The sequence below is a fragment of the Chromatium okenii genome, from assembly GCF_002958735.1.
Lineage (GTDB): Bacteria > Pseudomonadota > Gammaproteobacteria > Chromatiales > Chromatiaceae > Chromatium > Chromatium okenii_A.
The window spans coordinates 228827-327221 of record NZ_PPGH01000018.1 but is presented as its reverse complement, the minus strand read 5'-3'; the positions used below and the strand labels follow the sequence as shown (position 1 = coordinate 327221).

Annotated in this window: 82 protein-coding genes, 1 tRNA gene and 11 pseudogenes (1 of these 94 only partly in view); 62 read left to right on the top strand and 32 right to left on the bottom strand. The window is 51.5% G+C overall.

Annotation, left to right across the window (positions count from 1 at the left end):
• The 6 genes and pseudogenes from CXB77_RS04505 to rplU all read right to left on the bottom strand — a co-directional run.
• A pseudogene (locus tag CXB77_RS04505) lies at positions 1-300 on the bottom strand (endonuclease/exonuclease/phosphatase family protein); the annotation flags it as partial.
• Between the two features lie 60 nt (positions 301-360).
• Positions 361-1014, bottom strand: coding sequence for a c-type cytochrome (locus tag CXB77_RS04500; protein ID WP_105072498.1), 654 nt, complete (start codon positions 1012-1014; stop codon positions 361-363).
• A 176-nt stretch (positions 1015-1190) separates the two neighbouring features.
• Positions 1191-2311: pseudogene (proB, locus tag CXB77_RS04495) on the bottom strand (glutamate 5-kinase).
• Between the two features lie 21 nt (positions 2312-2332).
• Positions 2333-3454 (bottom strand): Obg family GTPase CgtA, encoded by a 1122-nt coding sequence (gene cgtA, locus CXB77_RS04490; protein WP_105072500.1) that lies wholly within the window; start codon positions 3452-3454, stop codon positions 2333-2335.
• A 102-nt stretch (positions 3455-3556) separates the two neighbouring features.
• Positions 3557-3814: a 50S ribosomal protein L27 gene (gene rpmA, locus CXB77_RS04485; RefSeq protein ID WP_105072501.1), complete on the bottom strand. Its 258-nt coding sequence runs from the start codon at positions 3812-3814 to the stop codon at positions 3557-3559.
• Between the two features lie 12 nt (positions 3815-3826).
• The gene (rplU, locus tag CXB77_RS04480) at positions 3827-4141 is read right to left on the bottom strand and encodes a 50S ribosomal protein L21 (RefSeq protein WP_105072502.1); all 315 of its coding nucleotides are present in this window, start codon (positions 4139-4141) and stop codon (positions 3827-3829) included.
• Positions 4142-4433: 292 nt separating this feature from the next.
• On the opposite strand from rplU, the gene CXB77_RS04475 reads away from it, so the two are divergent.
• The 9 genes from CXB77_RS04475 (at position 4434) to CXB77_RS04435 (ending at position 13990) form a co-directional block, all read left to right on the top strand.
• Positions 4434-5402, top strand: coding sequence for a polyprenyl synthetase family protein (locus tag CXB77_RS04475; RefSeq protein ID WP_105072503.1), 969 nt, complete (start codon positions 4434-4436; stop codon positions 5400-5402).
• A gap of 9 nt (positions 5403-5411) precedes the next feature.
• Positions 5412-5488, top strand: a tRNA-Pro gene (locus CXB77_RS04470).
• 144 nt (positions 5489-5632) lie between these two features.
• A complete protein-coding gene (gene secA, locus CXB77_RS04465; protein WP_105072504.1) occupies positions 5633-8449 on the top strand; it encodes a preprotein translocase subunit SecA in 2817 nt (938 codons plus the stop codon).
• The gene (gene argJ, locus CXB77_RS04460) at positions 8428-9663 is read left to right on the top strand and encodes a bifunctional glutamate N-acetyltransferase/amino-acid acetyltransferase ArgJ (RefSeq protein WP_242445439.1); all 1236 of its coding nucleotides are present in this window, start codon (positions 8428-8430) and stop codon (positions 9661-9663) included. The genes secA and argJ overlap by 22 nt, the downstream gene beginning before the upstream one ends.
• A complete protein-coding gene (locus CXB77_RS04455) occupies positions 9644-10678 on the top strand; it encodes a thiamine phosphate synthase (RefSeq protein WP_242445438.1) in 1035 nt (344 codons plus the stop codon). The genes argJ and CXB77_RS04455 overlap by 20 nt, the downstream gene beginning before the upstream one ends.
• On the top strand, positions 10678-11544 hold the full coding sequence (nadC, locus tag CXB77_RS04450) for a carboxylating nicotinate-nucleotide diphosphorylase (protein WP_105072940.1): 867 nt from the start codon (positions 10678-10680) through the stop codon (positions 11542-11544). Before CXB77_RS04455 ends, nadC begins: the two co-directional genes overlap by 1 nt.
• A 58-nt stretch (positions 11545-11602) precedes the next feature.
• Positions 11603-11827 carry a hypothetical protein gene (locus CXB77_RS04445; protein ID WP_242445437.1) on the top strand — a complete coding sequence of 75 codons (225 nt, stop codon included), beginning with the start codon at positions 11603-11605 and terminating at the stop codon, positions 11825-11827.
• The gene (locus CXB77_RS04440; protein ID WP_197710993.1) at positions 11827-12015 is read left to right on the top strand and encodes a type II toxin-antitoxin system RelE family toxin; all 189 of its coding nucleotides are present in this window, start codon (positions 11827-11829) and stop codon (positions 12013-12015) included. The genes CXB77_RS04445 and CXB77_RS04440 overlap by 1 nt, the downstream gene beginning before the upstream one ends.
• A 235-nt stretch (positions 12016-12250) precedes the next feature.
• Entirely contained in the window at positions 12251-13990 is a 1740-nt protein-coding gene (locus tag CXB77_RS04435) for a DUF262 domain-containing protein (protein WP_105072939.1), read from the top strand.
• Between the two features lie 27 nt (positions 13991-14017).
• Here CXB77_RS04435 and CXB77_RS04430 read toward each other — a convergent pair whose 3' ends face one another.
• Positions 14018-16162, bottom strand: coding sequence for a M1 family metallopeptidase (locus CXB77_RS04430; protein ID WP_146108678.1), 2145 nt, complete (start codon positions 16160-16162; stop codon positions 14018-14020).
• 39 nt (positions 16163-16201) lie between these two features.
• Here CXB77_RS04430 and tsaE point away from each other — a divergent pair.
• The 5 genes and pseudogenes from tsaE to CXB77_RS23545 all read left to right on the top strand — a co-directional run bounded on the left by tsaE (position 16202) and on the right by CXB77_RS23545 (position 19646).
• Positions 16202-16662, top strand: a pseudogene (gene tsaE / locus CXB77_RS04425) (tRNA (adenosine(37)-N6)-threonylcarbamoyltransferase complex ATPase subunit type 1 TsaE).
• A 10-nt stretch (positions 16663-16672) separates the two neighbouring features.
• On the top strand, positions 16673-17533 hold the full coding sequence (locus CXB77_RS04420; RefSeq protein ID WP_105072937.1) for an N-acetylmuramoyl-L-alanine amidase: 861 nt from the start codon (positions 16673-16675) through the stop codon (positions 17531-17533).
• The gene (locus CXB77_RS04415) at positions 17530-17844 is read left to right on the top strand and encodes an N-acetylmuramoyl-L-alanine amidase family protein (RefSeq protein ID WP_105072936.1); all 315 of its coding nucleotides are present in this window, start codon (positions 17530-17532) and stop codon (positions 17842-17844) included. Before CXB77_RS04420 ends, CXB77_RS04415 begins: the two co-directional genes overlap by 4 nt.
• Positions 17845-17847: 3 nt before the next feature.
• The gene (gene mutL, locus CXB77_RS23550) at positions 17848-18576 is read left to right on the top strand and encodes a DNA mismatch repair endonuclease MutL (protein ID WP_347338049.1); all 729 of its coding nucleotides are present in this window, start codon (positions 17848-17850) and stop codon (positions 18574-18576) included.
• Positions 18555-19646 carry a hypothetical protein gene (locus CXB77_RS23545; RefSeq protein ID WP_347338048.1) on the top strand — a complete coding sequence of 364 codons (1092 nt, stop codon included), beginning with the start codon at positions 18555-18557 and terminating at the stop codon, positions 19644-19646. Before mutL ends, CXB77_RS23545 begins: the two co-directional genes overlap by 22 nt.
• Here the strand turns inward: CXB77_RS23545 and prmC are convergent.
• Positions 19610-20473 (bottom strand): peptide chain release factor N(5)-glutamine methyltransferase, encoded by an 864-nt coding sequence (gene prmC / locus CXB77_RS04405; protein ID WP_242445436.1) that lies wholly within the window; start codon positions 20471-20473, stop codon positions 19610-19612. The genes CXB77_RS23545 and prmC overlap by 37 nt on opposite strands.
• Before the next feature lie 102 nt (positions 20474-20575).
• Between prmC and CXB77_RS04400 the strand changes: the two genes are divergently transcribed.
• Positions 20576-22945 (top strand): DUF1566 domain-containing protein, encoded by a 2370-nt coding sequence (locus CXB77_RS04400; RefSeq protein WP_105072935.1) that lies wholly within the window; start codon positions 20576-20578, stop codon positions 22943-22945.
• The gene (locus tag CXB77_RS04395) at positions 22909-31692 is read left to right on the top strand and encodes an InlB B-repeat-containing protein (protein WP_105072934.1); all 8784 of its coding nucleotides are present in this window, start codon (positions 22909-22911) and stop codon (positions 31690-31692) included. Before CXB77_RS04400 ends, CXB77_RS04395 begins: the two co-directional genes overlap by 37 nt.
• A gap of 18 nt (positions 31693-31710) precedes the next feature.
• On the opposite strand, the gene CXB77_RS04390 is transcribed toward CXB77_RS04395, so the two are convergent.
• A complete protein-coding gene (locus tag CXB77_RS04390) occupies positions 31711-33762 on the bottom strand; it encodes an elongation factor G (protein ID WP_105072933.1) in 2052 nt (683 codons plus the stop codon).
• A 24-nt stretch (positions 33763-33786) separates the two neighbouring features.
• Between CXB77_RS04390 and CXB77_RS04385 the strand changes: the two genes are divergently transcribed.
• Complete coding sequence (locus CXB77_RS04385) at positions 33787-34752, top strand: L,D-transpeptidase family protein (protein WP_242445435.1); 966 nt, start codon at positions 33787-33789, stop codon at positions 34750-34752.
• On the opposite strand, the gene CXB77_RS04380 is transcribed toward CXB77_RS04385, so the two are convergent.
• A complete protein-coding gene (locus CXB77_RS04380) occupies positions 34731-34925 on the bottom strand; it encodes an alanine-zipper protein (protein WP_105072932.1) in 195 nt (64 codons plus the stop codon). The genes CXB77_RS04385 and CXB77_RS04380 overlap by 22 nt on opposite strands.
• 317 nt (positions 34926-35242) lie before the next feature.
• Between CXB77_RS04380 and CXB77_RS04375 the strand changes: the two genes are divergently transcribed.
• Positions 35243-35824 (top strand): chorismate--pyruvate lyase family protein, encoded by a 582-nt coding sequence (locus CXB77_RS04375; protein ID WP_105072931.1) that lies wholly within the window; start codon positions 35243-35245, stop codon positions 35822-35824.
• Between the two features lie 9 nt (positions 35825-35833).
• Here the strand turns inward: CXB77_RS04375 and CXB77_RS04370 are convergent, their stop codons facing one another.
• The 3 genes from CXB77_RS04370 to CXB77_RS04365 all read right to left on the bottom strand — a co-directional run bounded on the left by CXB77_RS04370 (position 35834) and on the right by CXB77_RS04365 (position 38193).
• Complete coding sequence (locus CXB77_RS04370) at positions 35834-36841, bottom strand: S49 family peptidase (protein WP_105072930.1); 1008 nt, start codon at positions 36839-36841, stop codon at positions 35834-35836.
• A complete protein-coding gene (locus tag CXB77_RS19540) occupies positions 36842-37000 on the bottom strand; it encodes a hypothetical protein (protein ID WP_172452520.1) in 159 nt (52 codons plus the stop codon). It lies immediately after the preceding gene.
• A 62-nt stretch (positions 37001-37062) separates the two neighbouring features.
• Complete coding sequence (locus tag CXB77_RS04365) at positions 37063-38193, bottom strand: DegT/DnrJ/EryC1/StrS family aminotransferase (RefSeq protein WP_105072929.1); 1131 nt, start codon at positions 38191-38193, stop codon at positions 37063-37065.
• 96 nt (positions 38194-38289) lie between these two features.
• Here CXB77_RS04365 and CXB77_RS04360 point away from each other — a divergent pair, with 96 nt between their 5' ends.
• The 7 genes and pseudogenes from CXB77_RS04360 to CXB77_RS04330 all read left to right on the top strand — a co-directional run bounded on the left by CXB77_RS04360 (position 38290) and on the right by CXB77_RS04330 (position 43606).
• A complete protein-coding gene (locus tag CXB77_RS04360) occupies positions 38290-39165 on the top strand; it encodes an META domain-containing protein (protein ID WP_172452519.1) in 876 nt (291 codons plus the stop codon).
• 95 nt (positions 39166-39260) lie between these two features.
• On the top strand, positions 39261-39443 hold the full coding sequence (locus CXB77_RS04355) for a hypothetical protein (RefSeq protein ID WP_172452504.1): 183 nt from the start codon (positions 39261-39263) through the stop codon (positions 39441-39443).
• Between the two features lie 25 nt (positions 39444-39468).
• Positions 39469-40713 (top strand): annotated as a pseudogene (lysA, locus tag CXB77_RS04350) (diaminopimelate decarboxylase).
• The gene (locus tag CXB77_RS04345; RefSeq protein ID WP_105072926.1) at positions 40710-41381 is read left to right on the top strand and encodes a class I SAM-dependent methyltransferase; all 672 of its coding nucleotides are present in this window, start codon (positions 40710-40712) and stop codon (positions 41379-41381) included. Before lysA ends, CXB77_RS04345 begins: the two are co-directional and overlap by 4 nt.
• On the top strand, positions 41378-42223 hold the full coding sequence (gene dapF, locus CXB77_RS04340) for a diaminopimelate epimerase (protein ID WP_105072925.1): 846 nt from the start codon (positions 41378-41380) through the stop codon (positions 42221-42223). Before CXB77_RS04345 ends, dapF begins: the two co-directional genes overlap by 4 nt.
• A complete protein-coding gene (locus CXB77_RS04335) occupies positions 42220-42918 on the top strand; it encodes a DUF484 family protein (protein ID WP_105072924.1) in 699 nt (232 codons plus the stop codon). The genes dapF and CXB77_RS04335 overlap by 4 nt, the downstream gene beginning before the upstream one ends.
• 25 nt (positions 42919-42943) lie before the next feature.
• Complete coding sequence (locus CXB77_RS04330) at positions 42944-43606, top strand: sulfotransferase family 2 domain-containing protein (RefSeq protein ID WP_105072923.1); 663 nt, start codon at positions 42944-42946, stop codon at positions 43604-43606.
• A 20-nt stretch (positions 43607-43626) separates the two neighbouring features.
• On the opposite strand, the gene CXB77_RS04325 is transcribed toward CXB77_RS04330, so the two are convergent.
• The gene (locus tag CXB77_RS04325; RefSeq protein WP_242445434.1) at positions 43627-44514 is read right to left on the bottom strand and encodes a DNA ligase; all 888 of its coding nucleotides are present in this window, start codon (positions 44512-44514) and stop codon (positions 43627-43629) included.
• Between the two features lie 104 nt (positions 44515-44618).
• Here CXB77_RS04325 and CXB77_RS04320 point away from each other — a divergent pair, with 104 nt between their 5' ends.
• The 14 genes and pseudogenes from CXB77_RS04320 to rapA all read left to right on the top strand — a co-directional run bounded on the left by CXB77_RS04320 (position 44619) and on the right by rapA (position 54741).
• Entirely contained in the window at positions 44619-45902 is a 1284-nt protein-coding gene (locus CXB77_RS04320) for a CoB--CoM heterodisulfide reductase iron-sulfur subunit A family protein (protein WP_105072921.1), read from the top strand.
• Positions 45903-45905: 3 nt separating this feature from the next.
• Positions 45906-48188, top strand: a complete 2283-nt coding sequence (locus CXB77_RS04315; RefSeq protein ID WP_105072920.1) for a hydrogenase iron-sulfur subunit — start codon at positions 45906-45908, stop codon at positions 48186-48188.
• A gap of 119 nt (positions 48189-48307) precedes the next feature.
• The gene (locus CXB77_RS04310) at positions 48308-48922 is read left to right on the top strand and encodes a 4Fe-4S dicluster domain-containing protein (RefSeq protein WP_105072919.1); all 615 of its coding nucleotides are present in this window, start codon (positions 48308-48310) and stop codon (positions 48920-48922) included.
• Positions 48923-48936: 14 nt separating this feature from the next.
• Positions 48937-49836, top strand: coding sequence for a CoB--CoM heterodisulfide reductase iron-sulfur subunit B family protein (locus CXB77_RS04305; RefSeq protein WP_105072918.1), 900 nt, complete (start codon positions 48937-48939; stop codon positions 49834-49836).
• Positions 49837-50010: 174 nt separating this feature from the next.
• Positions 50011-51021, top strand: a pseudogene (locus tag CXB77_RS24410) (phosphomethylpyrimidine synthase ThiC).
• Between the two features lie 53 nt (positions 51022-51074).
• Positions 51075-51625: pseudogene (locus CXB77_RS24405) on the top strand (phosphomethylpyrimidine synthase ThiC).
• Positions 51576-51761, top strand: a complete 186-nt coding sequence (locus CXB77_RS24400) for a phosphomethylpyrimidine synthase ThiC (protein ID WP_277949341.1) — start codon at positions 51576-51578, stop codon at positions 51759-51761. The pseudogene CXB77_RS24405 and the gene CXB77_RS24400 overlap by 50 nt, the downstream one beginning before the upstream one ends.
• Positions 51758-51895 carry a hypothetical protein gene (locus CXB77_RS24395; protein WP_242445430.1) on the top strand — a complete coding sequence of 46 codons (138 nt, stop codon included), beginning with the start codon at positions 51758-51760 and terminating at the stop codon, positions 51893-51895. Before CXB77_RS24400 ends, CXB77_RS24395 begins: the two co-directional genes overlap by 4 nt.
• Positions 51896-51907: 12 nt before the next feature.
• Positions 51908-52378 carry a hypothetical protein gene (locus CXB77_RS21125; protein WP_242445444.1) on the top strand — a complete coding sequence of 157 codons (471 nt, stop codon included), beginning with the start codon at positions 51908-51910 and terminating at the stop codon, positions 52376-52378.
• Positions 52324-52482, top strand: coding sequence for a hypothetical protein (locus tag CXB77_RS21120; protein ID WP_242445429.1), 159 nt, complete (start codon positions 52324-52326; stop codon positions 52480-52482). Before CXB77_RS21125 ends, CXB77_RS21120 begins: the two co-directional genes overlap by 55 nt.
• Positions 52483-52484: 2 nt before the next feature.
• Entirely contained in the window at positions 52485-52625 is a 141-nt protein-coding gene (locus CXB77_RS21115) for a hypothetical protein (RefSeq protein ID WP_242445428.1), read from the top strand.
• Positions 52622-52804 carry a hypothetical protein gene (locus CXB77_RS21110; protein WP_242445427.1) on the top strand — a complete coding sequence of 61 codons (183 nt, stop codon included), beginning with the start codon at positions 52622-52624 and terminating at the stop codon, positions 52802-52804. The genes CXB77_RS21115 and CXB77_RS21110 overlap by 4 nt, the downstream gene beginning before the upstream one ends.
• 126 nt (positions 52805-52930) lie before the next feature.
• Positions 52931-53107 (top strand): hypothetical protein, encoded by a 177-nt coding sequence (locus CXB77_RS21105; protein WP_242445426.1) that lies wholly within the window; start codon positions 52931-52933, stop codon positions 53105-53107.
• 98 nt (positions 53108-53205) lie between these two features.
• Positions 53206-54741, top strand: a complete 1536-nt coding sequence (rapA, locus tag CXB77_RS04290; protein WP_242445425.1) for an RNA polymerase-associated protein RapA — start codon at positions 53206-53208, stop codon at positions 54739-54741.
• A gap of 95 nt (positions 54742-54836) precedes the next feature.
• On the opposite strand, the gene CXB77_RS04285 is transcribed toward rapA, so the two are convergent.
• From CXB77_RS04285 to pssA, 10 genes and pseudogenes are all read right to left on the bottom strand, one after another.
• Positions 54837-56411 (bottom strand): DNA methyltransferase, encoded by a 1575-nt coding sequence (locus tag CXB77_RS04285; RefSeq protein WP_197710991.1) that lies wholly within the window; start codon positions 56409-56411, stop codon positions 54837-54839.
• A 127-nt stretch (positions 56412-56538) separates the two neighbouring features.
• The gene (gene dtd / locus CXB77_RS04280; RefSeq protein ID WP_105072916.1) at positions 56539-56976 is read right to left on the bottom strand and encodes a D-aminoacyl-tRNA deacylase; all 438 of its coding nucleotides are present in this window, start codon (positions 56974-56976) and stop codon (positions 56539-56541) included.
• Entirely contained in the window at positions 56973-57935 is a 963-nt protein-coding gene (pip, locus tag CXB77_RS04275; RefSeq protein ID WP_105072915.1) for a prolyl aminopeptidase, read from the bottom strand. The genes dtd and pip overlap by 4 nt, the downstream gene beginning before the upstream one ends.
• A gap of 31 nt (positions 57936-57966) precedes the next feature.
• Entirely contained in the window at positions 57967-59376 is a 1410-nt protein-coding gene (locus CXB77_RS04270) for an AMP-binding protein (RefSeq protein WP_242445424.1), read from the bottom strand.
• Positions 59373-59969 (bottom strand): bacteriochlorophyll 4-vinyl reductase, encoded by a 597-nt coding sequence (gene bchJ / locus CXB77_RS04265; protein WP_105072913.1) that lies wholly within the window; start codon positions 59967-59969, stop codon positions 59373-59375. Before bchJ ends, CXB77_RS04270 begins: the two co-directional genes overlap by 4 nt.
• Positions 59966-60181 carry a hypothetical protein gene (locus CXB77_RS21100; RefSeq protein WP_347338052.1) on the bottom strand — a complete coding sequence of 72 codons (216 nt, stop codon included), beginning with the start codon at positions 60179-60181 and terminating at the stop codon, positions 59966-59968. Before CXB77_RS21100 ends, bchJ begins: the two co-directional genes overlap by 4 nt.
• Before the next feature lie 172 nt (positions 60182-60353).
• A complete protein-coding gene (locus tag CXB77_RS21095) occupies positions 60354-60797 on the bottom strand; it encodes a hypothetical protein (protein WP_242445422.1) in 444 nt (147 codons plus the stop codon).
• Positions 60781-61116, bottom strand: a complete 336-nt coding sequence (locus CXB77_RS21090) for a hypothetical protein (RefSeq protein ID WP_242445421.1) — start codon at positions 61114-61116, stop codon at positions 60781-60783. Before CXB77_RS21090 ends, CXB77_RS21095 begins: the two co-directional genes overlap by 17 nt.
• Positions 61080-61316 carry a hypothetical protein gene (locus tag CXB77_RS21085; protein ID WP_242445420.1) on the bottom strand — a complete coding sequence of 79 codons (237 nt, stop codon included), beginning with the start codon at positions 61314-61316 and terminating at the stop codon, positions 61080-61082. Before CXB77_RS21085 ends, CXB77_RS21090 begins: the two co-directional genes overlap by 37 nt.
• A 147-nt stretch (positions 61317-61463) precedes the next feature.
• A pseudogene (gene pssA, locus CXB77_RS04255) lies at positions 61464-62224 on the bottom strand (CDP-diacylglycerol--serine O-phosphatidyltransferase).
• 267 nt (positions 62225-62491) lie between these two features.
• Here pssA and parE point away from each other — a divergent pair.
• The 5 genes from parE (at position 62492) to CXB77_RS04235 (ending at position 69288) form a co-directional block, all read left to right on the top strand.
• Positions 62492-64378 (top strand): DNA topoisomerase IV subunit B, encoded by a 1887-nt coding sequence (gene parE / locus CXB77_RS04250; protein WP_105072912.1) that lies wholly within the window; start codon positions 62492-62494, stop codon positions 64376-64378.
• A gap of 24 nt (positions 64379-64402) precedes the next feature.
• Positions 64403-64540 carry a hypothetical protein gene (locus CXB77_RS19535; protein ID WP_172452518.1) on the top strand — a complete coding sequence of 46 codons (138 nt, stop codon included), beginning with the start codon at positions 64403-64405 and terminating at the stop codon, positions 64538-64540.
• Between the two features lie 40 nt (positions 64541-64580).
• Positions 64581-64862 carry a nucleotidyltransferase domain-containing protein gene (locus tag CXB77_RS04245; protein ID WP_105072911.1) on the top strand — a complete coding sequence of 94 codons (282 nt, stop codon included), beginning with the start codon at positions 64581-64583 and terminating at the stop codon, positions 64860-64862.
• Positions 64859-65326: a HepT-like ribonuclease domain-containing protein gene (locus tag CXB77_RS04240; RefSeq protein ID WP_105072910.1), complete on the top strand. Its 468-nt coding sequence runs from the start codon at positions 64859-64861 to the stop codon at positions 65324-65326. Before CXB77_RS04245 ends, CXB77_RS04240 begins: the two co-directional genes overlap by 4 nt.
• Before the next feature lie 68 nt (positions 65327-65394).
• Positions 65395-69288: a DUF3683 domain-containing protein gene (locus CXB77_RS04235; protein ID WP_105072909.1), complete on the top strand. Its 3894-nt coding sequence runs from the start codon at positions 65395-65397 to the stop codon at positions 69286-69288.
• 44 nt (positions 69289-69332) lie between these two features.
• On the opposite strand, the gene murJ is transcribed toward CXB77_RS04235, so the two are convergent.
• Entirely contained in the window at positions 69333-70865 is a 1533-nt protein-coding gene (gene murJ / locus CXB77_RS04230) for a murein biosynthesis integral membrane protein MurJ (protein WP_105072908.1), read from the bottom strand.
• 151 nt (positions 70866-71016) lie between these two features.
• On the opposite strand from murJ, the gene rpsT reads away from it, so the two are divergent.
• On the top strand, positions 71017-71280 hold the full coding sequence (gene rpsT / locus CXB77_RS04225; RefSeq protein ID WP_105072907.1) for a 30S ribosomal protein S20: 264 nt from the start codon (positions 71017-71019) through the stop codon (positions 71278-71280).
• An 88-nt stretch (positions 71281-71368) separates the two neighbouring features.
• Here the strand turns inward: rpsT and CXB77_RS04220 are convergent, their stop codons facing one another.
• From CXB77_RS04220 to efp, 5 genes are read right to left on the bottom strand one after another with little or no spacing between them, the layout of a single operon-like run.
• Positions 71369-72325, bottom strand: a complete 957-nt coding sequence (locus CXB77_RS04220) for a CHAD domain-containing protein (protein WP_105072906.1) — start codon at positions 72323-72325, stop codon at positions 71369-71371.
• Positions 72326-72357: 32 nt separating this feature from the next.
• Positions 72358-73134 carry an ABC transporter permease gene (locus tag CXB77_RS04215; RefSeq protein ID WP_105072970.1) on the bottom strand — a complete coding sequence of 259 codons (777 nt, stop codon included), beginning with the start codon at positions 73132-73134 and terminating at the stop codon, positions 72358-72360.
• 8 nt (positions 73135-73142) lie between these two features.
• Positions 73143-74072, bottom strand: coding sequence for an ABC transporter ATP-binding protein (locus tag CXB77_RS04210; protein ID WP_105072905.1), 930 nt, complete (start codon positions 74070-74072; stop codon positions 73143-73145).
• Positions 74073-74097: 25 nt separating this feature from the next.
• Positions 74098-75078 carry an EF-P lysine aminoacylase EpmA gene (gene epmA / locus CXB77_RS04205; RefSeq protein ID WP_105072904.1) on the bottom strand — a complete coding sequence of 327 codons (981 nt, stop codon included), beginning with the start codon at positions 75076-75078 and terminating at the stop codon, positions 74098-74100.
• A complete protein-coding gene (gene efp / locus CXB77_RS04200) occupies positions 75079-75648 on the bottom strand; it encodes an elongation factor P (RefSeq protein ID WP_105072903.1) in 570 nt (189 codons plus the stop codon).
• Between the two features lie 34 nt (positions 75649-75682).
• On the opposite strand from efp, the gene epmB reads away from it, so the two are divergent.
• The 12 genes and pseudogenes from epmB to purB all read left to right on the top strand — a co-directional run bounded on the left by epmB (position 75683) and on the right by purB (position 89852).
• Positions 75683-76699 (top strand): EF-P beta-lysylation protein EpmB, encoded by a 1017-nt coding sequence (epmB, locus tag CXB77_RS04195; RefSeq protein ID WP_105072969.1) that lies wholly within the window; start codon positions 75683-75685, stop codon positions 76697-76699.
• 29 nt (positions 76700-76728) lie between these two features.
• The gene (ileS, locus tag CXB77_RS04190) at positions 76729-79560 is read left to right on the top strand and encodes an isoleucine--tRNA ligase (RefSeq protein ID WP_105072902.1); all 2832 of its coding nucleotides are present in this window, start codon (positions 76729-76731) and stop codon (positions 79558-79560) included.
• A gap of 112 nt (positions 79561-79672) precedes the next feature.
• A complete protein-coding gene (gene hflD, locus CXB77_RS04185) occupies positions 79673-80299 on the top strand; it encodes a high frequency lysogenization protein HflD (RefSeq protein WP_105072901.1) in 627 nt (208 codons plus the stop codon).
• 55 nt (positions 80300-80354) lie between these two features.
• The gene (gene acnA, locus CXB77_RS04180) at positions 80355-83018 is read left to right on the top strand and encodes an aconitate hydratase AcnA (protein ID WP_105072900.1); all 2664 of its coding nucleotides are present in this window, start codon (positions 80355-80357) and stop codon (positions 83016-83018) included.
• Between the two features lie 78 nt (positions 83019-83096).
• Positions 83097-85079 (top strand): DNA methyltransferase, encoded by a 1983-nt coding sequence (locus tag CXB77_RS04175; RefSeq protein WP_242445419.1) that lies wholly within the window; start codon positions 83097-83099, stop codon positions 85077-85079.
• A 179-nt stretch (positions 85080-85258) separates the two neighbouring features.
• Positions 85259-85472 (top strand): annotated as a pseudogene (locus tag CXB77_RS23535) (type IIL restriction-modification enzyme MmeI); the annotation flags it as partial.
• Positions 85458-85787 (top strand): type IIL restriction-modification enzyme MmeI, encoded by a 330-nt coding sequence (locus CXB77_RS21080; protein WP_431520702.1) that lies wholly within the window; start codon positions 85458-85460, stop codon positions 85785-85787. The pseudogene CXB77_RS23535 and the gene CXB77_RS21080, both read left to right, overlap by 15 nt.
• 110 nt (positions 85788-85897) lie before the next feature.
• Positions 85898-86301: pseudogene (locus CXB77_RS04170) on the top strand (type IIL restriction-modification enzyme MmeI).
• A 50-nt stretch (positions 86302-86351) separates the two neighbouring features.
• Positions 86352-87759, top strand: a pseudogene (locus CXB77_RS24390) (DNA methyltransferase); the annotation flags it as partial.
• Positions 87739-88059, top strand: a complete 321-nt coding sequence (locus tag CXB77_RS24385) for a type IIL restriction-modification enzyme MmeI (RefSeq protein WP_431520701.1) — start codon at positions 87739-87741, stop codon at positions 88057-88059. The pseudogene CXB77_RS24390 and the gene CXB77_RS24385, both read left to right, overlap by 21 nt.
• A gap of 10 nt (positions 88060-88069) precedes the next feature.
• Entirely contained in the window at positions 88070-88462 is a 393-nt protein-coding gene (locus CXB77_RS04150) for a hypothetical protein (protein ID WP_105072895.1), read from the top strand.
• A gap of 27 nt (positions 88463-88489) precedes the next feature.
• Positions 88490-89852: pseudogene (purB, locus tag CXB77_RS04145) on the top strand (adenylosuccinate lyase).
• A gap of 220 nt (positions 89853-90072) precedes the next feature.
• On the opposite strand, the gene CXB77_RS04140 reads toward purB, so the two are convergent.
• The gene (locus CXB77_RS04140) at positions 90073-90645 is read right to left on the bottom strand and encodes an OmpA family protein (protein WP_105072968.1); all 573 of its coding nucleotides are present in this window, start codon (positions 90643-90645) and stop codon (positions 90073-90075) included.
• A gap of 453 nt (positions 90646-91098) precedes the next feature.
• Between CXB77_RS04140 and CXB77_RS04135 the strand changes: the two genes are divergently transcribed.
• Positions 91099-92235: an esterase/lipase family protein gene (locus tag CXB77_RS04135; protein WP_242445417.1), complete on the top strand. Its 1137-nt coding sequence runs from the start codon at positions 91099-91101 to the stop codon at positions 92233-92235.
• A gap of 68 nt (positions 92236-92303) precedes the next feature.
• Here the strand turns inward: CXB77_RS04135 and CXB77_RS20215 are convergent, their stop codons facing one another.
• Positions 92304-92987 carry a hypothetical protein gene (locus CXB77_RS20215; protein ID WP_197710988.1) on the bottom strand — a complete coding sequence of 228 codons (684 nt, stop codon included), beginning with the start codon at positions 92985-92987 and terminating at the stop codon, positions 92304-92306.
• Between the two features lie 277 nt (positions 92988-93264).
• Between CXB77_RS20215 and ppsA the strand changes: the two genes are divergently transcribed.
• The 4 genes from ppsA to CXB77_RS04105 form a co-directional block, all read left to right on the top strand.
• Positions 93265-95637, top strand: coding sequence for a phosphoenolpyruvate synthase (ppsA, locus tag CXB77_RS04125; RefSeq protein WP_105072894.1), 2373 nt, complete (start codon positions 93265-93267; stop codon positions 95635-95637).
• A 397-nt stretch (positions 95638-96034) separates the two neighbouring features.
• A complete protein-coding gene (locus tag CXB77_RS04115) occupies positions 96035-97126 on the top strand; it encodes a Re/Si-specific NAD(P)(+) transhydrogenase subunit alpha (RefSeq protein WP_105072966.1) in 1092 nt (363 codons plus the stop codon).
• A 55-nt stretch (positions 97127-97181) separates the two neighbouring features.
• Positions 97182-97478: a proton-translocating transhydrogenase family protein gene (locus tag CXB77_RS04110; protein ID WP_105072892.1), complete on the top strand. Its 297-nt coding sequence runs from the start codon at positions 97182-97184 to the stop codon at positions 97476-97478.
• Positions 97479-97490: 12 nt separating this feature from the next.
• On the top strand, positions 97491-98395 hold the 5' portion of the coding sequence (locus CXB77_RS04105; protein WP_105072891.1) for an NAD(P)(+) transhydrogenase (Re/Si-specific) subunit beta. Its footprint extends 496 nt past the window's final position; only the first 905 of its 1401 coding nucleotides appear in the window; it begins with the start codon at positions 97491-97493; its stop codon lies beyond the right edge, outside the window.

The following is a 98395-nucleotide window of genomic DNA, read 5'->3' as shown; positions in this document are numbered from 1 at the left end:
GTTACTGTGTTGGGCGAACGGGCCGAGATTGCGGTTGATTTGGCGATACCAGTACGGAAATGCGCCGTGGCGGGCGAGATATTGCACTTGATCAATGTAGGCGCTGCGCAGGCTGCCGGCGTCTACTTCTTGCAATCCAACAAGATCGAATTGACGGAGCAATTGTGCAATGCGCGTCAGATTGACCAGTTGCTCGGGATGCGGAAGTAAGTGCTTCCAACTGTTGGTGAAATAGTCGCTGTACTGGCGGGAGTGAATGCCAGCTTGCACGTTGTAGCTGAGGAGATTCAGTTGGCGCATTGTTGACACAATAAAAAACGGCAGGATGTCCTGCCGTTTTTTGTCATCCTCGAAAGGCAGTTACTTGGCAGCAAGTCCCTGAATATATTGAGATACTGCGGTCATTTCTTGATCGGTCATCCGCGCCGTGACGCCGCGCATCATGCCATTCGGATCATTTGCCCGTTCCTGCTTTTGGAAATAGCCCAGCGTTTGTTTGATGTAACCAGCGTGTTGACCAGACAGACGCGGGAATCTGGACAATCCCTGACCAAGACCAGCTGGACCATGACAACCGCTGCACGCAGGAACACCAGTGGTTGGATTGCCAGCGCGATAAATACTTTCACCGAGTTTGGTCAATTCGGAATCAGCCGTGCCACCGCTTTGTTTTTGGCTGGAGAAATACGCAGCGACATCTGCAACTTCTTGATCGGTCAATGGCATTGCCATCGGCGTCATCTGGACGTTGTAACGGTTACCCGCTTTGAAGTCCATGATTTGCTTCTTAATGTAATCAGGATGCTGACCAGCGAGCTTCGGCCAAATGGGAACTAAACTGTTGCCTTGCGGACCGTGACAGGCGATGCAAATGGTGCTCGCCTTTTGTTCGCCAGCTTTAATATCTCCGGTCGTTACCTGAGACGCCGCTGCTGCGTGTTGTTCAGCAGCCTGTACCACGCCAGCTGCGAAAATCGCTGCGACTGAAATCGTTAAGAGCAAAGTTTTCATCAGTTGTTCCGCGAGAAACTCCGGTATTGAAACCAGAGAGAAGTTGATAGGTTTGTTGGGTTAGCTTATTGAAAAACCGGCTTTTTATATCAGATATTGAGCATTTCAGTCAACCTGAACCAAGGTGTTCAAGCCAGTTGAAAGACAGCGTTTTGCTGCGTTTAGTTTCGCTTTCAACGTTACAGCAATACTAAATTATCACGGTGAATCAGTTCGTCATCGTCCAGATAACCCAAGATCGCCTCAAACTGGCTCGACGCCAAACCACGAATGCGTGTTGCTGCCGCTGCGTCATAATTCACCAGACCGCGAGCAACTTCGCGCCCTAGCTCGTCAATGCAAGCGACTACTTCGCCGCGCTCAAACTTTCCCTGCACCGCTTTAACACCGACCGCCAACAAACTGGTTCCGTTGTCGCGCAGCGCCCGCACTGCGCCAGCATCCAACACCAAACGCCCGCGCACTTGCAAATGTCCAGCCAGCCACTGTTTACGCGCTGCCTGCGGTTCCTGCGCGGGCATCAACAAAGTACCGACTGGCGCACTGGCGCCGATGCGCGTCAACACTGCTTCACCGCGTCCCGGCGCAATCACGGTTGGCGTTCCCGACCGCGCCGCCAGCCGCGCTGCCCGAATTTTCGTCACCATCCCGCCAGTGCCGAGTCCGGTGACGCTGCCGCCAGCCACTGCATCCAGCAGCGGATCGTCAACGCCGGTTTCCGTAATCAGCTGCGCGGTCGGATGAAAACGCGGATCGGCATCAAACAGCCCGTCTTGATCGGTCAGCAAAATCAGCAAATCCGCTTCAATCAGATTAGCGACCAACGCTGCCAGCGTGTCGTTATCGCCAAACCGCAGTTCATCGGTCGCTACGGTGTCGTTTTCGTTGATGACCGGAATCACGCCGAGCCGCAGCAGCGTGCGTAACGTACTGCGCGCATTGAGATAACGGACGCGATTGGCGAGATCGTCGCGGGTCAACAGCACCTGCGCGGTGTGCAATCCGCAAGTTTGGAAACAATCTTCGTAAGCCCGCACCAGTCCCATTTGCCCAATCGCGGCAGCAGCTTGGAGTTCGTGCAACGCTTTGGACGGCGCTGCCAACCCATTCGCGCCATACCTTCCGCAACTGCGCCGGAGGACACCAGCACGACTTCGTGACCGGCGCGACGACGCTCGGCAATCTGTTCCACCCAGGGCATCAGCAGCGCGTGTGTCAGCCCGTGACCGTCTTGGGTTAATAAGGCGCTGCCGATTTTGACGACCCAGCGCCGGGTCGTTGCGAGAGAATGACGGGTCATTGTGGATGAGAAAGTCTTTGCTTAATCAAGTGGATGCCAATCACCTTCGTCAGGCGTGGCGGGCGCATCCCATTCTGAAACGTGCGGATCAAGCGGTTTAAGCGCGGTATTGGGCGCAGCATCAGGATCGTTTTTGAGTTGTTCCAGTCGCTGCATCAGCGCGTTGACCAATTCCGCAGTGCCTTGTCCGGTCAGCGCGGAAATGCCGTAAACCGGCGTGTGCCAATCGAGCGCAGCGATCAATTGCGCCTGCCGTTCGGCGTATTCGTCGGCGTCAAGCAAATCGACTTTGTTCAACACCAGCCAGCGTTCTTTCTCGGTCAAATCGCCACCAAACGCGGCTAATTCTGCTTCAATTTTCTGCACTTGCTCGGCAGGGTCTTCTTGATCGCCGAGTGGCGCGATGTCCACCAGATGCAGCAGCAGACGGGTGCGGGCGAGATGTTTGAGAAATTGAATGCCCAGCCCAGCACCTTCCGCTGCGCCTTCGATCACGCCGGGAATATCGGCGACGACGAAACTGCGATTGCGCCCGACGCGCACCACGCCGAGATTGGGATACAACGTCGTGAACGGATAATCCGCAACTTTGGGACGCGCACTGGAAATCTGCCGAATTAACGAGGACTTGCCGGCGTTGGGAAAACCGAGCAGTCCCACGTCCGCCAGCAAAATCAGTTCCAACTGAAGTTCGCGGCGCTCGCCGGGTGTGCCGGGTTTGGACTGACGCGGAGCGCGATTGGTGCTTGATTTATAACGCGCATTGCCGATGCCGTGAAAACCACCCTGCGCGACCAGCATTCGCTGCCCGGTTTCCAGCAATTCGCCGATCAATTCGCCGGTGTCCTGCTCAAATACCCGCGTTCCGACCGGCACAGGAATGACGAGATCAGCGCCACCGCGTCCGGTCATGTCTTTACTCATGCCGTTTTGACCGCGTTCGGCGCGGTGAATGCGCTGGTAACGGAAATCGACTAACGTGTTGATATTATTATCAGCAATGAGATAAACGCTGCCGCCGTCGCCACCGTCGCCGCCATTCGGGCCGCCAAACGGGATGTATTTTTCGCGGCGAAAGCTCACGCAGCCGTTGCCACCATCGCCGGCCTCGACCCGAATGAATGCCTCGTCCACGAACTTCATGCGCGTAACCTACTTAATAATCTGCTAAAAATGAAAAAGCCCCGTCTGCAAAGACGAGGCTCAGAGTGTGCAGAGTGACGAACGCCCGCTCGAACTGCGAAATCAGACGTTCTCAACGGTCACAAACTTACGATTTTCTGCACCGCGCACCAAGAATTTCACCACGCCGTCACGCAAGGCAAACAAGGTGTGATCGCGTCCACAGCCGACGTTAACGCCGTTGTGAAATTTGGTTCCACGCTGCCGCACGATGATGCTGCCAGCGGTGACGGTTTGACCGCCAAACACTTTAACGCCGAGGCGTTTCGATTCGGAATCGCGGCCATTGCGTGAACTGCCGCCTGCTTTTTTATGTGCCATTGGGGTCTCCTTTTAACCGCCGCTGATGTTTGTAATTTTAAGCGCGGTGTACCACTGCCGATGTCCTTGACGCTTCATGTAATGTTTGCGCCGACGGAATTTCACGATCTTGACTTTTTGTGCCCGCCCGTGACTTGCGACTGTTGCAGTCACTGAGCAACCATCGAGATAGGGTTTACCAACTCTGATGTCATCGCCGTCAGCGATCATCAGCACTTGGTTAAGGTCGATACTTGCACCTTCTTCGGCAACCAGTTTTTCAACTTTTACCGTATCACCTTCGGAAACACGGTATTGTTTACCGCCGGTTTGAATGACCGCGTACATGTCTTCAAGTCCTCAAAATTATTCGGAATTGTTATCGACGCCCAGCGCCGGAACAAAGAAGCGGAATGGTATGTCGATATGGCATATTGCGTCAATCGTTTCACCCTGCGCTTCATTTAAGAGGACACCAATTTTGAGCGTTTTATTGCGAATCAGTCGACCGCAACCACACAAATGGCGTAATCTTAGCGCGTTACGAATAAACCTAAACCGCAACCCAGTGGCTTGACAGTTTTTTGTGCCACTCCTAGCATCATTAACCGCCATCATCGACAAATTCCTAAATATACGCATGGACCTCTCCACGATTCGACACCCCGTCGCTGAGGACTCGAAGGCCGTGGACGCCTTGATCCTGCGCCGTCTTCAGTCTGACGTTGTTCTGATTAACCAAATCGGTCATTACATCGTGAATAGCGGCGGTAAACGCCTGCGTCCACTGTGTGTGCTGCTGGCTGCTCGTGCCTGCGGCTACAGCGGTGAGCGCCATATTGATCTCGCTGCCGTTGTTGAATTTATTCACACGTCAACGCTGTTGCATGACGATGTGGTTGACGGTTCGGAATTGCGCCGTAACCGTGAAACCGCCAACGTGGTCTGGGGCAATGACGCCAGCGTATTGGTCGGCGATTTTCTGTATTCCCGCGCTTTTGAAATGATGGTTGATGTCGGCAGTATGCGGGTCATGGAAGTCTTGGCTCACGCGACCAATCGCATTGCCGAAGGCGAAGTGCTGCAATTGCTCAATGAACGCGATCCTGACACCAGCGAAACGCGCTATATGGAAGTCATCACCCGCAAGACAGCAACGTTATTTGAAGCCGGATCGCGGCTGGGCGCAGTGCTGGCGGATTCGTCGTCAGCCGTTGAAGCAGCAGCAGCGAGTTATGGTTTGAATTTGGGCATTGCTTTTCAGTTGATCGACGATGCACTGGATTACAGCGTCGATAATGCGGAATGGGGAAAAAATGTTGGTGATGATCTTGAGGAGGGAAAACCAACATTGCCGGTAATTCGTGCAATAGCGGTTGGTACTCCGGCGCAGCAAACACTGCTGCGCGACGCCATTGAACACGGTGGACGCGATCAAATCGACGCGGTAATCCAAGCGATTGCCTCAACAGATGCAATCGCCTACACTGCGCAGCTCGCAAAAACGCATGTGATACGTGCGCAGGAAGCACTCAAAGTGTTACCTGTTTCGGCAGCCACTGAAGCACTGGCGTTAATGGCGGATTTTGCAATTAGTCGCACACATTGATTGGATTTTCGGGGTGTAGCTCAGCTTGGTAGAGCGCTGTCTTCGGGAGGCAGAAGTCGCAGGTTCAAATCCTGTCACCCCGACCATAATGAATACTTAATAGCCGCTGCCCAGCGGCTTTTTTGTGCGTGTTGTTTTTAGGATGCAATAGGCTTCTCGGTGAAGTCACCCGCGATTAGGTAAATCCGGTATCATCCGGCGATTTATCCGATCAGGTCTGAAATAGTCCGATGGTTACTCGTCTGTTTAAAAAGCTCTTTGGAAGTCGTAACGAACGGCTCGTCAAAACTCTGCTCAAATCTGTAGCGCAAATCAACGCGCTGGAATCGACGTTAATCTCGCTCTCCGATGCAGCGCTGGCAGCGAAAACAGCGGAGTTTCGGCAACGTTTGGATGCTGGCGCGACGCTCGATAGCCTGTTACCGGAAGCGTTTGCCGTCGTGCGCGAAGCTGGCAAACGTGTTCTCGGAATGCGCCATTTCGATGTGCAAATGGTCGGCGGCATGGTGCTGAACGACGGCAAAATCGCCGAAATGCGCACCGGCGAAGGCAAAACGCTGGTCGCCACTCTCGCTGCTTATCTCAACGCGCTGCCCGGCAAAGGCGTTCACGTTGTCACCGTCAACGATTATCTCGCTCGCCGCGATGCTGCATGGATGGGACGGCTCTATCATTTTCTCGGTCTCTCGGTCGGCGTCATCAATTCCTCCGGCGGGCTGGGACCAGATGTTTCCTCGTATCAATTCGAGCCCAGTTATGAACCACTCGCCGCTAGTGAAGGTTATCGCCATCTCCGCCCGGTGACGCGCAAACAGACTTATGCCGCCGACATCACCTACGGCACGAATAACGAATTTGGCTTTGATTATCTGCGCGACAACATGGCGTTCACGCCGGAACAGCGCACCCAGCGCCAGCCTTTTTTCGCCATCGTCGATGAAGTCGATTCGATCCTGATTGATGAAGCACGGACGCCGTTGATTATTTCCGGCACTTCCGAAGGCAGCACCGAGCTGTATCAACACATCGACAAATTGATTCCACGTTTGACCCGTCAAGCACCGATTACCAACGACGAAGGCAAACCTGATTTTGGTCCCGGCGATTATTCGGTCGATGAAAAGCAGCGGCAGGTTTATCTCAGCGAAGAAGGTCACGAACACGTTGAACAAATGCTGTTGGAAATCGGAGTGCTCGACGAGGGCGCAGTGCTCTACGATCCCAGCAACATCGTGTTAATGCACCACGTTTACGCTGCGCTTCGTGCTCACGCGCTGTTCCAGAAAAACGTCGAATACATCGTCCGCGATGGACAAATTATCATCGTGGATGAATTCACCGGACGCACCATGCCCGGACGCCGCTGGTCGGAAGGACTGCATCAAGCAGTGGAGGCGAAAGAAGGCGTCGCTATTCAGTCCGAAAATCAGACGATGGCGTCGATCACCTTTCAAAATCTGTTCCGACTGTATCCCAAGCTCTCCGGCATGACCGGCACTGCCGATACCGAAGCCTATGAATTCCAACAGATTTACGGGCTGGAAGTGGTCGTTATTCCCACCAATCAGCCGATGATCCGCGATGATCGTGGCGACCTCGTTTATCTCACCCAAACCGAAAAATATCAGGCAATTATCACCGACATTCAGGACTGCGTGCGGCGCGGGCAGCCGGCGCTGGTTGGCACTGCGTCGATTGAAACCTCCGAATTGGTATCAGAGTTACTCAAAAAACACAGCATTCCGCATGAAGTGTTAAACGCCAAACAGCATGAGCGCGAGGCCGGCATCATCGCGCAGGCTGGGCGACCGGGCGCAATCACCATTGCGACGAATATGGCCGGTCGCGGTACTGACATCGTGCTCGGCGGCAATCTGGAAGCGGAACTCAATGACGCTGGCGTTGATGCCGATGCAGACGCGATTCGTGCTGCGTGGAAAATTCGCCACGCGCAGGTTGTTTCGGCTGGCGGTTTACATGTGATTGGTACTGAACGCCATGAATCCCGGCGTATTGACAACCAATTGCGCGGGCGTTCTGGGCGACAAGGTGATCCGGGTTCATCGCGCTTTTATTTGTCATTGGAAGACAATTTGATGCGGATTTTTGCCTCCGAGCGCGTGAGTCGAATGATGCAGCGGCTCGGAATGCAAAATGGCGAGGCGATTGAACATCCTTGGGTGACGAAGTCGATTGAAAATGCGCAGCGCAAGGTTGAAGGGCGCAATTTTGATATTCGCAAGCAGTTATTAGAATATGACGACGTGGCGAATGATCAGCGCAAAGTCATTTATCGCCAGCGCCGCGAATTGATGGATAGCGTGGATATTTCCGAGACCGTTGATGCGATGCGTGAGGATACGTTGCAGGCAATTATCAATGCGCACATTTCACCAGAAAGTTTGGAAGAGCAATGGGATATTGCGGGATTGACGGCAGCATTAACTGATCTATTCGGCGGTGAGTGGCCAATTCAATACTGGTTGGATAGCGATGACCGTTTGCATGAAGAGAGTTTGCGCCGCCGTATTCACGATACGCTCATTGCCCGCTATACCGAACAGGAAGAACAAGTTGGGGCAGCGCAATTGCGGCAGATTGAAAAAGCGGTGATGTTGCAAACGCTTGACAGTGAATGGAAAGATCATCTGGCGGCAATGGATTATCTGCGCCAAGGAATTCATTTGCGCGGTTATGCGCAAAAGAATCCGAAACAGGAATACAAGCGCGAGGCATTTGAAATGTTTTCGGCAATGCTCGATACCATTAAACATGATGTGGTGACGACATTGGCGCGATTGCATATTGGCGCTGCGCCTGCGCCGCTTAATTTCGCTCCGCCATTGCCGACGTTTGAATTCAAACATGATGAATTTCATGGTTTTGCGGATGATGAGACTGAAGCGCCAGCCGCTGCGGATGCAGAACATAAAACGGCTCCCGTATCGCAACCATTTATTCGCACGAATGAAAAGATCGGGCGCAATGATCCTTGTCCGTGCGGTTCGGGTAAGAAATACAAACAATGCTGCGGCAAAGCGAGTTGAAAATGAGCGGAGTTGAACTTTCATTTTTACCGGTCGCCGGAGTGCAATTGGCGACCGGCGCGGCGGGCATTCGTTATCACGGGCGCGATGATTTGCTGGTGTTGGCGCTCGCGCCGGGCAGCAGCGCCGCCGCCGTGTTTACGCGCAACGCCTTTTGTGCTGCGCCGGTGACGTTGGCGCGGCAGCATTTGGCGACGACTGCGCCGCGTTATTTGCTGATCAATTCCGGCAACGCCAACGCTGGCACCGGCGAGCGCGGATTGGTTGACGCGCAGGCTTCGTGCGCGGCGTTGGCGGAGCTAACTGGTTGTTTATCTGAACAAATTCTGCCGTTTTCGACTGGCGTGATCGGCGAGCCGCTGCCGGTGGAACGCCTCGCGGCTGCGCTGCCGGAGCTGTTGACGCGGCTGGATGTGAGCGCGTGGTCGCTCGCAGCGCGGGCGATCATGACGACGGACACGGTGCCCAAACTGGTCTCGCGTCAATTTGAATTGAACGGTCAGACGGCGACGGTGACGGGCATCGCCAAAGGTGCGGGGATGATTTGCCCAAATATGGCGACGATGCTGGCGTTTATTGCCACTGATGCCACTGTTGCGCCTGCGCTACTGCAACGCAGTTTGGAGCAGGCAGTCGCCGGTTCGTTTAACGCAATTACGATTGATGGCGACACGTCAACCAACGATTCCTGCGTGTTGATTGCCAGCGGTGCGCTCGGCAACCCGTTGATTGATCACGCAGAAAGTGCCGAATATGCGGCGCTGCAAACTGCCGTTGACGCAGTGTGTCTGGAATTAGCAACAGCGATTGTCCGCGATGGCGAAGGCGCAACTAAGCTGGTGACGGTGCGGGTGGAAGATGCGGCAAATGTTGCGGAAGCGCGACAGGTCGCCTACACCATCGCGCATTCGCCGTTGGTGAAAACGGCGCTGTTTGCGTCCGATCCGAATTGGGGGCGGATTTTGGCGGCAGTCGGACGCGCTGGCGTGACGGATTTGGACATCGCCCGCGTGCAAATTGATCTCGGCGACGTGCGAATCGTCAGCAATGGCGGGCGTTCGCCGGACTACACCGAGGCGGCTGGCGCGGCAGTGATGGCGGTAGCGGAGATTGTAATTCGCGTCATTTTAGGGCGCGGGGCGGCGACGGCGCAGGTCTTAACCTGTGATTTTTCTTACGATTATGTCCGCATCAATGCCGAATATCGCAGTTGAGCGCCAGCCGCTGCACGTCATGGTTGGCATCATTCGGGACACGAACGGACGGGTGCTGATTAGCCAACGTCCGCCGCAGGTCGCGCACGGCGGTTGTTGGGAATTTCCCGGCGGTAAAGTCGAGCGCGGCGAAACACCGGAGCAGGCGCTGGCGCGGGAATTGGCGGAAGAGTTGGGCATTCAAGTGGTGAGCAGTCAGCCGCTGCGGGTGGTGCGCCATGTGTATCCGACGCAGACCGTGCTGCTGGATGTGCGGCAAGTGACTGATTTTATCGGCATTCCGCACGGGCGCGAAGGTCAGCCGCTTGCTTGGCAACTGCCGACGGCGCTTGATCCGAGCGTCTTTCCCGCCGGAGATCGCCCGATTATCAATCTGTTACGTCTGCCGCCGTTGCTGCAAATCACTGACGGCGCTAAATCCCTCCTATTTGAAAAATCCCCCCAACCCCCCTTTGCTAAAGGGGGGCTTTTTAGTCCTTCCTTTTGCCAAAGGAATGAGTTTTTTAGTTCCCCCCTTTGGAAAAGGGGGGTTAGGGTGGATTTGCTCATTCAACTCCGCGCTCACGACCGCACCGATACCGAATACAACCAATTGGCGCGTCAATTGTTTGCTCGCTGCGAACAGCACGGTGTGCGGCTGGTGCTCAATCGCGCTCCCGACCGCGTCATCAATGTGCCGCGTCACGGGCTGCATCTCACCAGTCATCTATTGATGACGCTGACCGAACGCCCCTACAGCGCGACCGAATTGATTGGCGCGTCCTGTCACGATGCCGCGCAGTTGGCGCAGGCCGAGCGGCTCGGTTTGGATTACGCGCTGCTCTCGCCGGTGCAAAAAACCGCCAGCCATCCCGACGCGACGCCGCTCGGCTGGGCGCGATTTGCGGAATTGGTGGAATCGCTGGCGCTGCCGGTGTACGCGCTCGGCGGTGTGACGCCAGCGGATGTGCCGCTGGCGCAGTCGCACGGAGCGCACGGAATCGCTGGAATACGCGGATTTTTTGGAGATCGCTGATGACGACTTTAACGCTTGATTTAATAACAGATTTACCCGCTTCCGCCCTGATCGCCGCGCAGGTGGCGACGGCGTTGGCGGAGGATGTGGGCACGGGCGATTTAACTGCCGCGCTGCTGCCTGCCGGACAAACGTTGCGGGCGGAGTTGATTACCCGCGAAACGGCGGTTTTATGCGGAAGTGCTTGGTTTGAAACGGTTTTCAAACAGCTTGATCCGACGTGCTGCGTGAGTTGGACGGCGCACGACGGCGAGCGCATCGCGCCGGGGCAGCGGTTGTGCAGCGTGGAGGGCAACAGCCGCACATTGCTGACTGGTGAACGCACAGCGATGAATTATCTGCAATTGTTGTCGGGGACGGCGACGCGAGCGCGGCACTTTGCGGATGCGGTCGCGGGGCTGCCGGTGCAGGTGTTGGATACGCGCAAAACCTTGCCGGGCTTGCGGCTTCAGCAAAAATACGCGGTGCGCTGCGGCGGGTGCCACAATCACCGCATTGGGCTGTTTGACATGATTTTAATCAAGGAAAACCACATCTTAGCGGCTGGTTCCATCCACGCTGCGCTCGCAGCAGCGCAGGCGCTAAAAGCGGGAGTGGCGATTGAGATTGAGGTGGAATCGCTCGCGGAATTGGATGAGGCGTTGGCTGGCGGAGCACAGTTGATTTTGTTGGATAATTTTTCGCTGGCGCAGTTGCGCGAGGCGGTCGCGCTCACCTCTGGGCGGGCGCAGTTGGAAGCGTCTGGCAATATGAATCTGACGACGTTGCGAGCGGTGGCGGAAACGGGCGTCAATCGGATTTCGGTCGGCGGTTTAACCAAAGATGTGACGGCAGTGGATTTATCGCTGCGGCTGGTGGGCGCGTAAGCGGTAGCACTTTTTTAGAGTTATGCCGCTTAATTAACCTGTCAATTTGGAGTAAAAAATGTGCAAACTTGAATTAAAAGAACATGCAGCGATGACACTTCACCCCCAGTTTATTACGGATGAAAATGGCAACCAGTTATCAGTGGTTTTGCCGCTTGAAGAATACGAAACATTGCTGAATCGTCTGGAAGATTTTCAAGATATTGAAGATGCGCGAGCGGTAAAGGATGAGCCAACTGTTTCATGGGAAACCATCAAGGCCGAAATGGAGCTTGAGGTTTAATGGAATACCAGATTGAAATAAAACTGTCTGCTCGCAAGGCAATCTTAGCACTTTCAAAAGATTTGCAGCAACGCATGTATGACGCAATTAACAAACTTGCAGAACAACCACGCCCATCGGGTGTGGTTAAACTCTCTGGCGAACATGATTTATATCGTGTGCGCATTGGAGAGTACCAAATTCTCTAAGAAATTCACGATAATCGTGTGTTAGTTCTCGTTGTCAAAGTTGGTCACCGAAGCGATATTTATCACTGATGTGTTGGTTGTTTGTAAGTCAAGGCTATTTCACATCAGAATTAGAATTCACAATCAATAATTGATGCTATTCGGTCGGCGGTAGATTTATCGCTGCGGCTGGTGGCGAAATAAAAAAGTCGAATGAGCAATTGCCAATTCGACTGCATTTGTAATAGGAAATGAAATGTCAAAACTCAATGTGGATCAAAAAACAATATTTGACTTGCTGTCAGATAAAAAAGCAGATTTTCTCATTCCTGATTATCAACGTCCTTATGCTTGGGATGAAGAACAATGCCAAACACTATGGGATGATATTTTCTTATTTTCATTCCCAAATAATGACTATGAAACGTTTGATGAAAACGAAGAGTATTTTCTTGGGTCTATTGTGACGTATAAAAATGAAAAAGGAAAATCAGAGGTTATTGATGGTCAGCAACGCCTTACGACGTTAATGCTGATCTTGCGAGCTTTTTATGACAAATTTGCCAATATGCAGGATACAAATTCAAAACTAACGCGTAGTCGTATCGAGCATTGTATTTGGAAAACAGATACATTTGGTACGGCAGATAAATCCAAACTCAAAATTGATTCAGAAGTTGCCACAGATAATGACAAACAGGAATTTCTTGAGTTGCTATGTACTGGAGAAATAAAGTCGGGTAGTAAGAGCCAATATGTCAATAATTATCAATTCTTTCAAAGAAAAATTGATGATTTCTTACAAGAATTTGCGAGTTATTTTCCGTATTTGCCAGCCCGTATATTACGCAACTGTATTCTTTTACCTATTGAAGCAGAATCTCAGGATACGGCGCTTCGCATTTTTTCGACACTTAACGATCGTGGTCTTCCATTGTCAGATGCCGATATATTTAAGGCACAGTTCTATAAATACTACGGTGGTCTCGATAAAAAGGATGAATTCATTGCTGAATGGAAAGAGCTTGAAGAAATAACAAGTTCAGTGTTTTATCCGAACACAGGCACTCCAATGGATGAACTGTTTACGCGCTACATGTATTTTTTACGCGCCAAGGAAGGAAACAAAAGTACAACCACTGAATCACTACGAAAGTTTTATGAGCGCAATAAATATCAGTATTTCAAACAACCCAATACAATTAGTGAACTAAAAGCATTGGCTTTATTCTGGAAAAGTGTTTCTCGTCAAGATAAAAAGCGATTTTCTAATGATATTCTCAAAAATCTTTTTGTCTTGAAATATGCGCCAAATGGTATGTGGCAACACATCACTTCTGTATATTTTTTACAGAATAGAAACAATGATGGGTTATTAGAAGAGACAAAGTTCATTCAATTTTTGGATAAAATTACTGCTTTTATTTTTGCCTATGCAGTGACCAATCCCGGAGTAAATGCGCTGCGTACACCCGTATATGATGAGATGATTAATGTTATTAACGGTATCGACGTCACTTTTTCTAAGTATAAATTTAGCGAGAGCAAGGCACGTTCATTCTTTGAAAATTATGCGTTTACGAATCAGCGGGATATTACCCGCTCCATGATGACATGGTACGCCTATACCTTTTCAAAGCAGCAGCTTCTTGACAGCAATGAAATTTTCCACCTAGAGCACATCTATTCAAAGAAACGCCAAGAAATGGAAGGCGGTTTAGCTAAAATTCATCTTGAATCGCTGGGTAATAAGGTGCTACTTGAAGGAAGTATTAACATTAAAGCATCCGATTATCGGTTTGAAGATAAGAAGAAAATTTACAGCGGTAAACAACATCATGGAAAAAACAAAGATGCCAGTCAAATTTCCGAAATAGCTGACATCATTCGCTATACAAAATTTGATCAGCAGCAGATCGTTGACCGCAATAAAACTATCCTAGATAAGTTCTTCAATTTTCTCCACAGCGAGAATTTAATTGCGATTGCAGACTGACAAATAACGTTGATTGGGTTACTCCTTTTACAATTCAAAATAATACACCAGCGCAGAATCCCCGCTTGCCCACTGTCCTTTGTATTGATTGATAGCTTCTGCGCCGCTGAAACCAAGAACACTGTATTTGCCATAATGCGGCAATTTGCGCGTCAACGGCGGCAGTGCGGTTGCATTGTTGGTCGCCAACCACGCCAACGGTTGCTGATTGTGCCAGCGCGTGAGGACGACGCTCGAAATCCCCCCCAACCCCCCTTTTACAAAGGGGGGAGTTTCAAGTCCTTCTTTAGCAAAGGGGGGAGTTTTAAGCCCCCCTTTTACAAAGGGGGGTTGGGGGGATTTAAGCGTTACCTGTTGCGTCGCTGCATCAACGCTGAAATCTGCTGCGCCAGCACTCAGCGCGTTAAGGTGCTGATTTTCCCAGCCTAATAACCAAATCGGTTGGTCAGTCGGTAGCTGCGCCAGCTCGGAATCTAAACGAATCTGCCAACCCGAATGCCCTTGCAGCCAAGTCGTCGCCAGTTGGCGATACCCATTCAACAACGGTTCTGACGCCGCAGCGGGCAACACGATTACGCCGCGCTCTGCACCAAATAACGCGCTGAGAGTGACTGGCGTTTCGCCCGCAGCCAGCTCGCGGAAAACGTCAAACGCCGGATCAACCGCGATGCGCTGCGGAGTGCTGGGCAAAGTCGCAGTAAACGGCGTGATACGCTCGTGGCTATCAACGATCAACGACAATGGTTCGCCGTTACTTTGACTGATAACAATCGGAATTTGCAGCGGAAATGGTGCAGAGGTTTGCGTTTGTTCCACCAGACCGCGCACCTGATAACCGGCGTCAACACGAACCATTTCAACTGCGCTCAACGCCAGCCGAGGTGCGCCGAGACGGGTCGTCCACGCAGTGAAAAAATTGCGCAAATCGCGCCCGCTCACTGCCTCAAATGCACGTTGCAAATCAGCGTAACTTGCGGCACGAAAACGATTATCTGCGTAAAACCGCCGCAGTCCGTCCTCAAAAATGGTCGCGCCCAATTGCTGGCGCAGCATGTGAAAAAACATCGCGCCTTTGCCGTAACCAATCGCTTGCGACGCAGAGCCATGACGACCGCGAAACGCAGTGAGCGGAAAATCCTGCGCAGTGCGCACGTAATCGGCAAAATTGCGCAGCGCATCGCGGCGATATTCCGCGCCTTGCCCCGCGCGTTCTTTCAACCAATGATCCGCCAAATACGTCGTCAGCCCTTCGCACCAATTGCCAGTAGAATCATCAACATAAACGCTGTTGCCCCACCAGTTATGCAGAATTTCGTGCGGATAAGAACTGTTGATAATGAACGGCAATCGCAGCACCTGCGCACCGAGCAACGTAAACGACGGCATTCCGTAACCGCTTTCCCAGAAATTTTCGACCAGCGCAAATTTAGCGTAGGGATAAGCGCCAAGCAGCGCCGCGTAATGCGCGACATATTCTTCCGTTGCCGCGAGATAACGTTCAGCCAGCGCCGCATCTGGCTCGCGCAAATACACCTGCGCTTCAAAACCATTTGCTGCCCGGCGATACGCAGTGAACGGCGCAGCAACGAGTGGAATATCCTCTTGCGGCTGGGTTTCCGTCCACATTGAAATGCCAATGTTCGGCTCATTACTGCCCGCACCAGCGGCAATTGCAAACCAGCCCGATGGCAATTGCGCCCGCAATTGAAAAGTGTGCAGCGTATTTGGCTGGCGCGGATACCAACCGCTATTACCATCCAGAAAAATACCGGCAGAATCAATTGTGCCCAGTGACCATTGATGCGAGCGCCCCACACTCTCATCAATGTGTTCCAACGGATGTTGAATGCGTCCCTGATAATGCAGCGTTATCGGTTCGGCATCATGCCGCTGCAATTGATATGCGCTTAAATTAGCGACCGTGCCCAGTGAAATAAGCTCGGCAGCACCGTGAATAACTTGTGGATGAAGATCGCGGTGCAACGTGAATTGCCATTGCTTCATTGCTGCCGGAAGTGTCAGCGTATCTTCAACCGCAAGCGTTCCGCCAGCAGGATCGAATTGCACGGTTAATTGGTGGTGAACAACTGGTGAATTAGCAGTAGCACTAAATGGCAATAACAACACGAATAAAAAAACGCTAATAACCTGAACAAGACTGGGCTGGTGCATGATTAAATACCGAAACAAATGTGAATATGGAGTGCTCTAATGAACATTGAATTGGCAGATATCGAAGCGCAATTACAATTTGGCGCACAGCTTGCGGCGCTGCTGCCACCGACCTGCGTCCTGTATTTGGAGGGCGATTTGGGAACCGGCAAAACTACGCTGGCGCGGAGTATTTTGCGCCAACTTGGTCACTCTGGCGCAGTGCGCAGTCCCACTTATACGTTGTTGGAACCGTATCAGCTTGCAGATCGTGTCGCTTATCACCTTGATTTATATCGCTTAACTGACGCGAAGAACTGGAATATCTCGGTTTGCGCGATCTGCTCGGCGAAAATGCGCTGTGGATGATCGAATGGGCGGAACGCGGCGTCGGGCATGTGCCGCCAGCCGATATTAGGATTAAAATCAATCATTTGCCGGTCGGTCGGCACTTGACACTGCGCGGCATGACGCCATCCGGTGAGGCGCTGGTGGCGATGCTGCGCGACGTTGGCAAGTAACGGAGAAATCATGCTCAAACATTTACATAAAGCACTGTTAGTCTTGTTTTTTTTATTCGTTGCATCGAGCGCCAGCGCGGAAGTCACGGTGCAATGCGCGGGCGTCACTTCCGACGCAGAAAAAACTCGTTTGATTTTAGAAACAACAACTTCAGTGGCGCATCAGGTGTTTACGCTCGAAGCGCCCGACCGCGTGGTAATTGACATTACGCAAGCGCGGCTGATTGGCGAGCTGCCGCAGGCGACGACCCGTGATCGCACACTGGTTGGTTTGCGCAGCGGCGTGCGTAACGAGGCCGATTTGCGCATTGTGGTGGATTTGAAACAGGCAGTGCGCGTGAAAAGTTTTTTCACCGCGGGCGCTGACGTGCAGCACCAGCGTTTGATTATCGACTTGATTCCTAAAGGAAATAATGCCCGTAACAGCGCCGATTCGCGGCGTCGAGGCAAGGTGCGTTCCGCCATCATCGCCATCGATGCGGGGCACGGCGGTCAAGACCCCGGCGCGATTGGTTCGACCGGAGTACGAGAAAAAGATGTGACCTTGGCTATTGCCAGCAAATTGGCGCGATTAGTGAATAGTGAGCCGGGAATGCGGGCGTTAATGATTCGTAATGACGACAGTTTTATTGGTTTACAGGAACGCGTTTTAATGGCGCGACAACATCACGCTGATTTATTCATTTCTATTCATGCTGATGCGTTTGATAATACCGATGCGCATGGCTCTTCGGTGTATACGCTGTCTATTGGTGAGGCGAGTAGTGACGCAGCGATGTCATTGGCACAGCGAGAAAATAGTGTCGATAAAATAATGGTGTTGATATTGCTGCAAGTAATGATTTGTTGGCAACCGTTATTTCTGATATGACGCAAAGCGCCACGATTGAGCACAGTAGCGAAGTAGCAAAAACGGTGATTTTTTATTTGGCAAAAGTGAGTAATTTGCATAAAACTGAAGTGCAACGTGCTGAATTCGTGGTGTTGAAATCACTGGATGTACCATCATTACTGGTAGAAACTGCGTTTATTTCTAATGCCGATGAAGAACGACGTTTAACCAATGCCAACTATCAATTTCGTTTGGCACAAGCGATCTTGTTTGGGATTCGGGCATATTTGAAAAAAAATCCGCCACAAGGGTTACAAGTCAATGCGCAGCTCTCAGCAGATTCTCAATAAATAATGTCTCATTCAATTCACATTCTTTCACACCAATTGATTAGCCAAATTGCCGCTGGTGAAGTGGTTGAGCGCCCAGCTTCTGTGGCTAAAGAATTAATTGAAAATAGTCTCGATGCGCAATGCACACGCATTGAAATTGAAGTGGAACAAGGCGGAATTAAACGGCTGCGAGTACGCGATGACGGGTGCGGCATTCCGGCGGCGCAGCTCGGGCTGGCATTGACGCGCCACGCGACGAGCAAAGTCTCCGAAGCCGCTGATTTAGAAGCAATTACGACCTTTGGATTTCGCGGTGAGGCGTTGCCGAGCATCGCGGCAGTCAGCCGTTTAACGCTGATTTCGCGTCCGGCGACGGAAAATGCTGCGTGGTCGGTCACGGTCGGCGCAGATGGACGGATTGAGGCGCCGCGTCCGGCAGCACATCCAGTCGGAACCAGCGTTGATTTATATGATATTTTTTACAACATGCCAGCGCGGCGCAAGTTTCTGCGCAGCGTCAATACTGAGTTTGCGCATCTGGAGCAGGTGGTGCGGCGCGTGGCGCTGGCGCGTCCAGACATTGCTTTACAACTGCGGCATCAAGGGCGATTGGTGCTCGATGTGGCGGCGAGTGCCGACGATGATGCAGGCGTTGCTTCTCGACTTAACCAGTTGTTAGGTCAAACTTTTCTGCGCAATCGCTGCGTTTGGACGAGACCGCCGGCGGGTTGCGACTGCATGGCTGGGTGATGCGACCGGCGTTTTCGCGCAGTCAAGCCGATCAGCAATTTTTCTATGTCAACGGGCGAATGGTGCGCGATAAATTGGTTGGTCACGCGGTGCGCCAAGCGTTTAGCGATGTGCTGCATCATGGACGCCAGCCGGTGTATTTGCTGTTTTTGGAACTGCCGCCGCCGCAGGTGGATGTCAACGTGCATCCGGCAAAAGCGGAGGTGCGATTTCGGGACAATCGGCAGGTGCATGATTTTCTTTTTCGTTCAATTTACAAGCGGTTATCGCAGGGAACGCTGGCACTTGAGCAATCTTTCCAACTTCCCGGTGCGAACAAATCCCCCCAACCCCCCTTTGCTAAAGGGGGGCTTTTAACTTCACCTTTTACAAAAGAGGCGCTTAAAACTCCCCCCTTTGTAAAAGGGGGGCAGGGGGGGATTTCTTCTCGGCAGCTCCACGATGAACCGGCGCGTTATCAAATTAACCAAGCATTTCAACAGCCTGCGCCGTTGCTCGGTACGGCGCTGGCGCAACTCAACGGTATTTATATTCTGGCGCAATCTGCTGCCGGTTTAGTCATCATCGATATTCATGCGGCGCATGAGCGTATTGGTTATGAGCGACTTAAAAGTGCATGGCGCAATGGACAAATTGCGCGACAAGTATTGTTGCTGCCATTAACAGTGCAAGTAAGTTTGCGAGAAGCTGAGGTATTAGATACGCATACGGAAATGCTGACGCAATTGGGTTTGGTGATTGATCGCATTGATGTAGATCGGGTGCTGGTGCGCGAAATACCCGCGTTATTGCAACAGGTCGATATTGAACAATTGGTGCGCGATGTCTTTGCTGATTTGGTGGTGTGCGGTGAAAGCAGCGGAATTGAAGAAGCAACGAATACGGTATTTGCAAAAATGGCTTGTCATGGCGCAGTGCGGGCGCATCGGCAATTGACGCTGACGGAAATGAATACGTTATTGGCGGATATGGCAACCACTGAACGCAGCGATCAATGTAATCATGGACGTCCAACATGGATTGTGCTTCAGTATCACGAATTAGATCGGCTGTTTGCGCGAGGACGATAACCCAGCGTGATGCGCTCTAATCCATTCAAATCACGCTGCGTTTCAATGCGTTGTAATTCATGCGCAGCGAATAATTGCCGCACTGCTGCGCCTTGCTCAAAACCGTGTTCAATGGCAATTAAACCGCCGTGTCGCACGCAGCGATTTACCTCGCCAAGAATGGCGCGAATTGCGGTTAAACCATCAATACCGGCGGCCAGCGCAGTCGGCGGTTCAAAGCGCAAATCGCCACGAATTAAATGCGGATCGCCAGCGGTAATATACGGTGGATTACTGATCACTCCATCGAGGCTCGCACTGGCAAATCCGCGCAGCCAATCGCCACGCAGCGCGGTAACGTTATGTAGTTTGAGCGCCCGAAAATTTGCCGTTGCCACTGCGAGTGCGGTTGGTGCACGATCAACGGCGAACAGCGTCCAATGGCAGCGTTCACTCGCCAATGCTGCGGCAATTGCGCCGCTGCCCGTGCCGAGATCGGCGATCTGTAGTGCGGCGGCTGGCGCGAGTAATTCTAATGCAATTTCAACGAGTTGTTCGGTTTCTGGACGCGGAATCAATGTTGCTGGCGAGACTTGCAAGTCCAACGTCCAAAATGCTTGTCGTCCGCGAATGTAGGCGATTGGCTCGCCGCGCAGCCGCCGTGCCAGCAACTGTTCAAACTGCGTCACGGCAACGGAATCGAGTTCGCGTTCTGGCCACGCCCGCAAGGTGGTACGCGCCCAGCCGGTCGCTTCGGTCAATAACAATTCGGCTTCCAATTGCGGCGAACTGTCGGGCAAAGTAGCGAGTGCAGTTGTCGCAGTGCGGAGGATATTGATGATATTCACGGTAGAGTGTATTCCGGGGAATGAACGAATGGTTGCTGGCAATTGACAACTTTTTTCAACTGTTTCACATTTATTATTGAGTTCTGTGCTGGAGTGCTTCTAATGTTTCACTCAATTTTATTATTAACGCGCTGGGTTTTAGTGGTTTGTTTTATTGGTGGTTTGAGTTTTCCGGCGGGGGCGGCAACTGATATTGTCGTCACGACCAGCGATGATATTGTTAGTGAAACAGACGGCGTTATTTCGTTACGCGAAGCTGTTACTGATGTAACTGCTGGAGGTGTTATTAAATTTAGTTTGGCTGCGAACAGCGTAATTAATTTAGCGACTGAAATTATAATTAACAAATCGCTGACAATTGACGGCTCGGCTGCAACTGGTTTAATCGTTAAAGGCAGTGTTACTGATCGTGTATTTAAATTAAGTACTGGTATCTGGTTACGCATACAATTTTTAACACTTGAAGGGAGCAGTTCTAACAGCATTTCAGGCGGAACAATTTATAATAATGGTGGCACTTTGGAGCTGGTGAGTTGCATCATTCAGAATGGTCATGCCAACCAAGGCGCAATTTATAACGACAATAACGGAATTTTAACCCTAGATCACTGCACGATCAAAGATAACATTGCGCAATTTGGCGCTGCTATCTATAACTATGCCGGTACGGTCACGGTGCGTAACTGCTCGATCATCCAAAATGGTAGTAGCGAAGATGGTTCTTCTGGCAGCATTAAAAATTGGTCGTCGGGCACATTAAATATCATCAGCTCTACCTTTTCTAAAAATAAGGCAGATATTGGTGCGGGAATTACTAATTATGGTGTATTGAAAATCAAAGATAGTACGTTTAGCGAAAACGAAACCAATAGCACAACAGGCAATAAACAAGGTGGTGCGCTGTATAACAAGAATGCCGCTACAGCGACAATTACCAATTCGACATTTTCTAACAATATCGCTTATTCGGTCGGTGGCGGAATTTACAACGACGGCACTTTAACAATCAAAAACAGCACGATTGTTGAAAATTCTGCTGATGATGATGTTTATAGTGCCAAAGGTGGCGGTATCTATAACCATACCAATGGTCAACTAATGATAGCGAATAGCATCATTTCTGCAAACAGCATCAATTCAGCTTATTCCAGTCCAGAAATTTATAACGGTGGTTCCTTCACTTCAACCGGTAAAAATATCTTTGGGTTGAATGGTGGTATTGGAATAGAAGGCGCAACACCAACTGCTGGTACTTATTTTATGCCTGCTGCAGGATTTCTAATTGGAAATATCGTTAATGATCTGGCAAACAACGGCGGTCCTACCCAAACCCGTGCTCCAGTCTTTGGTGGATTAGCTTGGAATGCCGGTGATAATACTTCTGCCGCCGGTTTGGAATACGATCAACGTGGCGGCTGGCGTATTCTTAATGGCACTGTCGATATTGGCGCAGTAGAAATTGGCACTGTGCCGTTAAATGATACGGGAATTACTACTTGCACAGATACCTATACAAATACCAACAATTTGCCTTGTCCAGTCACAGGTTATCCACGCCAAGATGCTGAATTTGGCACCAATAGTTTTAATTTCACCAAATTAGATGCCAGCGGCAATCCATTACCCGCCACTGCTACCAATCATGTTTGCGTGAAAGATAACGTCACCGGTTTAATCTGGGAAGTGAAAACCGATAATACGATTCCAGACTTGCGGGATAAAGATAATCTTTACATCTTTGCTGATACGACTACTTTCGTTGCCAGTGTGAATGGCAGCAACTTGTGCGGCGCGAGCGATTGGCGTTTGCCAACTGTTAAAGAATTCACGGGAATTGCCAATCATAAACTTTACAATCCTGCAATTGATGCTAATTATTTTCCGAATACGTTACCGAATTGGTTTTGGACGGGTTCACCCAATCCTGCCAGCACACTTTCCATGTATGGCGTGGATTTCGGTTACAGAGCAGTTGATGTTCTTGATAAAAGCGCTTCTCATTATTTATGCCTCGTGCGTGGTGGGCAATCAATTGATGCTTTTGTGGATAATAGTAACGGTACTGTTACCCAAACAAATACCGGGTTGATGTGGGCAAAATGTAGTATTGGTCAGACTTTTAATAGTACAACGAACACCTGTGATGGTACTGCAACAGCAAACAATTGGTGGATAGATGCACTAAATTTTACCAATTACTTCACTGTAGGCGGATATAATGACTGGCGTTTACCAAATGTCAAAGAATTACAAGCGCTGATTGATTACAACAGTGTTAATCCTGCAATCAATACGCTTTTTGCGAATACGCCAAGCGGCAATTACTGGTCAAGTTCTCTTTACACTAATACTACTTCCGATTATGCGTGGTTTGTCAATTTTGCCAATGGCTCTATCCACGGACACGGTCGAGGGTGGAGTGATTACGTCCGCCCGTGCGCGGCGGACTATCTTTTAATACCTATGTATTAACCGTTAATAAAATAGGAACCGGCAGCGGTACCGTCATCAGCAATGGCAATCTCATCAATTGCGGCGTGATTTGTTCTTATCCTTTTTTTGATACGACTCGCGTCACTTTAACTGCGACGCCTGATGCAAGTTATCAATTCGCTGGTTGGAGTGGTGGTGGTTGTTCTGGTATCGGTGATTGCGTCGTGACGATGGATGCAGCGAAAACTGTCACTGCAACATTTGATATTCCATATCCACTCACCATTACCAATAATGGTCATGGCACTATTGCCGGTCCTAATAGATGTACTAATAGCAGTTGTGAAAATGATTATGCCGGTTTTATTACTCTTACTGCGACACCCGATACAGATTATCAATTCGCTGGTTGGAGTGGCGATTGCTCCGATGCCAGCGTGATTTGCACTATACCGATGACCGAAGCGCGTAATGTCAGTGCGACCTTCATGATGCCGAGCGCAGGAACGGGCAGCAGTTGGCAATCAATCACGCCAGCACCAACAACCAATGATCTTTATTCCGTCGCTTATGGCAATGGTTTATTCGTAGCCGTGGGCGATACGGGTGTCATCTTAAACAGTACTGATGGAATAAGTTGGACAACGCCAACTTCGGTTACTGGCAATATGCTCAATCGCGTGATCTGGGGCGGCGGGCAATTTGTCGCTGTCGGAGAATCGGGAACAGTATTAACCAGTACGAATGGCAGCAGTTGGCAAGTGCGCAGAAGTAGTGGCGTTGATCTCAATGATGTTACTTGGGGTGGCAATCAATTCGTTGCTGTGGGCGATTCCGGTACCATTCTCACTAGTTCCGACGGCGTGACGTGGACAACCCGCACGTCAGGCACTCCAAATCCACTCATGGGCATGACATGGAGTGGCAGCCAGTTCGTAGCGGTAGGTTATTCCGGCACGATTCTCACCAGCTCCGACGGTATGACATGGACAGTCCGCTCATCAGGTACGGCAGACGCCCTCGGTGATGTGATATGGAGCGGCAGCCAGTTCGTAGCTGTAGGCGGTACTGGAACGATCCTCACCAGTCCTGACGGCGTGACATGGACAGCCCGTACGTCTGGTGCGGGAGGCTTCTGGCTTTTTGGAGTGACGTGGAACGGCAACCAATTCGTGGTCTTGGTCTTCGACGGCGCCGGCACGATTCTCACCAGCCCCAACGGCATCAATTGGACACCCCAAACTTCAGGCATCACGAATGCTTTATCTGGCATGACGTGGAATGGCAGTCAGTTTGTGGCGGTAGGTAATAGCGGCACCATTTTAATTAGCCCGCCTATTCCACAAACGTTGACTGTCAATAAAAACGGTATTGGCAGCGGTACGATTACCAGTAACGTTGGCGGAATTGATTGTGGCGCAACGTGCAATGCGAATATCAATAACGGGACATTGGTGACGCTCACTGCCGCATCGGATAGCAGTTCGTTTGTTACGAGTTGGACAAATTGCACTCCTATTGCCACTAATCAATGTCAAGTGACAATGGACGCAGCAAAAACCGTCACCGCAACTTTTGATTTAGGCAAGCAATTAAATGTCAATTTCACTGGCACTGGTACAGTCACCGTAACCCATGCGAGAGTTGGCACAGATTGCACCACCAACTGTTCATTGCTTTATACTAATGGATCATTGGTCGCATTAAATGCTACGCCAGCAAGTGGCTATAGTTTTACGGGTTGGGAAACGGATTGCACGGGAACAGGCATTTGTTCTTTAACAATGACTGCCAATAAAACCGTCACTGCCAACTTCATTCTAAACACCTATTCAATCACTGCAACCGCCAATCCAACTGCGGGCGGTTCAATCAGTTGTTCACCAAATCCAGTCACTTCCGGCAATACGGCGAATTGCACGGCAACGCCCAATACTGGTTACGCGTTGAGCAATTTCAGTGGCGATTGCAGCGGCACAACTTGCGCATTAACGAATGTCACTGCCGCAAAAGCAGTGACGGCGAATTTCACACCACTCTATTCAATCACTGCAACTGCTAATCCAACTGTGGGCGGCTCGGTGAGTTGTTCGCCGAATCCAATAACATCCGGCGGTGCGGCGAATTGCACTGCGACTGCCAATGCCGGTTATACGTTTAATGGTTTCAGTGGTGATTGCAGCGGCACAACCTGCGCATTCAGCAATGTCACTGCGAATAAAACGGTCACGGCCAATTTCACTGGAACTTATTCAATTACTGCAACGGCGAATCCAATTGCTGGCGGTTCAATCAGTTGTTCACCAAATCCAGTCACTTCCGGCAATACGGCGAATTGCACCGCAACGCCAAATACTGGTTATACCTTTGCTAATTTCAGTGGCGACTGCACAGGATCAACTTGTATATTAACCAATGTCACAGCGAATAAAACGGTCACGGCGAATTTCACTGCAACTTACTCAATCACTGCAACGGCGAATCCAACGGCGGGCGGTTCAATCAGTTGTTCACCAAATCCAGTCACTTCCGGCAATACGGCGAATTGCACTGCAACGCCAAATACTGGTTATACCTTTGCTAATTTCAGTGGCGATTGCAGCGGCGCAACTTGTGTATTAACCAATGTCACGGCGAATAAAACGGTCACGGCAAATTTCACTGCAACTTATTCAATCACTGCAACGGCGAATCCAATTACTGGCGGTTCAATCAGTTGTTCGCCTAATCCAGTCGCCTCTGGCGCTGATGCAAATTGCACGGCAACGCCAAATGCTGGTTACGCGTTGAGCAATTTCAGTGGCGATTGCAGCGGCGCAACTTGCGTATTAACGAATGTCACCGCCGTAAAAGCAGTGACGGCGAATTTCACACCACTCTATTCAATTACTGCAACTGCTAATCCAATTGCTGGCGGTTTAATCAGTTGTTCGCCTAATCCAGTCGCCTCTGGCGCTGATGCGAATTGCACGGCAACACCAAATACTGGTTATGCGTTGAGCAATTTTAGTGGCGATTGCAGCGGCGCAACTTGCGCATTAACTAATGTCACGGCGAATAAAAATGTCACAGCGAATTTCACGACGGTCACTTATTCAATCACTGCAACCACCAATCCAATTGCGGGCGGTTTAATTAGTTGTTCACCCAATCCAGTCGCCTCTGGCGCTGATGCAAATTGCACGGCAACGCCCAATGCTGGTTATACCTTTGCTAATTTCAGTGGCGACTGCACAGGATCAACTTGTGTATTAACCAATGTCACAGCGAATAAAACGGTCACGGCGAATTTCACTGCAACTTACTCAATCACTGCAACGGCGAATCCAACGGCTGGCGGTTCAATCAGTTGTTCACCAAATCCAGTCGCATCTGGCGCTGATGCAAATTGCACGGCAACGCCCAATACTGGTTATGCGTTGAGCAATTTCAGTGGCGATTGCAGCGGTACAACTTGCATATTAACGAATGTCACTGCGAATAAAAATGTCACGGCGAATTTCACCGCAATCACTTATTCAATCACCGCAGCAGCGAATCCAATTGCTGGCGGTTCAATCAATTGTTCACCAAATCCAGTTGCATCTGGCGCTGATGCGAATTGCACGGCAACACCAAATGCGGGTTATGTTTTTACTAATTTCACGGGCGCTTGCACCGGCACAACGTGCGAATTAACCAATGTCACTGCGAATAAAAACGTCACAGCCAATTTTGCAGCAAACACCTATTCAATCACTGCAACCGCCAATCCAAGTGCTGGCGGTTCAATCAGTTGTTTACCAAATCCAGTCGCCTCCGGCGCTGATGCGAATTGCACGGCAACACCAAATGCGGGTTATGTTTTTACTAATTTCACGGGCGCTTGCACCGGCACAACGTGCGCATTAACGAATGTCACTGCCGCAAAAGCAGTGACGGCGAATTTCACACCACTCTATTCAATTACTGCAACTGCTAATCCAATTGCGGGCGGTTTAATCAGTTGTTTGCCTAATCCAGTCGCCTCTGGCGCTGATGCGAATTGCACGGCAACACCAAATGCTGGTTATGCGTTGAGCAATTTCAGTGGCGATTGCAGCGGCACAACTTGCGCATTAACTAATGTCACGGCGAATAAAAATGTCACAGCGAATTTCACGACGGTCACTTATTCAATCACTGCAACCGCCAATCCAATTGCAGGCGGTTCAATCAATTGTTCACCCAATCCAGTCACTTCCGGCGCTGATGCGAATTGCACGGCAACACCAAATGCTGGTTATGCGTTTGCGAATTTCAGTGGCGATTGCAGCGGCGCAGCTTGCGCATTAACGAATGTCACTGCGAATAAAAACGTCACAGCGAATTTCACCGCTGTCACGTATTCAATCACTGCAACTGCCAATCCAATTGCGGGCGGTTCAATTAACTGTTCGCCCAATCCAGTCGCCTCTGGCGCTGATGCGAATTGCACGGCAACACCTAATACTGGTTATGCGTTGAGTAATTTCAGTGGCGATTGCGGCGGTACAACTTGCGTATTAACGAATGTCACTGCTGATAAAACGGTCACAGCGAATTTCACCGCTGTCACGTATTCAATCACTGCAACTGCTAATCCAATTGCTGGCGGTTCAATCAGTTGTTCGCCTAATCCAGTTGCCTCTGGCGCTGATGCGAATTGCACGGCAACGCCCAATACTGGTTATGCGTTGAGCAGTTTCAGTGGCGATTGCAGCGGCGCAACTTGTGCATTAACCAATGTCACTGCGAATAAAAACGTCACAGCCAATTTTGCAGCAAGCACCTATTCAATCACTGCAACCGCCAATCCAACTGCTGGCGGTTCAATCAATTGTTTACCAAATCCAGTTGCATCCGGCGCGATGGCGAATTGCACACCAACCGCCAATTCCGGTTATACGTTTATTGATTTCAGTGGCGATTGCAACGGCGCAACCTGCGCATTAACCAATGTCACTGCGAATAAAAACGTCACAGCCAATTTTGCAGAAAACACCTATTCAATCACTGCAACCGCCAATCCAAGTGCTGGCGGTTCAATTAGTTGCTCGCCTAATCCAGTCGCATTCGGCACTGATGCGAATTGCACGGCGACTGCCAATTCCGGTTATGCGTTGAGCAATTTCAGTGGCGATTGCAATGGCGCAACTTGCGTATTAACCAATGTCACTGCCGCAAAAGCAGTGACAGCGAATTTCACACCACTCTATTCAATTACTGCAACGGCGAATCCAATCGCTGGCGGTTCAATCAGTTGCTCACCAAATCCAGTCATTTCCGGCAATACGGCGAATTGCACCGCAACCACCAATACTGGTTATACCTTTGCTAATTTCAGTGGCGATTGTACAGGATCAACATGCGCATTAACGAATGTCACGACGAATAAAAACGTCACGGCGAATTTCACTGCAACTTATTCAATCACTGCAACGGCGAATCCAACGGCGGGCGGTTCAATCAGTTGTTCACCAAATCCAGTCACTTCCGGCAATACGGCGAATTGCACCGCAACGCCAAATACTGGTTATACCTTTGCTAATTTCAGTGGCGATTGCAGCGGCGCAACTTGTGTATTAACCAATGTCACGACGAATAAAAACGTCACGGCGAATTTCACTGCAACTTATTCAATCACTGCAACGGCGAATCCAACGGCGGGCGGTTCAATCAGTTGTTCACCAAATCCAGTCACTTCCGGCAATACGGCGAATTGCACCGCAACGCCAAATACTGGTTATACCTTTGCTAATTTCAGTGGCGATTGCAGCGGCGCAACTTGTGTATTAACCAATGTCACGGCGAATAAAACGGTCACGGCAAATTTCACTGCAACCTATTCAATCACTGCAACGGCGAATCCAACGGCGAGCGGTTCAATCAGTTGTTCACCAAATCCAGTCACTTCCGGCAATACGGCGAATTGCACCGCAACGCCAAATACTGGTTATACCTTTGCTAATTTCAGTGGCGATTGCACAGGATCAACTTGTGTATTAACAAATGTCACGACGAATAAAAACGTCACGGCGAATTTCACCGCAGTCACTTATTCAATCACTGCAACGGCGAATCCAACGGCGGGCGGTTCAATCAGTTGTTCACCAAATCCAGTCGCCTCTGGCGCTGATGCGAATTGCACGGCAACACCAAATGCTGGTTATGCGTTGAGCAATTTTAGTGGCGATTGCAGCGGTACAACGTGCGTATTAACGCATGTCACCGCCGCAAAAGCAGTGACGGCGAATTTCACACCACTCTATTCAATCACTGCAACTGCTAATCCAAGTGCTGGCGGTTCAATCAGTTGTTCACCAAATCCAGTCACTTCCGGCAATACGGCGAATTGCACTGCAACGCCAAATACTGGTTATACCTTTGTTAATTTCAGTGGCGATTGCACAGGATCAACTTGTGTATTAACCAATGTCACAGCAAATAAAACGGTTACGGCGAATTTCACTGCAACTTATTCAATTAATGCAACGGCGAATCCAATTGCTGGCGGTTCAATCAGTTGTTCACCAAATCCAGTCGCCTCTGGCGCTGATGCGAATTGCACGGCAACGCCAAATACTGGTTATACCTTTGCTAATTTCAGTGGCGACTGCACAGGATCAACTTGTGTATTAACCAATGTCACAGCGAATAAAACGGTCACGGCAAATTTCACTGCAACTTACTCAATCACTGCAACGGCGAATCCAACGGCGGGCGGTTCAATCAGTTGTTCACCAAATCCAGTCGCCTCTGGCGCTGATGCGAATTGCACGGCAACGCCAAATACTGGTTATACCTTTGCTAATTTCAGTGGCGACTGCACAGGATCAACTTGTGTATTAACCAATGTCACAGCGAATAAAACGGTCACGGCAAATTTCACTGCAACTTACTCAATCACTGCAACGGCGAATCCAACGGCGGGCGGTTCAATCAGTTGTTCACCAAATCCAGTCGCCTCTGGCGCTGATGCAAATTGCACGGCAACGCCCAATGTTGGTTATGCGTTGACTAATTTCAGTGACGATTGCAGCGGCGCAACTTGCGTATTAAATAATGTCACGGCGAATAAAAATGTCACAGCAAATTTCACCGCAGTCACGTATTCAATCACTGCAACCGCCAATCCAAGTGCTGGCGGTTCAATTAGTTGCTCGCCTAATCCAGTCGCATTCGGCACTGATGCGAATTGCACGGCAACGCCCAATACTGGTTATGCGTTGAGCAATTTCAGTGGCGATTGCAGCGGCACAACTTGCGTATTAAATAATGTCACTGCCGCAAAAGCAGTGACGGCGAATTTCACACCACTCTATTCAATTACTGCAACTGCTAATCCAATTGCTGGCGGTTCAATTAGTTGTTTACCTAATCCAGTCGCCTCTGGCGCTGATGCGAATTGCGCTGCAACGCCAAATGTTGGTTATATCTTTGCGGATTTTAGTGGCGATTGCAGCGGCATAACCTGTGCATTAACCAATGTCACTGCGAATAAAAATGTCACTGCGAATTTCACGGCAGTCACTTATTCAATCACTACAACCGCCAATCCAATTGCGGGCGGTTTAATCAGTTGTTTGCCTAATCCAGTCGCCTCTGGCGCTGATGCAAATTGCACGGCAACGCCCAATGCTGGTTATGCGTTGAGTAATTTCAGTGGCGATTGCAGCAGCACAACTTGTTTATTCACCAATGTCATCGCCAATAAAACCGTAACTGCAAACTTCACGCTAAATACCTATTCAATCACTGCAACCGCCAATCCAACTGTGGGCGGCTCGGTGAGTTGTTCGCCCAATCCCGTGACATCCGACGATACGGCGAATTGCACTGCAACGCCAAATGCTGGTTATACGTTTACAAATTTCAGTGACGATTGCAGCGGCACAACTTGCGCATTCAGCAATGTCACTGCGAATAAAACCGTGACTGCCAACTTCACGGCAATTTCAACTTATTCAATTACTGCAACGGCAAATCCAAGTGCTGGCGGGACGGTGAATTGTTCACCAAATCCCGTGACCTCCGGCAATACAACAAATTGCACTGCTACACCGAATGTCGGTTATACGTTTAATAGTTTCAGTGGCGATTGCAGCGGCACAAAATGCGCGTTAACCAATGTCACGGCGAATAAAACTGTCACCGCTAATTTCACTGTTTCACCGCCTACAGTAAAAACGTATAAACTGTTAATTGATAAAACTGGCAGCGGCACAATCACCAGTGATGGTTTAGGCATCAATTGCGGTTCAAATTGTATAGCTAGTTTTAATGAAGGAACCGCAGTGACGCTCACGGCAACGCCTGCTGCTGGTGAGACATTTATTCGTTGGAGTAATTGCGATTCGGTGAATGCAGCGAAACAATGTGTGGTGACATTAGTGCGGACTAAATTGATTAGCGCGACGTTTACCGCAAACGTTGCGCCTATTGCAGATTTTGTGATTACTGATATTACTTTATCGCCACTTCAGCCGAATGCAGGCAGTGCTTTTAATGCTGCAATCACCGTGAAAAATCAAGGAACAACGGCAATGAGCGGTGGCACTTTAAGCGTGTGGGGAGATTTACCAACCGGCAAAAACTGCGGCGCAACGAGCACCGTTAAAACGGCAATTGGCGTGCTGTCGGCAAACGAAACGAAAACCTTTACGGTTTCATTACCGCCAATGACTAGCGGTAATAAACGCCTGCGGGTTTTTGCTGACAGCACCTGCGGAACTTACGAAGCGAATGAACGCAATAATCAATCCTTTTTAGATTACCGCGTTGAATGAATACACTGGGGCGCGTCATTAACACAATTCAAAACGTGCAAACGTCATGCTGAATTGACCGCGCCCCTGCGTCAGACTGCGCAAACTGGTCGTGTAACCCAAAAACGGCTCCAGCGCCGCTTCCACTTGAATCGCTACCAGCTCGCCCTGCGCCTCAGTCTGTTGAATCAGCGCCTGACGCGCCTGCAAATCTCCCAACACCGCGCCCACACTGGATTCTGGCACCATGATGTCAATGTGCATCACTGGGTGCATCAGTGCTGGCGCTGCCTGCTCCAACGCTTGACGCAATGCCTTTGCCGTTGCTGCTGCCAGCGCCTCCGCCGTTGATCCCGCACCAAATAATTCAACTGCCGTCACTCGCACCGCGAGATCAAGCAACGGCGCTCCTTGCAACACGCCAGAATTCAAACCGCTGTCGATGGTTTGAGTGATGAATTGTAACTGCGTCGTTGTTAACACCGCGCCAGCCGGTAGAATTTGTGGCTGTATCACGCGCTGCTGCCCAGAACCGCATGGCAATGGCTCGACCATCACCGTCACTCGTGCCTGCAACGGCGGATGACGCACATCGGGCAGCGGCGGTGGCGCAAACAGCACTTCAGCCGTTGCCGCACGGCGAATCGTCTCGCGCACCGCAACTGCCGGACGCCCGCTGCGCACCTGCACGCCAAATTCCCGCGCCAGCCGTTCCAGCACAATTTGCAAATGCAATTCGCCCATGCCGCGCAGCACCCGTTGCCCGGTTTCTGCGTCTTCTTCTAAACGCAGCGTTGGGTCTTCCTGCAAGACTTTTCCTAATACTTCCAATAATTTATCTTCATCAGTATCGCCGCTCGGCTCAATCGCCAGCCCCAAAACGGGAATGTAATTGGCGATGCGTTCCAGTCGCAGCACCTGCCCCGGAGCGCACAGCGTGTCACCCGTCGCCGCCCAGCGCAGCCCAGCGAGCAGCACGATTTGCCCTGCTTCGGCATGATCGAGCGCAGTCTTTTTGCCGGCGTCCACTTCAAACAATCGTGCCACCTGTTCGCGCTGCAACCGCCCGTCACTGTTGAGAAATTCCACTGTATCGCCGGGTTTAAGCACGCCGCGATACAGCCGAGCGAACACATGCCGCCGCCCATCCCACAATTGCACTTTGAACGCCAGCGCCACCAATGCGCCGGTGCGCTGCATCGGAATCGGCTGCTGGGTTCCATCCGGTAATTCCGCAATCGCTGCCGGTCGATCCAACGGCGCAGGCAACCATTCCACCACGCCATCGAGCAGCGGTTGCACGCCCAAATTGCGCAGCGCACTGCCGCCGTAACACGGGCACAACTGACCGCTCAACGTTCCGGCGCGAATGGCAGCGCGTAACGCAGCGGGCGCTGGCTGCTCACCGGCGAGGACACAATCGGCGAGCGCGTCGTCAATCTCAGCAGCAGCCAGCAACAACTGTTCATGCAAATCAGCGACTTGTGCCCATAACGCCGCTGGGCAGGATTCGATGCGCAATTGCTCGCCCTGCTCGCCGTCGAAATGAATCAGCGTCTGCGCCAGTAAATCAATCACCGCATTTTGTTCGGGCAGCGGCACGGTTAACGGCAGCGGTGTCGTTTTCAAACGCTGTTTGATTGCGGTCAAAGCGCGGCGAAAATCTGCGCCGGGGCGATCCATTTTGTTGATAAAAAACAACGCCGGCAGTTTGAAATGCGCCCGTTGTCGCCATACCGTTTCCGTTTGCGGTTCCACGCCGCGCACCCCGTCAAGGACGACGATGCAGCCGTCAAGCACCCGCATGGCGCGTTCTACTTCGATCGTAAAATCAACGTGTCCGGGCGTATCGACCAGTTGCAGCAGATGCGTTTGCCACGGCGCTTGGGTCACGGCAGCGGTGATGGTGATGCCGTGACGCTGCTCTTCGGCGAGATAATCCATGTGTGCTGCGCCGTCATGGACTTCGCCGATTTTGTAAGACGCGCCCGTATAAAACAGAATGCGTTCGGTGAGCGTGGTTTTACCGGCGTCAACATGGGCAACAATCCCGATATTGCGAACGTGAGACAATTGAGTAGAAGTTTTCATCGGTTAATGACAGGAATCAGGTCAATGATGCGTGGTTTTGACTCTATCAAACGCCAGCGCGGCTGGCTGGTGCTGGCGCTGGGCGCGTTGCTGTTGCAGTGGAATGTCGGGCGTGAAGCGCAGGCAGAAACATTTCGATTGGAAAATCCGAACGATACCGTGGTGGGCTTTCCGTTTTATTTCACAGCGCGAAGTAAAGACACGCTGATGGACATCGCCCGCCAGAACAATCTCGGTTATGCCGACATGCGGCAGGCGAATCCGAAGGTTGACATGTGGGTTCCCGGCGAAGGCGCTGAGGTGCTAGTGCCGTCTTTTTATGTGCTGCCCAATGTGCCGCATGTCGGCATCATCATCAATCGTGCGGAAAAACGGTTGTATTACTTTCCACCGGGGCAAGCCAGCGAAGTACAGATTTTTGCGATCAGCGTCGGGCGCGATGCGATGGGCACACCACTGGGCAGTTTTAAGATCATCGAAAAAAAGAAAGACCCGATCTGGACGCCGGGCCCGAATGTGCGGGCTTCTCATGCAGCGCGGGGCGATATTTTGCCGGCGCAGGTGATGCCGGGACCGGAAAATCCGCTGGGGCGGTTTGCGATGCGTCTGAGCAATCCAGACTATTTAATTCACGGAACCAGTATGCCGTGGGGCATGGGAATGGAAGTCAGCGGCGGGTGTATCCGCATGTATCCCGAAGGCGTGGAGAAATTGTTTGGTCAGGTCAGCGTCGATACGCCGGTCGCTATTATTGATCAGCCGTATAAATTGGGCTGGCGCGGCGATGAGTTGTATTTGGAAGTACAGACGGGCGAAAAGAGTATCAAGCGGAGTGCGCGGGCAGTGATTTCTGGGTGGTCACAAGCGGAAGGAGCGGTGATTGACTGGGCAGCGGCGGAGCGGGCGGTGAAAGAAGACACCGGCGTTCCACAGGTGGTGGGACGCCGGAGTCATTCCGGCGATAAGTCTTACTTACCCATGATCTTCTGATACATACGATCCAGACGCTCGGTGCTGGAGGTGCAGCAGGATTGGGCGCTGTTGGCAGCATCTAATGCTTGTTGCGCAGTATCACGAGCAGTCTGGTCAGTACAGCCGCCGAGCAGAGCAATGCTCAACAGTGCAGCAGAAGAAAGTGTAGCGAGCTTAACGATTTTGGTCATTGTTGACTCCAGTGAATAAAGTTGGCCATCTGGCACGGTATTTATAACACACTAGGTGAGGCTTGCCGAACCTAGCGCCGTTCAATCACCTATCACGGCAACATTCATTGTTGTCATAAACCAACAATTAAATGTTGCTGCAATATGGATTTGTTAATTGTGGCACAAACAATCGTATTGACAAAGTTACGTTTGATTTGAGCCAATCATCACGTTAGATAGCGCATCGAATGATATTGGAAGCGTTGCGCTAAAAACAACATGTCGCATTGTTATCGTCGCGGGCACTGCTGCGCCGCACCACGAGATGAAACAGGATGAACCGCTATTTTGATCGCGCCAGCCAAACTGCTGGTCAACCGCCATTTCGTTGTGATGGTTTTATCCGCGATGGCGTGATCACTACCGCTTCCGGCGATACCTTGCCAATCAGTGCGTTACCGCCGTTTTTGCGGGCGCTGTTGGTCACTGACGGCACTGTCACCAAAATTCTGGAGGCCTATTTTTGGGAGCCAGTGATGGTGGACACGTTGGAGCAGCGGTTTGAACGCGCCACCGCAGCGTTGCCGTGGATCGCCATCATGCCCGGCGATTACTGCCTGATTCGTGACGCTCGCCTGCGCGGCGTCGATAGCGGACGCAATTTTGCAGAAGCGTTTTCGCTGATTCGTTGTGAATTGATTCCGGCGAATTTTCGGCAGCGGCTGATTGACCGCGAAATCGGGATTGGCGTGTTGATCCGCGATAGTGGTTTGGAAAGTTACCGCGAAGTGCTCGACGTTGGCGTGGATCGCACTGCCGACGGCGCGGCAGCCGTGTTTCGGACGTATCGCATTTTTATTGAGCGCCAGCCGGTCATTCTCATTACCGAGTATTTCCCGCTGGCGCTTTATCATTAAATCAAGCGGTTAGCGCGGCGTTGCACTCCCAAACAACACATCGAGCCGGTCGAGCATTCCCGCGCTAAAACTCGCGCCCAGCCGTTTCGCAACCGTGTCGAGCAGATCGCGTTTTTCCGTGTAATCCACGATGGTGTCCGCGCCGATGATCTCGCGGGCAACGAAACTGGAGCTGCCCAGCGCGTCCGCCAAACCCAACACCACTGCTTCTTCACCACTCCAAAATAATCCGCTAAATAATTCATCACCGCCTTTTAATTTATCACCGCGTCCGGCTTTCACTTCAGCGATAAATTGCCGATGCAACGTATTCAGCACCTTTTGAATAAACTCGCGCTGCGTTTCCGATAGCGGCGAAAACGGATCAAGAATGCCCTTATTGCTGCCAGCGGTCAGTAAACGCCGTTCTACGCCGAGTCTTTCCATTGCATCCTGAAAACCAAACCCGTCAATCCGCACCCCAATTGAACCAATTAAACTGGCTTTATCCACGTAAATCGCATCCGTTCCGACTGCAATGTAATAACCGCCAGAAGCGCATAAATCTGCTGCTACCGCGTATACCGGCATTGCTTTGTCGTTATCCTTTTGATACTTGGCTTTGAGGCGCTTGATTTCATCATTGATATAACCCGCCTGCACTGGACTTCCGCCGGGGCTATTAATGCGTAAAATCACTCCTTTAACTTGCGTGGATTCAAATGCAGAACGCAGCGCCGCAATGACATGATCGGCGCTCGCCTCGGTATCGGACGCAATGACGCCCTTGATTTCAATTAACGCAGTGTGGCTTTTCGTTGGCGACACTTCCTCCATCCAATTCGGTGCAGTTGCTGCCGCCAGCAGTCCAATGAAATAAAGAAAAATCAGCGATTTGAAGACGATACCCCAGCGCCGACGAGTGCGTTGATCGCGCAGATAATCTGCTGCCATGCGGTTAATCAATGCGCGTTCCCAATCCGGTTGATCGGGCGCTGGCATTTGATCTTTATTGCGGTTCCACAATTTCCAGTTCATTCAATTGTTCTCATCTGCCGAGCGGGACTGTTCATCTTTTGATTCCGGTTTGACTTCTGCTTTGCGTTTAGCCGCAGCCTGTTGTGATGAATAGAAAAACCAGCCAAATAAGCCAACGACCAATAAAAGTTCAGCCGCTGCGAGTGAATTGCTTGCCATTAAATTGTCTCCAATTAAAAAGTCGTCGGCGGTTGGGTTGCTGCTGGCAACCCGACCTACTCCTACGTTAATCCGGTTATTTCGGCAACTGCGGCAATGATGCGATCTTGTGCGTCATCGGTAAGATAAGGGTGCATCGGCAAACTCAATACCCGCTGCGCAATTGCGGCGCTAATTGGTGTGCATTCCGCACCGAAACCACAATCAAATACCGGTTGTTGATTCAGCGGTAATGGATAATGCACTGCGGTTGGAATACCCTGCGCCGTCAGTTGCGCAGCTACTTCATCCCGATTGGCGACCTGAATGGTGTATTGCGCATACACCGAGATATTGCTGGGCGCAATTGTCGGTGTGATTACCGGTGCATCGGTTCCGGCAGCAGTGGAGACTGCGCCGCACTCGTTAAATAATCTGGTGTAACGCTCGCCAATGCGCACTCGCGCCTCAATTTCTGCTGGGAAAATCCTGAGCTTTTCCAACAAGATCGCTGCTTGCAGCGTGTCCAAACGTCCATTCAAACCGAGGCGCGGATGATGATAACGGCGCTCTTGTCCGTGATTGCGCAGCTCGCGCAAACGGGCAGCGAGTGTTGCGTCATCGGTAAAACAGGCACCACCGTCGCCGTAACCGCCGAGCGGTTTAGACGGGAAAAACGAGGTGCAACCAATCCGCGATAATCCGCAGGAACGCCGACCTTGATTGCTCGCCCCGAAACTCTGCGCAGCATCTTCAATCACCGGCAGCCGATGCTGCGCGGCGACTGCGTTAATCGCGTCCATATTGGCGCATTGTCCGTACAGCGCGACCGGCATGATGGCGCGAGTACGCCCGGTGATTGCATCCTCCAGCAACGCAGGATTTAGGTTGTAAGTCACTGGATCAATATCGACAAACACTGGACGCGCTCCGAGCAGCGCGATCATTTCGGCAGTGGCAATAAAGGTAAATGGCGTCGTAATGACCTCATCGCCGCGCCCAATTTCCAATCCCATCATCGCCGCCAGCAGCGCATCCGTGCCGCTCGACATGCCCACGCAATGCGCCACGCCGACGAATTCCGCCAACTGGGTTTCCAGCTCGGCGACTTCTGGTCCCAAAATGAATTGACCGTGTTCCAACACGGTGTTAATCCGCGTTTTAATCGCGTCTTCAATTCCGCTGTACTGTGATTTCAAATCAATAAACTGCATGTTTCACCCTACGTTAATCCACTGCGCTTGAAATTAAGTTGCTGACCAGTATAAATGGGAAGCAGGTTTACAGCGGTCAAACAGGCAATTTTTCTGATGCGATTTTCAACTGAGTTTAACGCGCAAATTTTCCGTCATGTGGCATTGAGCATTTCTTTACTCGCCGGATGCGCCAGCGCATTGGCAGAACCACCGCCAGCCGCGCCGCAGCCAGCGAGCATTGAAGGCAAAAGCTGGCAATTGCTTGGTTATCAACTGCCAGCGGGTTTCACTGCGGCACAATCTCCGTTGCCACAAGTGCATTTTGCAAATGGACAGTTGACTGGTTTGGGCGGCTGCGCCAGCTTTTCAGGCACTTATCGGCTCAGTGACCGCGGCGAGATGACCATCGAAAAACCGTTGCATCTCAATGCGCCAGCGCCAGATTGTGCTGCACTGCCGCAGCAACAGCAGGAAGCGATGCTGGCGAACTTGGTTGCCGTGACAAGTTATCGTCAAGTGGGAACGCAACTGGAATTGCACAACGCCGCCGAGCAGCCGCTGCTGCGTTTTCAAACGCATCAATCGTCGCCGCTGCTCGGTAACACTTGGCTATTGGAATTTTATCATTACTCGAAACAAGGTCTGGTGTATGTGCTTGATAAAACGAAGGTTAGTTTAGAATTTCAGCCGCAAGGCACACTTGCAGGCAATAACGGCTGTGACCAATATCTGAGCGGCTACACGCTGACCGCCAATCAGTTGGCGATTGGTCCGGTGGCAACCCGTCATCCCACTTGCAGCGGTACGCGAGAAATGGTCATTCAAGCGCAGGCTTATGCTGCGGCTCTCAGCAGCACTGCAACTTATCACCTTGAAAAACAACAACTCACGCTGTTCAATGCGCAGGGCAACATTGTTGCGCGTTTTCATGCTGCCGCACCGCCACCAGTGCTGCCTGCGCCAGCAGCACCAGTCACCGCAACCCAGTAGCACTGCGTATACTTAGTTGTCAGTTGGCAGTGACCACCGCGATTTTTCCTGACAACTGCTCACTGACAACTGACAATTTTTTTGGAACGCACATCATGCACTGCTGGTCGCAATCGCTGTTGATCGTCGTGGTCGTCATTCTTGGAACGCTCAACATTTTCAACGCTGCCTGCGGTCAAAAAGGACGACTCACGCTGCCTGATACCGCGCCGGGCGCAGCAATTCCGGTTGTACCTGCTGCGCCAGCATCCGCGACGACCCAGCTTCCCTCGCGTTAACCCACTTTCGTAGCGACTCTTCAGAATGGATCATTTCAATGAACGCGCCGGCATTCTTCACGCTGAAGATGTGCCACTTACCGACATCGCTGCCCGTTTTGGCACGCCCTGTTATGTCTATTCTCGCGCCACGCTGGAGCGCCACTGGCGAGCGTTTGACCGCGCCTGCCGTGACCATCCGCATCTGATTTGTTTTGCCGTAAAAGCAAACGCCAATCTCGCCGTGCTCAACGTGCTGGCGCGGCTCGGTTCTGGGTTCGACATCGTGTCGGGCGGTGAATTGGAGCGCGTTCTCGCTGCCGGTGGCGAGCCAAGCAAAATCGTCTTTTCCGGCGTGGGCAAACGCAGCGATGAAATTGCGCGGGCGCTGGAGCTCGGCATTCGCTGCTTCAACGTGGAATCCGAAGCCGAATTGCTCCGACTCAATCAGCTCGCCGGTGAGCGCGGCGTCATCGCGCCGGTGGCGATTCGCGTCAATCCGATGTGGACGCGAAAACACATCCCTACATCGCTACTGGCTTGAAAGAAAACAAATTTGGCATTGACATCGCCAGCGCCGAGGCGATTTACCAGCAAGCAGCCGCGCTGCCGCATCTGCGCATCACCGGCATTGATTGTCACATCGGCTCGCAACTGACGGATTTAGCGCCGTTTATCGACGCGCTGGAGCGGGTGCTGGCGCTGGCGGATCGGCTCGCCGCAGCGGGAATTGCGATTGCGCATCTTGATCTCGGCGGCGGGCTGGGCATTCGTTACCGCGATGAACATCCGCCGGAACCCGCCGCGTATGCTGCGCGCTGCGTCATTTACTGACCAATCGCCCTTACGAAATCATTCTGGAACCGGGACGCGCCATCGCTGGCAATGCGGGAATTTTGCTGACGCGAGTGGAGCATCTCAAACACACGACGCATCGGCATTTCGCCATCGTCGATGCAGCGATGAATGACCTGCTGCGTCCGGCGCTGTATCAGGCAAAGCAGGACATCGTGCCGGTGGTGACAAACAGCGAGATCAAACCGCTGCGCTACGATGTCGTCGGTCCAGTGTGCGAAACCGGCGATTTTCTCGGCAAAGATCGGCTGCTGGCGCTGGCAGAAGGCGATTTGCTGGCGGTGCGCGGCAGCGGTGCTTACGGTTTCACGATGAGTTCCAATTACAACAGTCGCCCGCGAGCAGCAGAAATTATGGTGGACGGCGGAAAGCATTTGTGGTGCGAGAACGCGAGACCGTCGCCAGCCTGTTTGTCGGAGAATCGCTGCTGCCATGAAACGACGGTTAGAACCAGAGTTAATGGACGATGCAGCGCAGGCGCTGGCTTACGCCGAGGCGGATTTTTCTGAATCCAACACCTTGTTTATGCGGCTGTTGGCGGAGCTGAACCCCGGCGATTTGGCTGGTGCAGCGGCGCTCGATTTGGGTTGCGGCCCGGCAGACATCAGCATTCGCTTTCTGAAAACCCACCCGCAAGCGCGGTGTGATGCGTTGGATGGAGCGCCAGCGATGCTGGATTTGGCACAAACGGCGCTGGCGCGACTGCCCGGAGTGGCGACGCGGTGTCGGTTGCAGTGCGAACGGCTGCCGTCTGCGCAACTGCCGAGCAATCATTACGACGTGATTTTGTCCAACAGTCTGCTGCATCATCTGCCTGATCCGCAGGTGTTATGGCAAACCATTCAACAGGTTGCGAAACCCGGAGCATTGGTGGTGGTGATGGATTTGTTGCGTCCAGCGTCGGCAGGTTGGGCGGAGGCGCTGGTGGCAACTTACGCCGACGGAATGCCGGAAGTGCTGCGCAGCGATTTTCGTAATTCGCTGTTTGCCGCATTTGAGCCGTTAGAAATCGTCGCGCAACTGGCGGCAGCGGGTTTGACCACGCTGGAGGTTGGCGTGGTCAGTGATCGCCATGTTGCCGTAACTGGACGGTTGCCGAAATGAGATTAAAGTTCACGAAAATGCACGGTTTGGGCAACGATTTTGTCGTATTTGACGCAGTGCGCCAGCAGGTAGAGCTGGATGCAGTCACCATTCGCCGCCTCGCCGATCGTCGGTTTGGAATCGGCTGCGATCAGATTTTGCTGGTGGAACCGCCGCGAGTGCCCGACACCGATTTTCATTACCGCATTTTCAACGCCGATGGTTCCGAGGTGGAACAATGCGGCAACGGAGCGCGGTGTTTTGCGCAGTTTGTCCGCGAGCAGGGATTGAGTACGCAAGAAGAAATTCGCGTCAGCACTGCCTCTGGCGTGATTCGGCTGGCGCTGCAACCGGAGGGGCTGGTGCGCGTCAACATGGGAGCGCCGGTGCTGGAACCAGCGTTGATTCCGTTCCTTGCCGCGAAAACCCAATGGTCATATCCGCTGGAAGTGGACGGCGAAACGTTCCACATCGGCGCAGTGTCGATGGGCAATCCGCACGCAGTACTGCTCGTGGACGATGTGGACACTGCGCCGGTCGCTCGGCTCGGCTCGCTGATCGAAACGCATCCGCGTTTTCCGCAGCGCGTCAACGTCGGTTTTATGCAAATTATCAACACGCAGCGGGTGCGGCTGCGGGTGTATGAACGCGGCGCAGGCGAAACGCTCGCTTGTGGTACTGGCGCTTGCGCAGCAGTGGTGAGCGGTTGGTTACGCAAATTACTAGCGCCGCGAGTGCAGGTCCGTTTGCCCGGTGGCGAACTATTAATTGAATGGTGCGGACCGCCGCAAACGGTGTGGATGACCGGCCCTGCGGTGAGTGTTTTTCAAGGCGAGATTGATCTATTGAGGCTAGTTTTATGAGCAAACATCACGCCGAATCATCCTATCCTGACGAGCCTAATTTTCATATACGGGTCGCCAATTATTTAATTGGTCATCCTAACTTTTTTGATCATCATCCTGAAGTTTTAGCTGCGTTGCAGGTGCCGCATTTAGTGGCTGGCGCAACCTCGTTAATTGAACAACAGGTGCGCGTATTGCGTAAACAGCTTGAAACCGAGCGTAATCGCGTATCACATGTAATTGCGCTGGCGCGTGAATACGACGCAATGATCACACGACTACATACAGTGACATTAAAGTTAATTGCGCTTGATACGCCAGAAGAATTATGTGCTTTGGCAAAAGAATTTTTATTGCGTGAATTCAACGCCGATGCAGTCACACTTAAACTGTTTCCGCTGGCAATTGCCATTGATCAGCAGACTGATTCGGCGGCCGCAGTATTCCAAGCCTTTATCATGCACCAACACGCACAATGCGGAGTATTAGATGATGTGCAAGGCAAGCTCTTATTCGATGAGATGAGTGCAACCTTACGCAGTGCGGCACTCATTCCCATTCATACGGATACGCAATTTGGCGTACTCGCCATTGCCAGCAGCGAGATTGAGCGATTTCATGCCGATATGGCGACGGATTTATTGGATCGTTTGGGCGAGATATTTAGCAATAAGCTCAAAACGCTGCCACTCAATGCTTGCAACCATCTTTAGCCTATTCTTATTTGAGCATTGTATTATGCTGTTGTCCCCAAAATATCAATTTCTATTCGTGCACATTGCCAAAACTGGTGGCACGAGTATTCGCGCCGCACTCGAAACATTGCGCTGGCGCGATCCTTGGTATTATCCGATGTTTTTATGCAGCCGTTTGAGTCATCTCAGCGGTCATCGGCTGGCAACTAAATTGCCGCGTCATGCCAAAGTCATTGCCGCACAAGAATTGCTGCCAAAAGAGTTCTTTGATGGGTTATTCAAATTCGCTTTTGTGCGCAATCCGTGGGATTTGCAAGTGAGTTCGTTTCACCATTTGCGCCGCGAACGTCCGCAATTGCTGATTGGTCATGATAGTTTTGAACAATTCCTGCGTTATAAACTCGATCCTGCGCGTCCATATCAATATCATCTTGATACTTCAATCACGCTGCAAACTGATTATTTAATTGATTTGAAAGGTCAAATTATCGTTGATTTTATTGGGCGCTACGAACGACTACATGATGATTTTAATGCTGCGTGTGCGCGTATTGGTATCACACCACCAGCATTGCCTCATGCGCGGAAATCGCGTGATCGGCAGCAGGATTATCGCGGCTATTATACTGATACAACCGCCGAATTAGTGGCGCAGCATTTTGCGCGTGATATTGAATTGCTCAATTATCAATTTGATCCAGACTGAATCAATCACTGCGAGATGAATTATTCCGGCTGCCGTATTCGCCAAAAGCTGGCAAATCGCGGCTTTCCCTGATTCGTGTATCCCCGAAATTTGAACGTCACGCGGCTGCCGATTGGCGGCGGCTCGCGGCGCTCGGCGTCAGTAAAACCGGTGCCGAGCCGGAATTCTCGCCCCGCATCATCTCGCACCAGCAACGCGCCGAGCATTCCGCTGTATTTGCCTTTGCCGGGCAGATGCGCCAGCACGGTCGCCTCCGCATCTTGATCTGGTTTGACTTTGAGCAAATCGGCGCTGCGTCCGGCGCGATATGCCGAATCAGCGCGATGCAGCATCAATCCCTCGCCGCCCGCCTGCATCACTGCGTTGAGCCGCGCCAGCAATTCGGCGTGATCGGCAACGCGGAATTGTTCCACCAGCACGAGATAACCGCTTGTTTGCGTAGTGAAAAGCTGCTGCAACTGGCGCAACCGTTCGCCAAATGGCGCGGCGATGTCCGGCGCATCAAAGACCATCAAGCGCACTTCGCGCCACGCTGCCGAATCGGGCTGGAGCTGGCGCACCGTGCCGGAAAGCCGCTCAAAACTGCCGCGTTTTATCCACAGCTCGCCGTCGAGGGTCAGCTTCGGAAAATCGGCAGTAAACCAGTCGGGCGCGTGGATTGGCTGCCCGCCGCGACTGATGAGCTGGGTTCCGTCCCAATATGCCCGCACGCCGTCGTACTTTTCGCTGACCCAATACGCTGATAAATCAACGCCTTCGTGATAACTCTGCGCCAGCAGCAACGCCGGTTTGGTCACGCCATCCGCCCAGCCACTCGGCGCAAAAAGCAGCAGCGATAACCACAGCCAGCCGCTGCTGCGCATAACCGGCTTTATTAGCGCATCAAAAACTACGATAGAAAAATTCAATGGTTCTCCATAGCGTTAGCGCAAAGTGATAGGTATCTTAGCAAATCCTGATATTGGGACTTTGTGCCCGGCGCTGCGCTGGGGTTTCAACCGGAGGATTTTTGATGACGGCAGTCGTTGCGACAAATGAGACCATTTTGGTGGTCGGTGGCGGGATCAGCGGCATGACCGCTGCGCTCGAAGCCGCCGAGACCGGAAAACAGGTCGTGCTGGTCGAACAGCGTTCCTATTTAGGCGGGCGCGTCACCCAGCTTTATAAATACTTTCCCAAACTCTGCTTTCCCACCTGCGGGCTGGAAATCAACCAGCGTCGCACCAAGCAAAATCCCAATCTCACCATTTTGACGCTCGCCGAAGTCACCGGCTTGACCGGCAGCGCGGGCGCGTACACCGCGACGATCACGCTCGCGCCGCGTTATGTGAATGAGCGTTGCACCGCCTGCGGCGACTGCGCGACGGCAGTGGAGGCGGAATTTGCCGACGAGTACAACTACGGTTTGAGCAAGCGCAAGGGCGCGTATTTGCCGCACCGAATGGCGCATCCAGCACGCTATGTGCTTGATCCTGCAATCATTGGCACTGCCGACGCTGAAAAAGCCAAGGCCGCTTGCAAATATGATGCGATTGATTTGGAGATGCGCGAGGAGACGTTGGAACTGCGCTGCGGGGCGGTGATTTGGGCGACCGGCTGGCAGCCGTATGACGCGGCCAAGATTCAACCTTACGGCTACGACCGCTTCCCGAATGTCATCACCAGCGTTGAATTTGAGCGGCTGGCGGATGTGAATGGCCCGACTGGCGGCAAGATCGTCCGTCCGTCGGATGGCAAAGAAGCGAAGAAAATCGCGTTTATTCAATGCGCTGGCTCACGCGACCGCAATCATCTGCTGCACTGCTCGCGTATCTGCTGCATGGCGTCGCTGAAGCAGGCGACTTATGTGCTTGATGCGTTCGCCGAGCAAGCCGAAGTCAATGTTTATTATATTGATTTGCGCTCGATTGACCGTTTCGAGGATTTTTATAACAAAGTCCGCGCCAATCAAAATATCAAGTTTATCAAGTCGAAACCGTCATCAGTCGTCGCCGACAAAGACGGCAATCCCATCGTGCATGGCGTCGATACCGAAGGCTACAACCGTTATGCCGAGCCGCACGATTTGGTGGTGCTCGCAGTCGGCATGGAACCGGCAGTCAAAAAGGACGCCTTCCCAATTTCGGTGCAAATCAACCGCGAAGGGTTCATCGAAGCTGCGCCAGAAAACGGCGGCATCTTTGCGGCAGGCTGCGCTGCCGATGCGTTGGACGTGAATCGCTCCGCGCAACACGCCACCGGTGCGGCACTTCGCGCCATTCAAGTCATCAACCGCGTCGCCAGAGCGGAGGTTTAACGCATGGCTGCTGAGAAGAAATTTGCCGGTTACATCTGCACCGGCTGCGGCATCAGCGAGCGGCTGAATGTCAACCAACTCCAAACCGTCGCCACCCGCGAGGGCAAAATTGCTGAAGTAAAACAACACGCTCGGCTGTGTGCGCCCGACGGCGTGCAGCTCATTCGTGACGACATCGCTGCTGGCGCGACGCATTTGATGATCGCGGGCTGCTCGCGGCGTTCCAAGATGGAGGTATTCAATTTCGCCAACGTCGCCATGTCCCGCGCCAATCTGCGCGAAGGCGTGATCTGGGCGCGACCGAATGCGCCGGAACATCAAGAAACCACGCAGGAAATGGCCGCTGATTACATCCGCATGGCGTGTGCGGAACTCAAATATCTGAACATTCCTAGCCCGTCAGCGGAGCAAAAACTCAATAAAAACATCCTTGTCGTCGGCGGTGGCGTCACCGGCATGACCGCTGCGTTGGAAGTTGCCGCCGCCGGTTATCCGGCGCATCTGGTGTGCGACGAGGGCGAGCTGGGCGGCGCGTGGAAAGATTTGTACAAGCGCGTGCCATTTCGCGCTGCTGCGTCCGAAGTGCCAAACGGGCGCGATGTCGATTTGCCACTGCCGGAGGAGCCGGGCATCGCGGAAATGATCGCGCAAGTGCAAGCAAATCAGCGGATTACCGTGCATTTGAACGCGCATTTAGCGAAAACTTCTGGCGCACCGGGACGTTTTGCCGCCGATATTTGCAACACCGCTGGCGCGACCGTGACCGAGAATTTCGGCGCAATTATTCAAGCCAGCGATTTCAAGCCATACGATGCCAAGCAATTGCCTGAATTTGCGTATGGAAAAACTCCAGATGTCGTCACCAATTTTGAATTAGAACGGCTGGCAAAAGAGGCGAATGGTGCGCCCTTAAAACGTCCATCGGATGGCAAGGTGGTTGAATCCGTCACCTTTATTCAATGCGCCGGACAACGCTCAGAACAAGACGGACATTTGCCGTATTGCTCTGGGTTTTGCTGCACCGAGTCAATTAAACAAGCGTTGTATTTCAAAACGCAGAATCCTGATTGCGATACCACGATTTTATTTGATGATTTGCGCACACCCGGCGCAGCGGGCGAGGATTTTTATCGCTGCGGTCAACAAGAGATGGTGACATTCTCGAAAGGAAAAGCCAGCGCGGTGGTGAAAAACGGCGCGGGTTTAACGGTCAAATTTAAGGATTTGATTCTGAATGAAGACACCGAATTGAATTGCGATTTGGTAGTCTTGGCGACTGGTCAGGTGCCGAATAATGGCCCCGATCCGTATGCGCAATTAGCGGTTGATGAGGCGGAGACGGAAGAAGAGAAGGAAGCGGCGCGGCGTAAATTAGAAGTTGCGCCACCGTCCATTCTCAATCTTGATTATCGGCAGGGCACGGATTTACCGCAATTAAAGCACGGTTTTGTGGATAGCCATTTCATTTGTTTCCCGTATGAAACGCGGCGCACCGGTATTTATGCGGCCGGCCCCGTGCGGCGTCCGATGGATATGAAACAGGCAATGGATGATGCGGCTGGCGCGGCAATGAAAGCGATTCAAGCGGCAGAAAGTGCTGCCAATAGCGCCGCTGTTCATCCGCGAGTCGGTGATTTGAGTTATCCGAAATTCCGTAAAGAAGGTTGCACGCAATGCAAACGCTGCACGGTTGAATGCCCATTCGGTGCGATCAATGAAGACGAACAGAAGTATCCGGTGTTTAATGAATCGCGCTGTCGGCGCTGCGGGACGTGCATGGGCGCGTGTCCGGTGCGGGTGATTTCATTCGAGAACTATTCGATTGATTCAGTGAATCAGCAGATTAAAGCGGTGGATATTCCCGATGAGTTTTCGGAAAAGCCGCGTATTCTGGTATTAGCTTGCGAAAATGATGCGTATCCAGCATTGGATATGGCGGCGCAAGCAGGAATTGAAACGACGCCATTTGTGCGCGTGGTTCCGGTGCGCTGTTTGGGTTCAGTGAGTTTATCGTGGATTACCGATTCATTGAGTTCCGGTTTTGATGGCATTGTTTTGATGGGATGTCGCCGCGATGAAGATTACCAATGTCATTTCGTGCGCGGCTCGGCAATTGCTGCGGAACGCTTGAGTAAAGTGGGCGATACGCTGACCCAGCTCAATTTAGAACCGGAGCGCATCGTGGTACACGAAGTCGCAATTACCGATTTAGCACGCGCACCACGTCTGTTAAATGACATGGCAGCAACCATTGAAAAAATCGGCATGAGTTCATTCAAGTTCTGAGGCAATGCGTATGCAAACGCAGGCAATACAATGATGATTGTGTTATTGCCTGCGTTATACGCTACCAGCCGGATTGAATGAAAAAACTGCCCCGATTTTAGAATTCGCGGAGAATACAAATGGGCGATACCAGCAAGAATTACCGCCTCAACTTTTTGAAAGAAGTTGAAGCGAATGTGGAAGAAGGCGAATGGGTGAAGATGTGTATGCAGTGCGGCGTGTGCTCCGGCTCCTGTCCGCTCGGCAAGTTTTGGGATCATCCGCCGCAAGAGATTTTTATGATGATTCGCGCTGGCAAACGCGAAGAAGTATTAACCTCGAATGCAATGTGGATGTGTACCTCTTGTTATAATTGCATCGTGCGTTGTCCGCGTGAATTGCCAATTACGCATATCATGCACGGTTTAGCGCATTATGCGAAACGCCTCGGTTTAGTTCAGCAACAGCAACCGACCGCCAAATTTGCGCAATTGTTCTGGAATAACCTGAGTAAAAAAGGTCGCGTCAACGAATTAAAACTTGGTGTCAATCTGTATTTTATGAATGGCATTGGTGAAGGCTTCAAAACCAGTTTGAAGATGAAAGACATCGGCATGGGGATGATGAAAACCAAGCGGATGAATCCGCTAGAAATCGTCGGCGGTCATGGTTTGAAAGATGTCAAAGGGTTCCAAGCGATGCTGAAAAAAGCGCAGGAACTTGAAGATCAACGCATTGCTGCGCAGCACCCCTGAACGGAGGTTTTTTCATGGCTAAACGCCAATACTCGTTTTATCCCGGCTGCTCTTCACAAAAGGGTGCTTCTTCGTCGAATTATTTAATCTCTGCGCAAACGATGTGCGAAGAGTTGGATATTCAATTGAATGAAATCCCCGATTGGAATTGTTGCGCAGCGTCGATTGGTTACGCTGGTGGCGGTGAATTGCCGCGCTTGACGTTATCAGCGCGGAATATCGCGTTGTCTGAAAAACACAATCCGGGTCAAGATATTGTGGCGACGTGCGCTGCCTGTTGGTTATCGACGCGAGAAGCTGCCGAACGCTTGCAGCATGATCCGGCATTAGCGAAAGATGCGAATATCGCGCTGGCGGAAGCAGGTTTGACCTTAAAAAACCAGACGCCAATTAAACATATGGTGGAGGTTTTAATTCAAGACATCGGCTATGACACCATTAAAACCAAGGTGAAGCGTCCGCTGGCGGGATTGAAAATTGCGGGTTATGTGGGCTGCCAAACCAATCGCCCGTTTGGGATTGCGGGCGAATCATTTGAAAATCCGCAATATCTGGATCGTTTAATTGAAACGCTCGGCGCTGATTCTATTCCGCAGTTTGAAAAGAAAGTGCAATGCTGCGGTGGGGCGTTGGCGTTTTCAGAGCCAGCAAAGTCGCAGGAGATGATTAAAGGCATTTTGGAATCTGCGCATGATAATGGTGCGGATTTAATTGTGACGCCGTGCCCGGTGTGTCAAATGAATGCCGAGGTCTATCAAGAGCAAATTAACGCGACCTATGGCACCAATTTTAAGATGCCGGTGGTGTATTATTCGACGTTAATGGCAATTGCGTTTGGACGTTCGGCTAAAGATGCAGCATTGACTGGGCAGGTGGTGCCGGCGGATAAATTGGCAGCAATTGCTGGCGAATAGCAGTGTGAATTGTTGAATGAAAAAAGCCCGCACTTGCGGGCTTTTTTAATGATGAAGTGCGAGCATAACGTGGTGCAGTTGGTTTATGGCGAAACTTCGTTAAGATGACTGCCGATCTGGCAGCAGGCGATGGCGAACATCGTCGCTGCTGCAACTCACCGTTAAGGAATCTCCATGAGCGCCATTCCGCTTGATTTTGTTCGCACCACCACTCGCCTTTCCGAAGATGTCACTCAACCGTTTCCCAATTCCCGCAAGATTTATGTCACCGGCTCGCGCCCTGATGTGCGCGTTCCAATGCGCGAAGTGACGCTCACGCCAACGCAGACTAATCAGGGCGAAGAAGAAAATCCGCCGGTATTTTTATATGACACTTCAGGGCCTTACACCGATCCGACGGTGCAAATTGATCTGATGGCGGGGCTGGCAGAAGTGCGTTCGGCGTGGATTAACGAGCGCGGCGATACCGAATTGCTCACCGGTCCGACCTCCGCGTTTGGGCACACCCGCCAGAACGATCCGCAATTGGCGCATCTGCGGTTTGAGCATCTGCGCACTCCACGTCGGGCGAAAGCTGGCTGCAACGTGACGCAAATGCACTACGCCCGGCGCGGCATCATCACGCCAGAAATGGAATATGTCGCCATCCGCGAGAACCTGCGCCTCGACGAACTTCGCGCCGATCCGCGTTACACCAAATTGCTGCGCCAGCATCGCGGCCAGAGTTTTGGCGCGGCGCTGCCCGATTTGATCACGCCGGAATTCGTGCGCAGTGAAATCGCTCGCGGTCGCGCCATTATTCCCGCCAATATCAATCATCCTGAAGTCGAACCGATGATTATCGGGCGCAATTTCCGCGTGAAAATCAACACCAATATCGGCAATTCGGCAGTCAGTTCGTCGATTGCGAAGAGGTGGAAAAGATGGTGTGGTCGGCGCGTTGGGGCGGCGACACGCTGATGGATTTGTCCACCGGCAAACACATTCACGAAACCCGCGAGTGGATTTTGCGCAACGCGCCGATGCCGATTGGAACCGTGCCATTTATCAGGCGCTCGAAAAAGTGGACGGTCGCCCAGAGAATTAACGTGGGAAATCATGCGCGATACGCTGATTGAACAGGCCGAGCAGGGCGTTGATTACTTCACCATTCACGCGGCGTGTTGCTGCGGTATGTGCCACTGACTGCCGAGCGACTGACCGGGCATCGTGTCACGCGGCGGTTCGATTCTGGCGAAATGGTGTCTGGCGCATCATCAGGAAAATTTCCTGTACACCCATTTCGGCGAAATCTGCGAATCATGCAAGCCTATGATGTTGCGTTCAGTTTGGGCGACGGCTTGCGTCCCGGCTCGCTGGCGGATGCCAATGATCGCGCCCAGTTTGCCGAATTGGAAACGCTCGGCGAATTGACCAAATTCGCGTGGGAGCGCGACGTGCAGGTGATGATCGAAGGTCCCGGTCATGTGCCGTTGCAGATGATTGAGAAAACATGACCAAGGAATTGGCGGACTGCCACGAAGCGCCGTTTTATACGCTTGGCCCGCTGATTACCGACATCGCGCCAGCATACGATCACATCACTTCTGGCATCGGCGCAGCCAATATCGGTTGGTATGGAACCGCGATGCTGTGCTACGTCACGCCGAAAGAGCATCTCGGTTTGCCGAATAAAGAAGATGTGCGCGACGGCATCGTCACTACAAAATTGCCGCTCATGCCGCTGATTTGGCGAAGGTTTGCCCGGCGCACAACTCCGCGACAACGCGCTGTCCAAAGCGCGGTTTGAATTCCGCTGGGACGATCAATTCAATCTCGCGCTCGATCCCGACCGCGCCCGCACTTTTCACGATCAAACCATGCCGCAAGCGCGCACAAGGTCGCGCATTTCTGTTCGATGTGCGGGCCGCATTTCTGCTCGATGAAAATTACCCAAGACGTGCGCGATTACGCGCTGGCGCATCAAATTGATGCAGTGGAAACCGCGCTGGAGGTCGGAATGCAGGAACAAGCGCAGAAATTCCGTGAGGATGGCGCAGTGATTTATCAGGCGGTGTAACCAGTGGCAACGATGGAAAATTTCACGGGCGAGGTCATGGTTGGTCAACGCTGGTTGAGCGACACCCAAAGCGAATTGGGGCTGGGTATCGTCACGGCAATCGAAGGGCGTTGTATTCGCATCAATTATCCTGCCACTGGCGAAACGCGGTTGTATGCGCTGGCCGAAGCACCGTTGACGCGGGTGGAATTAGCAGTCGGCGAACGGGTGCGGGATCGCGCTGGGCAGCAGTTGCGCGTTACCGGCATTCGCGCCAGCGGCGGTTTGCTCATTTACGATTGCGAAACGCTCGACGGCAGCAGTTGCCAATTGCCAGAAGCCGAATTGGATGATCGGCTGCGACTCAATCGCCCTCGGCAGCGCCTGCTGGCTGGGCGCGTAGATGCCGATCATTGGTTTATCTGCGTTATCACACTTGGCAGCAGGGAATGCGCGAAGCCAGCTCGCCGACGCTGGGACTGCTCGGCGCTCGCGTCGCGCTGATTCCGCATCAGCTCGGCTTGGCTGCCGAAGTGGCAGAACGTGCTGCGCCGCGAGTGCTGTTGGCGGATGAAGTGGGCTGGGCAAAACCATCGAAGCCGGTTTGATTGTGCACCGCATGTTGTTGACCGGACGCGCCCAGCGAGTGCTGATCGTCACGCCCGAACCGCTGCTGCATCAGTGGCTGGTGGAAATGCGCGGCGGTTCAATCTGCGGTTTGCGCTGTTCGACGACGAGCGCATGGACATGACCAACGCCGACAGCAATCCATTTTTGGATGAGCAGCAGGTGCTCTGTAGTTTGGACGTGCTGCTCGCCAGCCCAGCGATCAAACGCGCCGTCTCGCTGGGCAATGGGATGTGCTGGTGGTCGATGAAGCGCATCACCTCGGCTGGTCGGAAACTGCCGTCAGCCCGGAATATGCGTTGATCGCGGGGCTGGCGGAATGCACGCCGGCGTGTTGCTGCTCACTGCGACGCCAGAGCAACTCGGTCGCGCTGGGCATTTCGGGCGACTGCGGTTACTTGATCCGGCGCGGTTTCACAGCTTGCGCGTTTGAAGCGAAGCCGCCGGTTATGCACCAATTGCCGCGCTCGCGCTCGCTTGTTGGATGACGAACCGTTGACCGCTGCCGATCACGAGTTGCTGCAATCGTTGGATAAATCCTCCTTTTTTGACAAATCCCCCAACCCCCCTTTGCTAAAGGGGGGCTTTCTGCTTCTCCCCCCTTAGAAAAAGCCACCTCTTCATCTCCCCCCTTAGAAAAAGGGGGGCAGGGGGGGATTTCAAATCTGATTGAGCAATTACTGGATCGTCACGGCACTGGGCGAGTGCTGTTCCGCAACACTCGCGCTGCGGTTGCCGGTTTTCCGCAGCGGCAATTGCTGGCGTATCCGCTGGCGCGGGGCGAAATGGAAGCGCCAAACAGTGACACCGATCCGCGTATTGACTGGCTGATTGCCACGTTGCGCGAACTGCGCCCAGCGAAAGTGCTGCTGATTTGCGCCCACGCCAAAACGGTGCTGGCGCTGCGCGAAGAGTTATTCCGGCGAGCGGGAATTTATGCGGCGATCTTCCACGAGCACATGGACATCGTGGAGCGCGACCGCGCTGCCGCGTATTTCGCGGCGGTGGAAGACGGGACGCAAATCCTGTTGTGTTCGGAAATCGGCAGCGAAGGGCGCAATTTCCAATTCGTGCATCATCTCGTGCTGTTTGATTTGCCGCTGGAACCGGATTTGTTGGAGCAGCGCATCGGGCGACTGGATCGCATCGGTCAAACCGAAACCATTCGGCTGCATGTACCCTATCTCACTGATAGTTCTGAAGAAGTGCTGTTTCGTTGGTATGCCGAAGGGCTGGGCGCGTTTGATGCGATTTGCCCAGCGGCAGCCAATGTTTATGACCGCCAGCGCGAGACGCTTCATGCAGCGCTGGAGAATCTCAATCAAGCCGAGGCGCTCATTGCCGAGACGCGCCAGCTCACGACTCAATTCAACGCCGAACTCGCCGCTGGGCGGGATCGGTTGTTGGAACTGCATTCGCATCGTCCGGCAGTGTCCGCCGCGCTGGTTGCTGCGATTGCTGAAGTGGACGCTCGCCGCGATGTCGCCAGTTATATGCAGCAATTTTGGGATGGATTTGGCGTCGAAGCGGAGCCGGGCGCTGGCGGTTCAGTGGTGATTCGCCCCGGCGCAGAAATGTTGCACGAAACTTTCCCGCGTTTGCCGGAGGACGGATTGACCGCGACTTTCACGCGGAGCGATGCGCTGGCGCACGAAGACCGCGAGTTCCTGACGTGGGAACATCCGATGGTGCGCGAGAGCATGGAATTGTTGACTGCTTCCGATTTAGGCGCTGCCGCGATTACGCTGATTCATAACGGAAAGTTTGCGCAACCGACGCTGTTTCTGGAAATGCTGTTTGTCGCCGATTGCCCAGCGCCGCCGGAATTGCAGATCGGGCGCTTTTTACCGCCAACGCTGCTGCGGTTATTACTGGATGGAGCGGGGCGCGATTGCGCCGATGAATTTCCGCATGAAACGCTGCGCGGCGACTGTTTGACCCACAATTCGGCGCTGGCGCGATCCGTGATTGCCTCGCAAACGGCGCGGCTGGCGACGCTGATTGAACGCGGCGAAACGCTGGCGCAGGCGGCGCTGGGCGGTTTGGAAACGACAGCGCGGACGCAAATGCACAGCGCCCTCGGCGCAGAAGTGGAGCGGTTAACCGCGCTGGCGCAGGTCAATCCCAGCGTGCGCCCCGATGAAATTGCGTTTTTGCGGCATCGCCGCGAGCAGCTTGATCGTGCACTCGGACGGGTGGAATTGCGGTTGGATGCGCTGCGGTTGGTGGTGATGACTTGAATCGCAAATTCATTACCACTTTTTACAAAGAGTGAGTACAAACACTGACGGTTTAACTGCGTCACTTTCACACAGTTACGCAGATTTTAATCTGGCTAATTGAGAGCATTTTCAATCGTGATTTGTTCATCAGGCGCAGTCTCATCCAATGAGATATTGAATTGCTCATCAGTATTCGATTTGGCAGCAGTTTTTAACACGCTGCGCAACAGCGGTAAATCAATCAATTCCCGTTTTTCAATCATATCTTGCACGGTAACAATCCGAATTACTGGATCATTCCGATCATGTGATTCATAGTGATAAAAACCAGCATCTAGTGCCTCTTGTTTCATGTCAGTTGTTGGTTTTTGCAGCGTGATAAAAATACCCATCACGGCTTTTTCACGAATGCGATCACTGTTTAATTTGGCAATATCACCGCGATTCACCTTGCCAGATTTCACCTGAAACACCACCGGGGCACTGCTATTCTTACCCGTGGCAATATAAACGATGCCATCAATACCGCGATCCTTGCCTTTCTTTTCATTGATGATTGCGTGATTTTTGCTATAGGTTAATACCGCCCATTTCTCAAACTCTTTGCGCAACCGATCATCTGTTTTATTCGCCAGTGCGCTGGCGGATTCCATATCTCGCGGAATGCCGTTTAAGGTGATGGTATTCAGAACGGCAGCGCCAAATTGGTCTTCTAAGCGTTTGAGCACGACCGCAATACTTTGATAAGTAATATCAATACCAATCCATTGGCGTTTTAATCGCTGCGCAACTGCAACGGTCGTGCCACAACCACAATAGGCATCTAAAATCACATCGCCCTCATTGCTGCTGGCTTGAATGATGCGCTCCAATAATGTCTCTGGTTTTTGCGTGGGATAACCGAGGCGTTCTTTAGCAGATGAGTTGAGTATTGGAATGTTCCAAACACTATCTAACGGTTTCCCAGTGGCAATGACATCGGAGACCAATCGCTTATATCTTTTTCCTGTTTTTCCACCATCAGCAAAAACATATTCAACTCCATTTTCATCGAGCATAACATCATGACGTTTTGCTAAAAATTCTTGTTTATCCCATCGTTCGGAAACTTCATTAAAGGTTGTGTTAGCGTTTAATTTTGAGTAAAACAAAATAACATCATGTTTACGACTAAAATGATGTTTATGAAATGCTGTACGCTGACCATAATGCCAAATAATTTCATTTCTAAAATCTCCACCCCGCGCACAAAACACGCTATCTAAAATCAATTTCAAATAATGCGAAGCAGTGGGATCGCAATGCAGATAAAAACTGCCGGTGGGTTTCAATACGCGCTGAATCTCATTCACCCGCTGCGTCATGCTCACCAGATAAGATAATAAACCGCTGTGCCCTAAAACTGCATCGAATCCTTTGAGCAATTCAATCGTTTGGCGCGTATAACGTCCGCCTTCATTGCCGATAATTTCGATTAAAGCGCGATCTGCCAACGCATTCCAAGTCCAAGTATCAACAAAGGCTTGTGCTTGCGCCTGATCTTCCTTGCCGACATTGGTATAAATCTGAAAGTAATTGCGCTTGGAATTAAACGGTGGGTCGATATAACACAGATCAATGCTGTCTTTTTCAATTTTGTAGCGCAGCACGTCCAGATTGTCGCCATAATACAATTCGTTGTTATTCATGCGCTTTACCATGTTTAAGAGTGACGCAATTAAAAACTTAACTTTCTGATGTTCATTAAAACTTAATTGCGCAGCGCACAAATTAGTTTGAATAAAATAAGATATTTAGAAACTCAAAAGTATCGGTTCAAGTTTCAAGCCAAAACGTGACCGGGCCGTCGTTGACCAATGCGACCTGCATGTCAGCGGCAAATTGTCCGGTCGCCACGAGCGGATGTGCTGCAACTGCTTGATTCACCAAATAATCGAATAACCGTTGACCCTCGGCGGGCGCAGCAGCACTGGTGAAGCTGGCGCGAGTGCCGCGCTGCGTATCCGCCGCCAGCGTGAATTGCGGAACCAGCAGTAGTCCGCCATTGATGTCCTGCACACTGCGATTCATGCGGTCGGCAGCGTCGGGAAACACCCGATAACTCAGCAGCCGCGCCAGCAATCGCTCCGCTCGCGCTTCGGTGTCGCCGCGCTGCACTCCGATCAACACCAGCAAGCCGCGTTCAATCGCGCCGACCGTTTCGCCGTTGACCGTCACTTCCGCCCGCGTGACCCGCTGCAACAAACCAATCACGCCAGTTCTCGCGCAAAGCGATCCGTTGCTGCAACCAGTGCGGCGCGAATTCCCGGCTCAAATGCCGAATGCCCAGCGGTGGGAATGATCTGCAATTCCGCCGTTGGCCACGCTTGATGCAGTTCCCACGCCGAGCGCAGCGGACAAATTAAATCGTAGCGACCTTGCACGATCACGCCGGGAATGGATGCCAATCGGTGCGCATCGCGCAGCAGTTGGTCGGGTTCCAAAAAAGCGCGATGGACGAAATAGTGGCTTTCAATTCGCGCCAAACTGAGCGCGAGATGCGGCTGGGCAAAATGTGCTTGCAAATCAGCATTGGACAGCAGCGTTGCCGTGCGCCCTTCCCAAATCGACCAGGCTTTTGCCGCTGCCATTCGCGTCACTTCGTCGCTGCCGGTCAAGCGCCGGTGATAGGCAGTCAACAGGTCATCGCGCTCGGCAACCGGAATCGGTGCGAGAAAATCTGCCCAGAAATCAGGAAACACCCAATTCGCGCCGTCCTGATAAAACCAGCGAATCTCCGCTTCGCGGCACAGAAAAATCCCGCGCACAATCAACGCAGTCACGCGCTCGGGATGGGTTTGGGCGTAAGCCAGCGCCAGCGTCGAACCCCACGAACCGCCAAACACCAGCCAGCGTTCAATGCCGAGATGTTGGCGAATGCGTTCGAGATCGGCGACCAAATCCCAAGTGGTGTTGGCATTTAATGCTGCGTGTGGCGTGGAGCGCCCGCAGCCGCGTTGATCGAACAGCACGGCGCGATAACGGTCGGGATTGAAAAAACTGCGGTGTGCGGGTTCGCAACCTGCGCCGGGACCGCCGTGCAAAAACACGGCAGGAATCCCGTCTGGGCATCCGCATTCTTCGAGATACAAGCGATGTCCGTCGCCCACGGCGAGCGAGTGCGTGGCGAATGGCTTGATGATGGGATAAAGATCGGCGCTGTTAGTGTCCACGAATACCGCTAACCAATTGAATGAATAAATTTTATGACCGGCGTGTCAGGTCGCGCAGCAGGCGATGCACGATTGCCGTCAACCGCTGGCGATCATATTTGCCGGACGCGAGCAGCGGCAACCGGCGCATTCGCAGCACTTGGCGCGGCTGTTCTGCGCCGGATAATTGCGTCTGACACCAGCGTTGCACCGCCGCTGCATCTGATTCGCCGCGATACACCGCAATCAGTTGATGTCCCCAAATGCTGTCGTCGAGCACCACAATCACTGCTTCGGCAACGCCCGGCGCTGCGTTAATGACCGTTTCCACTCGCGCCAGCGACACGTTATTTCCGCCAATCACACAAACGTCATCAGCGCGTCCGTGCAGATGCAACTGCCCCTCGGCGTTCAGGCAACCGAGATCGGCGGTTTCAAACCAACCGTTCACCAGACCGATTCCCGGCTGGCGCTGCGGCGTGGCATAACCCGCCATCACCATTGCGCCGCGTATTCGCAAACGCTGCGCTGGCGCGATGCAGTCGGGCGCTTGCACTTCCACACCAGCGGAAAGTTTTAAGCCCGTTGACAAATCCCCCCAACCCCCCTTTTCCAAAGGGGGGCTTTTCTTACTCCCCCCTTTGGAAAAGGGGGGGCGGGGGGGATTTCTCACCGCAATTTGGCTGGCGGTTTCGGTCATGCCGTAGCTGAGATAAACCGGCCACCCAGCGACCAGCGCCCGCTGCAACAGCGCCGGACTGATGGCTTGTCCGCCCACGAGCAGCACCCGCAACGCTGGCGGCGGCATCGGATCAAGATCGAGCAACCGCGCTAGCATCGGCGGCACGACTGACAGATGTGTTACCGGCTGGCGCTGCAAATCAGCCAGCACCTTTGCGGCATCAAAACCATCGTGCAGCAGCAGCGTCGCCCCTGCCAACGCAGTGCGATAACTGATTGAAATTCCGCCGATATGACACAGGCGCAAACAGGCTAACCAGCAGTCGCCAGCCTGCAATCCCAGCCGCGCATTCGCCGCCTGCGCTGAGGCGAGCAGGTTGTCTCGCGTCAACATGACGACCTTCGGAGTGCCGCTGCTGCCGCTGGTGTTGATGAGGAGCGCCAGCGCAGTTTTCGTCGCCAGTACGGTGTTGCAACCGGTTTCAACCAATTGATTAGATTCAGGAAACCAGCGCCATTCCGCGCCCGTGGTGGCGACCAATTGAGCAATTTGGGCTGGTGTGGCATTGGCGCGATAGGGCAACAGTGCGGCGCCGAGAGTGGCGAGCGCGTGTTGCAGCAAAATGAGATCAAACGCTGGCGCGTCCGGCGCTAACACCACTTGCCCAGCACGGAGACCTTGCGCCGTGAGAAAGTCAGCGCGGTGCTGGGCACGAGTGCGTAATGCGGCAACGCTCCAACATTCCGCGCCATAAATCAGTGCTGGAGCGGTGGCGATCACCAATGCACTTCAAACACACACCGGCGGTCGCCCTTGGCATGACAGGCGATTTCGGTGACGACGGCTTTTTTGTGCACCAACTGCCGAAACAGCCGCTCAAACGTCCCGACGTAATAATCACACAGCGGTTCATCCGCCGTTTCGCCGCGACAAATCAACGAGTTGGTGATGAAAATCATCGGCGGAAATTTCGGTTCAGCGTCAAAAATTCCCGTGCCGACGAACGTCCACGCATTGCCGCGAATGGCTTTGAGCAGCACTCGCGCTGCCAATCGTGCCGGAAGGATTTTTAACAGCCGTTGCGCCGAGCGCGGAATGCGGTTCGCCAGCAGATAATCGCCGGTGCGCAGCCCCGCATCTCGCGCCACTGCTCGCGCTGCCGGAATGCCGAGCTGCGCCCGCAACGCTTGTTGCAGCGCGATGGCTTCGCCTTCCAGCACCATTTCAGTGGGCATCGCGTCGAGATAACGACTCAATTCGGCGCGGTTTAACAGTTCCGTCACTGCTGCCGTTCCATGCGCAGCTTCCAAAGCCTCGGCGACGCGAATGATGGAATTCGGGCCGATGCGTCCATGATGAATGTTTGCGGTCATCTACTTGATCCTAAACGCCTTTGCGCTGTGTCTAATTCTAAAAATGCGTCCTGTTCGGCACACAGATGCGCAAGCAAATAACGCCCTTCATCGGTGACGCGAATCCCGTCAGCGGACATTTCCACCAAACCCTGCGCGATGTGCTCGCGTAACCGGTCGTAATCCTGCGCCAAATCCGCTGCCACATTCGCTGGCAGTTGCAGGTTGCACATCAACGACAAAATCGCTTCGCCGCCGCCGATCGGTGTCGCTCAACCGCCGTCCCCACGCGACCGGCAATTGATAATGATCGAGCCGCGTTTGCCACGTTTTCAAATCGGTTCGTTCTGCACCAACACGCCGCCGACTTCGCCAATGCCGCTCGGTCCGAACGCGAGCACCTGTTTACTCGGCAGCGGGTGTAACCAATCGCGTTGTGATGCAGTCGCCCTTCGGTTTGGCATTCGCCAGCTCATCGGTTTCGCGGACAAACACGTCCAACCAACCCAGCGATAACCAGCCTCGGTAAAGGCATGAACTGCATCGTGAAATAGCGCCAACTTTTCCGCAGCGCTGGGCAATGATCGGTGTTAATGGCGTGTTGATGCGGGCGCGTCGCGGATCGTGGGTGTAACTGAAACAGGCCACGCGATCAGGACTGAGCGCGAGAATATGTTGCAGCGTCGATTGAAAACCTTGGCGCGTTTGAAAAGGTAAACCGTAAACGAGATCAAGGTTAATGCTATGAAAACCAGTCTCGCGGGCAGTTAAAAAGACATCGCGCACCATATCGAGTGATTGCACCCGACCAATAGCGCGTTGCACATCGCATTTAAATCTTGTACCCAAAACTAATCCGCCGAAAGCCTAATCCGTATAATAATTCCAATTGCCCAGCAGATGAGCGACGCGGGTTACATTCAATTGACGTACACGCATCAGGCGCAATACAAAAATACCGTTCGATGATTTCGACTAATCGCGCTAATTGCGGTTCATTGAGATGATTTGGAGTGCCGCCGCCGACGTGCAATTGATTCACCAGTCGCCCGCGTCCAATTGAATCTGTCACCAACGATAATTCGTTTTCTAGCGCGTCGAGATAACGATCAACTTTTTCCAAACTGTGCGTTACTGTGGTATCGCAGGCGCAATACAAACAGCGCACATGACAAAACGGAACGTGTACATAAATGCTAAGGCTTCTTCTGGACGCTGGTGCAATTCTGTCAGTACGTTGCGGTATTCAGCATCGCTAAAGGTGTTGTCACCTATAAATGGACTGGGTGCTGAACCGCAGCTTAATGGTGCGTGACCATGTCGTTCTAATAATTCAAGCGGTAAATTAGACGCTAACAGAGATGTCATATTGAAAACCCACTGAGTCAGATTGCGTTATCATCATTCTGGATGTCGCGGGTAATATTTAAAAATGCTCGTCTTTTGGCGGCATTATCAATAGACGCATGAGTTACACCTCAATTCATGGAAATGGTATGGATCAATAGCGGTTATTTATTGCGGATCATCGCGTCCAGTGCGGCGACGGCTGCGATTTAGTTTTAGTCGTAAAAGCGTCCACGTCGGACCAGATAATGCGTAGCCAGCGCGAGTAAAAATAACACTAATGGCGGATAAATAAAGACGATGGCAAATGCCAACATGACGACAACTGTGAGTAAAAATGGCACCTGTCCTTGCAAATTCAGCTGCTTAAAACTGAGATAGCGGAAATTACTCACCATCAATAATCCCGCGCCAGCAGTTAAAAAGGCGGTGAACCACGCCAGACTGGTTCCAGAGAGGTTGAGATCGTTGGCGGTCCAGATGCCGCTGGCGATGATGGCGGCAGCGGCGGGACTTGCCAGCCCTTGAAAATAGCGTTTATCTGCAACGCCAATTTGCGTATTGAATCGCGCTAAACGCAGCGCGGCGGCTGCGGTGTACACAAATGCGGCGAGCCAGCCGATTTTGCCGAGTGCGCCGAGTGCCCAGTGATAAGCCACTAACGCTGGGGCGACGCCAAACGCGACCATGTCCGAGAGGCTGTCGTATTCCGCGCCAAAATCGGTTTGGGTGTGGGTGAGGCGAGCGATGCGACCATCAAAGCCGTCGAGCACCATTGCCGCAAAAATTGCCAACGATGCCGCTTCAAAACGACCCTGCGTCGCCGCAAGTACGGCATAAAATCCCGCAAACAGCGCCGCTGTCGTGAACAGATTGGGCAATAGGTAGATGCCGCGAGGGCGTTTACGAGGAAAAGGAGTTTCGTCCATAGTGGTTCCAAACAGATAGAGTGAACGCCAACAGCATTAGTGAGTATAGCGCGGGAGTTGGCTCTGACTGATGCAGTTATCAGTTTAGGAGTTGAAAACACAAAATGTTGATTTGGTTGTTATTTGTCAGTTTTCAGTTGGTGGTGAGCACGTTGTTTTTACTGGCAACCGTTAACTGACACTTTTTTTCAACCGCATAATGCCAACAGTGATTAGTCATCGCGTTTCCTGCTGACAACTTTTTTAATACGGAATGTTTTGATCGATATGACCAGCAATTACGATGCTTCTGCGATTGAAGTGCTGATGGGACTTGATCCGGTGCGCAAACGCCCCGGCATGTACACCGACACCACGCGCCCGAATCACCTCGCGCAGGAAGTCATTGATAATAGTGTCGATGAGGCGCTGGCCGGTCACGCTCGCCGCATTGACGTGGTGTTGTACGCCGACAACTCGCTGGAAGTCAGCGATGACGGGCGCGGAATGCCGGTTGATCTGCATCCGCAGGAAGGTTTGCCCGGCGTTGAAGTCATCCTGACGCGGCTCCACGCCGGCGGCAAATTCAACGGCGAGCACTACCAATTTTCTGGCGGTTTGCACGGCGTCGGCGTGTCGGTGGTGAATGCGCTGGCGCAACGACTTGAAATTTGGGTGAAACGCGGCGGTGCGGAATATCAGATGCGCTTTGCGCACGGCGTGAAAACCAGCGATCTCACGCAGATCGGCACGGTTGGGCGCTCCAACACTGGAACACGGCTGCGTTTTTGGCCCGATCCCAGCTATTTCGACACGCCGAAATTCGCAGTGAAACCGTTGATTCATTTGCTCCGCGCCAAAGCGGTGCTCTGTCCCGGTTTGGAAGTGCGTTTCCGCGACGAAACCAGCGGCGAAATGCAAATCTGGTGTTACCGCGACGGATTAAAAAATTATCTGATTCAATCGGTTAATGGCGCAGAATTGCTTCCGGCGGAGACGTTCATCGGCGATTTTGCCAGCCCGAACGCCGCTGCAAGTTGGGCGCTGGCGTGGCTGCCGAATGGCGGCGAAGCAGTGGCGGAAAGTTACGTCAATCTCATTCCGACTGCGCAGGGCGGAACGCATGTCAACGGGCTGCGCAGCGGTTTGACCGAGGCAGTGCGCGAGTTTTGCGAATTCCGCAATGTGCTGCCGCGTGGCGTGAAACTCGCGCCGGAAGATGTGTGGAATCGCGTCAGCTACATCCTCGCCGTGAAACTGCGCGAACCGCAATTTTCCGGTCAAACCAAAGAACGGCTGTCGTCGCGGGAATGTGCCGCGTTTGTGTCCGGCGTGACCAAAGATGCGTTCAGTTTGTGGCTGAATCAGCACGTCGCCGAGGGCGAACGCATCGCGGAATTGGCAATCAACGCTGCACAAATTCGGCTTCGCGCTGGGCGCATCGTCACCCGCAAAAAAATCACGCACGGTCCCGCGTTGCCCGGCAAATTAGCCGACTGCACGACCACCGATCCTGAACGCGGGGAACTGTTTCTGGTGGAAGGCGATTCGGCAGGCGGTTCAGCGAAACAGGCGCGAGATCGGGAGTTTCAAGCGATTCTGCCGTTGCGCGGTAAAATCTTGAATACATGGGAAATTGACGCCAGCGCCGTCCTCGCCTCGCAGGAAGTACACGACATCGCCGTCGCCATCGGCGTTGATCCCGGTAGCGACGATTTGAGCCGATTGCGCTTCGGCAAAATCTGCATTTTGGCCGACGCCGATTCGGACGGCGCACACATTGCGACGTTGCTATGTGCCTTGTTTTTGCGGCATTTTCGGCGCTTAGTTGCCGAAGGTCATGTGTATGTCGCCATGCCGCCGTTGTATCGTATTGATGTCGGTCAACGGGTGTATTACGCATTGGATGATGATGAAAAAAATGGCGTGATTGATCGCCTAATCGCCGAGCAGATTAAAGGCAAAATTAATGTGCAGCGTTTCAAAGGATTAGGGGAAATGAATCCGCTGCAACTGCGCGAAACAACGATTCATCCAGACACGCGGCGACTGGTGCAATTAACCATTGAAAACGATGACGATACCGATCAACTGCTTGATCTATTGCTGGCAAAAAAACGCGCCGCAGATCGACGCAATTGGTTACAAGAAAAAGGCGATTTAGCTGCCGTTTAATTTGGCAATTAACGGAAGGAAACAATGGATAAGCATACCAACAAGATTATCGGCGTATTAATTGCAATCATCGCAGTGCTGGTCATATTTATTGCGCTGTCATCATCATCGACACTTGTGGTTGCAACGATTTCCTATATTTTAGGCACGATTATTGGATAAATTGTTTTTCCTTGCTGTTTAACATAACAAGCCACTTAAAATGCGCCTTACAATCATTGAACAAGAAACCATTCATCAAGCAATCACTGCCGTTGACCCAAACGCCGAGATTTATCTCTTTGGATCACGCACTGACGATCAAGCACGAGGCGGCGATATTGATCTGTTTGTGTTATCAAACCGCATTGATTTGATGAATAAACTTGAGATATTGGCACAACTGCATCGGCATTTGGGAGAACAGAAAATTGATGTGATGATTGAATCAGACACTGCGCATCCATTAGCACAAATTGCAACCAAAAGCGGAATACGATTATGAACCCAGAAAAAATCCAATGGCTGCGTGGAGAACTTGTTAATCTTGAATCGGCAGCAACCCATTTACAGTTTTCATTAGAACGTTCGCAACAATTGATTCATTGCTCGACGTGGGCACTTGAAGAATTGGAACGTTTAGAATCGCTCACCAGTCGTTTTGCACGGCTTGCTGATCTGTTAATACAGCGCGTGATGCGGTTGATTGATGAATTAGAATTAACGCCGCAAGGTACTGTTTTAGATCGTATTCAACGTGCAGAAAAGCGGGGTTGGATGGCGCAAGCAGGTCAGTTGGTGCAAATTCGTGAATTAAGAAATCTGATTGCCCATGAATACGCGAATGATAAAATGCCTGAAATTTATCGCGCAGTTGTAACACTCACGCCAGTGTTGTTGGCAGCAATTCCTCAAGTGAAACAATACAGCAATGCGTTAATTTCTCGTTATGACGCAGGTATTGTTTAGAAGTTAAAATATGAAATAATAACAGTGATTAAATCGTTCGCGTATTTATAGTTTAAGCTGAATTAACCATGACCACACTCCAACCCCGCATTCGTGAAATTCCCTATAACTACACTTCATTTTCTGACCGCGAGATTGTCATTCGTTTTCTCGGTGAACCGCTGTGGCGCTTAATTGAAGAATTGCGCGGCAGTCGGCGAACCGGACGCTCGGCGCGAATGCTGTTTGAAGTGCTCGGTGATTTATGGGTGGTCACGCGCAATCCATATTTGCAAGATGATCTATTGGAAAATCAGCGGCGGCGGCAATTGTTATTTGCTGCATTAAATCATCGCCTCGATCAATTCGAGGCGCGATTAAATGCCAATCCCGATGCAGCGACGTTATTGGCTGCGGCGCGAGCAGCGGTGGCGCGATTTGTCAATTGGTTTGCGACCGAGCAGCGCCAGCGCCAGCAGTTAAAACAAGCACTTGCAGGAATCACGCGCCGCGATAACCTTGATTTTGGTGGGCTGGCGCGGGTTGCGCACGCGACTGATGCGACCGATTGGCGCGTGGAATTGCCGTTTGTGGTCATCTCGCCGGACACCGAGGCGGAAATCGCGCCCATCGTTCGCGCTTGTATTGATTGCGGTTTAACCCTGATTCCACGCGGCGGCGGCACGGGCTACACCGGCTCGGCAGTGCCGCTGCATCCGCTGACTGCCGTCATCAATACCGAAAAATTGGAGCAACTGTCGGGCGTGGAGTTGGTGGAATTGCCGGCGTTGAAATCCCCCCCTGCCCCCCTTTTACCAAGGGGGGAGAACAATAGCCCCCCTTTGAAAAAGGGGGGTTGGGGGGATTTGTCAAAACAAGCAGGTTGGGGGGATTTAGTGCCAACCGTTCACTGCGGCGCGGGCGTCGTCACGCGGCGCGTCTCCGATTTGGCGGATGCCAACGGGCTGGCGTTTGCGGTTGATCCGACTTCGCAGGATGCCTCCTGCATCGGCGGCAACATTGCGATGAATGCTGGCGGTAAAAAAGCGGTGTTGTGGGGCACGGCGCTGGACAATCTCGCGTCGTGGCGGATGGTGACGCCGCAAGCGGATTGGTTGGAGGTCGAACGCCTCGATCACAATCTCGGCAAAATTCACGAGCAGCCGCTGGTGCGCTTTCGTCTCAGTCGCTTTGCAATGGACGGCGTGACGCCGAAAAGTGCGCCGGAGATTCTCGAAATTCCGGGCGCAGCGTTTCGCCAAGCGGGGCTGGGCAAGGATGTGACCGACAAGTTTTTATCCGGGCTGCCGGGCGTACAAAAAGAAGGCTGCGACGGAATCATCACCTCGGCGCGGTTCATCCTGCATCGAATGCCTGAGCACGTTCGCACCGTGTGCATGGAATTTTTCGGGACAGATTTAGAGCTGGCGGTTCCGGCAATTATCGAAATCCGCGATTTCATTGCGACCGTGCCGGAGGTGCAGATTGCTGGGTTGGAACATCTCGACGAGCGTTACATCCGCGCCGTCGGTTACACAACGAAATCGACGCGGCGAACGTTGCCCAAAATGCTGCTGCTCGCCGATTTGGTGAGCGATGACGCGGCAGCGGTGGATGCAGCGGCGGCGCACGTTGTGACGCTAATTCAGGCGCGAGACGGCGAGGGTTTTATTGCCAGCAGCGTCGAAGCGCGGAAACGGTTTTGGCTGGATCGCGCCCGTACTGCCGCGATTTCCCGTCATACCAATGCGTTCAAAGTCAACGAGGACGTGGTGATTCCGCTGGAGCGGCTGGCGGATTACAGCCGAGGAATTGAGCGCATCAACATCGAGCAGTCGATCCGCAACAAGGACGCGATCATGGCGGCAGTGTTGGAATACTTGACTGACGAGCTGGCGCTGCCGCCCGATGCTGATTCCGCTGAGGCGCTGGCGCTGTTTGCGGCGAAACGCGATGCAGCGTGTGCGGTGGTGAGTGCGGCGCAGGAACGCTGGCGGGAAATTTTGGGACGGTTGGATGAAGAAGAGTTGTCAGGCGCGAAAACCTTGCAACTGCTGCTCCGCCGCGAGCTGCGCCAGTCCTATCGGCAGGAAGTCGCCGAGCGATTGAATGACATTTTTTCGGGTCAGGAATGGGCAGCAGTGCGCGAGCGGCTGGCTGCTATTCATCGGCAAATCCGCGATTCGCGGTTGTTTGTGGCGCTGCACATGCACGCCGGCGACGGCAACGTGCACACCAATATCCCTGTGCATTCATCGGATTACGCGATGCTGCATGAAGCCGAGCGCATCGTTGCCCGCATCATGGCGCTGGCGACTGAATTGGGCGGCGTGATTTCTGGCGAGCACGGCATCGGCATTACCAAACTGCAATTTCTCGATCCCGCGAAATTGGAGGCGTTTGTCGCCTACAAGCAGCGCGTTGATCCGCAAGCAGTTTTTAATCGCGGCAAGCTGATGCCGAATGCCGGATTGGACGGCGCTTACACGCCCTCGCTGCGACTGGTGGCGCAGGAAGCGATCATTTTGGAAGAAACCGAACTCGGCGCACTGAATGACGATGTGCGCCACTGCCTGCGCTGCGGCAAATGCAAACCCAAGTGCATGACCCACGTTCCTCGCGCCAATTTGAGTTATTCGCCGCGCAATAAAATCCTTGCCACTGGCTTGATTATTGAGGCGTTTTTATACGAAGAACAGACGCGGCGCGGGCTGTCACGGCGGCATTTCGCCGAGATGAATGATGTCGCCGATCATTGCACCGTCTGTCATCACTGTTTGCCGCCGTGTCCGGTCAACATCGACTTTGGCAACGTGACGATGCGGATGCGGCGCATTTTGGTTGCACACGGCGAAAAGCGTTTTAATCCAGCCGCTTGGGCAGCAATGCGCTTTCTCAACGCGACTGATCCGCGAGCAGTGCGCGTGTTGCGTCAGGTGCTGGCGCAGTGGGGATTTGCGGCGATCAACCTCGCGCACGGCGCGGCGAAACAGTTGCATCTGACTGCTCGCCGCACTGCTCGCCCAGCGGCGACGACCGGCGCTCCGCAGTTGATCGCGCAAACCTTGGATTTGGTGAGTCGCCCGCTGCGCGTGGGATTGCCACAGCACACGTTTCGGCAAGTGCTGGCGCTGGAAGATCGCACTCAAGTGCCGATTCTGCGCGATCCGCGCATTGCGCCCGAAGATGCAGAAACGGTGTTTTATTTCCCCGGCTGCGGTTCCGAGCGGCTGTTTTCCGATGTCGGATTGGCGACGCTGGCGCTGTTATGGGAACAGGGCGCACAAACGGTGCTGCCGCCGGGTTATTTGTGCTGCGGTTATCCGCAACGCGCCAGCGGTTTGGAGGCGAAAGGGCGACAAATCACGATGGACAATCGCGTGCTGTTGCATCGCGTCGCTAACACGCTGAACTATCTGGATATTCGCACCGTGCTGGTGTCGTGCGGAACCTGCATGGATCAACTGCTGCAATACGAATTTGAGCGGATTTTCCCCGGCTGTCGGCTGCTCGATGTGCACGAATGGCTGTTAGAACAAGGCGTTACGCTGCCCAGCACCGCAGAGGTTCAATATCTTTATCACGATCCTTGTCATTCGCCGATGAAAACCCACGCGCCGCTGAAGGTCGCCAGCCATCTGCTCGGGCAGCCGGTGACGTTATCGGCGCGGTGTTGCGGCGAAGCGGGAACGCTCGGCACGGCGCGACCAGATATTGCCAATCAGGTGCGGTTTCGCAAACAGGAAGAATTGACGGCGGGCATTCGCCAATTGATTGGCAGAGAGCGCGTATTGAATAACGAAGTGAAATTATTAACTGCGTGTCCGGCATGTCAACAAGGGCTGGCGCGGTATCAGGATGATACTGGATTAAATACTGATTACATCGTGGTTGAATTGGCAGAACGAATGCTGGGCGCAGATTGGCGAGATCATTTTATTACGCTGGCACAAAATGTCGGAATTGAGCGGGTGTTGCTTTAATTCGTAAAACGGGATGATAACGAATAAAAAAACTGAATGCGCAGTTAATGCGCTTTCAAATGCTGTGGGCGCACACCCAGCGCCAGCAAAGTGCCGATATAAACTGCACCGCCCGTTATTATCCACAGCAGCAATTGCCACACCCGTTCGCTCGCCGTGAACGCCAACCAATCCGCAATTGCGCCAGTACCAATAAACAATAATCCGCCCATCATCGCGTTGGCCAAGGCGCTGCGCAGCAGCAACGCCAGCCAACCTGCCGCTGGGCGCAAAATCTGCGTTTTAATCAAACCTTGCAGTAATAATCCGGCATCGAGCAGCGCCGCAATCGTCGTGCCCAGCGCCAATCCAACGTGACCGAATGGCACCATCAACACTAGATTACACACCATGCCAATCAGCAAAGCGCGAGCCGCAATCCGCACTGGCGTTTGCATATCTTGGCGAGCGTAATAGCCGGTTGCTAGAATTTTAATTGCCATAAATCCAACTAAACCAAGCGCATACGCCATTAAACTGTGGCTCGCCATCGTCACATCATCTGCGCCAAATTCGCCGGAATAAAACAGCGTCGCCATCAACGGCCCAGCCAGCGTCAATAAACCGACTGCCGCTGGAACGCCGAGCAGCACAATCCACCGCAGCGCCCAGTCCAGCGTGTGCGAAAACGCTTCAGGATCGTTGGCGGCATGGCGCTGCGACAGATGCGGCAACATCACCGTGCCGAGCGTAACGGCGAGAATTCCCAGCGGAAATTCCATCAGCCGATCCGAATAATAAAGCCATGAAATGCTGCCGCTGGTTAAAAATGATGCCAGTAACGTATTGAGTAGCAAGCTGATTTGCGCGATGGAGACGCCAAACAATGCCGGCCCCATCAGATTGAGGACGCGGCGGACGCCGGGATTGTGGCGATTGAAACGCGGACGCGGCAGCAGTTGGAGCTGGCGCAGAAAGGGAATTTGCAATGCCAACTGCGCCACGCCAGCCAGCAATACGCCCCACGCCAACGCGCTGACGGGTTCGCGCATGTGCGGTGCGAGCCACAACGCGCAGCCGATCAAGCTGAGATTGAGCAGCACGGGCGTAAATGCGGGAACGCCAAAACGGTCGTAAGTGTTGAGAATGCTGCCCGCTAAGGCGGTTAATGAAATGAATAATAAATACGGAAAAGTGATCTGCAACAAGGCAGTTGCGAGTTCATGCTGCGCGGGATCGCCGATAAAACCGGGCGCAAACAGCAGCACCAACAGCGGCGCGGAAAGAATGCCGAGCAGCGTGGTGAGCAGCAATGCGGCGCCGAGCAGCCCAGTGGTGTCATCAATGAACGCTTTGAGTGCGACGCGCCCCTGTTGTTCGCGGTATTCGTTGAGCACCGGCACAAATGCCATTGAAAATGCACCCTCGGCGAAGAGGCGGCGCATGAGATTGGGAATTTTGAAGGCCACAAAAAAAGCGTCAGTGCCAGCATCAGCGCCAAACACTCGGGCGATGACTAAATCGCGCACGAAACCGAGTACCCGTGATAACAGCGTATTGCTGCCAACGGTGGTTAACGAGGTGATGAGTGAAGGCACAACGAATGCTCCTTAAAAAGCGTCGGATTATAAGGTGGATAAGCGGGCTGGCGCGATCAAGTGATTGACAACCCGCGTAAAATTAGAGACGATACGCGGTCTTAAACGCCATTAAATACCGATTCCAACCGCCAGATTTTAGGAGATCCAATTGGCTAATTCACCTCAAGCTCGTAAACGTGCTCGCCAGTCTGAAGTTCGCCGTCAACGTAATGCCGCACAACGCAGCACCGTGCGTACCTTTATTAAAAAAGTCATTAAAGCGATTCGATCCGAAGATAAGGACGCCGCCACACAAGCCTATCAGGAAGCAGTGCCACGTATTGATCGCGCTGCACGTAAAGGGTTAATTCACATGAATAAGGCAGCGCGTCATAAAAGTCGCCTCAACGCCCATATCAAGGCGATGGCCTAATTCAAAAAACCGGCGTTAGAGCCGGTTTTTTATGTCGATCAAACATGAATTGCGCTTCAGTTCTAAAGGTGCTCACCACTGTTTAATTTTAATGTGTTGCGGCAAACAGTGTACGAAATAATGCCTGATGATCGTCATTCAAATAATCCGCAAAAACCACATCAAAAGCGTAACGCATGGTTTGCTGCTGTTCCAACAACACCCCAATCAGTGCTCCCATCGCCAGCAGCGTTGCAGTATTTGCCAAATTTTCATTGCGCATCTGCTGCGCAAAGTCGGATAAATACCGAACCTGAACAGCAATATCCTGATAATCACCAAGATAATCCAACAGCGTTTTAAGTTGTTTGATTAAGCGACGAATATCTTGTTCAGGATAAAAATGCTGGAAAAACTCCATTAAATAACGCAGCTTTTTACAATCTTTACGCAGCGCATGACGTTCTTCATCTGCCGTATCAATTTGAATTGCTCGACCGGCACATCGCACTCGTTTATTTAAACGCCAAATGCGTTGATTGGCAATTCTTTTAATTGGGCGCATCGCATTAACAAGACTCGATTTTTCTGGCACTGGTGTTTCTAAAAAGCTGCGCCAATCCTGAATCCATTCAGCAAAACGATTAGAATCAAGCGCAGTAATCAATTGCTGTTGTTCGTGCTGATGAATGTGCAATAGGTAATCATGCAGTGGTTTTAACGCCGGTTGTAATGAAACGGGTAGACGCTGGCAATCAGCATCGAAACGCAGCAGATAAACATCGAGGTCGCGCAGCGGATTGGTCACTTGCTGGAGCCATGTTAAACGGGATCGCTGCAATTCCACTGTGCCATTCGGAAAAACACCTTTAATCTGCGTGAGCGCCGAACGCGACCGCCGAATGGCAACGCGAAAATCATGCAGAAATTCAGGGTTTTGGAGTGCTCGCACCCCGTCTAAATTTGTAAGCAGAATGGCAAACTGTCTCTGCAAAATTGCTTTAGTAACGAAATCAGCCCGTTGGTTTGGATCGAAAAGTGCGTCAGATTCAACTGATATATTCATTTCGTCACTTCCGTATTTTTATTTAAAAACCGTTAGGTTTTAATTCCAATTCCACGCCGCAATAGATTTAAACTGATTGCTGTTAACACGACAATAAAGCCGAGAATCATCGCAAAAGCAATGCCCAGCGGAATATCGCTCACGCCCAGTAAGCCATAACGAAACGCATTCACCATATACAATACTGGATTAGCCAGCGAGAGTGCTTGCCAGAATGGAGCCAGCAAATCAATTGAATAAAACACGCCGCCCAAATACGTCAGCGGCGTGAGCACGAAAATCGGCACGATTGAAATATCATCAAAGCTGTTCGCATAGATTGCGTTAATAAAACCGCCGAGTGAAAATAGCGTTGCAGTCATTATGCACACCAAGAGCATCACGCTGGGATGTGCAATCCGAATATCAGTGAATATCAGCGCCACGGCTAATACGGAACCGCCAACGACCAATCCCCGCGCCACTCCGCCAGTGACATAACCGGCTAAAATAATCCAATTCGGTGCGGGTGAAATCAAGAGTTCTTCAATATAGCGCGAGAATTTGCTGCTATAAAATGATGACACGACGTTGGAATAGGCATTGGTAATCACACCCATTAACACCAAGCCCGGCACAATAAAATCTAAATAGGCAAAGCCATTCATATCGCCAATGCGATCACCAATTAAATGACCGAAAATCACGAAATACAGCGTGGTGGTGACGACCGAAGGCAGAATGGTTTGCACCCAAATTCGCGTAAAGCGCAGAATTTCTTTGGTTAAAATGGTCGCAAAAGTGATCCAATAACGCTGCCAGTTGTTCATTAAATGGTTCATTCGTTTAATCCCGCACCGCGCCGATCAACCAATTCTAAAAACAGTCGTTCTAAACGGTTTTGTTTATTGCGCAAGCTAATGACTTCAATGCCGTTGCGCGATAAGGCATCAAATAACCCGTTAATGGTGTGCTCGCGGTTCATTTCCACTTCTAACGTGCAATCATCTAATTGCTGCAAGACAAATCCGCCCAATTCCGGCAATTCCGACACGCGCCCGCGTAAATTAAGCACGAAGGTTTCGGTGTGCAGCGTATTCAATAAATCGGTGACGCTGCTGCGTTCGGCGATTTGCCCTTGATTAATAATTGCCACATTGCGGCACAAACTTTCTGCTTCTTCTAAATAATGCGTGGTCAAAATAATTGTGGTTCCTTCCGCATTTAATTCGCGCAAAAAAGTCCACATGGAACGGCGAATTTCAATATCCACGCCCGCAGTTGGTTCGTCGAGAATCAATAAACGCGGTTGATGCACCAGCGCCCGCGCAATCATTAAACGTCGTTTCAAACCGCCGGAAAGTGTGCGCATTTCACTATCGCGGCGATCCCACAAATCCAATTGGCGCAGCGACCGCTCGGCGCGAATTTTGGCCTCGCGGCGAGGAATGCCGTAATAGCCAGCTTGATTCAGCACTACCTCAACCACCGGCAAAAAGAGATTGAAATTAAACTCTTGCGGCACGAGACCGATGCAGGATTTGACGCTTTCGGGATCGCGGTCGAGATCGTGACCGAACACCGTGACTTGTCCCGCAGTCTTGTTGACGAGCGAAGCGATGATGCCGATGAACGTTGATTTGCCCGCACCGTTCGGACCGAGCAGCGCGAAAAAATCACCTTCTTCCACGCTGAGATCAATTCCTTTCAGCGCCTGAAAGCCAGTTTTGTACGTTTTGGTGAGTTGAGCAACAGCGAGTGCAGGCATGTTTTAAGTGGTCAGTTGGCAGGCATCACGCCCGTTCGATGGGAAAAGCAAGTACGGCGTCAATGTGTGCCGCGTCGGTGGCGAGCATCAGCAGCCGATCTAAACCGAGCGCAACGCCCGCGCAATGCGGCAAACCGGCAGCGAGTGCGGCGAGGAAATGTTCATCAACTGGCGGCAGCGGTAAGTGCTGCGCTTGGCGCTCGGCTAAATCCGCTGCAAACCGAGCGCGTTGTTCCACTGCGTCGCCGAGTTCAGTAAAACCATTCGCTAATTCAACGCCTTGCAGATACAACTCAAATCGCTCGGCGACCGGAAATGTGCCGAGATGCAGCCGCGCCAGCGCTGCTTGACTCGGCGGATAATCATAAATAAAGGTCATGACGTTTTGACCTAAATCTGCTTCTAAACAATGCGTTAACAGCAAATCCAGCCAGCCGTCGCGGTTCAAATCCATCTGCGCTGCATCGGCAATTCCCGCCGCCAGCGCCGTTGTCCGCAATTCGGCAACGGTTGTCGTCCACGGGTCGAGCTGCAACCGCTCGCGGAATAACTCGCGGTAACTGATTTTTTCGACCGGCAGCGCGGGTTGCGCCAGCGCCAGCCGCACCACTGCGGCGACTTCGTCCATCAATTGCTGATAATCCCAGCCGGGGCGATACCACTCCAGCAAACTGAATTCAGGGTGATGCCGCCGTCCGCGTTCGTCGTCACGAAACACTTTGCAAATCTGATAGATCGCGCCGCTGCCCGCTGCCAGCAGCCGTTTCATCGGAAATTCCGGTGACGTGTGCAGATAACCGCAGTGCTCGCCGCTGGCGCGATGCACGGCAAAACTTGCCAGCGCCGGATCGGTGACAGCGGCCGATGACAGCAGCGGCGTTTCTACTTCCAACACGCCAACTTCAGCGAAAAAACCGCGCAGTGTGGCAAGCAGCGCGGCGCGAGCGCGGAGATTGGCGAGCGAGGCGCTGGGTTGCCAATCAGCGGTGATTGCAGTTGCAGTCATTTATTCCTTAACGCGGGAAACATATTCGCCGGTGCGCGTGTCAACTTTGACCAGCTCGTCGGTCTGCACAAACAGCGGCACGCGCACTACTGCGCCAGTTTCTAAAGTTGCCGGTTTGCCGCCACCGCCAGAAGTGTCGCCCTTCAAACCCGGATCGGTTTCGACAATCTTCAGCACCACGAAATTCGGTGGATCAACCGCCAACGGAACGCCATTCCACAGCGTCACGCGACACATGTCATTGTCTTTAATCCACTTTACCGCATCGCCGACCGCTGGCGCGTTGGCGGTCATCTGCTCGAAACTCTCCGGGTCCATGAAGTGCCATTCTTCGCCGTCGTTGTAGAGATATTGCATGTCCGTATCATGTACGTCCGCTGCCTCTACGGTATCGCCGGATTTGAACGTCTTTTCCACGGTGCGCCCGGTTTTCAGGTTGCGCACGCGCACCCGATTAAACGCCTGACCCTTGCCGGGTTTCACAAACTCGTTCTCAACGATGTTGTACGGATCGCCATCCAACATGATCTTGAGTCCGCCCTTGAATTCACTGGTACTGTAAACAGCCATGCCATCCTCATTGTTTATGACGCGAAATCGTCCAATGGTAACGCGAAGCCTGATCGCCTGTCAGACCGAACCCGCCCCCGCCAGTTGGCAACAGATGCTGGGCAGCGCGTTGACGGACGTGACCGAATTGCTCGCTGCGCTCGGACTTGATCCCGCCGACATTCCTGATCTTGATCCAGAATCCAATTCATTTCGGCTATTGGTTCCACGTAGCTTTGTCGCGCTGATGCAGCCGGGCAATCCGCATGATCCGCTGCTGCGGCAAGTGCTGCCGTTGCGTATTGAACAGGCGCAAGTTTCCGGTTATATCAATGATCCAGTGAATGACGCCGCTGCCGTATATGCACCGGGGTTATTGCGCAAATACGCTGGGCGTGTGTTATTGATGACGACCACTGCCTGTGCATTACATTGTCGCTATTGTTTTCGCCGCCATTTACAACCCGCTGCGCTCGGTATTTCTACTCGTCATCACGACAATGCAATTGCGCAAATTGCCGAAGATTCATCATTAACGGAAGTGATTTTAAGCGGTGGCGATCCGCTGCTGCTCGACGATGCGCAATTGACAACATTACTGGCGCAATTCAATAACATCGGTCATCTGCGCCGTGTGCGTATTCATACGCGAATGCCCACGTTAATTCCGACTCGGATCACACCGCAATTGTGTACATTATTGGCACAATCGCGCTTGACACCAATCATCGTGATTCATGTTAATCACGCTCAGGAATTGGGGCACGATCAAGCAACGGCATTACAACAATTACGCGCAGCAGGCATCACCTTATTGAATCAAAGTGTATTACTGCGCGGCGTGAATGACGATAGTGCGACGCTGGCGCAGTTAAGTGAACGACTATTTGACTGCGGCGTATTGCCGTATTATCTGCATCAACTTGATCCGGTTGCTGGCGCAGCGCATTTTCAAATCAGCGATGTCGCTGCGCTTGAATTGCTGAATCAATTACGCGCCCAGTTGCCGGGCTATTTAGTACCGCGTTTAGTACGCGAAATCCCCGGCGCTGCCGCAAAATATCCGCTGTAAATTCCCGCTTTTAATTAAAGAGTACACGCATGACTGACTATAAACACACGTTAAATCTTCCCAACACCGGTTTTGCCATGAAAGCGAATCTCGCCCAGCGCGAACCGGAAATGCTGAAACGCTGGGAATCGCTAGATGTTTATTCCCGTATTCGCGCTGCTCGCGCTGGTGCACCGCAATTCATTCTTCACGATGGACCGCCCTATGCGAATGGCGATATTCACATCGGTCACGCAGTGAATAAGGTATTAAAAGATATTATTATTAAATCGCATACATTGGATGGAATGGATGCGCCTTATATCCCGGGTTGGGATTGTCACGGGCTGCCCATTGAATTGCAGGTTGAAAAGAAAAAGGGCAAACCCGGGCACAAAATCACTGCCGCTGAATTCCGCGTGGCTTGCCGTGAATACGCCGCCAAACAGGTCGATGGACAACGCCGCGATTTCCAACGTCTCGGCGTATTCGGCGACTGGGAAAAACCTTATTTGACAATGGACTACGCTTTTGAAGCGGGCATTATTCGTGCGCTCGGTCAAATCATTGCCAACGGGCATGTGCAGAAAGGCGAGAAGCCGGTGCATTGGTGCATTGATTGCGGCTCGGCGCTGGCAGAAGCGGAAGTGGAATATGCCGATAAACAATCACTTGCGATTGATGTGCGCTTTCCGGTGGTCGATCCGACCGCGTTTGCTGCCTGCGCCAACACCAGCCCAAACGGTTGCGGCGCAGGCGCGATGTCAGTGGTGATTTGGACGACTACGCCGTGGACATTGCCCGCAAATCAAGCAGTTGCGTTCAATGCCGAGCTGGATTATGTAATTGTGGAGGCGATGACTGCTCACGGCAAAGAGCGGTTGATCGTCGCGGAAGGCTTGCTGAAAGACGCGATGGATCGCTGGGATATTTCTGAGTATCGCGTGGTTGGCGACGGGCGCGGCATCGCATTTGAAGGGTTGCAGCTCAAACATCCGTTTTATGACCGCGAAGTACCGATCATCGTCGGCGAACATGTCACGTTGGAAGCGGGCACGGGCGCAGTCCATACCGCACCCGGTCACGGTTTGGAGGATTACCTCGTCGGGCTGCGTTACGGGCTGGCGGTCAATAATCCAGTAGGCGGCGATGGGCGCTTTTTACCGAATACACCGTTATTTGCGGGTGAAAATGTTTTTCAAGCCAATGCGCACGTCGTTGAAGTATTAAAAGCGCATGGCGCATTATTATTGGAAACACGCTTCACGCATAGTTATCCGCATTGCTGGCGGCATAAAACGCCGATTATTTTTCGCGCTACGCCGCAATGGTTTATTAGCATGAATAAAGCCGGATTGCGCGACACCGCATTGAATGAAATCGACAAAGTCAATTGGCTGCCGGAATGGGGACAAAGCCGCATTGAAGGCATGGTGCGCGGTCGCCCGGATTGGTGTATTTCGCGCCAGCGCACTTGGGGCGTGCCGATTCCGCTATTCATTCATAAAGCAACTGGAGAATGGCATCCGCGCACCGCTGAATTATTGGAACTGGTGGCCAAACGAGTAGAAAAACACGGGATTGAAGCCTGGTTTGAATTACATCCGCGTGATTTACTGGGCGATGAAGAAGGCGCACATTACGCCAAAATTACCGATACGCTAGATGTCTGGTTTGATTCTGGTGTCACTCACGCCTGCGTATTAGAACAACGCGAAGGTTTGCATTCACCAGCCGATCTTTATTTAGAAGGTTCTGATCAACATCGCGGCTGGTTTCAATCATCGTTAATGACTTCAGTCGCTATTCACGGTTGCGCTCCCTATCGACAGGTATTAACCCATGGTTTTACTGTCGATGCGAAAGGCGAAAAGATGTCCAAATCCAAGGGCAATGTCGTCAGTCCGCAAACGGTAATGAAAACGCTGGGCGCAGACATCATTCGTTTATGGGTTGCCGCAACTGATTACCGCACTGAAATGACCGTTAGCGATGAGATTTTAAATCGCACTGCGGATGCGTATCGCCGTTTGCGCAATACTGCTCGTTTTCTACTCGCCAATCTCAATGGTTTTGATCCCGCAATTCATGTCGTTGCACCAGAAGATATGCTGGCGCTAGATCGCTGGGTCGTGGATCGCGCCGCGCAATTGCAAATTGAAATCATTGCTGCTTATCAGGAATATCAATTCCATTTAGTTGTGCAAAAAGTGCAGCAGTTTTGCGTGGTTGATCTCGGCGGTTTTTATCTCGATGTGATTAAAGATCGTCAATACACCACGCCGACCGATAGCCGCGCTCGGCGCTCGTGTCAAACCGCAATGTTTCATTTAATTGAAGCAATGAGTCGCTGGCTTGCACCAATTCTGAGTTTTACCGCTGATGAGATTTGGCGCGAGATTCCCGGCGAACGCGATGACACGATTTTTACTGCCGTTTGGTATGACAAGTTATTTACGCTTGCTGCTAATGAGTTGCTCGACCGTGAATGCTGGGAACAGGTCATTGCAGTGCGCGTGGCAATTGGTCCCGCATTAGAAGCGGCGCGAAAAGCTGGGCATATTGGTTCATCATTGGATGCAGAAATAATCTTGTATTGCAATGATACATTACTGGCACAATTGAAACGACTCGGCGATGAATTGCGCTTTGCATTGATTGTGTCCGAAGTGGAATTGCTGCCGTTAATTGAACAGACGGAAAACGCCAATACAACTGATTTGGAAACGCTGGCAGTGCGTGTGATTTCATCTGCTCATCCCAAATGTGTGCGCTGTTGGCATCATCGCACTGATGTTGGTGAACATTTGGAACATCCTGAATTGTGTGGACGTTGCGCAGAAAATGTCAGTGGTGCGGGTGAATTACGCCGTTTTGCGTAGCGCAAAAAATGAATTTGGCGTCATGTCGTTGTGTGCGATGTGACGCATTTTTTAATTTCTTATGCGATTAAACTTCTGCATCACTATCTATTTGCTTGGAGATTCTTATCTCATGCTGCATGACGATCTTGCTACCGTTACCGCCCTTGCTGGCGTTTATCAAGCCATTGATGCCGTGATCCACATCGCCCGCGAAGGCAAGATGGAAACCGCAATTGTGGAGCCATGTATTTACAGTTTATTTCAAATTGACGCAGTGAATGTGGATGCAGTTTTTGGTGCGCCGGGCGCAGTGATGCCGGGCGCTCGAAAACTGATTGCACAACTTACTGGAATGCCAGAACGCAATTTAGAAGTGACGCGTTATGCCATTCATTTAATGCGCTTGGAGCGCAATTTGTCGCGTCATCCTGAATTGCGCAAGCGTATTGGCGCTGGCATCGAAGCAGCAGAAAATAAACGCGATCATTTTGGATTATTACATACCAATGTGCTCGCGCATTTTGCTGATTTATATCAGGAGACGTTGAGCCAATTAAAACCGCGCATTCTCATTCGTGGCGAAGCAGTCTATTTGCGCGATTCCGATCATCAACAGCGAATTCGGGCGCTGCTACTTGCTGGCGTTCGTGCCGCGATGTTATGGCAACAAGTCGGCGGTTCACGCTGGCATATTCTGTTTAAAAATAAACAGATTTTGCATGATGCCCAGCAGTATTTAGAGCGTTATGCTGGCTAAACCCCCTCAACCCTCATTCATTCAAATGAGGGTTTTTCTTTCTGGAGATTTTTGCATGTCTAACTGTTTCAACGCTAAAACCACGCTCACCGTCGCTGATCGGGATTACGAAATCTTCAAATTGGATGCCGTATCCAATAGCGCCCGGCTGCCGTATTCATTAAAAATCTTGCTCGAAAATTTGCTGCGCCATGAAGACGGAATCACCGTCACTGCGGATGATATTGCGTATTTCAGCACTTGGAATGCGCAGGCCGAACCGGATAAAGAAATCCAATACCGCCCGGCGCGAGTGTTAATGCAAGATTTCACTGGTGTGCCGGCAGTCGTTGATTTAGCTGCGATGCGCGATGCCATGCGTGAACTCGGCGGCGATCCGTCACAAATCAATCCGTTGCAACCCGCAGAATTGGTGATTGATCATTCGGTGCAGGTGGATTATTTCGGCAGTGATGATGCGTTTGCATTGAATGCAGAACGCGAATTTGAGCGCAATCAAGAACGCTATAACTTTTTGAAATGGGGCCAGAATGCGTTTGCCGGTTTTAAGGTCGTTCCACCCGATACCGGTATCGTGCATCAAATCAATGTTGAATACCTCGCACGGGTGATTTTTGCGAATACGTTGAATAATACTACGCAGGTTTATTTTGATACCTGCGTTGGTACTGATTCGCATACGACAATGGTCAATGGAATTGGCGTATTAGGTTGGGGCGTCGGCGGTATTGAAGCCGAGGCGTCGATGTTGGGGCAGCCGGTGTCGATGCTCGTGCCCAAGGTCGTCGGCTGCAAATTGACCGGCACGTTGCGCGACGGCGTGACCGCGACCGATTTGGTGTTGACCATCGTCGAACGGCTGCGCAAACACGGCGTGGTTGGCAAGTTTGTTGAATTTTATGGCAATGCAATCAGCAGCTTACCGATGGGGGAGCGCACGACGATTGCCAACATGGGGCCGGAATATGGCGCGACCTGCGGGCTGTTTCCGATTGACCAGATCACGCTCGACTACCTGCGCCAAACCGGACGCGATGCCGCGCAGCTCGCGTTAATTGAGGCGTATTGCAAGGCGCAGGGCGTCTGGTACACGGCGGACGCGGCGGAAGCCGATTATTCGGAAACGCTGGAAATCGACCTCGGCGCGGTGGTGCCGTCGCTGGCGGGGCCGAAACGGCCGCAGGATCGCGTCGCGTTGAGCGACATGGCGACGCATTTTCCTAACGCATTGGCAGCGTTGAAAAAAGAGCGCAATTTGCCCGATAAAGGCGCGGCGACTGCCGTCATCAACGGGCAGCCGGTGGAATTGCGCGACGGCTCAATTGTGATCGCCGCGATCACTTCCTGCACCAACACCTCCAATCCGAGCGTGATGCTGGCGGCCGGTTTGGTGGCACAAAAAGCGGCAGCAATCGGTTTGAAATCAGCGCCTTGGGTGAAAACTGCGTTTGGCCCCGGCTCGCTGGCGGTGACGCGCTATCTTGACCGCGCTGGCTTGACTGAACCGTTAAAAGCGTTGGGATTTCATAACGTTGGCTACGGCTGCACGGTCTGCATCGGCAATTCCGGTCCGCTGCCTGCGCCGGTTTCGCAAGCCATCGCTGACCACGAGCTGTGCGCGGTGTCGATTTTGTCGGGCAATCGCAATTTTGAGGGGCGCGTTCACGCCGAAGTGCGGATGAATTACCTCGCCAGCCCGCCGCTGGTGGTCGCGTATGCCATCGCCGGGCGGATTGATTTTGATCCTGAGCGCGAGCCGCTGACGCAGGATGCCAACGGGCAGCCGGTCTATTTGCGCGACATTTGGCCGACACAAACTGAAGTGAATCAAGCAGTTGCAGCACATGTCACCGCCGCCGAATTCACCGCTGCGTATGCCAACATTTACGCCGGCGATGCGCGTTGGCAATCGCTCGCCGCCCCGACCAGCCAAACCTATGAATGGCCAGCGGCGTCAACTTATATCCGCAAACCGCCGTATTTTGACGGCATGACGCGGGAAATTGCGCCGATTGCCGACATCAGCGGAGCGCGATGTTTAGCGGTGCTCGGCGATTCAATTACTACCGATCACATTTCGCCGGCTGGATCAATTAAAGCGAATTCACCGGCGGGACAATATCTGCTGGCGCAGGGCGTTGAAGTTAAGGATTTCAATAGCTTAGGCGCACGACGCGGCAATCACGAGGTAATGATGCGCGGCACCTTCGCCAATTTACGTTTGCGCAATTTAATGGCACCCGGTACAGAAGGCGGCGTCACAGTGCATCATCCGAGTGGTGAACAATTGTCGATTTATGATGCCGCAATGCGTTATCAATCCGAATTAACACCGGTCATTCTTTTAGCGGGTAAAGAATACGGTTCTGGCTCGTCACGCGATTGGGCAGCAAAAGGTCCGCGTTTATTGGGAGTGCGAGCCGTGATTGCAGAAAGTTATGAACGGATTCATCGCTCTAATTTAGTGGGCATGGGCATTTTACCATTAGAATTTATGAATGGCGAGAATGCACAATCATTGGGTTTAACTGGCGCAGAAACCTTTGCGATTATCGGCTTAAATAATGGCGAGGCAAAACAGGTGACGGTGCAGGCAATTGCTGCAACGGGCGCGGTGATTGAATTCACCGCCAAGGTGCGGATTGATACGCCGAATGAAGTGGATTATTACCGCCACGGCGGTATTTTGCCGTATGTGCTGCGGCGGTTGGTGGGTTAATTGCGTCATGGCATCGCAGCATTTAATCATTGCTGCGATGCTGTTATTTTTCAGTGCGATGTGAATATAGGAGAAATAATGCCGCTTTCTTGGAATGAAATAAAAACGCGGGCGGTGGCTTTTGCGCAACGTTGGCACGATGCCGCGAGTGAAAACAGCGAAGCCAAGCCATTTTTAATTGATTTTTTTGAAGTGTTTGGAATTACCAACAAGCGGCTGGCAACGTTTGAATATGCTGTGAAAAAATACGGCGGTAAAGCAGGATTTATTGATTTATTCTGGCCGGGTGTGTTAATCGTAGAAATGAAAAGTCGCGGCAAAAACTTGGCGCTGGCTTATCAGCAAGCAATGGAGTATTGCGCCGGAATTAAAGAACATGATTTACCGCGTTATGTGTTGGTATCGGATTTTGCAACGCTGCAACTCACCGATTTAGAAACGAATCATACGCTGACTTTTCCTTTAGCTGATTTCGTCACGCATATCAGCGCCTTTGGTTTTATTGCGGGTTATACGACGCAGGTGATTCAACCGCAAGACCCGATTAACATGAAAGCCGCTGAACGGATGGGAAAGCTGCATGATCAATTAAAAGCGATTGGTTATTTAGGGCATCCGCTGGAAGTGTATTTAGTGCGGCTATTGTTTTGTTTATTTGCAGAAGATACCGGTATTTTTGAGAAGCGCCAATTTCAGGAGTTTATCGAAAACAAAACGCGCAGCGACGGTAGCGATTTAGCGGCACAAATCAGTCAGTTATTTTATGTGCTCAATACACCGTTGGCGCAGCGATTAACCAATTTAGACGAAGAACTTGCCGCATTTCCGTATATCAACGGCAAATTATTTGCTGAACTGTTACCACCTGCGAGTTTTGATCGCACGATGCGCGAGACGTTATTGAGCGTCTGCGCGTTGGATTGGAGTCGAATTAGTCCGGCGATCTTTGGCAGTATTTTTCAAAGCATTATGAGTGAAACAGAACGACGCAATCTGGGAGCGCATTACACCAGTGAGGAGAATATCTTAAAGTTAATTAAGCCGCTGTTTTTAGATGCGTTATGGACAGAATTTCATAAATTGGGCAACAATAAAGCCAAGCTCAACGCTTTTCATCATCGCTTGGCGCAATTGACTTTTTTTGATCCCGCCTGCGGCTGCGGTAATTTTCTAGTGATTGCTTATCGGGAATTGCGGAAATTAGAGTTAGCAATTCTCGAAAAGGTGCATAAAAAGGCGCAGTTATTAGAAATTGACACGTTGATAAAGTTAGATGTCAATCAATGTTATGGCATTGAATTGGAGGAATTCCCAGCACAAATCGCTCAGGTTGCGTTATGGTTGACTGACCATCAAATGAATCAACAAGTGAGCGCCAAGTTTGGCGTTTATTTTGTGCGCATTCCGTTGAAAACATCGGCAACTATCGTTCACGCGAATGCCTTACAAATGGATTGGCGCAACGTGTGTCCTCATGCCAGCTTTATTATCGGCAATCCGCCTTTTATTGGTCATCAATGGCGATCTCCGGCGCAACAAGCCGATGTAGAGTTAGTCTTTCCGAAAGATAAAAAGTTTGGCAAAGTTGATTTTGTGGGCGCGTGGTTTGTGAAAGCAACGCAATATCTGCTCAATCAACGACAAACCGCCTGCGCATTTGTGGCAACCAATAGCATTACGCAAGGTGAACAAGTTGGCATTTTATGGAGTTGGATGTTAGCGCAAGGAGTGCAAATTCACTTTGCGCATCGCACGTTTAGCTGGACAAATGAAGCAAAAAGTAATGCAGCAGTGCAAGTCGTCATTATTGGTTTTGCGTTATTTGCGGCACAAGTGAAAACGCTGTTTATTTATGCAGATGTGAAAGGAAAACCGCAAGCACTCCCTGCGAGTCATATCAATCCTTATTTGTTAGATGCGCCTAATGTGTTATTGCCATCGCGTTCACAACCACCGCAAGGAATGCCGGCGATGACTAAAGGAAGTCAACCCACAGACGGCGGACATTTAATTTTAGATGCCGCACAAAAAGCGAACTCTTGGCAAAATATCCTGACTTAACGCGTTTATTAAACCATTTATTGGTGGTTATGAATTGATAACGGCGTAGAACGCTATTGTTTGTGGTTTGCGGAAGCTACACCTGCGCAACTGAAATTATTGGACAGTATCCTGAAATTAAAGCGGATTGAAGGATAAAAAAAGCGAGATTAGCTAGTAAAACTGAAAGCGTTAGAGAAATGGCGAGTCAACCTTACCTTTTACGCAAATCAAGTCCTAAAAAAAAGTTTTTAGCAATTCCTCGCGTTTCATCTCGGCGTCAATACATTCCCATTTTATTTTTACAACCAAACATTATTCCGCATGAAAAAGTTTTAATGATTCCTGATGTTGGTTTATACGAATTTGGTGTTAACCAGTGCGTTGCATAATGCGTGGATGCGCACCGTTGCTGGTCGTTTAGGAGGCAGTTACAGCTATTCCCCAAATGTCTATCAGTTATTTCCTTGGATAACTGTCAGCGCAGCACATCAATCAATAATTAAACAAGCTGCCAAAGCGGTACTTAACGCACGAGATCAATCTGTTGCGCTGGATGCTAATAATACGTTAGCGACGCTTTATGATCCAGATTTAATGCCAAAAATTTTACGCGCAGCGCATACCAAACTCGATAAAGCAGTAGATACTGCTTATTGCTATCAAGGCAGCAATGAAGACAGCGAACGGGTTAGTTTTTTATTCAAGCTCTATGAAAGTAGGCGTTAAGAGACGCCGATGATGCAGCCACAAGACTTAATCAACATTAAAGCTGTTGAATGTATGGGAAAGCTGCATGATCAATTAAAAGCGATTGGTTATTAGGGCATCCGCTGGAAGTGTATTTAGTACGGCTATTGTTTTGTTTATTTGCAGAAGATACCGGTATTTTTGCAAAGCGCCAATTTCAGAAGTTTTTGAAAACAAAACGCGCAGCGACGGCAGTGATTTAGCGGCACAAATCAGTCAGTTATTTCATGTGCTCAATACACCGTTGGCGCAGCGATTAACCAATTTAGACGAAGAACTTGCCGCATTTCCATATATCAACGGCAAATTATTTGCTGAATTGTTACCACCTGCGAGTTTTGATCGCACGATGCGCGAGACGTTATTGAGTGTTTGCGCATTGGATTGGAGTCGAATTAGTCCGGCGATCTTTGGCAGTATTTTTCAAAGCATTATGATGAAACAGAACGACGCAATCTGGGAGCGCATTACACCAGTGAGGAGAATATCTTAAAGTTAATTAAGCCGCTGTTTTTAGATGCGTTATGGACAGAATTTCATAAATTGGGCAACAATAAAGCCAAGCTCAACGCTTTTCATCATCGCTTGGCGCAATTGACTTTTTTTGATCCCGCCTGTGGCTGCGGTAATTTTCTAGTGATTGCTTATCGAGAATTGCGGCAATTAGAGTTAGCAATTCTCGAAAAGGTGCATAAAAAGGCGCAATTATTAGAAATCGACACGTTGATAAAGTTAGATGTCAATCAATGTTATGGCATTGAATTGGAGGAATTCCCAGCACAAATTGCTCAAGTTGCGTTATGGTTGACTGATCATCAAATGAATCAACAAGTGAGCGCCATGTTTGGCGTTTATTTTGTGCGCATTCCGTTGAAAACATCGGCAACTATCGTTCACGCGAATGCCTTACAAATAGATTGGCGCAACGTGTGTCCTCATGCCAGTTTTATTATGGCAATCCGCCTTTTATTGGCAAAAATTTTCGCAATTTACAACAAAATGCAGATTTAGCAAAAGTGTTTACACATACACCACATTTGCCAGCCGTTAAATTATACAAAAGTCTTGATTTCGTGTGCGCATGGCATTACACCGCAACTGCATATATGAAAACCCATCCGGCAACGCAAACAGCGTTCGTGAGTACTAATAGCATCGTGCAAGGTGAACAGATCGCTATTTTATGGCAGCCGTTATTAGATGCCGGAGTGTGTATTAACTTTGCACATCGCACATTTAGCTGGTCAAATGAGGCTAAAAACAATGCTGCTGTGCATGTAGTGATTATTGGTTTTGCTCTATTTTCTGTGCCACCAAAAACGCTGTTTATTTACGCAGATATTAAAGGAAAACCCCAAGCATTATCAGCAACCAATATCAGTCCTTATTTATTCGATGCGCCTAATGTGATAGTAAATGCACGAAAAAAACCGCTGTGTTTAGCGGCACCTATAATGACAAGAGGCAGTCAAGCGACAGACGGCGGTTATTTATTACTTAACCAACAAGAAAAAGATGATTTAGTCAAGAGCGAACCACAAGCAGAACAGTATATTCAACCATTTTCAATGGGTGATGAATTTATCAACAACATTCCACGTTACTGTTTATGGCTTGTTGATTGTTTACCTAATGAACTGAAAAAATGCCAGAAGTGTTGAAGCGTATTGAAGCTGTTAAATCTGTGCGACTAGCAAGTAGTAAAGCTGCAACAAAAGAATGGGCTAATAAGCCAATGCTTTTTACAGAAATACGTCAACCAACTCAAGGGCATTATTTAGCTTTACCGCGTGTTTCTTCTGAACATCGTCAATATGTACCTGTTGGGTTTTTGCCTTATACGCATATTGTCGGTGATAAGTTGCAAATTATTCCAGATGCTACAGTTTATCATTTTGGCGTGATGACCAGTATTATGCACAATGCTTGGATGCGTACTATTTGTGGAAGATTAGGTGGTAGCTATAGTTATTCTGCAAAAATTGTTTACAACAACTTTCCTTGGCCAACACCAACTCCCAAACAAACTGCCATTATTGAAACTGCTGCTCAAGCGGTGTTGAATGCTCGCGCCCAGTTTCCCAATGCGTCATTAGCAGATTTATACGATCCACGCACGATGCCGCTTATTTTAACAAAAGCGCATATTAAATTAGATCAAGCAGTAGATACTGCTTATTGCTATCAAGGCAGCAATGAAGACAGCGAACGGGTTACTTTTTTATTTAAGTTATATCAAAGTCAGTGTTGAGAATTATCAAATGATAAATACGCGACGCGGTGAACAACTGGGCTGGAAGTTTGGCTGGCTAGGTAGTTTTATTTGGGTTGCAGTCTTGTCTGGCGTATTTTTCTGGCAAGGAAAATGGTTAGAAAGCGCATCTGGTGTATTATTAAGCATCACGGCAATTGCAGCGATTCACAAATTTGCGCCGTGGCATTATCCAACACAACCCTACTGGAAATTAATGCTTGCACCTTATAGCTTAATGGGCGCATCTATTGTGTGGGCGATATGGGTATTTGGTGGAATAACGGCAAATGATTTTAATGCGTGGTCATTACTCAGTTTATTGCCACTACTCATTCCGTTTGGAACACTATCGCGGCGAACATGGGTGGATGGCGAACCGCCGTCTCATTTAATAAAATAACGATTTTTTGGAATAAATATCATGTCAATAGAGCTATCCACCCTGACCGCCGTCTCACCCGTAGATGGTCGCTATTCCGCTAGAACCGCAGCACTTCGCCCCATTTTCAGTGAATACGGATTAATTCGATACCGTTTTAGTGGAAATTCGTTGGTTGCAAACTCTCGCGCAACATCCAGAAATCGCTGAAGTGCCAGCGTTTTCTAATGAAGCAATTCAATTCTCAATACGATTGCTACAGATTTTAGTGTTGCTGATGCGCAGCGGATTAAAGACATTGAACGCACTACCAATCACGATGTAAAAGCGGTTGAGTATTTTCTAAAGGAACGCATTACAGGCAATAGCGAATTATCTGCGGTCAGTGAATTTATTCATTTCGCGTGTACGTCTGAAGATATTAATAATCTTGCACACGGTTTAATGATTAAAGCTGGACGAGAACAGGTGTTATTACCTGAATTCGATCAATTGATTACGGCAATTCGTGAATTGGCGCATCGCTATGCCGAGCAGCCGATGTTGTCACGCACGCATGGTCAGCCAGCGACACCAACCACACTTGGTAAGGAAATGGCTAATGTTGTCAAGCGGTTACGCACTCAGCGGGCGCGAATTGCGGAGGTTGTTCTGCGGCAAAATCAATGGCGCAGTCGGCAATTACAATGCGCATCGCGTGGCTTATCCGCATGTCGATTGGCCGACGCTGGCGCGTGAGTTTGTTGAGGCGCTGGGGCTGACGTGGAATCCGTACACGACGCAGATCGAACCGCATGATTATATGGCTGAATTGTTTGATGCCGTCGTGCGCAGTAACAATATCTTGAGTGATTTTTGCCGCGATATTTGGGGTTATATTTCAATCGGTTATTTCAAACAGCGCCCAGTGGCGGGCGAAGTGGGTTCGTCCACTATGCCGCACAAAATCAATCCCATTGATTTTGAAAATGCTGAGGGAAATCTAGGACTTGCCAACGCAATTTTGGAACATCTGGCGGGTAAATTGACTATTTCACGCTGGCAGCGCGATCTCACGGATTCGACCGTGTTGCGCAATCTTGGCGTGGGTCTTGCACACACCAGTATTGCAGTGCAATCGGCGCTGAAAGGCATCGGCAAATTGGAGGCTGATCCGGTGCGTCTGGCAGCGGATTTAGACGCAAACTGGGAGGTGCTGGCTGAACCGATTCAGACCGTGATGCGGCGTTACGGCATCGCCGAACCGTATGAAAAATTGAAGGAATTAACCCGAGGACAACGCATCAGTGCGGAGGCGCTCGCTCGTTTTGTGGACAGTTTGGCATTGCCGGAACAGGTCAAAACCGAATTGCGCACGTTGACACCAGCAAGCTATCTCGGCGATGCAGCACGGCTGGCACGGGAAATTTAAACGCACACACGAAGGAGGTCGGTCACGCGCTAACGTGATCGACTAGACCATCAGCCACTCGGGGGGTGCGGCTTATTGGACACTGCCGCGCCGGTATTGAAATCTAATAACACCGGCGCGGATTAACGACATTAATTCAGAAATTATTGGCGGCGTTTTCTATCGCATCCGCACAATTGAATGAATTGCTGTCGGCGATAGTTTTGAATCGAGGATTATTTCAACTGCCGTCTTCAGCGTTGATTTTCACACGACGCTGTTCAACCGAATAGATATCAACTCCGGGCAGCAAATCTTGTTTACCGCGACTTCTCACTGAAACGATGTCTTGCGCTGGAATGCCTTTGCTGACCATATATTGCTGCACACTTTCAGCGCGACGTTGACCGAGCTGATAATTGTATTCATCAGAGCCTTTCGCATCAGTGTAACCGGTTAAAGAAATGCGCTCATGTGCCGGAGTTTCCTTGACCTGATCAATGTAATTATCAAGCCGCTGCAATTCGCTGTCTTTAGCGATGTTGTTCATGTGATATTTATCGAAATCAAAATGCAAACGCACCGTGAATTCTTTGGGTACTGCGGCAACTGGCGCAGATTCAACACAGGGTGATAATTCACTCGAGCCGTGTAAACTCTGCCAGCATTCGTCGTATTTAGTAGTCCAACCAGAAGCTTCAGGTTTTGCTGACCAAAAATGTTCATTGTTATAAGCATCGCTGGCATGTGCAGCGAGTGGTGCAGCAATTGCCAGCGCAATTGCCAGCGGAATGGAAGTAAATGAAGTGCGCATGTTGTATTTCCTATTCAGGTGGTGGGATTGGAATTGGGAACCGTTGCTCATTGACATCACAATACTGCGTTGACATTTAGCCGCAGTAAAAAACAATAATATCATCGCGTTATTGATCTTGGCGCTAAAACTGTCTTCCACAAATGGGAAATGATGCGCCAAAATGATGGGCGTATTTGTATGACTGCACCGTGGAACACAGACATTTTAGCCCACAATTGGAACAAAAGAACAACTTTTTTCTCTATTTGCGTCATATTTACCACGACTGCAACTTTAATCACGATATTGGCTGTGATCGATTCCACAAAATGAATTGCAGTTGAAACGCTTTACTCCACACCAAATTGTGTCCCTTTTACCACAGCGCCTACTGTTGCGAATCTGCGGATGCGCAGCGGTGGGCATTATTTTGACCATCAATGTTGTCTCATCGCGCTTGGATCGCTCCTCATGAAACCACCTTTGCACATTCCACCAGTCAAACTTTCCGCCACGCGCACACCACGATATTCACCGCCCGCACCGCTGCGCTGGCTGCGACCACTGCTGTTAGGTTTATTGAGTTTGGTGGTGCTGGCGCTGTCTTGGACATGGTGGGGCGACAACGCTCAAGACCAACTTCCGAAAGCCCAGCGTCAATTACGCAGCGCGGTTCAAGATCAATTCAAACAATGGTTTCCGCAGCCAGTCGCGCCGCCAACTTACGATTGGTACGGTTTGGAATTGCGCATTCGTGCGACTGCATCGAAATTGCCGCGTTTGGTTGTAATACACGGTTTAGACGAACCCGGCAGTATTTGGCATGACCTGTTTCCATTTCTCGACGCTGCTGGTTTTGAAGTGTGGGAATTTCGTTATCCGCACGATCAAAGCATCGAACGCACTGCGCAGGATTTAGCCGAACGCTGGCGAGAATTTCCGACCAATCGCCCCGCGATTTTGATTGGGCATGATGTCGGTGGATTGGTAATCCGCGATTTTGTGACGCGCTGGCGACATCCAGTTAATTCGCCAGCTCGGGTAGATGGTGCCGCAGTACGCGGGGCAATTTTGGTGGGAACGCCGAATCAGGGTAGCGAATGGACACGCTTGCGCGTGTGGCTGGAGTTGCGCGATCAATTTTTAACCAAAGAAGATCAACGGTTTGCACTTTATGCTGCACTGCGGGATGGCTGTGACACGCCAGCGATTGATTTGCAACCCAACAGCGGCTCGCTGACTGCGTTAAATACGCTGCCTTGGTCAAATATGGTTTCTATTCAACTGCTTGGTGGCGTGTTATCGGGACCAACGCCCAGCATGTCAGACAGTATCGCAGCGTTGACAAAGGCATCATCGGCGGAATTACAGGCACTGCTGATGGCATGGTGGTCAAATCTCGGCGTTAATCTTGGCGACGGCGTGGTCACGCTGGATGCGCTCAAACTTCCCAATGCGCCAGCGCCACTGCAAGTTGCTGGGTCGCATCGTGGCATGTTGACGCGCTTGCTGCCGACCGACCCAGAACCGCCAGCAATTGCACTGATTTTGCAGACATTGACGGCGTGGAACACTGCGCCAGCAGCGATTAAACCGCCACTGCAATAATTATTGTTGCTTTTTAACGAGTTACAGAAATCACGCAGCCGCACAGCTGCGTGATTGAAATGTGGGATTTATTTCGGGTGATGCGGAGCTGGCGAACTGAGCGGAGCCATGTGCAGCAACCAAGCTGGTTGTGGGTGCGGCGTTGGTGCAGTGACAACTGGTGCAGCAGGTTCTACCGCAGGTGCAGTTTCAGCCGCAGGCGCAGCTTCAACCGCTGGCGCAGCAACTTCTGCCGCAGGCGCAGCTTCAGTCGCTGGCGCAGCAGATTCTGCCACAGGTGCAGCTTCAACCGCTGGCGCAACAGCTTCTGCCGCAGGTGCAGTTTCAACCGCTGGCGCAGCAGCTTCTGCCGCAGGCGCAGTTTCAGCCGCTGGCGCAGCAGCTTCTGCCGCAGGCGCAGTTTCAACCGCTGGTGCAGCAGGTTTTGCCGCAGGCGCAGTTTCAACCGCTGGTGCAGCAGCTTCTGCCGCAGGCGCAGTTTCAACCGCTGGTGCAGCAGGTTCTGCCGCAGGCGCAGTTTCAACTACTGGTGCAACAGCCACCGGTGGAGCCACCGGTTGATTTACTGTTACTGCACCAACTCGCGCCAAATTAGTCGCAAGCTGTTCGGCGGTCATCGGTGTTGGCGCTCCCACCAGCATTCCGGTCGAGATGGCATGTGACACGCCCATAATTGCCAGCACAATCACGCCGCCAATAATTGCTTTGGTGCTGTCAATGTTGCTTAACGGGCTAGATTTAGTTTCAGTCATTAGATTGATCCTTTACAGATTTAGAACACGAAATTTGACAAACAATGCCTAACTAGGCTGCCTGAATGGACGCATCGGATCAAGAGAGAATCAACCGGGTCAACTTGGAGTGTTGCGTATTTGCAAAAAACCGCCATTTTCGCAAGTGCAGCAATTTTCATTGATCTTAATCATGTTGCAGTTGCATCATAACCAAACGTACAGCGAGCAGTTCGGCGACGCTTTGGGCGTTTGATGGAGTGGCTCGCATTTTTTCACCACCTAGAGAACGCAAACGATGACCGATTATGTCCGCTGGCTCAAAGACTTAGGAATGGAAGATGTGCCCGTCGTGGGCGGCAAAAACGCCTCGCTCGGTGAGATGATTCAAAACCTCACCGATCTCGGCGTCCAGGTGCCGGGCGGATTCGCCACCACCGCCGATGCCTACCGCGAATTTCTCGCGCACGAAGGCTTGGATGAGCGGATTCAAACCATTCTCGACACGCTGGATGTTGATGACGTTGCTGCGCTCGCTGAAGCTGGCCCGCGCATTCGCGGCTGGGTGTTGGAGCAACCGTTCCCGACTGCGCTGGAAACTGCAATTGATACCGCGTATGCCCAATTGACTGCCGCAGCCGGCAGCGAAGTCTCGTGGGCGGTGCGCTCGTCAGCGACGGCGGAAGATTTGCCGGATGCGTCCTTTGCTGGTCAGCAAGAAACCTTTTTGAATGTCAAAGGTTTGGATCACATCAAACATCGCATCAAAGAAGTGTTCGCCTCGCTATTCAACGACCGCGCCATTTCTTACCGCGTTCACCAAGGTTTTGAGCATCGCAACGTCGCGCTGTCCGCTGGCATTCAGCGCATGGTGCGCAGCGATTTAGCGGCATCTGGCGTGATGTTCACGCTCGACACCGAGTCCGGTTTCCGCGACGCCGTATTCATCACCGCCAGCTACGGTTTGGGCGAAATGGTCGTGCAAGGCGCGGTCAATCCCGATGAATTTTATGTGCATAAACCGACACTTGCTGCCGGTCGCCCCGCGATTTTGCGCCGCACCGTCGGCGATAAAGCGATTCGGATGGTGTACGCCGAAGCTGGCGCTGCCAGCCCAGTGCGCACCGAGCCAGTGCCGGAAGAGATGCGCCCGTTGTTCAGCATCAGCGATGCCGAAGTGGAGGAATTGGCGAAGCAGGCGATGCAAATCGAGCAGCATTACGGTCGTCCGATGGACATCGAATGGGCGAAAGATGGCATGGACGGCAAAATTTACGTCGTGCAGGCGCGGCCTGAGACGGTGCAAAGTCGCTCCGGCAACATCATCGAGCGTTACATCCTGCGCGAAAAAGCGCCGATTTTGACCAGCGGACGCAGCATCGGCAGTCGCATTGGCGCGGGCGTGGCGCGGGTGGTGGAAAGCATCGCCGATATGAATCGCGTCCAGCCCGGCGATGTGCTGATTACCGATATGACCGATCCCGATTGGGAGCCGATTATGAAACGGGCGGCAGCGATTGTGACCAATCGTGGGGGAAGAACCTGCCATGCCGCAATTATTGCGCGTGAATTGGGTGTTCCGGCAGTAGTTGGCTGCAATAACGCCACTGAGATTGTGAAAGAAGGGCAATTGGTGACGGTCAGTTGTGCCGAAGGTGACACCGGTTATATTTACGATGGCAAGTTGGAATTCGATTACAAAACCATCGAATTAACGGCGATGCCAGATATTCCAGTTAAAATTATGATGAATGTCGGCAATCCAGATCGCGCTTTTGCGTTTTCTGCGACACCGAATGCGGGCGTGGGCTTGGCGCGGCTGGAATTCATCATCAATAACATGATCGGTATTCATCCCAAGGCGCTGCTTGAATTCGATCAATTGCCAGCGGAATTACAAGCACAGATCACGCCGCGTATTGCTGCGTATTCCAGCCCGCGTGAGTTTTACATTGCCAAGTTGGCAGAAGGAATTTCGACGCTGGCAGCGGCTTTTTCACCCAATACCGTGATCGTGCGGATGTCGGATTTCAAATCGAATGAATACGCCAATTTGATTGGCGGCAAGCGGTATGAACCGGAAGAAGAAAATCCAATGATCGGCTTCCGTGGCGCTGGACGTTATATCGCCGACAACTTCAAAGCCTGCTTTGAATTGGAATGCGAGGCACTCAAGCGGGTGCGCAATGACATGGGATTAACCAATGTCGAGATTATGATTCCATTCGTGCGGACGCTGGCACAAGCGAAGGCAGTTGTTGCAGCATTGGCAGCGCAGGGATTGGAACGCGGCAAAGATGGACTGCGGTTAATTATGATGTGCGAATTGCCATCCAATGCCGTGTTAGCCGATGAGTTTTTGGAGTATTTCGACGGCTTCTCAATTGGTTCCAATGATATGACGCAGCTCACGCTGGGATTAGATCGGGATTCCAGTTTGGTCGCAGAGAGCTTTGATGAGCGCGATCCGGCAGTGAAAAAGATGTTGTCAATGGCAATTACTGCGTGCCGTGCTCAGGGCAAATATGTGGGTATTTGCGGGCAGGGACCATCCGATCATAAAGATTTTGCGGATTGGTTATTGAAGCAGGGCATTAGCAGCATTTCACTCAATCCTGATACCGTGATTGATACTTGGATTTACTTGGCCGAACAAGCTAAAACGCTGTAATTTTTGACCGATTAAAAAATCCCGCCTTTTTTAACTAAAAGGCGGGATTTTTATTAACGATAAACGGCCATTTTCAATTCCTTCCCAAATCAGAACCCCGAGCGGTGGCACGCTGATTTGACTCCCGTCCAATATCCTCAAATAGTGGTTTTAATCCAATGCGACCATCAAATGGTAGCGCAGCGCCTAAAGCTATCCGTGGAATCGCCGACGCATTGGTAAACAATGAACAAACATGATTTTCGAGTGACACCTCGAAATTCACGCGAATCCGGCACACTTTTTCACACGCAACCGCCAAATTACGGCTAAGTTGCGATGACAAGCAGGCGACCCTGATAATGCGCCAATTTTGCCGCATCTCAGCGGCGACACTGAAACACAAGGCGAATCACACATGAAGATTGGTATTCCACGAGAAACACGGCTCGGTGAAACGCGAGTTGCTTCCACGCCCGACGTGGTTAAAAAGCTGATTAGCAAAGGCTTTACGCTTAATGTTGAAGCTGGCGCGGGAATCAGCGCCGGTTATCCCGACACCGATTATAGTCAAGCTGGTGCACAGTTGACCGACCGTGCTGGCGCGTATGACGTTGATTTATTGTTGAAAGTGCGGCGACCAGATGCGGATGATGTCGCAGCGATGCGTTCCGGTGGGCTGTTGATCGCTCTGCTGGAAACTTGCGGCGCAGATGATATTTTGTCGGAAATGTTAAATAAAAACATGCGTGTCCTCGGCATGGAGCGGATGCCGCGTACCTCGCGGGCGCAGTCGATGGATGCGCTGTCGTCGCAAAGCAATCTCGCTGGGTATCGGGCGACATTGGAAGCTGCGGCGCGATATGGGCGCTTTTTTCCGATGATGATGACTTCCGCCGGGTCGTCAAAACCGGCGCGAGTCGTCGTGCTGGGCGCTGGCGTGGCTGGGTTACAGGCGATTGCGACGGCGCGGCGGCTCGGTGCGGACGTTCATGCCTATGATGTGCGCCCCGAAACTCAAGAGCAGATTCGCTCGCTGGGCGCGAAACCGATCGTGCTTGATCTGGGCGAAAGTGGCGCGGGCGAGGGCGGTTATGCGCGTGAATTGTCAGCAGAAGCCAAAGCAATTCAACAGATTGCGCTCGGCGACGAGTTGGCAAAAGCGCACGTCATTATTACTACTGCGCTGATTCCGTGTCGGCCTGCGCCAGTGTTGGTGACGGCAGAAGTTGTAGAGCGAATGCGCCCCGGCTCGGTGATTGTTGATTTGGCGGCGGCAAATGGCGGTAATTGCCCGCTCACGATCGCAGATGAAATCGTTCAACATCAGGGTGTTACCATCGTTGGTATTACCAATTTCCCAGCGTTAATTCCGGCAGATGCCAGCGCATTTTATGCCCGCAATTTATTCAATCTCATTGAGATTATGTTTGAATTCAGCGCCGCACCACCGCAATTAAAAGACCTCGATGCAGATGACATCACCGCTGCGATGCTCATTAAAAAATAACTCTCGCATCTTCATCATCTTCACTGCCACTTTATCACTGATTTAGGATTTCCAAATGCCCGAAACTCTCGATCCTTCAATTATTGCGTTATACGTTTTTGTTCTCGCGTGTTTTATTGGTTATTGGGTGGTATGGGGTGTCACGCCATCATTGCACACACCACTAGTTGCATTAACCAACGCTATTTCGGGCATCGTCTTAATTGGCGCATTACTTGTGGCTGGTGATCCGAATGCTGGGTTATTGATTCAGTTCATTGGTTTTATCGCCGTATTGCTGGCGTCAATCAATGTGTTCGGTGGCTTTTTGGTCACGCACCGAATGCTGTCAATGTTTAAGAAAAAGAAATAAGGACAATCTGCAATGGAATTCACTGTCAATCATCAAGCACTGGCGTATTTAATTGCTGCGGTGCTATTTATTTTGGGCTTAAAAGGCTTAACGCATCCGTCAACTGCGCGGCGTGGTAATGTTTACGCCATGTTTGGAATGTTGCTTGCAATTGCAGCAACGCTATTGGGACGCGATGTTCAATCCTACGGTTTTATTATTGCCGGTATTGCTGGCGGTGCAGTGATTGGCATTATCGTCGCACTGCGCATTCAAATGACCGCCATGCCGCAATTGGTCGCAGCACTGCATAGCTTTGTGGGTTTAGCTGCGGTATTGGTTGGTATTGGAACTTTTTTACACAAGCAGGAAGCTGGCTTACTCAATGCGGTATTGATGGGCGAGATTTCCGCTGGCGTTGTGATTGGTGCAATTACCTTCACTGGTTCAATCATTGCGTTTGGTAAATTGCAGGGTTTATTAAGTGGAGCACCAGTTAAATTTGCGGGTCAGCATCTATTAAACGCCGTACTTGCATTAGCAACCATCGCGCTGGCAGTACATTTTGCCATGAGTGGCAGTTTATTGGCATTGATATTAATGACGTTATTGGCATTAACGCTTGGCATCACGCTTATTATTCCGATTGGTGGCGCAGATATGCCGGTGATTATTTCAATGCTTAACAGCTATTCAGGCTGGGCAGCAGCAGCCACTGGTTTTACTCTGCATAATGATTTATTGATTATTGTCGGCGCATTGGTGGGCTGCTCTGGCGCAATTCTCTCATTCATTATGTGCAAAGCCATGAACCGCTCCATTATTAATGTTGTCTTTGGTGGTTTTGGATCGGATAGCGGAACAGGTGATAACGCTGGTGCACAGGCCGCAGAAAAAGGGGTTAAATCCGCTGCAATTGAAGATGCAGTCTATTGGAT

Bases quoted from the DNA above. Each gene is read 5' to 3' on its own strand.
- cgtA (WP_105072500.1), bottom strand. From the start codon at position 3,454: ATGAAGTTCGTGGACGAGGCATTCATTCGGGTCGAGGCCGGCGATGGT.
- rpmA (WP_105072501.1), bottom strand. From the start codon at position 3,814: ATGGCACATAAAAAAGCAGGCGGCAGTTCACGCAATGGCCGCGATTCC.
- rplU (WP_105072502.1), bottom strand. From the start codon at position 4,141: ATGTACGCGGTCATTCAAACCGGCGGTAAACAATACCGTGTTTCCGAA.
- CXB77_RS04475 (WP_105072503.1), top strand. From the start codon at position 4,434: ATGGACCTCTCCACGATTCGACACCCCGTCGCTGAGGACTCGAAGGCC.
- secA (WP_105072504.1), top strand. From the start codon at position 5,633: ATGGTTACTCGTCTGTTTAAAAAGCTCTTTGGAAGTCGTAACGAACGG.
- argJ (WP_242445439.1), top strand. From the start codon at position 8,428: ATGCTGCGGCAAAGCGAGTTGAAAATGAGCGGAGTTGAACTTTCATTT.
- CXB77_RS04455 (WP_242445438.1), top strand. From the start codon at position 9,644: ATGCCGAATATCGCAGTTGAGCGCCAGCCGCTGCACGTCATGGTTGGC.
- nadC (WP_105072940.1), top strand. From the start codon at position 10,678: ATGACGACTTTAACGCTTGATTTAATAACAGATTTACCCGCTTCCGCC.
- CXB77_RS04445 (WP_242445437.1), top strand. From the start codon at position 11,603: ATGTGCAAACTTGAATTAAAAGAACATGCAGCGATGACACTTCACCCC.
- CXB77_RS04440 (WP_197710993.1), top strand. From the start codon at position 11,827: ATGGAATACCAGATTGAAATAAAACTGTCTGCTCGCAAGGCAATCTTA.
- CXB77_RS04435 (WP_105072939.1), top strand. From the start codon at position 12,251: ATGTCAAAACTCAATGTGGATCAAAAAACAATATTTGACTTGCTGTCA.
- CXB77_RS04430 (WP_146108678.1), bottom strand. From the start codon at position 16,162: ATGCACCAGCCCAGTCTTGTTCAGGTTATTAGCGTTTTTTTATTCGTG.
- CXB77_RS04420 (WP_105072937.1), top strand. From the start codon at position 16,673: ATGCTCAAACATTTACATAAAGCACTGTTAGTCTTGTTTTTTTTATTC.
- CXB77_RS04415 (WP_105072936.1), top strand. From the start codon at position 17,530: ATGACGCAAAGCGCCACGATTGAGCACAGTAGCGAAGTAGCAAAAACG.
- mutL (WP_347338049.1), top strand. From the start codon at position 17,848: ATGTCTCATTCAATTCACATTCTTTCACACCAATTGATTAGCCAAATT.
- CXB77_RS04400 (WP_105072935.1), top strand. From the start codon at position 20,576: ATGTTTCACTCAATTTTATTATTAACGCGCTGGGTTTTAGTGGTTTGT.
- CXB77_RS04390 (WP_105072933.1), bottom strand. From the start codon at position 33,762: ATGAAAACTTCTACTCAATTGTCTCACGTTCGCAATATCGGGATTGTT.
- CXB77_RS04385 (WP_242445435.1), top strand. From the start codon at position 33,787: ATGATGCGTGGTTTTGACTCTATCAAACGCCAGCGCGGCTGGCTGGTG.
- CXB77_RS04380 (WP_105072932.1), bottom strand. From the start codon at position 34,925: ATGACCAAAATCGTTAAGCTCGCTACACTTTCTTCTGCTGCACTGTTG.
- CXB77_RS04375 (WP_105072931.1), top strand. From the start codon at position 35,243: ATGAACCGCTATTTTGATCGCGCCAGCCAAACTGCTGGTCAACCGCCA.
- CXB77_RS04370 (WP_105072930.1), bottom strand. From the start codon at position 36,841: ATGAACTGGAAATTGTGGAACCGCAATAAAGATCAAATGCCAGCGCCC.
- CXB77_RS19540 (WP_172452520.1), bottom strand. From the start codon at position 37,000: ATGGCAAGCAATTCACTCGCAGCGGCTGAACTTTTATTGGTCGTTGGC.
- CXB77_RS04365 (WP_105072929.1), bottom strand. From the start codon at position 38,193: ATGCAGTTTATTGATTTGAAATCACAGTACAGCGGAATTGAAGACGCG.
- CXB77_RS04360 (WP_172452519.1), top strand. From the start codon at position 38,290: ATGCGATTTTCAACTGAGTTTAACGCGCAAATTTTCCGTCATGTGGCA.
- CXB77_RS04355 (WP_172452504.1), top strand. From the start codon at position 39,261: ATGCACTGCTGGTCGCAATCGCTGTTGATCGTCGTGGTCGTCATTCTT.
- CXB77_RS04345 (WP_105072926.1), top strand. From the start codon at position 40,710: ATGAAACGACGGTTAGAACCAGAGTTAATGGACGATGCAGCGCAGGCG.
- dapF (WP_105072925.1), top strand. From the start codon at position 41,378: ATGAGATTAAAGTTCACGAAAATGCACGGTTTGGGCAACGATTTTGTC.
- CXB77_RS04335 (WP_105072924.1), top strand. From the start codon at position 42,220: ATGAGCAAACATCACGCCGAATCATCCTATCCTGACGAGCCTAATTTT.
- CXB77_RS04330 (WP_105072923.1), top strand. From the start codon at position 42,944: ATGCTGTTGTCCCCAAAATATCAATTTCTATTCGTGCACATTGCCAAA.
- CXB77_RS04320 (WP_105072921.1), top strand. From the start codon at position 44,619: ATGACGGCAGTCGTTGCGACAAATGAGACCATTTTGGTGGTCGGTGGC.
- CXB77_RS04315 (WP_105072920.1), top strand. From the start codon at position 45,906: ATGGCTGCTGAGAAGAAATTTGCCGGTTACATCTGCACCGGCTGCGGC.
- CXB77_RS04310 (WP_105072919.1), top strand. From the start codon at position 48,308: ATGGGCGATACCAGCAAGAATTACCGCCTCAACTTTTTGAAAGAAGTT.
- CXB77_RS04305 (WP_105072918.1), top strand. From the start codon at position 48,937: ATGGCTAAACGCCAATACTCGTTTTATCCCGGCTGCTCTTCACAAAAG.
- CXB77_RS24395 (WP_242445430.1), top strand. From the start codon at position 51,758: ATGAAAATTACCCAAGACGTGCGCGATTACGCGCTGGCGCATCAAATT.
- CXB77_RS21125 (WP_242445444.1), top strand. From the start codon at position 51,908: ATGGAAAATTTCACGGGCGAGGTCATGGTTGGTCAACGCTGGTTGAGC.
- CXB77_RS21120 (WP_242445429.1), top strand. From the start codon at position 52,324: ATGCGCGAAGCCAGCTCGCCGACGCTGGGACTGCTCGGCGCTCGCGTC.
- CXB77_RS21110 (WP_242445427.1), top strand. From the start codon at position 52,622: ATGACCAACGCCGACAGCAATCCATTTTTGGATGAGCAGCAGGTGCTC.
- CXB77_RS04285 (WP_197710991.1), bottom strand. From the start codon at position 56,411: ATGAATAACAACGAATTGTATTATGGCGACAATCTGGACGTGCTGCGC.
- bchJ (WP_105072913.1), bottom strand. From the start codon at position 59,969: ATGACCGCAAACATTCATCATGGACGCATCGGCCCGAATTCCATCATT.
- CXB77_RS21100 (WP_347338052.1), bottom strand. From the start codon at position 60,181: ATGTGCAACCTGCAACTGCCAGCGAATGTGGCAGCGGATTTGGCGCAG.
- CXB77_RS21085 (WP_242445420.1), bottom strand. From the start codon at position 61,316: ATGACATCTCTGTTAGCGTCTAATTTACCGCTTGAATTATTAGAACGA.
- parE (WP_105072912.1), top strand. From the start codon at position 62,492: ATGACCAGCAATTACGATGCTTCTGCGATTGAAGTGCTGATGGGACTT.
- CXB77_RS19535 (WP_172452518.1), top strand. From the start codon at position 64,403: ATGGATAAGCATACCAACAAGATTATCGGCGTATTAATTGCAATCATC.
- CXB77_RS04245 (WP_105072911.1), top strand. From the start codon at position 64,581: ATGCGCCTTACAATCATTGAACAAGAAACCATTCATCAAGCAATCACT.
- CXB77_RS04240 (WP_105072910.1), top strand. From the start codon at position 64,859: ATGAACCCAGAAAAAATCCAATGGCTGCGTGGAGAACTTGTTAATCTT.
- CXB77_RS04235 (WP_105072909.1), top strand. From the start codon at position 65,395: ATGACCACACTCCAACCCCGCATTCGTGAAATTCCCTATAACTACACT.
- CXB77_RS04220 (WP_105072906.1), bottom strand. From the start codon at position 72,325: ATGAATATATCAGTTGAATCTGACGCACTTTTCGATCCAAACCAACGG.
- CXB77_RS04215 (WP_105072970.1), bottom strand. From the start codon at position 73,134: ATGAACAACTGGCAGCGTTATTGGATCACTTTTGCGACCATTTTAACC.
- CXB77_RS04210 (WP_105072905.1), bottom strand. From the start codon at position 74,072: ATGCCTGCACTCGCTGTTGCTCAACTCACCAAAACGTACAAAACTGGC.
- epmA (WP_105072904.1), bottom strand. From the start codon at position 75,078: ATGACTGCAACTGCAATCACCGCTGATTGGCAACCCAGCGCCTCGCTC.
- efp (WP_105072903.1), bottom strand. From the start codon at position 75,648: ATGGCTGTTTACAGTACCAGTGAATTCAAGGGCGGACTCAAGATCATG.
- epmB (WP_105072969.1), top strand. From the start codon at position 75,683: ATGGTAACGCGAAGCCTGATCGCCTGTCAGACCGAACCCGCCCCCGCC.
- ileS (WP_105072902.1), top strand. From the start codon at position 76,729: ATGACTGACTATAAACACACGTTAAATCTTCCCAACACCGGTTTTGCC.
- hflD (WP_105072901.1), top strand. From the start codon at position 79,673: ATGCTGCATGACGATCTTGCTACCGTTACCGCCCTTGCTGGCGTTTAT.
- acnA (WP_105072900.1), top strand. From the start codon at position 80,355: ATGTCTAACTGTTTCAACGCTAAAACCACGCTCACCGTCGCTGATCGG.
- CXB77_RS04175 (WP_242445419.1), top strand. From the start codon at position 83,097: ATGCCGCTTTCTTGGAATGAAATAAAAACGCGGGCGGTGGCTTTTGCG.
- CXB77_RS21080 (WP_431520702.1), top strand. From the start codon at position 85,458: ATGCGCACCGTTGCTGGTCGTTTAGGAGGCAGTTACAGCTATTCCCCA.
- CXB77_RS24385 (WP_431520701.1), top strand. From the start codon at position 87,739: ATGCGTACTATTTGTGGAAGATTAGGTGGTAGCTATAGTTATTCTGCA.
- CXB77_RS04150 (WP_105072895.1), top strand. From the start codon at position 88,070: ATGATAAATACGCGACGCGGTGAACAACTGGGCTGGAAGTTTGGCTGG.
- CXB77_RS04140 (WP_105072968.1), bottom strand. From the start codon at position 90,645: ATGCGCACTTCATTTACTTCCATTCCGCTGGCAATTGCGCTGGCAATT.
- CXB77_RS04135 (WP_242445417.1), top strand. From the start codon at position 91,099: ATGAAACCACCTTTGCACATTCCACCAGTCAAACTTTCCGCCACGCGC.
- CXB77_RS20215 (WP_197710988.1), bottom strand. From the start codon at position 92,987: ATGACTGAAACTAAATCTAGCCCGTTAAGCAACATTGACAGCACCAAA.
- ppsA (WP_105072894.1), top strand. From the start codon at position 93,265: ATGACCGATTATGTCCGCTGGCTCAAAGACTTAGGAATGGAAGATGTG.
- CXB77_RS04115 (WP_105072966.1), top strand. From the start codon at position 96,035: ATGAAGATTGGTATTCCACGAGAAACACGGCTCGGTGAAACGCGAGTT.
- CXB77_RS04110 (WP_105072892.1), top strand. From the start codon at position 97,182: ATGCCCGAAACTCTCGATCCTTCAATTATTGCGTTATACGTTTTTGTT.